Source organism: Kribbella endophytica (genome assembly GCF_054781295.1).
In genome coordinates, this window is the sequence record NZ_BAAGUR010000003.1 from 1 (window position 1) to 112,856 (window position 112,856).

A 112,856-nucleotide genomic window follows, 5' to 3' on the forward strand; every position below is an offset into this window, starting at 1 on the left:
GGTGGGGGTGGGTGGGTAGGTGCTGCTGGTGGGCCGTTGGTGATGGGGGGTAGGTGCTGCTGGTGGGCCGTTGGTGATGGGGTGCGGCTGGGGGCTTTAGGGGGTGCCGGGGATTCTCGCCCACGTCGGTCGCCAGGCGGGCTCCTGCAGCGGGGCGAGGCTCTGGCAGTGGGTGATGATCGCGTCCAGGGCTGGGTGGGGGTTGGTTTTGGGGAGGACCAGCGACAGGGGGTAGGCGATCGTGGGGTTGTGGATCGGGATTCGGCGGAGGTCGTAGGTGGTTGGCCAGAGGTAGCGGTCTCGGGTGCCTATGAGGGTGGCCAGGTCGGCGGAATCGGCCAGGGCGTCTAGGAGGACTTCGGTGCCGAAGTTGGGGCCGGTGGCGTCGATTTTGAGGTCGAAGTCGGTGGCTAGCTGGTCGTAGAAGGTGGACCACTCGGTGTGCGGGGCGATGCCTGGGATCCAGAGGCGGTGGCCGCGGAGGTCGGGTGGGGTGAGGGAGCGGGCTGCGGCTAGGGGGTGTTTGGGGCCTACCAGGAGTTCTAGGGGTAGGTCGAAGGCTCGGACCATGTGGAGCTCCCGGGGTAGGCCAGAGATGATCGTGCGGAAAGATGCGTCGATCTCGCCTGCGGCTACGGCTGCGGCAGCGACTCGGGGGTCGTCTACTCGTAGCGTGACCACGTCCAGGTCCAGCTCGGGGTGGGCTCGCCAGTAGTCGTGCAATACGACGGCTTGCGCGCTGCGCAGGCCCAGTACGTCGATGCGCAGCGCGCGCGAACCCGGCCTGACCGCACCGACAGCGCGTTCGACGCCGGCGACGATGCCTCGGGCGTGCGGCAGGAACGCCTGCCCGTCGAGGGTCAGTTCGACGCCGCGCGCGGTTCGCGCGAAGAGCTGGACGCCGAGTTCGCGTTCCAGCGTGGCGACACGCTTCGAGACCGCCTGCTGCGTCACGCCGAGCTCGTCCGCGGCGTGCTGGAACTGTCCGAGCTCCGCCGCGCGGACGAACGACCGCACCCCTTCGGTATCCACCGCCTCATCGTAGGCAGGCCCAACCGATCGTTGTGGCTCGCCGACGTGACAGTTGTTTGATCCGGCGACAGCACAACCGCTGTGATGCACACGCCCCGCACCTCGGTTGTCGCAAAGGAATCCCGTGCTCACCAAAGACTTCACCAGACTCTGGACGGCGTACGCCGTCAGCACGTACGGCACGTGGATCGCGTTCGGCGCGTTCCCGCTGCTCGCCGTACGGGAACTGCACTCGTCGGCCATCGCCGTCTCGCTCCTGGAGGCCGCCGGCCTCGCGGTCGCCGCGCTCGTCGCGTTCCCGCTCGGGCCGTGGATCGACCACCGCGCCAAACGCCCGGTGATGGTCGCGATGGACCTGGTCCGCTTCCTCGGGATGGCCAGCGTCCCAATCGCCTACCTCGCGGGCGAACTGTCGTACGGCCAGCTGCTCGTCGTCTCGATCGTCTCCGGTACGGCGAACATCGCCTTCGCCGCAGCCTCCGGTGCGTACCTGAAACACCTTGTCCACAAGGACGAACTGCTCGCCGCGAACGGACGGTTCGAGGGTACGAGCTGGACCGCGACCGCACTCGGTCCGCCGCTCGGCGGAGCACTCGTCGGCGCGCTCGGCCCAGTCGTCACCGTTGCCGCGGACGCCTGCAGCTACTTGCTGTCCGCCCTCGCAGTCCTCCGCATCCGCGGCCGCGACCTCGCGCCGCCGACCGGCGTCGAACGCGGCCGCGACGGCGCAACCGGGGCCGCGCCGGCACGAACCCGTGCGGCGGATTCGCGCCGCGCGGACGGGACCCGAAGCGGCTTCGACGACCCGCAGGCGGTCCGGCTCTCGACCGGCCGCCGTCTGACGACCCAGGACTTCCTCAGCGGCTGGCGCCTCATCCTCCGTGACCCGGACCTGCGGCGCCTCTACCTCAACGGCATCACTGTCAGCGGCCTGATCATGGCCGCCACACCACTCCTGGCGGTTCTCCTTCTCGGCGAGTACCACCTCGCAGCCTGGCAGTACGGGCTCGCCTTCGGACTCCCCAGCATCGGCGGCTTCGTCGGCGCCCGCCTCTCCGCGCGCCTCGTGAACCGCTTCGGGCGCCATCGAGTCCTGACCGTCTCCGGCTGGCTGCGCTCGATCTTCCCGCTCGGCCTCGCCTTCACCCATCCGGGAGTCTCTGGACTCGTCACGGTGATCGTCGTCGAGGCCTTGCTGATCACGAGCATGGGCATCTTCAACCCCATCTCCGCCACCGAACGCCTACAGCGCACACCGTCAGATCAGGCCGCGCGCGTCCTCACCGCGTGGAGCGTCAGCAGCAAACTCGCCCAGGCCGTCCTGATGGTGGTCTGGGGATTCCTGGCAACACTCACCAGCCCACTCACCGCGATCACCATCTCCGGCGTCCTGCTGCTCGGGACTCCGCTCCTGCTGCCGAAAGCGCGTCAGGTCCAGCTGGCAACGAAGTAGCCAACCCCGTACGGCGCAGCGTGGTACAGCAGCTCCCCCGTCAGACCGGTCGTTGCCGCCAGCACCTGCCAGGGTGCGCGGCCGGCAGCGTGAAGCTCGGCGGCGAGAGCCGGATCGAGTGCAGCCAGCGTCGTGGTGTCCGCCAGGTGGAGCGCCGCGGCGACGGTGCTGTCGAACAGCTCGGCGCGCGGATGCAGATGGACCGGCGAGTGCTCGCTCCGGCGGGCCGAGCCGTCGCCCATCACGAGGAGCGCCAGCCGATCGTTGCTCTCGGCAAGCTCACGACCCAGCGCGAGACAGTCGGCAGCCAGCGCGTCCGGGGCCAGAGCCAGATACGTGCGAGGCAACGCGGCAGCCTTGGACTGGTTGACCAGCCAGGCGCCAACGGTCAGTGACAAAGGCAAGATCGGCGTACCGGAGCCCACCTGCAGCGAGGCGCCGTACGGCGAGAAGCTGCCGGCGGCGTCAGCGTCGTACCGACCAGCAGTAGAGCCGGTGCCGACGACGACCAGGCTGTCAGCGGTCGCCAGCGCATTGACAGCAGTGAGACAAAAGGCGCGCAGGTCGTCGAGATCCGAAGCAGCACCGCTCGCGACCTCAGGCACGAGCAATGGCGGGTGCGGGCAGACGGCCGCGCTCACGACTGGCACGTCAGGCCTCGCGCAGGTAGCGGAAGAAGAGGTAGCCGTCGTCGCCGGCCAGCGCTGTGTGCAGGACGTACCCGCGCGTCCCGGTCGCAGTCGGGCCGGCGGTGATGCGGCCGGAGCCCGGACCGGCCAGGATCGGCGCCAGCGACAAGCACATCTCGTTGATCAGATCGGCCTCGGTCAACGCGCCCTGCAGATGCGGCCCGCCCTCGGTGAGGATCTGCGGCAGGCCCCGCTCGACAAGCGTGTTGACGACGTCGTGCAGGTCGACCCCGGCGTGCCCGCAGACCACGACATCGGCGACCTTGCCCAGCGCCTCGCGCGCGTCGGCCGGCGAGGCCGGGTGCGTGAAGACGATCGGCCGCACCGGCGCCTCCACGAAGAACGGCGCGGAAGGATCCAGGTCTAGCCGCGACGACACGATCGCGAGCGTCGGGTTCTCCGCCAGACCGTGCTCGACCCGCCACTCACGCCGCGCAGCGCCGAGCCGCAGCGGGCTGTACCCCTCGATCCGCACAGTCCCAGCACCGACCAGTACGACGTCGCTGAGCATCCGCAGCTTGCCGAAGATCTCCTGGTCGGCCGGGCCGGACAGCGCCTTCGACTTGCCGTCGATCTCGACCGCGCCGTCCAGGGTGGTGACGAAGTTGCTGCGCAGGTGCGGCACCGACCGGTCCTCGACCTGGTACGCCGCGATCACCTCCGCCTCGCTGAGGTCGGACAACCGCTGCATCAGGCCAGGCTCCTTCGGGTTCCGGCGGGCTGCTTCGCACCACGCAGTACGGCGATCAGGTCGAGCGCCTGCCGAGCGGCCGGTACGTCGTGCACCCGGAACACCCGGGCTCCGAGCCACGCCGAGACGCTCAGCGCGGCCACCGTACCGGTCCCCCGCTGACCGGGCGGCAGCTCGAGGGTCTCGCCGATGAAGTCCTTGTTCGACACCGCGACCAGGACCGGCCAGCCGGTCGCGACCAGTTCGTCCAGGCGGCGGGTCAGCTCGAGCGACTGCAGCGTGTTCTTGCCGAAGTCGTGGGTCGGGTCGATCACGAGCGCGTCCCGCCGTACGCCGGCCGCGACCGCCTTGTCGGCCAGCGCGGTCGTCGTCCGGATCACGTCGGCGACCACGTCGTCGTACGCCATCCGGTGCGGGTCGGTGCGTGGGGTCAGTCCGCCGACGTGGCTGCAGACCAGCCCGGCACCGGTCGCGGCCGCGGCGGTCGCCATCTCGGGGTCGGCGCCGGCCCAGGTGTCGTTGATCAGGTCCGCGCCGGCCTCGCCGACGCGGCGTGCGACGCCGCTGCGGTAGGTGTCGACGCTGATCACCAGGTCAGGATGGCGAGCACGGATCCCCGCGACGAAGTCGACGGTCCGGCGCAGCTCCTCGGTCTCGCTGACCGGTTCGCCGTACCCGGCCTTGACGCCACCGATGTCGACCAGGTCAGCGCCGTCGGCGACCGCCTGCGCGATCGCGTCGTACGCCTTGTCGGTCGCGTACGTCGCGCCCCGGTCGTAGAAAGAGTCCGGCGTCCGGTTGACGATCGCCATCACCGCGAACTGTCCCGGTCCGAACTCGCGCCGGCCCAGCCGCAGCACGCCCGCCCCCGTCGCCTCGTCCGCCACGACGCCGACTCTAACCGGTGCGTTCCAGGCCGTCGGGGAAACCCGTGACGAGTGAGCCACATATCCTATAGGATCTCTGACAAGCAGTCTTTTGCGTTCCGCCTCCGCACCAAGAACGGGTCCTCTATGCCGCGCTTCACCGAGTTCGAGACGTACGACGTCCGCTTCCCCACCTCGCGGGACCTGGACGGCTCCGACGCGATGAACACCGATCCGGACTACTCCGCGGCGTACCTGATCGTGCGCACCGACGCCGGCGACGGGCTCGAGGGCCACGGCTTCGCGTTCACGATCGGCCGCGGCAACGACGTGCAGACCGCGGCGATCGAGGCGCTGCGCGACCACCTCGTCGGGCTCGACGTCGACGCGACGCTGAACGACCTCGGCGGGTTCTGGAAGTCGCTCGTGCACGACTCGCAGCTGCGCTGGCTGGGCCCGGAGAAGGGCGTCATGCACATGGCGATCGGCGCGGTCGTCAACGCGGTCTGGGACCTGGCCGCCAAGCGCGCCGGCGTCCCGCTCTGGAAGCTGCTGGCTGACCTGACGCCCGAGCAGATCGTCGACCTGGTCGACTTCCGCTACCTGACCGACGCGCTCACCCGCGACGAGGCGCTGGAGATCCTTCGCAAGGCCGAGCCTGGCCGCGCCGAGCGCGAGCAGCAGCTGCGCGAGCGCGGCTACCCGGCGTACACGACGACGCCCGGCTGGCTCGGGTACGACGACGAGAAGCTGGTCCGGCTCTGCCGCGAAGCGGTGGCCGACGGGTTCACCCAGATCAAGCTGAAGGTCGGCGCGAACCTCGACGACGACATCCGCCGGATGCGGCTGGCCCGCGAGGCCGTCGGCCCGGACATCCGGATCGCGATCGACGCCAACCAGCGCTGGGACGTCGCCGACGCGATCGCGTGGGTGCAGGCGCTGGCGCCGTACGACGTGTGGTGGGTCGAGGAGCCGACCAGCCCCGACGACATCCTCGGGCACGCCGCGATCGCGCGCGGGATCGCGCCGATCCGGGTCGCCACCGGTGAGCACGTGCAGAACCGGGTCGTGTTCAAGCAGCTGCTGCAGGCCGGATCGCTGGACTTCGTGCAGATCGACTCCGCCCGGGTCGCGGGCGTGAACGAGAACGTCGCGATCCTGCTGCTGGCCGCGAAGTTCGGCGTACCGGTGTGTCCGCACGCGGGTGGGGTCGGGCTGTGCGAGCTGGTCCAGCACCTGTCGATGTTCGACCTGGTCGCGGTCAGTGGTAGTACGGACCAGCGGGTGATCGAGTACGTCGACCACCTGCACGAACACTTTCTCGACCCGGTGGTGATCGAGGCGGGGCACTACGTCGCGCCGACGCGGGCCGGGTACAGCGCGGAGATGGAGGCCGGCACGTTGCGCGACTTCCGGTTCCCCGCGGGCAAGGTCTGGACCGAATCGAAGGAGCAGTCGAAGTGACGGATTTCGCCGGCCTCAAGGCCGTGGTGACCGGTGGCGCGTCGGGCATCGGCCTGGCCGCCGCCACCCAGCTGGCCGCGCGTGGCGCCGAGGTCGTGGTCTTCGACCTCAAGCCGGACGTGCCCGCGCCGCTGACCGGGATCGCGGCCGACGTCACCGACGACCAGTCCGTACGGGACGCGGTCGCCTCGGCGGCGCTGCGGCTCGGCGGGATCGACATCCTGGTGAACAACGCCGGGATCGGTGCTCAGGGCAACGTCACGGTGAACGACGACGACGAGTGGCACCGGGTCCTCGACGTGAACGTGGTCGGGATCGCGCGGGTGACGCGGGCGGTGCTGCCGTACCTGCGGCGTTCGGCGGCGGCCGCGATCGTCAACACGTGCTCGATCGCCGCGACTGCTGGGCTGCCGAACCGGGCGGTGTACAGCGCCAGCAAGGGCGCCGTACTGGCGTTGACGATGGCGATGGCTGCTGACCACGTGCGTGAGGGTGTGCGGGTGAACTGCGTGAACCCGGGTACGGCGGACACGCCGTGGGTCGGGCGGCTGCTGGACTCGGCTTCGGATCCTGAGGCCGAGCGGGCGGCGTTGGAGGCTCGGCAGCCGATGGGGCGGCTGGTTTCGGCCGACGAGGTTGCGCACGCGATCGTTTATCTGGCGAGCCCGCTGTCCGGTTCGACGACCGGTACGGCGCTGGCTGTGGACGGTGGCATGCAGAATCTGCGGCTGCCTGCGGCGCGCAGCTGAGCGGCGTACTGTCTTGCTCGCTGTGTCCTTCGGCGGAAAGGTGACGTGCTCGTGAAGATCTTCCCCACCGACCTGCGGATCGGTCTGGGTGGCGCTCCCCTGGCCGGGCTGTTCACGCCGATCTCCGACGCCGACGCGGTCGCGACGGTCGAGGCGGCGTGGGAGGAGGGCTGGCGGTTCTACGACACGGCGCCGCACTACGGGCTCGGGCTGGCCGAGGAACGCCTCGGCGCCGGGCTCGCGGGCAAGCCGCGGGACGAGTACACGCTGTCGAGCAAGGTCGGCCGGATCATCTACGAAGAGGACTCTCCGGCCGCCGACGGCGAGGGCTTCGCGGTGACGTCGACGCGGCGCCGCCGGTGGGACTTCAGCCGGGACGGCGTACTGCGCAGCATCGAGGACTCGCTGCGGCGGATCGGGACCGATCGGCTCGACATCGTGTTCGTGCACGACCCGGACGACCACTACGAGGAGGCCGTCGCGACGGCCTTCCCGACGCTGATCGAGCTGCGCGAGCAGGGCGTGATCGGCGCGATCGGGTCGGGGATGAACCAGTCCGCGATGCTGACCCGGTTCGTACGCGAGATCGACGTCGACGTGATCATGCTGGCCGGGCGGTACACGCTGATCGACCCCGACGGGCTGGACGACATCCTGCCGGCGTGCGTCGACAACGACACGCAGGTCCTTGCCGTCGGCGTCTTCAACTCCGGGCTGATGGCGCAGCCGCGGCCGGCGTCGGACGCGACCTTCAACTACGAGCCGGCTTCTCAGCCGCTGGTCGAGAAAGCCAACCGGCTGGCGGATGTGTGCGAGGCGCACGGGATCACGCTGCCGTCGGCCGCGCTGGCGTTCCCGCTGTTCCACCCGGCGGTCGCGGGGATCGCTGTCGGGTGCCGGTCGGCTGCCGAGGTGCACGCGAACGCGGCGCTCTCGCGGGTCGAGGTGCCGGCTGCTTTTTGGTCGGATCTGAAGTCGGCTGGGCTGCTGCGCGAGGACGCGCCGACGTCGGCGTGACGTCGTACGGGCTGAGCTTCGGTACGGCGTACTGAAGCTCAGCTGACCTGGGACGTCGGGGCCGTGAAGGTGTTGCACAGGGCAAGGTTCGGGCGGTCGAACGCGCGGCGCGACCAGAAGCCGTGGTTGCGGGTGCTGCCGTGGTCGCGGGCGCCGGTGTCGGACCGGTCGCCGGTGTTGTTGACGACGTACAGCCACTGGGTGCGCAGCGCGCCGCGGATGCCGTAGCTGGCCTTGTTGGCGCCGAGGAACAGGTTGCCGAAGCAGGACGCCTGCAGCTCCTTGCGCCGCTGCATCTCCAGCTCGAGCGCCGGGCTCGCGGCGTTGTAGCCCAGCCGTCGCGACGCCCTCAGGATCCCGGTCATCTCCTGCACGGCGTGCCCGTACTCGTGGGCCGCCGCGTGCGAGGCGACCGCACGGCTGAACGTCTGCGACTGCTTCCAGTACTGGATGTCCAGGTCGGCCTTCATGTACATCGTGTGGTTCGTCGGGCAGTAGAACGCCAGCGCGTCGATCGCCGTACCGCAGGGCGAGCTGCCGTTGGTGGCGATCGTCAGCAGCCCCGGCGGACGGAACTGATGCCCCGCCGCCGCCACCTGCCGCCGCCACGCGCGATCCAGGCAGGCCTTGAGCGAGCGGTAGTACGCCGTGGAGTTGGCCTGGTTGCCGAGCCCGGCCCTCGACTCCCGGCACCCCACGGACGGCTGCGCGCCGGTCCGGTACAGCTTGTTCGCCGACGCGACCTGCCAGTTCGTCAGCACCGGCGCCGGCTTGGGCGAGGGCTTCGTCGTCGTCGGCTGGGTCGTCGGTCGAGTCGTCGGCGCCTCAGTAGTTGCCTCGGGCACCGTCGGGCTGTCCTCGATGGTCGGCTCGTACGTCGGCTGAGCCGCGGGCGGCGTTGCCGAGGAGTCGTCAGCCTTCCCCGCGAGCGTGAACCCGACACCGAGGACCACAGCCCCCAGCACTGCCAGCCCACCCACCACAGCCAGCACCACGATCCCGGCGCCCCGCCGCTTCTTCGGCGGCGTAGGCATCGGCCCCCAGCCGAACCCGGGCCCCTGCTGCGGCCCCGCGTACTGCCCAGGCGGAGGCCCATAGCTCCCCTGCTGCGGCGGCCCGTAGTTCTGCCCACCCTGCTGATACTGCCCAGCCGGCGGCCCCTGAGGCGGGTATTGCTGCGGCGGATACTGCCCCTGAGGCGGTGGCCCCTGGTTGTACGGCCCCTGCTGCCCTTGGTTCGGCGGGTACTGCCCAGGAGGCCCCCACTGCTGACCAGACAACGCGGCTCCTCCACCCGTAACCCGGCCCCAGTAACCGGTCCCCAAAGCGTAGAAGGACAGAGGGCCAGGGTGCCTGGCTGGCCTACAGACAGGTGGCGCCAGTCGGCATAGGTTCCACGGATGACAACAGATCTCCCGCCGGGGCTCGAACCGTTGGTCAAGCAATACGAGAAGCGCGAGCAACGCCCCGTCACGTACTCGCCCACTTCGTGGGCGAAGGACTGGTCAGACGGCACGAACAGCTACTTGAGCGTTCTCCACGGCGAGCACACCGAGCCAACAGACCGCGGCAGACGAACGGTGGACCGACACCACCTGCTGCTGGCGTGCGAGGGGATGGATCTGGAGGACGAGCTCAGCGTCCTCCAGACCTTCGTGCTGGTGATGGCTTGGGGCGGTGGCACGGGCAGTCGGACGATCTACAACACCCGGCTGGCACTCGCCGATCCTGCCAAAGCTCACAAGATGCTCAGCAGGACGGCGAGAGCCCTCCGAGACGCCGCGGACTCGACCGACCTGGTGGAGATCTACGACGCGTGGCGGCTGCACCGAGTTGGGCGTGCGTTCTTCACCAAGTGGTTCACCTTCGCCGGCTACGTCGAGGAGCGCGACTGGCAGCCGCTGATCCTTGACCGAAGGGTGTTCAGGACACTCAACGACACGCTCGATGTCAGCACCGAGACCCTCGCGGGGGTGAAGTCGCGGGCCTGGAGATATCGCGCGTACGTCGAGGCGATGCACGCGTGGTCAGCCGAGTTCGATCTGACGGCGAGTGAGCTGGAGTGGGTCCTGTTCAGGCACAACGGGGACCCACTCCCCTAGCTCTCATGGTCAGCGGTTGCCTCGGTGGGAGTAGCGGGGGTCGGGCGGGTGGGCGACCACCGGCCACGAGGTGCCGCGGTGGTGGTCGGGTGAGGTTCTCGTCCTCTCACGGGGTGGTTGGAGGGCGGGGTCTTTGCGGATGCAGCGGAGGCTGCCGGCTCTGCGCATGGTTAGAGGGGGTCGATCTCTTGGAGGTGGTTGCCTTCCATGGAGAGCCAGCGGGTGATGCCTAGGTCTCTCAGGAAGGGGAGGTCGTGGCTGGCTATCAGGAGGGCGCCTTGGTAGGACGCCAGGGCTGTTCGGAGTTGGGTGATGCTGGCGAGGTCCAGGTTGTTGGTGGGCTCGTCGAGCATGAGCAGTTGGGGTGGGGGCTCGGCCAGGAGGAGGGCCGCGAGGGTGGCTCGGAAGCGTTCTCCGCCGGAGAGGGTGCTGACGGGCTGGTCGGCGGAGCGGCCTCGGAAGAGGAAGCGGGCGAGGCGGGCCCGGCGGTCGTTGTTGTCGGTGCCGGGGGCAAGGATCGCGAGGTTCTCGGCGATGGAGAGGTGATCGGTCAGCAGGTCGAGGCGTTGGGGTAGGAGGCGCGCGGGGACCAGGGGCAGGCCCTGGCCGGTGATCGCGTGGAGCAGGGTGGACTTGCCGGCACCGTTCGGGCCGGTGAGGGCGATGCGTTCGGGGCCTCGGATCTCCAGGTTCGCGATCACGCCGGTGCGGAGCTCCAGGTCCTGCAGGCGCAACGCGACGCGGCCGTTGGGGATCGCGGTGGCCGGCAGATCCACCCGGATGTGGTCGTCGTCGTGGATCTTCTCCTCGGCCTCGGCCAGCGCGTCCTGCGCCGCCTCGAGGCGTTCGCTGTGCATGCCGAGATGCTTGCCGGCGGAGACCTGCGACGAGCGTTTCATCGCGCCCGCGGCCATCTTCGAGACGCTGCCGCCTTCGAAGGCGCGTCGGCCACCCGCCTGGCGGCGTTCGATCTTCGTCCGCGCCTCGATCAGTTCGCGCTTCTGTCGCTTCACGTCGGACTCGGCCACGCGCATCATCCGTTCGGCCGCGTCCTGCTCGACGGCGACGGCTTCCTCGTACGCCGTGAGGTTGCCGCCGTACCAGGTCAGGTCGCCCTTGCGCAGCTCGCCGATCTGGTCGACGCGGTCGAGCAGCTCGCGGTCGTGGCTGACCACGAGCAGCGCGCCGCGGAACGCCTCCACCGCGTCGTACAGGTGTCTGCGGGCGCGCAGGTCGAGGTTGTTGGTGGGTTCGTCGAGCAGCAGGACGTCGGGGCGGCGGATGAGTTCGGCGGCCAGGCCGAGCAGGATCGTCTCGCCGCCGGACAGTTCGCCGACCGACCGGTCGAGGGTGATCGCGCCGAGGCCGAGCTTGCCGAGCAGCGCCTCGGCGCGTTCCTCGACGTCCCAGTCGTCGCCGACGCGGGCGAAGTTCGCCTCGGTCGCGTCGCCGGACTCGATCGCGCTGATCGCCGTACGGACGTCGGCGATGCCGAGGGCCGCGTCGACGCGTAGGGAGGTGTCGAGGGTGAGGTCCTGGGGCAGGTAGGCGAGCTCGCCGCTGACGCGGATCGCGCCGCGCTGCGGTGTCAGCCGTCCGGCGATCAGCCGCAGCAGCGTCGACTTGCCGGCGCCGTTGCGGCCGACGAGTCCCGAGCGCGCCGGTCCGGCGGCGAAGGACAGGCCGTCGAACAGCACGTCACCGTCGGGCCAGGCGAAAAAGAGGTCGTTGCACGTCAAAGAGACAGTCATCAGGGTGTACTCCGAGATCTCGAACGAGACCGCCCACCGACCGGTGGCGATCAACCGCTGCTGAAGAGAGACCTCAGTAGTTCAACCCGCACCCCTGACATGGACAACAAGGACGTCACCAGGCTAGCGACGCACACGCCACCCCGGCAACGACTTAAAGGCGGAGGAGCCGGGGGCGGGCTGCTGGGGCCGAGGGGCCGGGCCGAGGGGCCGAGGCAGGGCGGGGGGGGTAGGGGGCAGGCCGGAGCCGGGTGGCGCAAGGCGGGGGCGGCAGGGGGCCAGGCCGGGACGGTCAGGGCGGGAGCCCGCAGGCCCGGGGAGCTACGGCGCTTTGCGGAGCCAGGACTCGACGCCGGCTATGTGGGCGGTCATCCAGGCTCGGGCCGCCTCGGCGTCGCGTTGGTCGAGGGCGTCGAGGATGGCGGTGTGTTCGGCGAGGGTGCGTTCGACGGCGCCGGCCTGGGTGACGCCGCGCCAGATGCGGGCGCGTTGGGTGGCGCCGGAGACGCCGTCGAGCAGCGAGCAGACGACGGCGTTGCCGGTGGCTTCGGCGATGCCGCGGTGGAAGCGCAGGTCGTTCTCCACCAGCGCATCGACGTCGGCGGACGGTGACAGGTCGCTGGTGAGGAGGCGCAGGTTGGCGAGTTGCTCGGCCGAGATCCGGGACGCCGCCAACGCGGCGACGCCGGGCTCGAGCAGACGGCGTACCTCGAAGAACTGCAGGACCGAGTCGTCGCGGTGCAGGTCGACCATGAAGCTGAGCGCGTCGAGCAGGTGCGCCGACGTCAGGCTGGTCACGTACGTGCCGTCGCCGTGCCGGACGTCGAGCACGTTGACCAGCGTCAGCGCCTTGACCGCCTCGCGCAGCGAGTTCCGCGACAGGCCCAGCCGGGCGGCCAGATCCGCCTCCTTGGGCAGCCGGTCCCCCGGGCCCAGCTCGCCGGAGGTGATCATCTCCTTGATCTTGACGATCGCCTCATCCGTCAGCGCCATCGGATCAGTATGCCGCCGCACCACCGCCTCCACCCGCACCTACCATCGAGTTGTGGTGACGAGTACCGGATACTCCGGCAAGCCGCTGGCCGGGAAGCTCGGGATCAAGCCCGGGTACGTCGTGCTGCTGGACCGCGCACCGGACGGCTTCGTGATCGAGGGCCTCCCGGACGGCCTCACCCCGCTGACCCGGCCGGGCCGCACCGAGCTGGACGTCACCCTGACCTTCTGCCCGGATCGCCGACGACTGGCCCAACGGCTCCCCCAGCTCCTGGCCAGGACCACCACGAACGGGATGATCTGGGTCGCCTGGCCGAAGCGGTCGTCCGGCGTACCGACGGACCTCGACGAGAACGGCGTTCGCGAGCTGGCGCTGCCGCTCGGCGTCGTGGACGTGAAGGTGTGCGCGGTCGACGTCACCTGGTCCGGGCTGAAGCTGGTCCGGCGGCTGGCCAATCGGTGAGAACTGGACTGATCCGCTGCGTGACGTTGGCCACACTTTTGCGCACGCTCGGTCATCACCCCGGGCAAACGCGCAGTTGCATACAGTGGGCACCCAGGCGTAGCGGGCACTCCGGAAAGGCCGCGTTTCAGCCTCGGAACCCCACCTCTGCAACGCGTCCCGCAGTCCGGCCGACCCGTGAAAGCAGGACGAACGGCGTGGCCACGGGCAACAACGCTGAAACATCCGAAACACAGGTGTTCCAGGGCTCGAACGATCAACCCACGGCGGCGGAACCACTCGACACACTGGTCCGGTGGTCCCGGGCTGTAGATCGGTTGCCGGTGCTATTAGCCTTGCCTCGGGAGCAGCCCCATAACTCCCGTAGTCATAACAGTGGTACCGGACCCGCAATCGGAAGAGGCGAACTGCCCAGTGGCCACCGAGCCATCAGACACAAATCCCCTTGCAGCCTTCGGAGCGAACGAATGGCTGGTCGACGAGATGTACGAGAAGTACCAGCAGGATCCCAAGTCCGTGGACCCCGCCTGGTCGAACTTCTTCAAGGATTACAGCCCGGGTGACGCGAAGCCGGTGAACACCGCCCCGTCCGACGCTCCCCGACCTGATGCGGTGTCCGACAACAAGACCCCCGAAGCCGCCGGCCGCGGTACGGCGGCGACCGCGCCCGCCGCGAGCAAGCCGGCCGCCCAGGCCGCCGCGACGACGCCGGCCCCGGCCGCTCCCGCGACGACGGCGAGCCAGACCCCGAGCGCGACCCAGCCAGCCCAGACGAAGCCCGCAGCAGCGGCCCAGCAGCAGACCGCGCCCGCGGCGAGCGGCGCCCCGACCGGAGGAACGGTGAACCAACCGCCCACAGCGCAGCCCAAGCCCGCTCCCGCGACCAGCACGGACGCGGAGCGCAGGATCCTGCGGGGTGCCCCGGCCCGGACCGCCCAGAACATGGAGATCAGCCTCCAGGTCCCGACGGCGACCAGCGTCCGCCAGGTGCCGGTCAAGCTGCTGATCGACAACCGGATCGTCATCAACAACCACCTCAAGCGCGCTCGCGGTGGCAAGATCTCGTTCACCCACCTGGTCGGCTGGGCGCTGGTCAAGGCGCTCAAGACGCTGCCGGAGATGAACGCGTCGTACGACGAGACCGAGGGCAAGCCGACGCTGGTCCAGCCCGAGCACATCAACCTCGGCCTGGCCATCGACATGCAGAAGCCGGACGGCACCCGCCAGCTGCTGGTGCCGTCGATCAAGGCGACCGAGTCGATGACGTTCGCCGAGTTCTGGATGGCCTACGAGGACATCGTCCGCCGGGCCCGCGACAACAAGCTCGCGCTGCCGGACTTCCAGGGCACCACGATCAGCCTCACGAACCCCGGCACGATCGGCACGCAGCACTCGGTGCCGCGGCTGATGAGCGGCCAGGGCTGCATCATCGGCGTCGGCGCGATGGACTACCCGACCGAGTACCAGGGTGCGGCCGAGGAGACGATGGCCAAGCTCGCGGTCAGCAAGGTCATGACGCTGACCTCGACGTACGACCACCGGATCATCCAGGGCGCGCAGTCGGGCGAGTTCCTGCGCCGCCTGCACCAGCTGCTGCTGGGCGCCGAGGGCTTCTACGACGAGATCTTCCAGAGCCTGCGGATCCCGTACGAGCCGATCCGCTGGGCCGCCGACCTCCCGCACAGCCACGAGGAGGACATCAGCAAGCAGGCCCGGATCCTCGAGCTGATCCACGCCTACCGCGTGCGCGGCCACATCATGGCCGACACCGACCCGCTGGAGTACAAGCAGCGCAGCCACCCCGACCTCGACGTCGCGACCCACGGCCTGACGCTGTGGGACCTGGACCGCGAGTTCGCCACCGGCTCGTTCGGTGCCGCGACCGACCGCCGGTTCATGAAGCTGCGCGAGATCCTCGGCATCCTGCGCGACTCGTACTGCCGCACCACCGGTATCGAGTACATGCACATCCAGGACCCCGAGCAGCGCAAGTGGCTGCAGGAGCGGATCGAGCGGCCGCACACCAAGCCGCCGCGCGAGGAGCAGCTCCGGATCCTGGCCAAGCTGAACGAGGCCGAGGCGTTCGAGACCTTCCTGCAGACCAAGTACGTCGGCCAGAAGCGGTTCTCGCTGGAGGGTGGCGAGACGACCATCCCGCTGCTCGACGAGATCTGCGAGGAGGCCGCCGGCGCCGGGCTCGACGAGGTCGTGATCGGCATGGCGCACCGCGGCCGGCTGAACGTGCTCGCGAACATCGTCGGCAAGTCGTACGGCCAGATCTTCCGCGAGTTCGACGGCAACATCGACCCGCGCACGGTCCAGGGCTCCGGTGACGTCAAGTACCACCTGGGCGCCGAGGGCGAGTTCGTCTCGGAGTTCGGCGACAAGATCAAGGTGTCGGTCGCGGCCAATCCGTCGCACCTGGAGACCGTCGACCCGGTGCTCGAGGGCATCGTCCGGGCCAAGCAGGACATCCTCGACCAGGGCGCCGCGTTCCCGGTGCTGCCGGTCCTCGTCCACGGTGACGCGGCCTTCGCGGGCCAGGGTGTCGTGGCCGAGACGCTGAACCTGTCGCAGCTGCGCGGGTACCGCACCGGCGGCACGATCCACGTGATCGTCAACAACCAGGTCGGGTTCACCACCTCGCCGGCCTCGTCGCGCTCGTCGATGTACTGCACCGACGTCGCGCGGATGGTCCAGGCGCCGATCTTCCACGTGAACGGCGACGACCCCGAGGCCTGTGTCCGCGTGGCCGACCTGGCCTTCGAGTACCGCCAGGCGTTCAACAAGGACGTCGTCATCGACCTCGTCTGCTACCGCCGCCGCGGTCACAACGAGGGCGACGACCCGTCGTTCACCCAGCCGCTGATGTACGACCTGATCGAGCAGAAGCGCTCGGTGCGCAAGCTCTACACCGAGGCCCTGATCGGCCGTGGCGACATCACCGTCGAAGAGGCCGAGCAGGCGATGCGCGACTTCCAGCAGCGGCTGGAGCGCGTGTTCACCGAGGTCCGCGAGGCGAAGAGCCAGCCGGACACCCCGGCGCCGTACGTCACCGTCCCGGTCTACCCGGACAAGCCGGAGGGCCCGGACGCGACCGCGACCACGCCGGAGGTGCTGAAGAAGATCGCCGACGCGTACACCACGCTGCCGGAGGGCTTCACGGCTCACCCGAAGGTGATGCCGCAGCTGCAGCGTCGCGCCGCCGCGATCACGCAGGGCCCGGTCGACTGGGCCAGCGCGGAGATGACGGCGTTCGGTTCGCTGCTGCTGGCCGGTCGCCCGGTCCGGCTCGCCGGTCAGGACAGCCGTCGCGGCACGTTCGTGCAGCGGTTCGCGGCGGTCATCGACCGGGTCAACGGTCAGGACCACGTCCCGCTGCAGAACCTCGACGAGGACCAGGCGAACTTCTACGTCTACGACTCGCTGCTCAGCGAGTACGCCGCACTCGGCTTCGAGTACGGCTACTCGGTGGCCCGGCCGGACGCGCTGACCCTGTGGGAAGCGCAGTTCGGTGACTTCGTGAACGGCGCCCAGTCGATCATCGACGAGTACATCTCGGCCGGTGAGGCGAAGTGGGGCCAGAAGTCCGGTGTCGTGCTGCTGCTGCCGCACGGCTACGAGGGCCAGGGCCCGGACCACTCGTCGGCCCGGATCGAGCGGTTCATGGCGCTGTGCGCCGAGAACGCGATGACGGTCGCGCAGCCGTCGACGCCCGCGTCGTACTTCCACCTGCTGCGTCGCCACACCCTCGGCGAGGAGCACAACCCGCTGATCGTCTTCACGCCGAAGCAGCTGCTGCGGCGTAAGGAAGCGGTGTCGCAGCCCGAGGAGCTGACCAGCGGCACGTTCCGGCCGATCCTCGGCGACGCGGAGGCCGAGGCCACCGCGGCGACCGTCGAGCGGGTCATCCTGTCGTCCGGCCGGATCGCGTACGACCTGTTCGCGGAGCGGAAGAAGACCGAGACCGACAAGATCAGCACCGCGGTGATCCGGGTCGAGCAGCTCTACCCGCTGCCGGCCGAGGAGATCAAGGCGGAGCTCGCGAAGTACCCGAACGCGACCGAGGTCCGCTGGGTGCAGGACGAGCCGGCCAACCAGGGTCCGTGGCCGTTCATGGCGCTGAACCTGACCGAGCACCTGGGCGGCAAGCCGTTCTACCGGGTGTCCCGGCCGGCCATGTCGGCGACGTCGGTGGGCTCGATGGGCGCGCACACCGCCGAGCAGCAGACGCTGCTGAAGCAGGCGTTCAGCTGACGTGTACTTCACCGACCGAGGGATCGAGGAGCTCGAGGGCCGGCGTGGCGAGGAGGATGTCTCGCTGGCCTGGGTGGCCGAACGGCTGCGTGAGTTCGTCGATCTGAACCCCGAGTTCGAGACGCCGATCGAGCGGTTCGCCACCTGGCTGGCCCGCCTCGACGACGAGGACGACTGAGCTGTCGCTTTTGTAGTGTGAGCGAATGCCCTTCGCCGATCACCCCGTACGACGGGTGGCCGCGGCGGAGGGCATTTCGCCGTCCGGGGCCTGGCCGCACACGATCCCCGCGGTCCGGCAGCTGCTGACGGACGGGCTGGACCTCGGGCCTGGGGTCACGTTCCTGGTCGGGGAGAACGGCGCGGGCAAGTCGACGCTGGTGGAGGCTGTGGCGGTCGCCTTCGGGATGTCACCGGAGGGTGGGTCGACCGGCGCGCGGCTGACCACGCGGGCCACCGAGTCATCGCTGTCCGACGACCTTGTGCTGACGCGGGGTGCCGGCGCGCCGAAAGCCGGTTTCTTCCTGCGCGCGGAGACGATGCACAACTTCTACACGTACCTGGAGCAGAACCCGGGCCAGCGCCCGGAACCGGTGTTCCACGAGTTGAGCCACGGCGAGAGTTTCCTGTCGCTGATCGAGGACCGCTTCACCCGCCGCGGCTTCTACTGCCTGGACGAGCCCGAGTCGGCGCTCTCCTTCTCCTCCAGTCTCGCGGTGGTCGGCGTCCTGAAGCAGCTCGCCGACAGCAGGTCCCAGGTACTCTGCGCGACCCACTCCCCCGTGATCGCCGCGCTGCCCGGCGCGACGATCCTCGAGGTCGGCGACTGGGGCATCCGCGAGTCGGCCTGGAACGACCTGGAGCTGGTCCAGAACTGGCGTGCCTACCTGAAGCACCCGGAGCAGTACCTGCGGCACATCCTTTAGGTCGTCCGCCTGCTCAGTGGACGACCACGACCGGCTGGCTCGCCACCTCCGGCTGGAACTCACGCTGCCAGGGCCTGACCACGGCGAGCAGGGTGACCAGGGAGAGGGCCAAGCCGGCGGACATCACCACGGCCATCGCGACCGCGTCGGTGCCGAGGGCGCCGACCAGCGGTGCGGCGACCGCGCCGATACCGAACTGGACAGCGCCCAGCAAGGCCGCCGCCGTACCCGCTGCCTCGCCGTGGCGCGACAGCGCCAGCGCCGGCGCGTTCGGAAGGGCCAGGCTGGCGGCGAAGAGCGCCGCCCAGACTGGGACGAGGATGCCGACCAGGCCGCCCAGGCTCAGGGTCGCGGTCAACAGCAGAGCGACCCCTGCGAGGGCGGCGAGGACCGCGCCCGCGGTGAGCACCTGCTCGGGCTCCCATCGCTTCAGCAGCAGCGGGTTGAGCTGGGTCGCCGCGATCAGCACCACGCCGCCCACACCGAACAGCAGTCCGAAGGTCTGGCTGCTCACGCCGAACTGCTCCTGGAACACGAACGACGCTCCCGCGACGTACCCGAACACGCCGGTCATCGCCAGCCCGGCGACGAGGGTGAGCCCGACGAAGACCCGGTCGCGGACCAGCTGTCCGGCCGTGCGAGCGATCTGCACCAGCCCGAACGGCCGGCGGCTCGCAGGCGGCAGGGTCTCCGGCAGCGTCAGCGCCACCAGAGCCATCAGCAGGACGCCGAGCACGGCCAGTACGACGAACAGCCCCTGCCACGGCAGCACCACCAGCAGGGCGCCGCCGACGGTGGGAGCGAACACCGGCGCGACGCCGATGACGAGCATCAGCCTCGACAGCAGGGTTGCCGCCGCGCGGCCGACGTACAGGTCTCTGACGATCGCCAAGGCGACGACGGACCCAGCGGCAGCACCCACGCCCTGCAGGGTCCGGAAGACCGACAGCGTCTCGACGTTCGGAGAGATCGCGCAGAGGACGGAGGCCAGCACGTGCAGCCCCGCTCCGGCGATCAACGGCAGTCGGCGGCCGGTGGTGTCGGAGAGCGGACCCACCAGCAACTGGCCGAGGGCGAGACCCGCGAAGGTGCCGGTCAGGGTGAACTGGATCGCCGTCTCGGAGGCGGCGAGGTCCGTGGTGATGGTTGGCAGCGCCGGCAGGTACAGGTCGATGGTCAGCGGGCCGAGCGCGACGATGAAGCCGAGCGTCAGCACCAGCCGGATCCGGCCGATCGGGTGAACCGGGCTGTCGGTGACCGGCGAATGCGTGGCAGCGGACGTCGTCGGAGGATCGGAGATCGCCATGAGTTCCTCGTGATCGGCGTGCGAACAGGGCGCGACGTCACTGTCGCCAGCGAGAGTCAACGACCCGCCCCAGCCTGCTATTCCCACAATCCACCCTGTGGACCACAAGCACATGCCCCAAGCCTCCGTGCCGGGCGCGGAGCGGTGCCGGGGGCGGGGATCTGAGCCGCGCGGAGCGCAGGCGGAGGGGCGCGGCTTCCTCCCCCTCCCCGTTCTCGCCCGCGCCGCCGGGGCTGCTGACGGTTGGGGTTAGTCCGCGGGTTCTGCGTGGGGTGGGCGTTTGCGGAGGGGTGGGTCGGGGGCCAGGGAGCCGTCGGGGGCGATGTGTTCGAAGATCTGGTCGACCAGGTTGAGGACGTGGGGGTCGTCGACGGTGTAGATGTGCCGTCGGCCCTCGCGGCGGGCGGTGATGATGCCGGCCAGGCGGAGTTTGCCGAGGTGCTGGCTGGCGGTGGCGATGCTGACTCCGACGCGGTCGGCCAGCGTGCCCACGTCGTACTCGCCCTGGGCCGCCAGCGAGACCAGATGCAGCCGCACGGGGGCGGACAGCATCGCGAAGGTGCCGGCGGCGGATTCCAGCTGCGCCTTCGTCGGTTCGGGGAAGGTCGTCATCTCGCGGTCATTGTGACCGGTCGAGCGGGTCCTGGGGAGACGGCAGGCCGAGGGTGAGCACGGTCTCACACTTTCGCAATTGCGAAAGTATCGAAATGGTGGCAGCCTGGAGGCATGGCAAGAGCTCTCCGCCCCGTGCTGCTCCTCCTCGCCGTGGCGATCCCTGCGGTGGTCCTGCGGCTCACCGGCACACACCCGTTCGCCCCGCTCGGCATCCTGGTCTTCGGCCTCGGTGTCGTCGCCGCGTCGTTCGTCCTGGCCTGGGCCGCCGAGGCCGCGGAGATGGACATCTCCGGCGGGCTGGCGATCGCCCTGCTCGCCGTGATCGCCGTCCTCCCGGAGTACGCGGTCGACCTCTACTTCGCCCACACCGCCGGCAGCAACCCGGAGTACGTCCAGTACGCCGCGGCCAACATGACCGGCTCCAACCGCCTGCTGCTCGGCCTCGGCTGGTCCAGCGTCGTACTGCTCAGCCTGTACGTCGCCAGCAAGCGCAGCGGCCGCACGGTCAAGGCGCTGGTCCTCGACTCGGGCTACAAGCGCGAGCTGGGCTTCCTGCTGATCGCCGGCATCGTCGCCTTCATCATCCCGCTGACCGGCCAGATCCACCTGCTGCTCGGCATCGCACTGCTGGCCTTCTTCGCCTACTACCTGTGGCGCGCCGCGGCCAGCGAGCACGGCGACGAGCCCGACCTGGTCGGCCCGGCCGCGCGGATCGGCGGCCTGCCGAAGGTGCAGCGCCGGATCACCGTGATCGCGATGTTCGCCGCAGCCGCCGCGATCATCCTGTTCTCGGCCGAGCCGTTCGCCGACTCGCTGGTCGAGGGCGGGCACGCGCTGGGCATCGACCAGTTCCTGCTGGTCCAGTGGCTGGCGCCGCTGGCGTCCGAGGCGCCGGAGTTCATCGTCGCGCTGCTGTTCGCCTGGCGCGGCAAGGGCGCGGCCGCGATCGGCCTGCTGATCTCCGCGAAGGTGAACCAGTGGACCCTGCTGATCGGCAGCCTCCCGATCGCGTACGGCATCGGCGGCGGCGGGCCCGCGCTGCAGCTGGACGGGCGCCAGGTCGAGGAGTTCCTGCTGACCGCGACGCAGACGATGCTCGGCATCGCGATCCTGCTGGCGCTGCGCTTCCCGCGCTGGGCCGCCTGGACGCTGCTGGGGCTGTTCGCGGTGCAGTTCGCCGTACCGGGTCAGACCGGGCGGTACGTGATCTCCGCCGTGTACGCCGTACTGGCGATCGCCGCGTTCGTGTACCACCGGCACGAGATCATCCCCACGCTCACCGGGCCGTTCCGGCGGACGAAGAAGAAGGACGACGACCGCGAACTGGTCGGCGTCTGACCCCATCCAACGGAAAGGGCCCGCGGCATGCTGTCCGCGGGCCCTTCGTCCGTTGCTGCTCAGCTGGCCTGCTGCTCCTCGACCGTGACCGCCGGACGACGGCGCTCGGTCGGGCCGGGGCGTCCCCGCCGGCGGCCGTCCAGGAACTTCTCCCCCGCGGCCGTGCCGGTGAACTTGGTCCGCCGGGCCCACGCGCGGCACTCCTCCAGCACCGGGCACGCGGTCAGGCAGATCGCCTGCGCCTTGCGCTGCTCCCACTGGGTCGCGGTCTCGTCGTACGCCGGTGACATGCCGACGCACGCGGCCTTCGACATCCAGCGGTCGGCGGGGTCGGCGATCACCGTCAAGGTCGGCCTCATGGGCACTCCTGCTCGTCGTTCGATCGGGCGGATCGAGGGTGCGGGGGTTTCCCGCGCCACCACCAGCTTGAGCCTGAGTCGTTGCCCCGGTGCGACGCCCATGTTTCCGGCATGAAACGTCACAAGCCAACCGGTGTCACATCAGTGCCGCTGACACCGGCGCTTCCGCGAGCAGCGTGCGGACGGTCTCCTGGGCGCACGCCTTGTTGACGCCGATCCCGCCCTGGGCGCCGCGTTTGATCCAGCCGGTGACGAAGTGGCCGGGCTTGCCGATGACGGCGCCGTTCTCGTTCGGCACGACGCCGCGGAGCTCGTCGAAGGGCAGGCCGGGGATCGGGCGGCCGGTGAAGCCGATCGCCGTGATCAGGGTGTCCGCCGCGATGGTGTCGCCGTCGGCGGTGGTCAGCACGCGACCGTCCCAGGCGACGGGCGTGGTGTTGTAGCGGAAGGTGATGCCCTTGGTGTGCTCGACTTCCCGGTACGCCGAAGCGGTATAAGCAGCAGCCTCTGGACCGCGACGACCCAGGACGACAACCTCAGTGATGTCGGTGGTCGGTACTTGAGAAGAACGGTCGTCCGCGAGCAGGCGACTGCTGCTCTTGTCGGTGGCCGGTACTTGGAAGGCCGGCGCGATGAGCAGGCGGGCGAGGTCGAGGGCGACGTTTCCGTTGCCGACGACAACTGCCCGCGGTCCTTTCAGCTCGGGCCGCCGGGCGCCGGGCCGCTCGTTGTACCAGGCAACGACCTCGTCGGCGGTCACCTCGCTGGGGATCCCCAGCCGGCGGCTTTCATACGCACCTGACGCGTGCACCACCGCGTCGTACTGGCCCTCGAGCTCGACAACACTCACCGACGTGCTCGGCCGCCAGCGGACGCGCGGGTGCTCGACGATCCGCTCGAAGGTCTCGACGATCTGCTTGGTCAGCGGATGATCGGGCGCGACGCCGTACCGAGCCAGACCGCCGACGACCGGGAGCCGGTCGAAGAGCGTGATCTCAGCCGTACTGCGCTGTAGCAGCTCCCGCGTCGCGTACATCCCGGCCGGACCGGCCCCCACGACAGCGACCCGCCGCGGCCCGTCCGACCAACGATCGAAGCGCGGCGCCTCCCAGGTGTCCAGGTCCAGCCCGTCGAGCAGCGGCCGCTCCTTGTAGTACGACGCGTTCAGCTGCACGTCGACCGCAGCCGACCGATCAGCCGGCTTCGCCGCATCCACCGGGCAGATGTCGGCGCACGCACCGCAGTCGATGCACGTCCGCGGATCGATGAACAGCCCGTCGGTCGTCCCGAAGCCCGGCTCCCCCGGCGACGGGTGGATGCAGTTCATCGGGCACACCGCGACGCAGCTCGCGTCCGAGCAGCAGTCCCCGCTGATCGCGTACGTCACGCCGAAGCACCCCCGTCCGTGGAGCGACAACAACCGGCGCGGGGCATGTCAGAGCAACCCGGTACGCCGGTACACCCGCCGCGCGGCCGGCGTCAGCAGGCCGACCTCGGCGAGGAAGTCCATCAGGTTCGCGCAGCTCGACCGCAGCAGCGAGCGGTGGTGCTCGTTGCGCCGGGCCAGGCGGACAGCTTTCTCGACATCAAGCCCCGCGTTCCGGTAGACGGCCGGGCTGACCATGCTGCTGACGATCATGTCCGCGGCGAGCGCGATCACGAGCGCGCTGACCCAGCGCCGTACCGGCCCGGCGGAGGCGATCCGGTCCCGGGTCTCCTCCCGGGCGAACACCATGTGCCGCGACTCCTCGACGACGTGGATGTGGTTCACCGTACGGACCAGCGGCGCGACGCGGCGGTCGCGCATCCAGTCGCGCTGCATGACGTCGAGCACCTCTTCGGCGACCAGGATCGCGGCGTACGCCGTGGCACCGGTCGCGATGGTCTTGAAGCCGCGGCCGAGCTCACGCGCGAGCAGCCCCGGCCGGTACCGGTCGTCGACCAGCCGGGCCGAAGCCTTGGCGAACATGATCGAGTGCCGGCACTCGTCGGCGATCTCGGTCAGCGCCCACTGGAACTCCGCGCTCGCCGGGCTCTCGTCGTACACGTCGCGCAGGATCATCTGCTGCAGGATCAGCTCGAACCAGATCCCGGTCGAGGCGACCGACGCGGCCTCGTGCTTGGTCAGCTCGCGGCGCTGCGGCTCGGTCAGCTCGTCCCAGTACGGCGTGCCGTAGAGCGTGCTCCACTCGGGACTCAGGCCGTAGCCGTCGCCGACGGGGGCGTCCCAGTCGATCTCGGTCTCCGGGTCGCGGGACAGCTGTGCTGCCGAGGCGAGCAGGCGTTGTGCGGTTTCGTCCGTGCCGTGCATGACGCACCTCCGGGAATCGATACATCCTCAATGTAACATGAGTGATGTCTCGTTCCGCAAGAGCTACTGCGCGGCGCGGACCATCCGGATCTCCGGTACGCCGAAGAACTCCTCGTCCACCCGGGCGCCGTCCTCGACGAACCCGTTACGCCGGTAGAAGGCGAGCGCGCGGTCGTTGCCCTCGAGCAGCCAGAGGCTGGCTGCTTCCTTCCCGATCGCGACGTCCAGCAGGCGTTGGCCGAGGCCACTCCCCCACCAGGCCTGCCGGGCGTAGACGGAGTACAGCTCCAGCGGCGTCGGCGCATCGTCGTCGCGTCCGGGGCCGGGTGACGAGAATCCGATCACGCGGTCCTGAATCGGTACGCCCTGCCCCGGGTTGAACGCGAGCCAGCGGACCACGCCGGCCTCGATCGCGCCGGCCCAGCGCTCGGTCCGGCGGCCGATACCGGCTGGGTCGGTCTTCTCCTTCAGCCGCTGCGGCTCCAGCAGGCCGTCGTACGCCTCCTGCCAGCACAGCAGGTGACACCAGGCGCCGGCCTCGGCGTCGTCAACCGTCGCCCGTCGGATCGTGATGTCCGAAGAAGCCGAGGCTGTGGCGCTCGGTTCTTCGGACGTTGCGGGTCCGGCGCTCGGTTCTTCGGACGTTCCGGGGTTCATCTAGACCGTGAAGACGATCTTGCCGAAGACGTCGCCGTCGTTCATCTTCGCGAAGCCCGTGCGGGCGTCGGACAGCGGCAGCGTGGTGTCGATGTGCGGCGAGATGCCGGCGTTCGCCATGAACTGGACCAATTCGGCCAGCTCCTGCCGGGTGCCCATCGTCGAGCCCTGGATCCGCAGCTGGAGGAAGAAGATCCGGTTCAGCTCGGCCGACTTCGGCGCCTGGCCGGAGGTCGCGCCGGAGATCACCACCGTGCCGCCCTGCTTCAGCGACTTCAGCGAGTGCGACCAGGTCGCCTCGCCGACGGTCTCCATCACCGCGTCCACGCGCTCGGGCAACCGCGCGCCCGACTCGAACACATCGTGCGCGCCGATCTCCAGTGCCTTGGCCCGCTTACCCTCGTCTCGGCTGGTCGCCCAGACCCGGATCCCGGCCGCGCGCGCCAGCGTGATCAGCGAGGTCGCGACGCCGCCGCCGGCGCCCTGCACGAGCACGGTGTCGCCCGGCTTCAGCCCGGACTGCGTGAACAGCATCCGGTACGCCGTGAGCCACGCCGTCGGCAGGCACGCAGCCTGCTCGAAGCTCAGCCCGGCCGGCTTCGGTACGACGTTGTGCGCCGGTACGACGACCTTCTCGGCAAGGGTCCCCTGGTGCCGCTCGCTCAGCAGCGAGCGCTTCGGGTCGAGCGTCTCGTCACCCTTCCACGCCGGGTCCGAGATCACCGCGTGCACGACGACCTCGTTGCCGTCCTGGTCGACGCCCGCGGCGTCGCAGCCGAGGATCATCGGCAGGCTCTTCTCGGCCAGCCCGACACCCTTCAGCGACCACAGGTCGTGGTGGTTCAGCGCCGACGCCTTCACGTCGATCGTCACCCACCCGTCCGGAGCCACCGGATCCGGCCGCTCCCCGACCTCGAGCGCGGACACCGGGTCGTCGGCGTTGAACTTGGCGGCGTAGGCAGCAAGCATGAGCCCACCCTAGGCGCTGGTCTGCTGCCCGTCAGTTAGCAACGTCACCGGTTCAGTGCAGGCCGGCATCAGCAGCGGTCACGGCGTACGACGTGAAGCGGACGGTGAGCCCGCTGCGGGTCGGTGCACAACACATCGGGCCTGCCGCTGCTTCGGCACTTGGGTCCAGGGGCGCCAGTCGCACCATCCGCCACGGCTCGTCCTCCACGCGGGCCCGCACGGTCACGGCATCACCCGAGCGACTCACGCGGATGGTCACCTCACGCCCGGCCCAGTCCGCCACCGGCGCCATCGACCAGTCGGACACCCCACGCGTCACCACGGCACCCAACTGCGGCGCCCCGTCGGTGAACTCCACGCCGGCCTTGATCCAGTTCTCCTCGTCGACCCGGATCAGCACGCCCGCCTGGTCGTACAACTCCTCGAACGCGGCAATGAAGCTGACCTCGATCGCTGTGTCCACTCCGAAGTCGGTGAGCAACGCATGCCCGTCATCGTGCACGAACCCGTAGCTGGTCGTCCGCCAGAAGTCGCTACCCTCCCGCGCCGACACCACCAAGTCGTTGCCATCAGCAAGAACACCCTCAGGCGCGTTCAACCAAGCCGCCTCGGACCACTCGATCGCACGCCGGTTCTCCACCCGCAGAACATTAGACCAGGCACAAGAAACCCGCCTGCCGTCCACCAATGGAGTGGGCGACAGGCGGGCACTGATCGAATCAGGCGCGGGCTACGCCGTCCTGGTGGGCGGCTGCGGCTACCGCGGCGGCTACTGCGGGGGCCACTCGCTCGTCGAAGGGGGACGGGATGATGTAGTCGGGACGCAGTTCGTCGTCGGCGATCAGGCCGGCCAGCGCCTCGGCGGCGGCTAGTTTCATGCCTTCGGTGATGCGGCTGGCGTTCGCGTCGAAGGCGCCTCGGAAGATGCCGGGGAAGGCCAGCACGTTGTTGATCTGGTTCGGGAAGTCCGAGCGGCCGGTCGCCACTACGGCGGCGTAGCGGTGGGCGAGGTCGGGGTGGACCTCCGGGTTCGGGTTGGCGAGGGCGAAGATCATCGCGCCGGGGGCCATCCGGGCGATCGCTTCCTCGGGGACCGTGCCACCGGAGACGCCCAGGAAGACGTCGGCGCCGTCGAGCGCATCCACCAACCGGCCGGAGAGCTGTGCGGTGTTGGTGTCCCGCGCCAGGGACAGCTTCACCGGCGAAAGGTCGGCGCGGTCCTCGTGCAGCACGCCCTTGCTGTCGACGACGGCCAGGTCACCCACACCGGCCTGCAGCAGGATTCGCGCGCACGCGACGCCTGCCGCACCAGCGCCGGAGATCACCACGCGGATGTCGGAGATCGACTTGCCGGTCACGCGCAGCGCGTTCCGCAGCGCGGCCAGTACGACGACCGCCGTACCGTGCTGGTCGTCGTGGAAGACCGGGATGTCCAGCCGTTCCTTCAGCCGGCGCTCGATCTCGAAGCAGCGCGGTGCGGAGATGTCCTCCAGGTTGATCCCGCCGAACGTCGGCGCCATCCGCACGACCGTCTCGACGAACTCGTCCACGTCGGTGCAGTCCAGCGCGATCGGCACCGAGTCGACGCCGCCGAACTCCTTGAACAGCAGGGCCTTGCCCTCCATCACCGGCAGCGACGCGGCCGGCCCGATGTCACCCAGCCCCAGTACGGCGGTCCCGTCGGTCACCACGGCGACGACGTTCGACTTCCACGTGTACGTCCGGACCAGCGACGGGTCCTGGTGGATCGCGGTGCAGACCCGGGCCACGCCCGGCGTGTAGGCCATCGACAGGTCGTCGGCGTCGCGGACCTGGATCGACGACGTCACCTCGATCTTGCCGCCGCGGTGCAGCTCGAAGACGGGATCACCGGCGTACGGATCGGACACGGGAGATTCGGACGGAACGGCTTCGGCAACCATGGGGGGACCCTTCATCAGCCCGGCGGACAGCGGGCAGGCGTGCGCGGAGAGTGTGCGTGTGATGGCGGTTCGGAGAGGGTGCTCGAACAACGCCGGTACCAGGGGGTCACCCGTCGCCACGAGTAAACCACAGTGAGCACTGGTCTCATACGTGAGGCCCCCCACACGGCAACAGCGGGGTGACGATCGAGTCTCGGCCCCGGTTACCGGCCGACACGGCGCTGCCTGCTGTGTCAGGATGCGGGAATCCTGACCGGTAACGTCCGGCAGGACGACTACAACCAGTGTCGAGGAGTTTTCGCGATGAACATCGTTCCCACCCTCCGTAAACGTCGTTTCGCGGCCGCCACCGCAACGGTCGCCGCGCTTGCGCTCGCTCTTTCCGCCTGCGGCAGCGACGACTCGGGCAGCGGTGGTAGCGAGGACAAGGCCGCGGCCGCCGGCATCACCTTGGTGAAGCCGGGCAAGCTGACGATCTGCACCCACCTGCCGTACAAGCCGTTCCAGTACAAGGACGGCACCAAGGTGGTCGGGTTCGACGTCGACCTGCTGGACCTGCTGGCCAAGGACCTCGGACTGGAGCAGGAGGTGGTCAACATCGAGTGGGCGCAGGTCACCTCGGGGGCCGCCTTCCAGGCCAAGAAGTGTGACGTCGGCATGGGCGCCATGACGATCACCGACTCGCGCAAGGCCGCGATCAGCATCACCGCGCCGTACATGGACGCCACCCAGGTGCTGCTGACCAAGAAGGACGCGCCGTACAAGTCGCTGGAGGACCTGAAGGGCAAGAAGGTCGGGGTCCAGGCCGACACCACCGGTAAGGACTTCGCCACCGAGCAGGCCAAGAAGATCGGCTTCGAGGTGGTCGTGTTCAACGACCTCGCGCTGCAGGAGAACAACGTCAAGTCCGGTCGCGTCGACGCCGGCATCAACGACAACGGCGTGCTGTACGACTTCGTCAAGGAGAACCCCGACACCGCCGTGGTGGCCGAGTTCGACACCGGCGAGCAGTACGGCTTCGGCGCGCTCAAGGACGGCAGCGGCCCGAAGCTGGTCGAGAAGTTCAACACCCTGCTGACCGCGGCCCAGGGCGACGGCAAGTACAACGAGATCTACAAGAAGTGGTTCGGGGTTGAGCCGAAGAAGTGAGCACACCCAACGACACAGTCGTCCGTAAGGGGCTGAGTCCGCGGCAACGGTCTCAGCGCTCCCGGTACATCCAGTACGGCGTACTGATCGTCCTGGTCCTGGTCGCGGCCTTCTCGGCCGACTGGGGCCAGATCGGCAGCGTCTTCTTCAAGCCGGAGTACATCAAGTCGGCCTTCCAGGACGGCCTGCTGACCGCGCTGGTCAAGACGCTGGAGTACACCGCCGGCGCGTTCGTGATCGGCCTGCTCGGCGGGACGCTGCTGGCGCTGATGCGGCTGTCCAGCGTCGGCCCGTACCGGTGGATCTCGACGGCCTACATCGAGTTCTTCCGTGGTCTGCCGGCGATCGTGGTGTTCATCGCGTTCAGCCTGCTGCCGCTGGCCTTCGAGGGCATGACCATCCCGCTCGACCCGTACGGCACGGTCTGGCTCGCGCTCGGCATCGTCGCGGCCGCGTACATGGCCGAGGTGATCCGGGCCGGCATCCAGGCGGTGCCGAAGGGGCAGGTCGAGGCGGCTCGTTCGCTCGGCATGCCGCCGGGACTCGCGACCCGCAAGATCGTGCTGCCGCAGGCGTTCCGGATCGTGCTGCCGCCGCTGACCAACGACCTGATCCTGCTGGTGAAGGACTCGTCGCTGGTGTTCATCATCGGTACGACGGCGTCGGCGTACGAGCTGACCGGGTTCGGCCGGGACCTGGCCAACACGTACTCGAACCTGACCCCACTGGTCACGGCGGGGTTCTGCTACCTGATCATCACGCTGCCGCTGGGCCTGCTGGTCCGCCGGCTCGAGGCGAAGGCTGCGAGGGCGCGCTGATGGCACTGGTCGAGATCAAGAACCTGCACAAGTCGTTCGGCAGCAACCACGTCCTGCGCGGTATCGACTTCACCGTCGAGCAGGGTGAGGTGGTCTGCGTGATCGGGCCGTCCGGCTCGGGCAAGTCGACGCTGCTGCGCTGCGTCAACCTGCTCGAGGTCCCGCAGGAGGGGCAGGTGATCGTGCGCGGTGAGGACATCACCGACCGCGACTGCCACCTGGACGCGGCCCGGCAAGGCATCGGCATGGTGTTCCAGCAGTTCAACCTGTTCCCGCACCTGTCGGCGCTGGCCAACTGCATGGTCGCCCAGACGACCGTGCTGAAGCGCAAGGCCTCCGAGGCCGAGCAGATCGCCCGGTCGAACCTGTCCCGGGTGGGCCTGGACGACAAGGTCACGGCGTACCCGATGCAGCTGTCCGGTGGGCAGCAGCAGCGGGTCGCGATCGCGCGGGCGCTGTCGATGGACCCGGCGCTGATGCTGTTCGACGAGCCGACGTCGGCGCTCGACCCGGAGCTGGTCGGCGACGTCCTGACGGTGATGCGCAAGCTCGCCCTGGACGGGATGACGATGCTCGTGGTCACCCACGAGATGGCCTTCGCCCGCGAGGTGGCCGACCGGGTCGTCTTCATGGACGGCGGCGTGATCGTCGAGCAGGGCCCGCCGGCCGAGGTGATCGGCAACCCGCAGCAGCAGCGGACGCAGGACTTCCTGCGCCGGGTGCTCAACCCGACCCACGTCGAGCCGACGTAGTCGTTCGCCGTACGACGAACGGCCGGTCCCCTGCCAGGGGACCGGCCGTTGCGCTGTTGTCAGTCCGCCGGTCCGAGCGGCCGGTCACCCGTCGCTGCGGGGGCCGGTTCCTTGAGCTCGACGAAGATCGTGTGCGTCTCGGTGTCGCCGATGTTCTCGCCGTAGTGCTCCTGCGCGCCCAGCCACCGGACCTCACCGGCCGGGAGCTCGACCTCGACCTCCCGGTCGCCGGAGCCGAGCCGACGACGGAACGAGCTCACCGTGTACATGACGCTGTCGGGATGCCGGTGCGGCTGGGTCCGATGACCGGGAGCGTCGCGGTACTCCAGCACGCGAACCCGGTCGTTCTCGAAGATGACCCGGTACGCGTCGGGGTTGGTGGCTACGGGATCGAGGTCCATCCCGCAAAGTAACACGGCTCTCGATCCCGCATCACCGGGTCAGCTCGCGGTCGCGAGCGCGAAGACGTGCAGGCTGCCGGCGGTCGGCAGGGTGACCAGTTCCACCGTCTTGGCCGGGTCCAGCGGGACCGAGTTGGCGAAGAGGCGGTACTGGTACTCGGCGTTGGCGTAGCCGCCGGGGGTGTTGCGGCCGGGCGTGCTGATCACCTGGGTCGCGCCGTGCGCCCCCGCGTCCTGGAAGGACCAGTTCGGGAACCCGAACGAACCGGTCGACGACGTGCCGTCGGCGTACCAGATCGTCACCGTGCCGACCGCGGCCTGGCTGGAGCCGGAGCCGAGCAGGACAAGTCGTTGCCCCTGGCCACTGAACTGGACGGTCTGACCGCCGCCGGCCGCGTTGTCCTTCGTCCCGGGCTGGACGTCCGGCCACGTCAGCGTCGCGCCGAGCGCGGTCAGCGTCGCGCCCGGCGTCACCCCGGCGGCTGCCAGGCGCTGCGCCGAGAAGCTGTTGCCCTCGCCGTCGAAATCGCCCGCGGCGGGCGCCGACTCGTTCGTTACGCCGACGTTGTTGAAGGCCGCGGCCAGGTTCGGCAACGGCGTACCGGAACGCTGGGACCTGGTCCCGAACGCTTCCCCACCGCCGTACGACGCGGTCGCGGTGAAGGTCCGGATCGTGAACCCGGTCCGCGGCGCGGGCACCCGGATCTGGAAGTCGACCACTGCCGACTCCCCCGGCTTCACCGCGTTCTTCACCGAGCGGACCTCCGGCGCGACCGTCCACCCGACCGGTCCCCGGAAGGAGACCGCCAGCTTCGTCAACCGGGCCGGGGAGTTGTTCGTCACCGTCACCTTGACCGTCGAGATCACCGGCCCGGCCAGATCGACCGTCGAGATCCCGACCTCGACCTCACCGGCGGCCGCCTGGGCCTGCTGCGGTGCGGTCAGTCCGGCCGCCAGTACGGCGACCGCGCAGAGCTTCGCGAACAGTTTCATCGTCGTCGTCCTTCCGCGCTCAGCCGACCGGGGGCATGTCGGTCTCGCGGGAGTCGAGGCCGAGACGGAGCTCGGACCAGCGGCCGCGGGTGAAGTCGGGGACGTCGACCGGGCGGCCGTCCCGCTTCAGGGACTCGACGCTCAGTGGCACCGGCGAGCACCAGGCGGCCGAGTCGTAGACGTCGATGTCAGGCACCAGCCCGGCCCGCATCTGCTGCACGATCCGCCACTGCAGGACGTAGTCCATGCCGCCGTGGCCGCCGTTGTTCTCGGCGTCGTCGCCGATCTTCTTCCACAGCCAGTGATCGAACTCCTGCCGGTACGGCGCGAAGTCCCGCCAGCTGTGACCGCTGTGGTCGGGCTCCAGGTAGACCCGCCCGCCGGTCTCGCCGACCGGGACGTAGTCCTCGAAGATGCCGCGGCTGCCCGCCAGGCTGTTGATCCGGCTGTACGGGCGCGGCGAGCTGACGTCGTGCTCGGCCCGGATCACCCGGCCCTTCGCCGTCTCGATCAGGCAGGTGACCAGGTCGCCGTTGACGTACTTCTCGTTCCAGGACGGGTGCGAGCGCGGGATGTTGCGCTCACGGTAGTCGGCCAGGCCCCGCGAAGCCGTCGCGGTGGCCCGCAGCGTGGTCAGCCGGTCACCGCGGTTGATGTCCATCGCCGCCGCGACCGGGGCCAGTCCGTGCATCGCGTAGAAGCTCGCCGTACTGCGGGTGTGCCACTTCCGCCGCCACGCGTCGGTGTAGTAGGTGTCGCTGAACAGCAGTTCCCGCAGGTCGTGCAGGTACCCACCGTGCCCGTTGGTGATCTCGCCGAACACGCCTTCGTGCGCCATCTTGAGCATCGCCAGCTCGTTGCGGCCGTAGCTGCAGTTCTCCATCAGCCACAGGTGCCGGCGGGCCCGCTCGGAGGTGTCGACCAGGTCCCAGAGCTGGGTGAGCTCGGTGGCGATCGGGAGCTCGACGCCGACGTGCTTGCCGCCGAGCAACGCCGCTTTGCCCTGCTCGTAGTGGAACTCCCACGGGGTGGCGATGTAGACGAGGTCGACGTCCCCGCTGCGCACGAGGTTCTTGTACGCCGTGGCCGAACCGCCGTACTCGGTCGGGCGGGGCTTGCCGAGCTGGACGAGCTTGTCGGCGGCCGCCTTGGCCCGGTCGGCGCGGATGTCGCACACCGCGGTGACGACCGCGCCGGGCACGGCGGCCCAGCCGGTCAGCATGCCGGCGCCACGGTTGCCGAGACCGATCAGACCGATCCGGACGGTTCCGTGCTGGGCGAACGGTACGTCGACCATCGAGCGCTGGCCGGGCCCGCGGGCCACGGCGGCACCGGTCGAGGGATCGGTCGAGGCGGCGGCGGTTCCGCCGGCGCCGGCGGCGGCCAGGACGCCGGCGACTCCGGCGCCGAGCACGGTCCGGCGCGAGCTGGTGGGATTCACGGTGAACTCCTGTCGTCGGGCGGGGCGAGGGGACCCGGGAGGCAGGTCCCGCAGAAGTGCGCGATAATGCTCGGTATCCCAGCATGCTCGTCAGCTACGCGCAATACGTCGGAGCGGTCCACAGGAATTCAGGCCCGCCGTGCATTGCCGGGGATCAGCGGGGAAGATGTACGCGGTGGGCCGACCGCCCAAGAGTTCAGCCCGCCAGGGAGGCAGCACAGTGAGCAGCACCGGAACAGCCGCCGAGGTACGCCTCAGCATCCCCGCGGACAGTGCCTACATCGCCGTACCGCGCTCGGTGGTCGGCAACCTCGCGGCCCGCAACGACTTCACCGTCGACGCGATCGACGACCTGCGGATCGCCGTCGACGAGGCCTGCTCGCTGCTGCTCCCCCAGGCCACCGACGGCGTGCTGGAGTGCGTCTTCGCGATCAGCCCGCCGCAGCTGACGGTCCGTACGTCGGCCGCCGTGCCGGCCGGGTGGATGCCGGACACCGACTCGTTCGGGTGGACCGTGCTGACCGCGCTGGTGGAGTCGGCCGGCGCGGAGACCGTGGACGGCCGCCTGACCATCACCGTGACGGCGACCGCCACCGCCGCGGAGAAGGCGTGACCGACGAGAGATCCCTGGGCGAACCCCAGGAACCCACCGACCTACGCACCCGGACCGCCGAACTCTTCGCCGCACTGCGGGGCGCCCCGGCAGGCGACCCGACACACACGCTGGCCCGCGACGGCCTGGTCTCGCTGCACATGCCGCTGGTCGAGCACCTGGCCCGCCGGTTCCGCAACCGCGGTGAGCCGTACGACGACCTGGTGCAGGTCGCGACGATCGGGCTGATCAAGGCGGTCGACCGGTTCGACCTCGAGCGCGGGGTCGAGTTCTCGACGTACGCGACGCCGACGATCCTCGGCGAGATCAAGCGGTACTTCCGCGACAAGGGCTGGGCGATCCGCGTCCCGCGCCGGCTGCAGGAGCTGCGGCTGTCGCTGACCGCGGCGACCGCCGAGCTGACCCAGGAGCTCGGCCGGGCGCCCACGGTGGCGGAGCTGTCGACCCGCCTGGAGCTCGCGCCGGACCTGGTGATCGAGGGACTGGAGTCGGCGAACGCGTACAACACGCTGTCGCTGGACGCCCCGGATCAGAACGAGGCCGACGCGACCACCGTGCTCGACGGGCTCGGTGGCGAGGACGAGGCGCTGGAGAGCGTGGAGTACCGGGAGTCCCTGAAGCCGCTGCTGGCCCAGCTGGATACCCGCGAGAAGCGGATCCTGACCCTGCGGTTCTTCCGGGGCATGACGCAGTCCCAGATCGCCGAGGAGATCGGCATCTCGCAGATGCACGTCTCCCGGCTGCTGGCCCGCACCCTGACCGAACTAAGGGCAGGCTTGCTTAAGGAATAGGGGTTTCAGAGCACCGGTGGGTGGTCGGCGTCGTCGCGGAGGGCCTCGGTCGAGGCCTTCTGGAAGATCGCGACCAGCACGCCGACGGCCGCGATCGCGAGCACGACCGAGATCGCCCTGGTCGAGCCGCCCCAGAAGCTGTAGGCCATCAGGACCTGGATCAGCTGGGTGAACACCGCCGGCCCCCGGCTCCACGTCGACGCGCGGGACAGGCCGCGCGCGACGAGCAGCAGGCCGCCGCCGTACGCGATCAGGAACAGGGTCGTGGTCAGCCCGAGCACCAACCGTCCGGAGTCGAGCGTTAACGCTTCGGCAAATCCGAGAACGACGACCACAAGCCCTTCCGCAGCGACCACAGCCGCGGCTAACTTGAGCGGACGCGGTGCGGCTGCAGAGGAATCGGTCGGCACACCGCAAGCCTACGCGGCGGAGGTTCGGGCGGATCGGCGCGGTTTGCCGGTACGGCGGAACGTCCGTCGCGTGGCAACTCGACGCCCCGGCGGACTGCTGTGAGGAGCAGTCCGGCGCAGGGCACGTCGTGCCTGGGCCCACCCCTGCCCCAGGTGCGGTGATGGGTCGGAGAGCCTTTCCCCACAGGGATTCCAGGTTTTGCGTAACCCCGAGGCTGTTCGATCGGTTACTTGCAGTGAACGGGTGATCGCAGCTCGAACCCCGCGTTCGGATAACGGACGTGACGGTCCGTTCTGCACCGGTTCGGAGTGTAAAGGAAGCGTTGTGATCGGATCGACAAGTCCATAACCCTTGTTTCGCCAGCGCGAGATTGGGAACATGGTGTCGTTCGTGAAAACGTTCACAACGCTTCGCACCACCCCCCGTGCGATTACTTCACCGCTGATCGGGCACCTACCAGCCTTCAGTGGAATCAACTACCGAGAGAGATGGGATCCGCCATGGATTGGCGCCACCGGGCCGTTTGCCTCGATGAGGACCCGGAACTGTTCTTCCCCATCGGCAACACCGGGCCCGCGATCATGCAGATCGAGGAGGCCAAGCAGGTGTGCCGTCGTTGCGACGTGCGTGAGCAGTGCCTCGCCTGGGCACTGGAAGCCGGCCAGGACCACGGTGTCTGGGGCGGCCTGAGCGAGGACGAGCGTCGTGCGCTGAAGCGCCGCAACGCCCGCGCCCGCATCCGTACCGCCTGACGCAGCTACACGATGGGGCCCCGCGGGATCCGCGGGGCCTTTTGATTTCCAGGCGATCAGCCTTCCAGCAGGTTGCCCCAGGCACCCGACGTTGCCTGCGAAGAACTATGGGTGAGCACCAACAGTTGATGCCCCCCACGGTTGTTCACAGCCAACGAACTCAGTCCTTGATCGGCAGATCCAGCGTCACCGTCGTACCGGGGCCCGAGGTCCGGGCCTGGAAGTCGAGGGTGCCGTCGAGCTCGCCGAGGACCAGCGTGCGCACGATCGACAGGCCGAGGTTGCCCGAGGTCTCCGAGTCGAAGTCGGCAGGCAAGCCTTTGCCGTCGTCGGTGATGATCACGTGCAGGCGGCCGACCGACCGGTTCGCCTCCAGTTCGATCGTGCCGGCGGCGTCTTCGCCGTCACGGGCGCCGAAGGCGTGCTCGACCGAGTTCTGCATCAGCTCGGTCAGCACCATCGCCAGCGGAGTAGCGACTTCGGAGTCCAGTACGCCGAAGCTCCCGCTGCGCCGGATCTCCACCTGCGTGGCGACCGTCGACACGTCGGCCACCATCGCCGCCACCCGGTCCGCGACGTCGTCGAAGTCCACGTGCTCGTCGAACGACTCCGACAGCGTCTCGTGCACGATCGCGATCGACCCGACCCGGCGCACCGCCTCGGCCAGCGCCGCCTGCCCTTCGGGCACCGTGATGCGCCGGCCCTGCATCCGGAGTAACGCGGCGACGGTCTGCAAGTTGTTCTTCACACGATGGTGAATCTCCCGGATGGTCGCCTCCTTGGTGACCAGCTCCCGCTCCCGGCTGCGCAGCTCGGTCACGTCCCGGAGCAGGATCAGCGCGCCCACGTGCTCACCGCCGGCCCGCAGCGGGATCGCGCGCAGGAACAGCGTCGCGTCGGCGTTCTCGATCTCGAGCTCCTTGGCGGCCCGGCCGGTCAGGACCGAAGCCAGCACGTCGTCGACCTTGTGCCCGGTGTGCAGCAGTTCGCCGGTAACGTCCTTGAGCCGGCTGCCGACCAGATCGGTGACCAGTCCCATTCTTCGGTACGCCGACAACGCGTTCGGGCTCGCGAACGTCACCATTCCGTGCCGATCGACCCGGATGCACCCGTCCCCGACCCGGGGCGTGGTGGACAGCAGCCGCTCCCCGCCGTACGGGAAGATGCCGTCGGTGATCATCCGGGCCAGGTCGGTCGCGCTCTGCAGGTAGGCGATCTCCAGCCGCGACGGCGTCCGGACGCCGAGCAGGTTGGTGTTGCGGGCGATCACCGCGATCACCCGGTCGCCACGGCGGACCGGGATCGTCTCGACCCGGACCGGGACGTCGTCGCGCCACTCCGGGTCGCCCTCGCGGCAGATCCGGCCGCCGTCGTAGGCCTGGTCCAGCAGCGGCCGCCGGTCGCGCGGGATGAAGCTGCCGACGATGTCGTCCAGGTACGCCGTCGGCCCGGTGGTCGGGCGCATCTGCGCACCGGCCCAGAAACCGAGGCCTTCGGTGTCGGGCAGCCAGAGCACCAGGTCGGCGAAGGACAGGTCGGCCAGCATCTGCCAGTCGGAGACCAGCAGCTGCAGCCGGTCCAGGTCGGCGGAGTCCAGGGTCGTGTGGTTGCGGGCCACGTCACTCAGCGAGGGCACGTCGTCGAGCCTAGTCGCTGGGCCCGGCTCGACAGATTTGCGCATTGGGTGTTGATTGATCTGTGCCGAACCAGATCACAAGTGAAAGGATGGCTCGGTGGAGTCGACGTCGTACTGGCAGGACGTGATGGCCGCGGACTATGCGGTACCGCACGACCGTGGGCTGAGCGACCTCACCGAGGAGCTCGTCCGTGGCCTGGCCAGCACGAACCCGCAGATCCGCGACGCCCTGGCCTACCCGACGCTCGCCACCTGGCTCGAGCGCGGCGTGTACGACGACCTCCTGCCCGGTTTCGGTGACGGCCTCTGCGCCGGGCTGAACTACGGGCTCGGCGAGGACGGCACCGACACGGTCTTCCGGCGCTCGTTCACCGCGCTGACGCTGGCCGAAGTGATCCACCGCGACAACGCCGAGTTCCTGGTGCACGACGAGGTCGTGATGCGCTGGGGCGACCGGCTGGCCACCTGGCTGCTGCGCGAGCGTGACCTGCGCGGGTACGTCGCCGACTGCGGCTGGGCGCACGCCGTCGCGCACGGCGCCGACGCGATCGGCGCGCTGGCCCGCTCCCGGCACTGCGACGCCGGGGTGCTGCGCGCGCTGCTCGACGTACTGGCCGACCGGATCGTCAAGGACACCCAGTACCGCTGGGTGCACGAGGAGCACGACCGGGTCGCGCACGCGGTGATGACGATCCTGCACCGCAACATGCTGACCAGCGACGAGCTGGAACGGTGGCTGAAGCCCGTGGCGGCGACAGCGGCACAGCAGCCGATGATGCACGAGACGCTGCCGGAGTGGCCGACGCCGAACGTGTTCAACGCCCGCGGCGTGCTGCACGTCCTGCTCAGCCAGCTCGCGATCGGCGTGAAGGGCTTCCCGATCCCCGGCGACGACGACCTGTTCGGCCGGCCGATCGAGTCCCGCGCCGACCTGCTGCTGATGGTCACCGAGGCCGTCCGCGCCTCCCAGCCGTACATCTACCGGCCGGCGCCGTCCTCGAGCTAACCCTCCTTCGCGACGGCGACCGCCGCGATGACCGCACGGTGGTCGGTCCCGTCGAGTTCGTACGTCTTGAACCGGCTCGGCTCCACCCCGGCGCCGGCGACGACGTGGTCGATCTGCGTCCGCGCGAACGCCGGCCGGTGGGCCGGCCACGTCCCCTGCAGCCCCTCCCCCACGGCCGGCCCGACGCTGCGGCAGTTCTTGCCCAGCGCGTCCCGGAAGTCCGCGTGATCGGCGGTCGCGTTGAAGTCACCGGCGACGATCGTCGGTACGTCGGACGAGCACCACTTCCGCAGTACGACGAGATCCTGCTTCCACGTCGTCACCTCCGACGGCAGCGGCGGGTACCCGTGGTAGGCGATCAGCCGCAGCTTGCCGAGCGTCCCGCCGGTCACCACGATGTGCCCGAAACGTGTCGTCGTCTGCTGTACGACGCCCGCTTTGTCCGGCTCAGGCTTGCCGGTCTGCGGCTCCGTGCTTCCCACCGAGGCGTTCACCCGGCCCGGATCGAGCGTGTCCGCGGTGAACTCGACCTTGCCGAGCGTGGCCGACACCAGCACGCTGGTCGCGCTCTCCGGCGCGGAGTTGGCCTGGACCGTGTACCCGTTGTAACCAAGGCCCTTGAGCTCCTCCTGGATCCGCTCCCGTACGTCGACCTGGGCCTCGGGCAACGACACGAGGTCCGGGTGCTGCGTCCGGATCAGTTTGCCGACCTGCTCCGGGTCGGCACCGCCGCCGAGCACGTTCGCGACCATCACGGTCAGTGCCCGCGACCCGGGCTCGGGCGGGTTCGGGTCGGAGATCGCCCGCGGCGCGGTCAGCGCGGCGCCGGTCAGCACGAGCAGCACGACGAGGGCTGACGCCAGCCGCCAGTTCCGTCGTACGAGCATCACGAGGGCCAGCAGCAGCACCAGCGCGAGCAGCTGCGGCCGGAACGCGACCAGCTGCGGGAAGGGCGTCACCTCGTCCAGCCCGAACAGCTCGGGATAGAGCGGTACGGCAACCACCAGCAGGAAGAGGGTGGACAGCACGACCGTGCGAACCCGCCAGGCGGTTTCGTTGTCCATCGGTGGCCCCCTACATCTAGTGCCTGTCTATCAACGAACGGTAGCGTTCACCGTTGCGCCAGCCTGTGTCCCCGAGGAGGTAGCAGTGTCCAAGCTGTCCGCGGTGAGACCCGCGTACTGGATCGCCGGCGTTCTGCTGGCGGCTTCAGTCGTGGTTCCTCTCCTGGTCTCCACCTATGCCAAGGACGAACCCCGGTTGTGGGGCTTCCCGTTCTTCTACTGGTACCAGCTGCTGTGGGTGTTCATCTCGGCGATCACCGTGAGCATCTCGTACTGGCTGGTGATGGGTGTGGAGAAGAAACGACGTGCCGCTGAGGGTCTGGGCGGCGTCAAGGAGGGCGACCGGTGAACGACGTCGACTGGGTCCAGCTGATCATCGTCGTGGTGATCTTCGCCGCGGTGACCGTGATGGGGTTCATGGCGGCCCGCTGGCGCCGGACCGGAGAGCTGGACAGCCTGGACGAGTGGGGCCTGGGCGGGCGGGGCTTCGGCACCTTCATCACCTGGTTCCTGCTCGGCGGGGACCTCTACACGGCGTACACGTTCGTTGCGGTCCCCGCTGCGATGTACGCGACGGGTGCGATCAGCGGCTTCTTCGCCGTTCCCTACACGATCGTGGTTTACCCGATCATCTTCGTGTTCATGTCTCGGCTGTGGTCCGTCTCGCACCGCAACGGCTACGTGACGCCCGCGGACTTCGTCGGCGGCCGGTACGGGAGCCGGGGACTGTCGCTCGCGGTGGCAGTGACCGGCATCCTCGCGACGATGCCGTACATCGCGCTGCAACTGGTCGGCATGCAGGCCGTCTTCGAGGTGATGGGCCTCGGCGGCGACAACCTGCTGGCCAAGGACCTGCCGCTGCTGATCGCGTTCGCCGTGCTCGCGGCGTACACCTACTCCTCGGGCCTGCGGGCGCCGGCGATGATCGCGTTCGTCAAGGACGGGCTGATCTACCTGGTGATCGGCGCCGCGATCCTCTACCTGCCGGGCCAGCTCGGCGGCTGGGACAGCATCTTCGACGCGGCCCAGACCAAGATGGAGACGGTGTCACCGACGACCGGTCAGGCGGTCGGCGCGTTCATCCCGGGTGAGGGCGGCTACTCGTCGTACTGGACGCTCGCGCTCGGTTCGGCGATGGCGCTGTTCATGTACCCGCACTCGGTCACCGCCGTCCTGTCGACCAAGAACCGCAACGTCGTACGACGGAACGCGGCGATCCTGCCGGCGTACTCGCTGCTGCTCGGCCTGCTCGCGCTGCTCGGCTTCATGGCGATCAAGGCGAACGTCAACATCAAGGGCCTCGACGGCCTGGCGAACCCGCAGCTGGCGATCCCGCGGCTGTTCGACCAGGAGTTCCCGTCCTGGTTCGCCGGCATCGCCTTCGCGGCGATCGCGGTCGGCGCGCTGGTGCCGGCGGCGATCATGTCGATCGCGGCGGCGAACCTGTTCACCCGCAACATCTACCGCGACTTCCTGAAGCCGGATGCGACGCCTGCTCAGGAGGCCAAGGTCTCCAAGCTCGCCTCGCTGCTGGTGAAGTTCGGCGCACTGGTGTTCGTGCTCGGGATGGACAAGACGATCTCGCTGAACCTGCAGCTGCTCGGCGGGATCTGGATCCTGCAGACCTTCCCGGCGATCGTGGTCGGCCTGTTCACCCGGTGGTTCCACCGCTGGGCGCTGCTGGCCGGCTGGGCGGTCGGCATGATCTGGGGCACGATCAACGCGTACAACGTGGTGAACCCGGCGACCGGCAAGCACTTCGGCGGTTCGCTGGCGATGATCCCGTTCACCGAGACCAAGGCCTACATCGGCCTGACCGCGTTCGGGCTCAACCTGATCGTGGTCGTCGTCCTGACGCTCGTGCTGCGGGCGCTGAAGGTGGCTGAGGGCAAGGACTCGACGCACAAGACCGACTACCTGGCCGACGCCGGGGACCCGGGCGTGAAGGACCTGGACGAGCTGCTGGAAGGGGACGGGACCGGCCCGGCGGCCGCGAAACCCTGACCTCGTTGACGTCTGCGACGGGCGGTCTCTCCTTGGGAGGGGCCGCCCGTCACGCTTTGCGGTTATGTCGACACGCTCGGGAGTTCGGTGGTGCCCGGAATCGGGCAACCCGCGGGGCAGAATCGCGAGGGTGCTGCTGGTCCTCCTCGTTCTGGTGCTGGCCGCCGGGGCGGCGTTGCTCACCGGTGGCCGCCTGGTCTCCCTCGCCGACAACGGCCTGTCCGGCCTGCACTGGCTCGTGGCCGCGGCGACCGGTCAGCTGCTCGGCTCGGTCACCGGTGGCATCGCGTACCCGGTCGGCCTGCTCGGCTCGGCGGTCTGCATCGCGGTGTTCCTGCGCCAGAACCTGCGCCGGCCGGGTGTCGCCCTGCTCGCGCTGGGGTTTGCGGCCAACGCGCTGGTCGTCGTACTGAACGGGGCGATGCCTGTCTCCCGCGAAGCCCTCGCGCAGGCTGGTCTGCGGTCGTTCGTCGAGGACCCCCGCCACGAGCTGTCGAGCCCTTCCACGCTGCTCCCCTGGCTCGGCGACGTCGTACCGGTCGCTCTTCCCTGGGTCGGTCAGGCTGTCAGCCCCGGCGACCTCCTGATCGCGGCCGGAGCCGGTCTCCTCCTGTACGCCGGCCTGGGCGGCACCGGTCGCGTCCCGACCGACTCGACCCCGACGTGGGCCGACCTAGAAGCGGAAGCCGCGCCCGACCACCCGGCGCAGTGACTCCACGACCACCGGGTCGTACTCCGCGCCGATCCCCAGCCCGATCGACTCCATCGCCTTCTCCGGCGACTGCCCCGACCCCTCGCCGACCAGCTGCTCGTACGCCAGCGCGACGTTGACGATCCCGCTCTCGACCGGGATCTGCGAGTTGTTCGCCCGCCCCTGCCGGTAGGGATCGTTGGAGTGCCGAACGATCTCGGCCACATGGTCCAGTACGCCGGACCGCTCGATGACCGAGGCCCCGATCTCCGCCGCCCGCTGCCGCTCCGCCCTGTTCCGCAACAACGAAGCGCCCCCCGGACTGGGATCCGCCAGCGCGAGCTGCCCCACGCCCGACAGCAAAGCGGCGTACTCCAGGGCCTCCATCCGATCCGGCTTCAACCCCAGATCGTTCCCCAGTGCGACCGCGAGCGCCGCCGTACGAGCGTTCTGGCCAGGACTGCTGAACCCGGCGATCTCAGTACTCCGAGCCATCGACCGGACGGTCGTCCGATACGTCCTTTGCGCCGAAGCGAACCGCCGGAAGGCGAACTGCGTCAGCAGCAGCGGTACGACAACCAACGGCGGCGCCCACAACCCCAGCAGCGACGTCCCGGCCGCCAGGATGACGCCGCCGAGGCCCATCGCCATCCCGATCTGGCCCATCACGATCAGCTCGTCCCGCAGCGACGCGGGGAACGGCTTGTTGAACTGCTCGGTCGCCTGCCCCGCACCGACCAGCGCGTCGACGAGCCCCGCGGTCAGTACGCCGAGCAGCATCGCCAGGACCAGCGGGACCGCGTGCCGCCAGGAGCCGTTCCAGGACAGGTCGGCCGGGACCACGGCGGAGAACACCGCGGCCGCGCAGGCCACCGAGAGGACCCGGCGGTTGGAGACGACGATGTCCCAGCGCAGGCCCGCGATCGCGCGCGGTGCGACGCCGATCATGGTCGCGACCGAGGTGACCGCGATGATCTGCGCGACGTCCGGCGGGACACCCACCGACGGTCCCCGCAGCATCGCGTACCCCAGTGCGGCACTGGTCGCGATCGGCGCGCGGTTGCGACTGCGGTCGACCTTGAACTGCACCATCTCGCCGATCGCGATCAGGAAGCCGAACGCGAGCACGAACGACCACTCGGTCACCCCGTTGCGTGCGGTGACCAGCAGCGCGGCGAAGCCGAGACCGAGGCCGGCCAGGGCGATCACCACTCCGCTGCCGAGCTTGCGGTCCAGGCCCTCGGCGTCCGTCGTCGCCATCAGGCGAGACCCGCGGCCGAGCCGGAGGCGCCGCCGCCGCTTCCGAGACTCAGGTCGTCGTGGTCGATGTTCGCCTTCACGCTGGCGTCCGGCGCCGGCTGCTCGACCTCGGGGGCCTTCCAGCCCTCGCTCTTGATCACCGCGACGAACGCGTCGACCAGGCGCGGGTCGAAGTGCGTGTACTTGTCCTGGACAAGGATCGCGAGCGTTTCCTCGATGCTGCGGGCCGGCCGGTACGAGCGGGTCGAGGTCAGGCAGTCGAACGCGTCGACGATGCCGATGATCCGGGCGAAGTACGGGATGTTCTCACCGCTCAGTCCGGCCGGGTACCCGGTGCCGTCGTACTTCTCGTGATGATGCAGCACCGCGGACTTCACTTCCTCGAGGAACGGGATGTTGCCGATCAGCTCGACACCCCGCGCGGGGTGGAGCCGGATCGCGTCCATCTCGGAGTCGTCCAGCCGGCCTGGCTTCTGGATGATGCTGGTCGGTACGCCGACCTTGCCGACGTCGTGCAGCAGCCCCGCGTGCTCGAGGGCGGTCTGGCGGTCGTCGCTCAGCCGCAGCCGACGGCCCAGCATGCCGACGCCCTCACTGACCCGTTCGGAATGACCGCGGGTATAGAGGTCCTTGGTCTCGATCACCTGGATGAAAGCACGCATCGTTGCCGCCTGCGCACTCTTCTCCACCTCGTACTGCGAAAGCGCCCACCGGGCGAACAGCAACGGTACGAGGACCACGAGGCCGGCCAGCGGGCCGAGGCCACCGAGCCAGAGCACGGCGAGCAGCAGGCCGAGGAAGCTGTAGCCGGCCATCGGCAGGAAGGTCTGCAGAACGACCTGACGCAGGAAGTCGAGCGGACTCGTCTTGCCCTCGATCCAGATCACCAGGCTGACCAGTGCGGCGTTCGTCACGTGCTGGGCGATCGTGGCCGCCAGCATCGCGAAGATCGCGCGCGACTCGTGCTCCAGTGCCTCGAGACCGATCGGACCGCCCGCCAGCGTGTAGGCCACGCCGCCGGCCGCCGTGGCGAGGATGCGTTGAGCGCCGTTGAAGACACGACGGATCATCGGGATCTTGCGCCGTACCTGCGGCAGATAGGCGACGGCGGAGGCGAACACCGCCGCCCAGGGGCCGGCAATCACGTAAACCGTCATCAGCACGACGGAATCGAGGGAGGCCAGATAGTTCGGCGCGACCGAGAATCGGAGAAATCCGCCGATGAGCATGAGCAGACACAGTGCGAACAGCGTCCAAAGGTCGGTTAGCCGCCCGACGGCCAGACCGAGAATCACGAGGGAGAGAAGCGTCGCCAGAGAAACGAAAACGCGAAGCGCGTGCCGTCTCACGACTCGACCACCTGCTTCTCGCCCGGAGCGTCGGCTCACCAGTCCCAGTAGTCGTTCATGATAGGTCACCTCCGTACAGCGGTCGCGGTCTTGCGCGTAGGTCAGGTACGCACAGGGGGCAGACAGCACATCGCTGACTAGTCATAAGTTTGCTCATCAGGCGCGCCGCGAAACACTGTAGGGCAGCGCCTGACTCGCCGCACCGTGCTCGGGAACCTGTGTGGTATGAGAGACTGTGACTCTTTGCAGTTGTTACAAGGAGGCTTCAGATGGGCAAGACCGGCCGCAAGCGCCGCGCACGCAAGAAGAAGGGCGCCAACCACGGTAAGCGCCCGAACGCCTGAGTTCAGGCGACTACGCACAGCAAGGACCCCGGCGAATAACCGGGGTCTTTGCAATTTGGTCACATGTTTCGACAAGACCAGCATTAGCAGAGGTCCTGTATTCGGAGCGTCTGGATCCGGCTACTGAACGCTATAATTCAAACAGCTGTTTAGAGTCGCGTCCAGATCCCGGGGCGCCGGTGCGGCCCTGTGGACGACGTCGGCGCGACGTCGGTCCCGGCTCCTACAGTGAGGTCTGTCGATCGCGGTTGTATACCGCGGACCGCGGGGCGCGACCGGGAGGTGGACAGACTTGGCATCCGAACCGACGCTCGGCGACCTGCTGCGCGAGTTCCGGATCGCCGCCAACCTCACCCAGGGAGCGCTCGCCGAGAAGGCCGGGCTGAGCGAGCAGGCCGTCAGCCTGCTGGAGCGTGGCACCCGCCGTCGTCCCCGCCCGAGTACGGTGCACGCCCTGGCCGAGGCGCTCGCGCTGGATCCCTCCGACGAGGACACGCTGAGCCGCGCGGCCCGCGGGCAGGTCGGTCGTGCCGCGCCCGCACCGGCGCCCGGTCATGCCGAGCCGACTTCCGCCGTACCACGGCAACTGCCGCCGACCCTGGCCGACTTCACGGGCCGTGCGGCCGAGGTCGAGGCTCTGTCGGACGTCCTGACCAAAGATGCCGCAGGCACCGTTCGGATGGCGGCCGTCACTGGCATGGGCGGCGTCGGCAAGACCTCGCTGGCGATCCACGTAGCCCACCTGACCGCCGACTCCTACCCGGACGGCCATCTGTACCTGGACCTGCGCGGCTACGGCCCGGGTGAGCCCGTCCAGCCGGCCGAGGCGATCAGCCATCTGCTGCGCTCGCTCGGGATCGACGCCATCACGATCCCCGAGGGGACTGAGGAGGCCGCCGCGCTCTACCGGTCGCGGATCGCCGGACGGCGCGTGCTGGTGCTGCTCGACAACGCGAACGGTGCCGCGCAGATCAGGCCGTTGCTGCCCGGCGTACCGGGCACTGGGGTGCTGGTGACGAGCCGCCGCGGTCTGACAGCCTTGCCCGGCTTCTTCCAGGTGAGTCTGGAGCCGTTGTCGGAGCAGGACTCGTTCACCTTGCTGAGCAGGATTGCCGGCGACGAACGCATCGGCGCCGAAGCACCCGCGGCCCGCGCGATCGCCCAGCTGACCGGGCGGCTGCCTCTCGCCGTACGGCTGATCGGTGCTCGGCTCGCGGCCAGGCCGAGCTGGCCTGTCGAGCACGTCGTGAACCAGCTCCAGGACGAACGGCGTCGGCTCGACGAGCTCGGCACCGGCCAGTCCGGCGTCCGGTCCAACATCGCCGCTTCGGTCGAGTTCCTGGCCGGCAGCGACGACGCCCTCGACCGTCGCGCGGCCGCGGCACTCGACCTGCTCGGCCTGCCCAACGGCAGCGAGCTGATCACGTCGAGCACGGCCCGGCTGCTCGACGAGAGCGAGGACGACACCGAGCAGATGCTGGAGCGGCTGGTCGACCTCAACCTGCTGATCTCGCTCGGCCCCGGGCACTACCGGCTGCACGACCTCATCCGTGCCTACGCCCGCGAACGCGCGTACCAGGTCCTGTCCGACGGCGCCCGAGCCGACGCGCTCGCCCGCGTCCTGACCTTCTACACCGGGATGGCCTGGCGCTGCCAGCAGTTGACGCACGGCGCCAGTCAGCGTCTGACGCTGGCCGGCGACAGCCTCCGTACGGCGCCCGCGCAGACCGACGTCAACGCGGCCCTGCAGTGGATCGACGACGAACGGGCGAGCATCACCGAGGCGTTCCAGCAGGCACGTCGTACGCCGGCTCTCCGCCCGTTGATCCCCGAGCTCGCGATGGCCCTGTTCGGGTACCACGAGCACCGGACGTTGTGGGGCGGCATGCGTACGCTCTGCCGGGCCGGCCTGGAGATCGCCGAGGAGCAGGGCTTCGGCCGCCTCGCGGCTTGGCTGGAGCACGACCTGGCGATCCCGGACGCCGAGCACGGTCAGCTGACGGAGTCGCTGATCCATCTGCGACGAAGCTTGCTGAAGTTCCAGGCCATCGGCGACGTGGCCGGCCAGGCCCGCTGCTCGACGTCCCTGAGCCACATCCTCGAGCAGCTCGGCCAGCTGGACGAGGCGGTCGTGCTGGCTGAAGAGGCCCTCACCCTGAGCCAGGAGCTCGGCGACGAGAACCTCGAAGGCGTCAGCTACGTTGCGCTCGGCACCCTTTACCACCGCCGCGGCGCCGAGGTGCAGGCCGACCGCGCCTTCGTCCGCGCGATCGCCCTGGCCACCATGAACGGCAGCACCCGATCGATCGCCAAGCGGTACCAGGTCGCCGGCCAGTCCTACGCCCGCGCCGGCCACACCGACCAGGCCCTCGAGTTCCTGACCAAGAGCATCGAGGTCTACCAACAGGTCGCCGACGAGCAAGGCCAGTCCGAAAGCCACCGCGACCTCGCCGCCCTCTACCTGGCCCGCGGCGACCTCGCCACAGCACGAACGCACGTCGACACCGGCCTCCGCTTCGCCCGTGCCTACAACAACCTCCAGCGCGAAGGCGAGCTGCTGATCGAACTAGGCAAACTCGCCCAAGCCGCCAACGATGTCGACCAGGCCCGCACCCACTGGCAACACGCCGCCTCGCTACTGCACTCCCCACCCCACCACGAAGAAGCCACCGCCCTAACCCTCCTCAAATCCGTCGAACCAGCACCGCCGAGCCCGTCGTGACCCCTACCTTCGGTCACCTCCTCCGCACCTACCGCCTCGCCGCCGACCTCACACAGTCCCACCTCGCCGAGCTCGCCGGCGTCAGCGAACAAGCCATCAGCCTCCTCGAACGAGGCCTCCGCAACCGCCCGCGTCGCGAAACGGTGCACGCCCTGGTCACCGCGCTGAAGCTGCAGCCCGAGGACGCCGAAGCGTTGCTCACCGCAGCCCAGGTGCGGCCCGCGCCGACGCAACCGCTGCCAACTGCTCCCGCTGCGACCAGCGTCCCCTGGCAGCTCCCACCGACCGTTGCCGACTTCACCGCCCGCACCGCGGAGCTCACCGCCGTACTGTCCGCCCTCCGCACCGGCGGCAGCGCGAGCCCACTGGTCACCGTCACCGGCATGGGCGGCGTCGGCAAGACCGCCCTCGCTGTCCACGCAGGCCATCTCACCGCCGACCACTTCCCCGACGGCCAGCTGTACGTGAAGCTCCGCGGCTACGACGAGGGCGCCGCGCTCACGCCCGCCGAGGCACTCGGCCAACTGCTTCGCTCGCTGGACGTACGGCACGACGCGATCCCCAGCAACGTCGACGAGATGGCGACGATGTACCGGTCCCGGTTGGCCGGCCGCAGGATGCTCGTCCTGCTGGACGACGCGAACTCGGTCAGCCAAGTGGCGCCCTTACTGCCGGGCGATCCGCACTGCGCGACCATCGTGACCAGCCGGCGGTTCCTGGCGACGTTGCCGGGCAACCTGATCGTCAGACTGTCGCCGTTCACCGACGACGATGCAGTGGCCCTGCTGTCGAGGCTGGCCGGCGAGCAACGCGTTGCCGCCGAGAGCAAGACCGCGCTGAGGATCGCCGAGCTGACCGGCCACCTCCCGCTCGCCCTGCGGCTGGTCGGCGCCCGGTTGGGCGCGCGACCGCACTGGCACCTCGAGGATGTCGCCGAGCAGCTCGCCGACGAGCATCGCCGGCTGGACGAGCTCGGGCTCGACCACACCGGGGTCCGCGCGAGTTTCACCGGTTCGCTGGACCAACTGCTCGCCGATGCGCAGCCGGCCGATCGCGACGCGGCCAGGATGTTCGACCTGCTCAGCCTGACCGAGACCACGGAGATCTCGTTGCCGTTGGCCTCTCGGCTGATCGAGCGCGACGCCGCCGAGACCGAGCGGCTGCTGGAGCGACTGGTCGACCTGCATCTGCTCGACTCGCTCGGCCCTCGCCGGTACCGCGTTCACGATCTCCTGCGGACGTACGCCGGTGAGCGCCTCGGTGTGCCCGTACGTCGTACAGAACGCGACCAGGCCATCGAGCGCGGCCTGATGTTCTACGCGGCCGCGGCCTGGCGGGTGCAGCACATCACGCATCCCTGGAGCACTCGCGAACCGGCCGAACACCTGGACGAGGCCGGGGTCCCGGAGTTCGAGGACCTGGCCGCCGCGCTCGGCTGGGTCGACGCGGAGATCGACTCGATGATCGACCTGTACCGCCGCAGCCGATCGGTCCCGAGCCTGCAGCAGCGGTTCGGGCCGCTGCTCGCGCTCGGCCTGTTCGGCTATCTGGAGGGCCGCGCGGACTGGAGCACGATGCGGGTGGTCTTCGACCTCGGCTTGGAGGCCGCCGACCCGGCACGGGATCCGGTGACCACCGGCTGGCTGGAGCACGACCGCGCGATTCCCGAGGTCGAGCAGGGCGACTTCGCGGACTGTCGGGCGCGGATGCTGCGCGCCTTCAGGCTGTTCGAGCACGCCGGTGATCCGATCGCGCTGGCGCGGTGTGCCGCCGACCTCAGTTACATCCACGAACGGCTCGACCTCGTGAGCGAGGCGATCGAGTGGGGTGAGCGCGGCCTGGCGCTGGCCACCCAGGTCGGGAACACCCAGATCCTCGGCACCAGCCACATGGCCCTGGGCCGGCTCTACAACCGGGTCGGGCGAACCGAGGAAGCCGCGGCCGCCTTCTCGACAGGCTTCGGGCTGACGGAGGGCAGCCGGTCGCTCGAAGCGCGCCGCCGGGTCCTCGCCGCCGCGAGCTACCTCGACCGCGGCGACCACCAGCAGGCGGTCGACCATCTCCTGGTGGCTCGGGACCACTTCCGGTCGCTCAACCAGCCGACCGGGCTCGCGGCCGCGCTGGAGTTCCTCGCCAAGGCGCAGACCGCGTTGGGACGTTCGAGCGAGGCACGCGAATCTGCTCGGGAAGCGCTTCAGCAGGCCGAGAGCACCAACGACACCTTTCGGCAGGCGAACGTGCTCGGCGTACTGGCGGCCGCGGAAGAGGCCGACGGCAACCATGCCGAGGCCGATGGGCTGCGGCGGCGGGCGATCAGGATCTTCGAGGCGGACAACCTTCCGCAGGCCGCGGAGGGTCTGCGGAAGTTGCTGGACGGCTGAACGCCGTACCGGGAAACACAACGACCGCCGCACCAGGAGGTGCAGCGGTCGGTGGTGGTGCGGGGCCTGGGTCAGTCCGGGGTGGTGGTTTCTACTCGGACTTCGGTCAGGCGGAGGAGGATCTTGGCGCGGAGGGCGTCGGGGGCCTGGTCGTCGCCGCAGGAGCGGTGGACCAGTTTCTTGATGCAGCGTTCGAGGTCGTACTGGTCGAGGCAGGGAGCGCACTCTTCCAGGTGGGTGCGGATCTCGTCGCTGCTGGCGTCTTCGAGCTCGTTGTCGATGAAGACGTACACGCGCTGCAGGATCTCGCTGCAGTCGACGTCGTGGTGCTCGCCGCAGCTCACGACTCCTCCTCGGTCTCTGCGCTGTCGGCCGCGGGGATCAGGCCGCGGTCCCGGGCGTAGTCGGCCAGCAGCTCGCGCAGCTGGCGCCGGCCGCGGTGCAGCCGTGACATCACGGTGCCGACCGGAGTCCCCATGATCTCCGCGATCTCCTTGTAAGCAAACCCCTCGACGTCGGCCAGGTAGACCGCCAGGCGGAAGTCCTCCGGGATCGACTGCAGGGCCGACTTCACGTCGGAGTCGGGCAGGTGCTCCAGTGCGACCGCTTCGGCCGACTTCAGGCCGCCGGGAGTGTGCGACTCGGCAGCGGTCAGCTGCCAGTCCTCGATCTCCTCGGTCGGCGACTGCGTGGGTTGACGCTGTCGCTTGCGGTAGCCGTTGATGAAGGTGTTGGTCAGGATCCGGTACAGCCACGCCTTCAGGTTGGTGCCGGGCGTGAACTGGTGGAACGAGCTGTACGCCTTCGCGAAGGTGTCCTGGACCAGGTCCTCGGCGTCGGCCGGATTACGGGTCATCCGCATCGCCGCGGCGTACATCTGGTCGAGGAAAGGCAGCGCCTCGCGCTCGAAGCGCTCGGTCCGCTGCTCGGGAGTCTCGGTGGTCGTCGGAGTCGGCATCGTGATCGAGAATACCGGGGCGACGCCAGAACTCCGCGCTCTGTCCAGGCTCGTTACCGTCATGTCTGGTAGAACACACCCCGCGAGCGGGTCATTCCCGTCAGCCGGAGACTTCCCGGGACACCCATTCGAAGACCGCTTCGACCAGGACTTCGTAGGACTCGGCCTGCGTCAGTTCGGCCCGTTTCGGCACCTTGAAGCTGTGGTCGGCGTCCGGTACGACGGCCATCTCGGTCAGCGGCGGGAACTCCTCCGGCGTACCGAACGGGTCCTTCTCCCCCTGTACGACGAGCGTCGGCAGCCCGGCCGCCTGGAGCTCGTCGACGCGTGTCTTGTCCGGCTTGCCCGGCGGGTGCAGCGGGAACGACAGCGCCAGTACGCCGGAAGCGCCCAGCCCGGTCGCCGTACGGCAGGCCACCCGCGCGCCGGCGGACCGGCCGCCCAGCACCAAAGGCGTGCGGATCCGGAGCTGGCCGATGATCGCGATCCACGACTCGTCCAGGATCTTCGGCGCCGGCGCGAGCTTGCGCCCGGCCCGGCGCCAGGGCTGCTCGATCAGGAACACGTTGATGTCCTGCTTCGGCAGCCGGGCCGCGAGCGCGGTCAGGTCCCCGGCCTCGATCCCGCCTCCGGCGCCGTGACCGAGAGCCAGGGTCGCCACCGGCCGCCGGGCCCGGTGCGCCACGATCCGCGCCTCACCGTGCGGCGTCGCCACAATCCGTTCGTCGGTCACGGGGCTCATCCTGTCACTCCTGCGCCCCGACCACCGTCGGCCACACCCGGCGCGGCCCGACACTTCGGTACGCCGGCCGAATACACCCACCAGGTCAGAACAAGCAGTCGCCGAGCGGAGCGCTCGCTGCCCAACGAGGGGGACGCACGGCGGCGGACGGGGAGCGGCGGTCAGAACAGCGGGTTGTCCTCGGCCTGGGTCGGCGGGCCGGGCTGGTCGGCCGGGTCCTCGCCGTCCGGGGGCAGCGGGTCGACCAGGTGCGGACCGTTGTTCTTCACCGAGCTGACCGCCTTCGACACGGCGTACGCCTCCAGCCGCCCAGGCGCCGCGGGAACAAGCAGTTCCAGCAGCTCGTCGGGGTCGGACGAATGCGGGTCGAGCCACGCGTCGTACCGGTCGCGCTCGACCAGCAGTGGCATCCGGTCGTGGATCTGGCCCAGGTCGTCGGTCGCCGAGGTGGTGAGCACCGTGCAGGTCCACAGCCAGGCCGCGTCGGAGTCGGCGTCGGCGACCGACCTGTCGCGCCAGATCTCGTACAGCCCGGCCATCGCGAGCACGCCGCCGTCGGCCGGGCGGATGAAGTACGGCTGCTTGACCGGCTTGCCGTTCTTCTTCTGCTCGGTCTCGTACCACTCGTAGTACCCGTCGGCGGGCAGCAGGCAGCGCCGGGTCGCGAACGCCTTCTTGAAGGCGGGCTTCTCGGCGACGGTCTCCATCCGGGCGTTGATCAGCCGGCTGCCGATCGAGGTGTCCTTGGCCCAGGACGGCACCAGCCCCCACTTGACCGTGGTCAGCTTGCGCACGACCTCGTCGGGCTGCTCACGGTTCTTCCGCTCGACCACGGCGATCACCGGGTCGGTCGGCGCCACGTTGAAGTTGTCCGGCAGCTCCTGCACGGACTCCTTCACGTTGCCCGCGGCGATCTCGAACTCGACCACCAGGTCGGAGGGGTCCCGGCTGCTCGCGTAACGACCACACATGGAGGTCAGCTTATCGACCGGCACCGACAGTTCGCCGTACGACGGAACGCGCGGCGGCGGTGGATCGCCTACCCCGTGATAGGCGATCCACCGCCTGCTCGATGCGCCCGGGCATCCCCCTGTTGACGTCCGGGCGCAAGCTCTAGCTCCGTGTCAGTTCGTCGAGCAGCCGCACAGCCATCGCATCAGTGGCCGGCAGGCCTTCGATCCAGATCCGGGCCAGCTGCGGCTCGTCGGTGTCCAGCCGCCACTGGGTGATCAGCGCTCGGACCGTCGCGACCTGGTCCGGCAGGTTCGGCTCGCGATCGACGAGCGCCGCCGCGCGGTGTGTGCCGAGGCGACCCAGTACGTCACCGCCGGCGAAGACGATCCGCAGGCACTCCGCGACGTCGACGAGCCGGAGCTCGCGGTCGAACGGCGTGGTGCCGGGCGCGGTGAGCGGCTCGACCACCACCAGTGCGTGGGTCGCTGGTACGGAAGTTCCACGGAGATCGGCCTCCCGGTAGATCTCGCCGAGGCGGGACCGCAGGTGCGCCAGGCTGGACAGCCCGGTCAGCGGGTCCTCGCAACTCAGTGAGTGCAGGTAGATGAGGGATGCTTCGGCCCAGCTGGAACTGAGTGCGCGTACCGCGGCGAAAGCCGGCTCGCCCCCGGCGATCGAGCGGTACAACGCACTCAGCCCATCGAGTGCCTCGAGCAGCGAGACTCCGTCGGCCGCCAAACGGCGTCCGACCTCGTCGCTCGCAGGCACGACGTCGGCCCCGTCCTGGAGCGCCTCCGCAATCGCGAGGTAGGCACTCCGGTCGAGACCAGCTGTGCCGTGCGGCTCCCTCCTTCCGCACGGTTGCTCTGCTGACGACGCTTCCGGCCGGTCCCGGGCGAGCGACCCCGCCAGGTTCGGACCACGCAGCGAGTCGAACCGCCGGCGGATGTCCGCGTACAGCGACATGACCCTCCTCAACGCAGTCCTTCAGCCTCCCGACCAGGTGGCCGGAAGCGTCGTTCTGAGGAAGAGACAGTGCGATGACGGGTTCATGACGCAGATTTCAGAACTTTTTTCTCGTAACCTCGGACCGGTCGCCGTCGTCAGGAAAGGTGCGCCGATCCTTCCCATCTGGGAGTCTTGACCTCGGCAACTAAGTGACAGACGGTGACCACGCAATGACAGCAGGGGGAGCAGCCTCGATGGAGGAAGTACCGAGCGACGCGGAGCTGATCGCGCGCGTGCGTTCGGGCGACCTCGAGGCGTACGGCGAGTTGTTCGCGCGGCACCACCACGCGGCCGAGCGGATGGCCCGGCAGCTGGTCCCCGCCAACGACGCCGACGACCTGGCCAGCGACGCCTTCGCCAAGGTGCTCGATGCCCTGCGCAACGGCGGCGGCCCGGACGTCTCCTTCCGCGCGTACCTGCTGACCACGGTCCGCCGGGTGCACGTCGACCGGATCCGCGCCGGCCGCAAGGTCACCTCCACCGACGACATCGCGGCGTACGAGCGGGAACCGCAGGGGTTCGACGACCCGACGGTGACCGGCTTCGAGAGCGGCGCGGCGGCGAAGGCGTTCGCCTCGCTGCCTGAGCGCTGGCAGGCCGTGCTGTGGCACACCGAGGTCGAGGGCGAGAAGCCCGCGGCCATCGCTCCCCTGCTCGGCCTGACCGCCAACGGCGTCTCCGCACTGGCCTACCGGGCCCGCGAGGGTCTGCGGCAGGCATACCTGCAGCAGCACCTGGCCGACGTCGCCGGGGACCGCTGCCGCTGGACCACCGAGCGCCTGGGCGCCTACGTCCGCGGCGGCCTCACCAAGCGCGAGAACCGGAACGTCCGCGAGCACCTGGACGACTGTGCCAAGTGCACCGCGGTCTACCTCGAGCTGGTCGAGGTCAACAGCGCACTCCCGGCACTGCTCGCTCCGGCCCTGCTGGGCACGGCCGGCCTGGGCTACCTGGCCGCCGCCTCGGGCGTCAAGGTCGGACTGGTCGGGTTCTTCGCCGCCGGCTGGCAGAAGGCCACCGAGAACAGCACCCGTACGGCGCTCAGCGCCGGCGGGGCGGTCGTGGTCGTGGTGGCCGCGGTGATGGCCGCGCTCGCACTGACCGGTGGTGAGACGCCGCCGGCCGCGATCGATCAGCCGTCTGCCCAGCCGACCCAGCAGCCGCCGCCGCCTCCCCCGCCGCCCGTGCCCCCGACGGTCAAGCCGCCGACGCAGAAGCCGCCGGAGACCCAGCCGACGCAACCGGAGCCGACTCAGCCCGAGCCGACGCAGCCGGACCCGACCACGGCGCCCACCACCGCGCCGACGAGCCAGCCGACCACTCCGCGGCCGACACCGCCGGAGCCGACCACACCGATCCTGGACGAGGGCCTGCTGACCATCAGCCTGCCCACCGGCGGCGGCAGCCCCTCTACCGGAGGCCCTGGCGGGGGCAGCCCAGCGGCGTACGGGCCGTGGACGCGGAGCGTGGCCGAGCGAGAGGCCGGGCTGCGCGCGACGGTCTCCATCAAGGTCCCGGCGAACAACACCAACCCGGTCGTCATCGGCATCAAGTTCGGCAACGCCCTGCAGTGGCCGCTGACCGGCAACCCGGCCGGCTGGACCTGCACCAAGGCCGCCGACGGCAAGAGCGGTAGCTGCACGGCCGTCGACCCGGCGGCCCCTCCGACGCTCCCGATGGTCTTCACCGAGCCCACCGGCGGCGCCGTGGCCGACCGGACGTTCACCGTCTCCGGCAAATCCGGCCGTCTGTACGACGACGACTCCGCGACGCTGACCGCTCCCCCGCGCCTCGACGAGAGCCTGCTGAAGCTGGCCGTCCGCAAGACCGACCCGGACCGCTACTTCCGCACGATCACCGTGGCCCCCGGCACCGACCGGACCGGCGTCACGCTGAAGCTCACGTACGGCGCGTCGCTGGAGTGGCCGCTGGCCGCCAACCCGACCGGCTGGAAGTGCATCCAGGCCGCCAGGACCTGTACGTCGACCACGCCGACCAAGCCGGCTCCACTGCCCGCCGACTTCGCCGTACCGGACGGTGGGTCTGCTGCGGCCCGCACGTACACGGTGACCGCGACGGCCGGGCTGCTGCACGACACCGACTCCGAGACGCTGGCACCGGTCCGGCTGGACGAGTCGCTGCTGCGGATCCTCACCCCGGACCCGCACGACGACCCGAACCCGTTCGTCTACAACAGGTTCCTGGACCTGAGCGGCACGACCGGTCCGGTCACGCTGGAGATCTCCTGGGGCAAGAACGTCAGTCTGGTCAGCTACATCTCCAAGGGCTGGACCTGCTCGCGCTCGACCGACGTACGGCGGGCGACCTGTTCGACGGACCACTACACGAAGTTCCTGAACACCGAGTGGGCCGCGTGGCCGGGCTCCGGGATCAAGAACCAGATCACCGTCAAGGCGGTCACACCGGGCCGGTACGACACCGACACCGCACAGATCCCGCCGACTCCGCACAGCAAGCGCTGAAACCGGTTTGGCGTCGTCCCTGCCGGGCTCTACGCTGGACCACGTTCGCGCTGACGGAACCGAGTAGCGCCGGACACCTGTGCTTCAGAGAGTCGCCGGTAGCTGCGAAGGCGACGCACAGGCCCGGTCGTGAAGACACTCCCGAGCGAATGCACGAGCAAGAGGCCGGACTGGGCAGACCAGGCCGGTGAAGGTGTGGTGGCACCGCGAGTTCCCCTTCGCCCACACCTCCGGGGTTCGAGTAATCCGACGGAGGTGAAACAGCGATGCGCATTCTCAACCACGAGATCCCCTCAGCAGTAGGCCAGACCGTCACGGTGGCCGGCTGGGTGCACCGAAGACGACGGCTGGCAGCGGTCAGCTTCCTGGTCCTGCGGGACCGGTCCGGCCTGAGCCAGGTCGTCGTCAAGGCACCGCAGACCCAGGCCCAGCTGGACGGACTCGGTGAGGAGACCGTCGTCCAGGTGACCGGTACGGTCGCCGCCAACCCGCAGGCGCCCGGTGGGGCCGAGCTGGTCGACCCAGTGATCGTCCCGCTGACCGAACCGGCCAAGACGCCGCCGATCGAGCTGTGGCGTCCCACGGTCGGTGCTGGTCTGCCGGTCCTGCTGGACAACGCACCGGTGGCCCTGCGCCACCCGGCGGTCCGGGCCGGCTGGGAGGTTGCTGCGGCCGCGCTGCACGGGTTCCGCAGCACGCTGGACGGTCTGGACTTCACCGAGATCCAGACGCCGAAGATCGTCGGTACGGCTACCGAGTCGGGCGCCAACGTGTTCGCGCTCGACTACTTCGGCGGTCCGGCGTACCTGGCGCAGTCGCCGCAGTTCTACAAGCAGACGATGGTCGGCGTGTTCGAGCGGGTCTACGAGGTCGGTCCGGTGTTCCGGGCCGAGCCGCACGACACCGTCCGGCACCTGGCCGAGTACGTGTCGCTGGACGCGGAGTTCGGCTTCATCGGCGACCACCGCGACGTACTGGCCGTGCTGCGCGACGTACTGGCGGGCATGCTCGCGTCAGTCGGGTCCAGAGCCGGTACGGCGCTGGAGCGGATCGGGGTGGAGCTGCCGGAGATCCCGGTCGACGTACCGGTGCTGCACTTCTCGGAGGCGCTCAAGCTGGCAGGAGCGGACCCGAGTGAGCCCGACCTGTCGCCTGCCGACGAGCGGGCTCTCGGCGAGTGGGCGCTGAAGGAGCACGGCAGCGACTTCGTGGCCGTCGAGGGCTACCCGATGGTGAAGCGGCCGTTCTACACGCATCCGCAGCCGTCGGACCCCACCTGGTCGAACTCGTTCGACCTGCTGTTCCGTGGGGTCGAGCTGGTCACCGGTGGGCAGCGTCTACACCGCTACAGCGACTACGTGGCCGCGCTGGAGGCCAAGGGCGAGTCCGCCGAGGCACCGGCGTACAGCTCCTACCTGCAGGCGTTCCAGCACGGCATGCCGCCGCACGGAGGCTTCGCCATCGGGCTGGAGCGCTTCGTGGCCCGTCTGACCGGTGCGGAGAACGTCCGGGAGGTCACGCTGTTCCCGCGGGACCTACACCGGCTCACTCCGTGAGCTAGCTCCACGCGTCGCCCATCACCTCTCGACAGGTAGCTGGTACTCGAGAGGTGGTGGGCGGCTTGGTCGGTGCATGATGTGCGCCATGAGTGCTGACGTGGAGCGGGCGGTGCTGGCGGCGCTGGACGACGACCTGATCGTCGAGGAGCTGCGGGAGCTGGTGCGGATCCCGAGTGTGGACGGGACCGCCGAGGAGAACGTGGCCCAGGAGTGGGTTGCCGGGCGGCTGGACGGGCTCGGGATGACGGTGGACCACTGGCAGCTGGATCTGCCGGCGGTGACCTCGGATCCTGCGTTCCCGGGGATGGAAGTTCCGCGCAGTGACGCGTGGGGCTGCGTGGGGACGCTCGGTGAGGGCGTGCCGGGGCTGATCTTCAACGGGCACGTGGACGTCGTACCGCCGGGTGATCTGACCCAGTGGCCGGACGGCGACCCGTACTCGGCGCGGGTCAGCGACGGCATCATGTGGGGCCGTGGGACCTGCGACATGAAGAGCGGGATCGCGGCGTTCCTCGGCGCGGTGCGCGCGGTTGTTGCTTCGGGCATCGAGTTGCGGCGGCCGCTGGCCGTGCACACGGTGGTCGGCGAGGAGGACGGCGGGCTCGGTGCGTTCGCGACCCTGCGCCGCGGGCACAGCGGCGCGGCCTGCGTGATCGCCGAGCCGACCGCGGGCACGGTGATCCCCGCGAACGCCGGCTCGCTCACCTTCCGGCTGGAGGTCGCAGGGCACGCCGCACACGGCTCGACCCGGACCAGCGGGGTCAGCGCGATCGAGAAGTTCGAGCTGGTGCACGCGGCGCTGCGCGAGCTGGAGGCGTCGCGGAACCGTGCCCCTCATCCGTTGCTCGAGCACCTCGACCTGGCCTACCCCCTGTCGGTCGGCACGATCCACTCCGGCGACTGGGCGAGCACTGTGCCCGACCTGCTGGTGGCCGAGGGCCGGTACGGCGTACGGCTGGGTGAGCCGGTCGAGGACGCGCTCACAGCTCTGGAAGAGGCAGTCGCTGCCGCCTGCGAGAAGGACGACTGGCTGCGGGACCACCCGGTGAAGGTGACCTGGCCCGGTGGCGTGTTCGCCTCCGGACTGCTGCCGGAGGGCGACCCACTGCTCGACGACACACTGCGGGCTGTGGTGGACGCGGGTGCTGGTGCTCCGGAGGTCAGGGGTGGGCCGTACGGGTCTGACCTGCGGCAGTACGCGGCAGCCGGCGTACCGACGTTGCAGTACGGACCCGGTGATGTCCGCGTGGCCCACGCCTCCAACGAGCACGTTGCCCTGGCCGAGGTGCTGCACTGCGCGCGGGTCTACGCGCTGCTCGCCGTACGCCGCTGCGCCTAGTGGTACAAAGACGCCATGGAACCGCTGCGTGGGCGCTCGGCCGAGTTGGGCCGGCTGCTGGAGGCCATGCGCGCAGCGGACCAAGGCACTGCTTCGCTGACCGTCGTCACTGGTGAGCCGGGCATCGGGAAGTCGGCTCTGGTGCACGCGGCGGTCGAGCAGGCTGAGCGGCACGGGTTCGTGGTGGCCACGGCGGCCGCACACCAGACGGACAACATCAGTCCGCTCTCCTCACTCGCTCCGGCACTCCGGGCGGGCAAGGATCCGCTGATCGGGACCGAGCACTTCCTGGAGCTGGCTGCGCTCAACACTCAGCCGCTGTGGCTCGCTGAGCGACTGGCTGACCTCATCGGTCAGCGGCTCGCGGGCACGTCCGCTCTGTTGGTACTGGACGATGCACAGTGGTCCGACCCGCTCACTGGGTTCGTACTGCGGGTGGTGATCTCGCGGCTGGCCGACACCCAGGTCATGTGGCTGCTGGCGACTCGTCCTGCGCCAGGCGGTGTCACCGACCAGGTCGTTGATGCTCTGGGTGACCAGCTCCCCGTACACCACATCCAGCTGGCTCCGCTGGACACCGAGGCGGTGCTGCAGATCGCGGCGGACCGGCTGAACAAGCCTGTCGACGCTGCAATGACAGTCCGGCTCGGCGGCGCCCAGGGCGTTCCGTTTCTGGTCGAGCAGGTTGTCGCGGGGCTCTACCTGGCCGACGGGTCGCCGCAGGGCCCGCTGCCCGACGGGCTGGTCGAGGGCGTACGCCGACGGACGGCTGGGACGACCGAGCTGTGCCGGTCGCTGCTGCGGACGGCCGCTGTCTTCGGCAGCGAGTTCCGGCTGCAGGACGTTGCTGCGCTGATGGCCGAGGGTGTTGCTCGGCTGGCTGAGCCGCTGGACGAGGCGATCCGGGCTGGACTGCTGGCGGACAGCGGGGCCCACCTGACGTTCCGGCACGAGTTGCTGCGGGCCGCCGTACTGGCTGATGTGCCGCCGTCTGCCCAGCGGGCGCTGCACTCGGCGATCGCTGACCAGCTGCTGCTGACCGAGCAGGGCGCTTCGGCTGCTGCTCCGCACATCCTTGCTACAGCGGCTGTCGGGGACTTGGCCGCCATCAGCACGCTCCGCTCGGCTGCGCGCGATCTGCTCGTCACCATGTCGATCACGGCGTTGTCGGTGATCCAGGAGACGTTCCAGCTGACTCCGGCCGACCAGCCCATCCGCGGCGAGGTCGGTGCGGATGTGGTCGAGATCCTCGTGGTCGCCCACCAGTACGACGCCGCGCGGGCGTTCGCTGACGACCTGGTGGGTGGGACACCGCTCTACCAGGGTCCGGTGACCCCTGAGCTGATTGCTCGGGTCCGGCTGCTGCTGGCACCGCACGAGTGGGCAACCGGTGCGCTGGACACCTCCCGCCTCACAGTCGGCGGCTCACCACAGCCCTTGGCAGACCGCCTCAGTGCCTACCAAGTACTAGCCGGCGCAGCCGAGCCTTTCGAGACAGATGACCCGGTGACAAGCGCACTGCTTCAGCTCGCCCAGGCCGAGGAGGCGGCAGCCGAAGGCCGCTTCGCCGACGCTGCAGCTGCGTACGCCGCCGCGCGCTCAGCCGCGACATCCAGCGAGGTCGGCACACCACCGGCGGCACGCGTCGAGCTGGCCGAGCTGTTCTGCCTCGCTCAAGCAGGCGAACCGGCCGCCGCTCTCCAGCGGGTCTCCGACGGCTTTCCCGGCGACTCCTGGCTGGCGCCGCAGCTCGCCGTACTGCGGGCTCAGCTGGAGCTTGCTGTCGGCAACCTCCCCGCGGCGCGGGAAGCCGCTAAGGCGAGCCTCCGCTGGTCCGCCGAGTTCCACGACCCGTCCACCGAACCGATGGCCCGCCAGGTCCTCGCTCTGATCGCGCTGCTCCAGGGAGACCTTTCCGCCGCCCGTAAAGTCCCCGACGAGCCGGTCCGCGCTCTGCTCGCGATGGCCGACGGTGACTCGGCCGCGGCTCAGCGCCTCCTGGCGACGCCGCTGGACCACCCGATCCGGCTGGAGCTCCTGCTCCACGCGGTTACCCACTCCCCCGACACCGCGCAGACTGCCGCCGAGCTCTTGGCCGACCAGGCAGCGACTGCACCGGCCGTAGCCTCCACCGGTGCCGCCCAGCTGGTTGCTGCCGCCAACGAGCGTGACCTGACTGCCCTGACCGAGGCTGTCGAGCAACTGCGCAGCGGACAGCGCCCACTGCTCGTGGCGGCAGCCGAGGAGCTGCACGGCCGGGTAGAGCTCGAGCACGGCGACCGCAGTACGGGCATCGCCGCGCTGGAGCGTGCGCTCGACTCCTACACCCAGCTCGGCGCCACGGCGTTCGCCGTACCGGTGCAGGCGGTGCTGCAGGCGGCAGGAGTACGTCGGCGCCGCTGGTCCGCCGTACCGACACGGCCAGAGTCCGGCTGGGAGGCGCTGACGCCGATGGAGCGCAAGGTCGCGCTGCTCGTCGCGGACGGCCACACCAACCGGTCGGCGGCCGAGGAGCTGGTGCTGTCGGCCAGCACGGTCGGCACCCATCTGCGGAACGTGTTCAGCAAGCTCGAGGTCAACTCGCGCGTCCAGCTCACCCGGCTCGTGCTCCAGCGCTTCACCTCTCCCCCGAACGCATGAGTTTTGGGTGCACGCCCGCCCGTCGTCGCTGCTGACGAGGGCTGAGAGTTCCCGTTTTCGGTCGATCCGGCGAACCACCCCGGAGCGGTTTTCTAGGGGCACAAGGAAAACCGCGAACACGAACCGAGGACGAGACAATGAGCGAGAAGAACCCCACCGCGCTGCTGGTGCACGGCGCCTTCGCCGACGGCGGCAGCTGGGCCGGCGTGATCGCCGAGCTGGAGAACCGCGGCATCAAGGCGATCGCCGTACCGAACGACCTGTCCGGAGCGGCCGCCGACGGCCGCAAGGTGGCGGCGCTGGCCCGGGAGATCGACGGCCCGGTCGTGCTCGTCGGTCACTCGTACGGCGGTGCGGTGATCACCGCGGCCGCCAACGACGCCGACAACGTCACCGCGCTGGTCTACGTGACCGCGTTCGCGCTGGACGAGGGCGAGGGCATCCTGGAGTACCTCGGCAACTTCCCGGCCAACGAGCTCGGCACCTCGCTCGCGCCGCACCAGTTCGGCGAGGAGACCTACCTGAGCATCGCCGAGGACAAGTTCGCGAAGATCTTCGCCGCGGACGTCCCGGCCGGACAGGCCCTGGTGATGGGTCGCTCGCAGCGGCCGGTCGCGGGCGCCGCCTTCCACGAGAAGTCGGGCCCCGCGAGCTGGAAGCGGCTGCCGAGCTACTTCCTGGTCGCCACCGCCGACAACGCGATCCCGGTCGAGGCGCAGCGCGCGATGGCCGAGCGGGCCGGCGCGAAGGTCACCGAGGTCGACGGTTCGCACGCGGTCGCGGTCTCGCAGCCGCTGGCCGTCGCCGAGTTCGTCGCGAGCGCGGTCGAGGCAGGTGCGGACAAGTGAGCACCCGTCGCCGCTTCCTCGGCACCGTCGCCGGTGTCGCCTCCGCCGCCCTGCTGACCGTCGGCGTCACCACCGCCGCCGCCCGTCCCGCTGAGGTCGCCGGTCACTCCGGCCCGAAGCCGACCGTCGTCCTGCTGCACGGAGCGTTCGCGGACGGCTCCAGCTGGAACGAGGTCTCCGAACGCCTCCAGCGCGACGGCTACAAGGTCGTCGTACCGGCTGTGCCGCTGCGCAGCATCGCGGGTGACACGGAGTACCTGTCCGGCGTACTGGCCGGGATCCCGGGTCCGAAGGTGCTCGTCGGTCACTCGTACGGCGGTGCGCTGGTCAGCCAGCTGGCCGACACCCCTGGGGTCAAGTCGCTGGTGTACGTCGCGGCGTTCATCCCGCAGGCCGGCGAGACCATCGGCGACCTGAACGCGAAGTACCCCGGCAGCCAGATCGGCCCGGACACCACCAACCTCATCACGTACCCCGGTGGTGCCGACCTGATCATGAAGCCCGAGTCCTTCCGCCAGGTCTTCGCCGCCGACCTCCCCCGCAAGCAGGCCGCTCTGCTCGGCGCCTCCCAGCGCCCGGTCGCGGCAGCGGTCTTCGCCGAGAAGGTCCTCAAGACGGCACCCGCGGGTCTCCCCAAGTACGCCGTCGTCGCCACCGGCGACAAGGCCATCCCGCCCGCCGGCGAGCGCTTCATGGCGCAGCGAGCCCACGCCACCACCATCGAGGTCAACGGCTCCCACCTGGTAGCCCTCTCCCAGCCCGAGAAAGTCACCAACCTGATCGAACGCGCAGCGCGCTGAACACCTCCCGTGGGGTGGACCTGTCCCAGGTCCACCCCACGGGAATACCCACCTCAAGTGAAGTAGTTGTTGTTGTTCATGCGTATTGATGTCTGGTCCGATGTCGTCTGCCCCTGGTGCTACATCGGCAAGCGCCGCCTCGAGGAAGCGCTCGCGACCTCCGGCGAGCAGGCCGAGGTCGTCTACCACAGCTTCCAGCTCGACCCCGAAGCCACCAGCGACGACCCCCGCGACCTCGCCACCCGCCTCGGCGAGAAGTACGGCCGCGGCCGCGAGTGGGGTCTGCGGGCCAACGACCACGTGACCGGCGTGGCCCGCGAGGTCGGCCTCGACTTCAACTTCGACGTCGCCAAGTCCGCGAACACCGTCGACGCCCACCGCCTCCTCCACCTCGCCCGCGAGCTCGGCTCCTCGGGTGAGGTCCCCGCCGACACCCAGGCCCGGCTCAAGGAGCGCCTGCTGAAGGCGTACTTCACCGACGGCCTCCCGGTCGGCGACCACGCCACGCTCACCCAGCTCGCCACCGAGATCGGTCTCCCGGCCGACCGCGTCGCCGAGGTTCTCGCGAGTACGGCGTACGAGCAGGAAGTGGCAGCCGACCAGGCCCAGGCCCTCGCGTACGGCGCGAACGGCGTCCCGTTCTTCGTCATCGACGAGAAGTACGGCGTCAGCGGCGCCCAGCCGACCGAGGTCTTCACCGAAGCGCTGCGCCGAGCCGCCGCCGACCGCAAGCCGGTGACGCTCATCACCACCCCCGGCAGCACCGACGACGCCGCCTGCGGCCCGGACGGCTGCCCGATCTGAGGGTTGGGCGCGAGACACACGGGTACCTGGAGCCCAGATCGCTTGCCGGACGATGTAAGAAGGAGCCATGACTGTCGTGCGCGCACTGGCCAGGCCGTTGCTGTCCGTTCTCTTCGTCGTGCAAGGCGCGAACCAGCTGCGCAACCCGGAGCCGCTGGTTCCGAAGGCGCAGCCGGTCACCGACCGCCTGGTGCCGCTGGTCAAGCGGGTCGCCCCGCCGCAGGTCGGCGACCGAATCCCTGACACGACAGCCAACCTCGTCCGCCTGAACGGCGCCGCCCAGGTGATCGGCGGCCTCGCACTGGCGAGCGGCAAGGGCCGTCGCCTCGGCGCCGGCCTGCTGGCCGCCTCACTCGTACCGACGACGATGGCCGGGCACCCGTTCTGGCTGGAGAAGGACAAGCAGGCCAAGCAGGCCCAGCGCGTCCAGTTCATGAAGAACCTCGGACTGATGGGCGGCCTCCTGCTGGCGGCGGTCGACACCGAGGGCCAGCCGGGTCTGGTCTGGCGCGCGTCGCACGGCGCGAAGGCGGCCAAGCGGGAGACCAAGCGCGGCGCGAAGCTCGCCAAGCGCGAGACCAAGCAGCTCGCGAAGACCGCGCGTCGCGAGGCGAAGCTCGCTGCACAGACCGCACGGGCCGAGCTGCCGTTCATCTGAGTTCTATGGACAACCGGCACCTGGTTCAGGTGCCGGTTTTCTGCTGTCCAGAGCCCTGTGGACAGAGCGCGACGTCGTACGGCGGGCATGCCCTAGGCTCTTGAGCGACATCAGGTTTCGCTTGAGGAGTGTTATGGGGACGTCAGAGGGCTGGCCGGCACCGCGCCCGGCCGGTGCTGTCAGCGGCCGGGTCACCGTGCCGGGGTCGAAGTCGATCAGCAACCGTGCGCTGATCCTCGCCGCACTCGCGGACGGGCCCTCCACTCTCTCCGGCCTGCTCGCCGCCCGCGACACCGCGCTGATGAAGGCCGCGCTGGTCTCGCTCGGCGTCGGCATCAGCGAGCGCGACGGCCTCGTCACCGTCACGCCCGGCTCGCTCAAGGGCCCGGCTGACGTCGACTGCGGCCTGGCCGGCACCGTGATGCGTTTCGTCCCGCCGGTGGCCGCGCTGGCCGACGGCATCATCTCCTTCGACGGCGACCCGTACGCCCGTGAGCGCCCGATGAACGTCATCCTCGGCGCCCTGCGCACGCTCGGCGTCGAGATCGACGATCACGGCACCGGCCGGATGCCGTACGCCGTGAACGGCTCCGGCGCGGTCCGCGGCGGCGAGGTCACGCTCGACGCGTCCGGCTCGTCGCAGTTCGTCTCCGCGTTGCTGCTGGCCGGTGCGCGGTACGACGCAGGCGTCGACCTGCGTCACGACGGCAAGCCGGTGCCGTCGCAGCCGCACCTGGACATGTCGGTGGCGATGCTGCGCGAGCGTGGCGTCGCGGTCGACGACAGCGAGCCGAACCGCTGGATCGTTGCCCCCGGCCCGATTCGCGCGCTGGACACCGTGATCGAGCCCGACCTGTCGAACGCCGCGCCCTTCCTGGCCGCGGCCGTTGTCACCGGCGGGTCGGTGACCGTGACCGGGTGGCCGACGTCGACGACCCAGCCGGGTGGACAGCTGCCGGAGCTGCTGTCGCGCTTCGGCGCCGAGGTCTCGCTGGCCGACGGTGAGCTGACGGTCCGCGGGACCGGCCGGATCTCGGCGGTCGACCTGGACCTGAGCGAGGTCGGTGAGCTGTCGCCGGTGCTGGCGGCGATCGCCGTACTGGCCGACGGGCCGTCGTACTTCCGTGGCATCGCGCACCTGCGCAACCACGAGACGGACCGGCTGGCGGCGCTGGAGACCGAGTTCAACGCGCTCGGGAGCGACGTGACTCAGACACCTGACGGGCTGGAATTCCGCCCGAAGCCCTTGCACGGTGGACTTTTCGGCACGTACCACGACCACCGGATGGCGCACGCCGCCGCGGTGGTCGGACTGGCCGTCGACGGGATCGAGATCGAGAACATCGGCACCACCGCGAAGACGCTGCCGGAGTTCCCCGAGCTGTGGTCCGCGTTGGTCGGATGAGCACGCACGTGGGACTGCCTGCCGAGGTCGCGGACCTTGCGCACCCGGGCGACACTGTGTCGGGGGCCGAGGCCTGATGTCGCGGTACGACGAGGAAGCCAAGTACGACCGGCCCAAGCGCCGGACCCGGCCGCGGACCAAGGACCGGCCGACGTACGACGACGCTGTCACCGGGTTCGTGATCACCCGCGACCGCGGGCGGTACACGACCTGGGTCGGTGAGGGCGATCGCGTCGTGACCGCGATGAAGGCCCGCCAACTCGGCCGCAAGGGCGTCATCGTCGGCGACCGCGTCAAACTCGACGGCGACGCGACCGGGGACGAAGGCACGCTGGCCCGGATCGTCGAGGTCCTCCCGCGCACCACCCTGCTCCGCCGCTCGGCCGACGACGACGATCCCGTCGAGCGCCCGCTGGTCGCGAACGCGGATCAGTTGGTGATCGTGGTCTCCGTCGCCAACCCCGAGCCACGCACCCGGCTGATCGACCGCTTCCTCGTCGCGGCGTACGACGCCGGCATGCGCCCGCTCCTCTGCCTCACCAAGACCGATCTGGCCGACCCCGAACCACTCCTCTCGACGTACCGCCCGCTAGGCGTCGAGTCGGTCGCCACCCAGCAAGGCGGCAACCTCGACGACCTGAAGGAACAGCTCCGCGATCACACGTCGGTCATGGTCGGCCACTCCGGCGTCGGCAAGTCCACCCTCGTCAACGCCCTGGTCCCCGGCACCAACCGAGCCATCGGCGTCGTCAACGACAACACCGGCCGAGGCCGCCACACCTCCACCAGCGCCCTCCTCCTCCGACTTCCCGAAGGCGGCTGGATCGTGGACACCCCCGGCATCCGCTCCTTCGGCCTGGCCCACGTCCAAGCGGACCAACTCATCCACGCCTTCGCCGACCTGGCCGCCGAAACCACCAACTGCCCCCGAGCCTGCGGCCACTCCGAGTCAGACCCCGGCTGCGCCCTCGACGAAGCAGTAGCCGAAGGCCGCATCGAAGCCGAACGAGTAGCCTCCTTCCGCCGCCTGCTGGCCAGCCGAGAGGGCCGCCCCGACCCCGCCTGAGACAGATCTTGTGAGGCTAGCCTTACCTAAGGCTAGAATACGAGTATGCGCATCGGTCTCGTCCCGCTCGACCTCCACCTCCGGCACAGCAGTTGCCTTCGGCAAGGGGTAGCCCGATGACCGCCGTCGTGATGTGCACCGTGACCGCCGTACGGCGGACCAGCCCGTCGTTCCTCACCATCACGCTCGCCGGCTGCGAGACCTTGGAGACCGGTGGGTTCGACCAGCGGATCAAGATCCTGCTCGCCCAACCCGGTCAGCCCGAGCCCGTCCTCCCGCCGGCCGACAACTGGTACGGCGCCTACCGCGAGATGGCCGACGACGTCCGCCCGATCATGCGCACGTTCACCATCCGGGCCCAGCGCGGCGCGGAGATCGACATCGAGTTCGCCCTGCACGGCGACGCCGGCCCGGCGTCGGCCTGGGCGCAGTCCGCCGTACCGGGCAGCCGGCTCGGCATCATCGGGCCCGAGATCAGCAACGCCCCGAAGGCGTACCAGTACGCGCCGGACTCGCCCGACTGGCAGCTGCTCGTCGGCGACGACACCGCCGTACCGGCACTCGCGTCGATCATCGAGTCCCTCCCCGCCGGCACCGTCGCGCGCGCGTTCGTCCAAGTCCCGCACGCCGCCGACGTCCGCGAGTTCGACACCGCGGCGGACCTCGAGATCGCCTGGTGCGTCGGCACCGGCCTCGCCGACGCTGTCCGCGAGGCCAAGCTTCCGGACGGTACGCCGTACGCGTGGGTGGCGGGCGAGGCCGGCATCGTGCGCGACATCCGCCGCCACCTCACCGGCACGCTCGAGTGGGACAGCAAGCCGCACTACTTCGGCGGCTACTGGAAGTCCGGCCAGTCGGAGGGCTAGCTACTTCGGGGGCAGCTGTCCGTCCCACACAGCCTTCGCGCCGGCGTCGCCGGTCCGAATCGTCTGGTAGATCACCAGTACGCCGACCACAACCACAGCCGCGCTCAGCACCCATTCGAGCGGTTGGCTCTTGGTTGCCTTGGCACCCTTCCCGCTCGCCAACGCCGAAGGCCCGGCCAGCAGCAGGAACGCGACCACCACGAGCACCGCGAACCCGACCACGAACCAGAACAGCAGATCCCCGCGGTCCTGGTGCAACTTCACCGCCGGCTCCAGCTCCGGGATCGCCGCCAGGAACGCTTCGCCGCTCTCCTTGGCGACGAACGCCACCACCAGCCCGGCCAGCCCGAGCAGCAGCGCCGGCCACCGCAGCAGCCACCGCCACTTCGGCATCACCGCGAACACGATCGCCGTCAGCGCCGCCACCGGCAGCACCACCACGGCGGCGTGAATCACCAGCACATGCAGAGGAAGATCCCCGAAGCGCTCGAACATGACGACTCCCGTGGCTCGGCCGAAGTGAACTAACACTAACTGCACGTTCAACCACCCAAAACGGTTCAATCAGCCTAGTCCTTCACCTGCCGTACGACGCCCACCCGCGCCCTCCCGCTCGCCGGCGCGGCGGAGGCAGGGACGGCGCACAGCGGGCAACCCAAGACCCATCAGTTCGTCGTACGGCGGACCGTCCACCCACCGGTGAGCCCCGCGCAGGTAGCCTTCCGGCATGCCTTCGCACACGGACGACCTGCGGCTTGCGCACATCCTGGCTGATGACGCGGACTCGACCACGATGGATCGGTACAAGGCGCTCGACCTGCACGTCGCCACGAAGCCGGATCTGACGCCGGTGAGCGACGCGGACCGCCGCGTCGAGGACGTCATGCGCAAGACGCTCTCGCGGGCGCGGCCCCGGGACGCGTTCGTGGGGGAAGAGGAAGGCACCACCGGCTGGGGTCCCCGGCGCTGGGTCGTCGACCCGATCGACGGGACCAAGAACTACATCCGCGGCGTCCCGGTCTGGGCGACGCTGATCAGCTTGATGATCGAGGACCAGGTCGTCGTCGGGGTGGTGTCCGCGCCGGCGCTGCAGCGGCGGTGGTGGGCGTCGTACGGCGACGGCGCCTGGACCGGCCGCGCGCTGATGTCCGCGCAGCCGTGTCGTGTGAGTGACGTGAGCAAGATCGAGGACGCTTCGCTGTCGTACTCGTCGCTCAAGGGCTGGGACAAGCTCGGCAAGCGCGACCAGTGGGCCGACCTGATGGACGACGCCTGGCGCACGCGCGCGTACGGCGACTTCTGGTCGTACATGCTCGTGGCCGAAGGGGCCGTCGACATCGCGGCCGAGCCGGAGCTCAACCTGTACGACATGGCCGCGCTGTCGATCATCGTCGACGAGGCCGGCGGCAAGTTCACCTCCGTCGACGGAGAGCCAGGCCCGAACGGCGCCAACGCCGTCGCCACCAACGGCCGCCTCCACGAAGAAGTCCTCAACCGCCTGTCCGGCAAGGAGAACTAAGCACCAGGCGGCGGCGCCGTCGACTCCCGGAAGATCAGCCGGTTGATCGTCCGATCAGCCGGCTCCGGAGCCGGCTCACCGCTGATCTCCGCCAGCAGCCGCAGGATTGCGTCCCGCCCCTGCGCCTCCCGGTCCACCGCGACGGTCGACAACGACGGCGTAGCGAACTTTCCCATCACCTCGTCGTCCCACCCGAAGACACTCACGTCGCCGGGCACCGACCACCCGCGCGACAGCGCGCCCCGAACCACTCCCATCGCGACCACATCGTTGGCCGCGACGACAGCAGTCACCCCGCAATCACCATCAAGCGCGGTGATCGCGTCGAAGCCCGACTGCGCAGTCCAGTCACCGTCGTACACCCCGACAGACTCCAGTCCGAGCCGCGCGATCGCCTCCAGGTAGACAGCCTTCCGATTCCGCGCCGACGCGAAGTCCTGGTCACCCGCCACGTGGAAGAACGACCGATGCCCCAGCGACGCCAGGTACTCGACGATCTCCACGATCTCCGACGCTGCCGCGAGCTCGCCGAGCCCGCGCAGCTTGTCGTCGTACGTCTCACTCTCGACGATCGGTACCTGCTGCAGCCGCTTGCTCTTCAGCCCGGTCGGTGAGATCGCCAGGATCCCCTCGACCTGACCCGACCGCGCCAGATCCTCGATCCGTGCCGACCGCGCCCGCTGGCCACCTTCGACACTGACCACCTCGACCTGATACCCCGCGCGATGCGCCGTCTCGGACGCCGCCGCAAGCAGGCGACCCGGAAAGTGCGGCCCAGCAGCGAGCACGATCGCGAGCCGGTTGGTCCGCCGCGTCCGCATCGAGCGGGCCACCAGATTCGGCCGGTAGTCCAGCGACTTGACCGCGAACTCGACCTTGATCCGGGTCTTCGGCTTCAGGCTGTCCGCGTCCTGCAGATAGCGCGACACGGTCGTGTGCGAGACCCCCGCCAACCGTGCCACCTGATGGATCGTCGCCGGCCGTTTCGGCTCCACGTCAACCACCTTCCCCTCCGCAGCCCCGGCTGCGGCACACACGTTAGCCGATCCCCACGACCACCGCAGCAGAATCTACAACGATTGACCTGGAGCCTGTCCGATAGCGGAACAAGGGGTTGACACCCCCAGACGGCTGCGGTTAGCTACCGGATCAGAAGTGGATCGATCACATTTTATTGATTGACCCCGGGAGCGCCTATGAGCGATGCCGCCCGCAGCCGAAAACTTTCCTTTCGCGAGCGTTTACGACGAGATTATCCTGTCCTCTTGCTGGCTATTCCCGGCATGTTGGTCATCTTCGCCTTCCAGTACTACCCGCTGTGGGGCAACGTCATTGCCTTCCAGGACTACCAGCCGTACCTCGGTGTCGGCCAGAGTCTGTGGTCGGGCGTGGAGAACTTCACCACCGTCTTCAACGGCGACCCGGAGTTCCTCAACGCGGTCAAGAACACGCTGGTCCTGACGCTGATCCAGACCGTCATCGTCTTCCCGGCGCCGATCGTGGTCGCGCTGGTCCTGCACAGCCTGCTGTCGAACCGGCTGCGGCAGATCGTCCAGACGATCATCTACGTCCCGCACTTCATGTCCTGGGTGATCGTGGTCGCCGTCTTCCAGCAGGTCCTGGGCGGCACCGGCATGATCAACAACTGGTTGCGGGCCCACGGCTACGACCCGCTGAACATCATCGGCAACGCCGACGCGTTCCGTGGTCTGCTCACCTCACAGGTGATGTGGAAGGACACCGGCTGGGCGACGATCCTGTTCCTGGCCGTGCTGTCGCAGATCGACAAGTCCCTGTACGAGGCGTCCGCCGCGGACGGCGCCGGACGGTGGCGGCAGACCTGGCACGTGACGCTGCCCGGCCTGAAACCGATCATCATCCTGCTGCTGATCCTCAAGCTCGGCGACTCGCTCACGGTCGGTTTCGAGCAGATCATCCTGCAGCAGCAGGGCGTCGGAGTCGATGCGAGCGAAGTGCTCGACACCTACGTCTACAACAACGGGATCATCGGCGGCGACTGGGGCGTGGCCGCCGCGGTCGGCCTGGTGAAGAGCGTCGTCGCGCTGACGCTCGTCCTGCTGGCCAACAAGTTCGCGCACCGCCTGGGCGAGGAAGGGGTGTACCGCGGATGAGCAACAAGATCCTCGTCGGTGGAATGCCGATGCCCGGCTGGCCCGAGCGCATCATCAAGGCCGTCTTCCTCACCGTGATCTGCGCGGTGGTCGTACTGCCCTTCGTGGGTGTCATCTCGACCAGCCTCGCGACGCCGAAGCAGGTCATCGAGGCCGGCGGGTTCGTGATGCTGCCGACGCACGGGTTCGACCTGTCGGCGTACAAGTCGATCCTGTCCGGCGGGACGGTGACGCAGGCCCTTCTGGTGAGCGCCTTCATCACCGCCGTCGGTACGACGATCGCGCTGTTCCTCACCTGCACCCTCGGCTGGGCACTGAGCCGGCGCGGCACGTTCGGCAACAAGCAGTTGCTGCTGCTCGTCCTGGTCAGCCTGCTGTTCAACCCCGGCCTGATCCCGACGTACCTGGTGGTCCAGCAGTTCGGTCTGCTGGACAGCCTGTGGGCCGTGATCCTGCCGATCTCGGTCAGCGCGTTCAACGTGATCGTCGTCCGCGCGTACTTCGTCGGGCTCCCTGGTGAGGTGCTCGACTCGGCCCGGATCGACGGCGCGTCGGAGTGGAAACTCTTCTGGCACATCGGCCTGCCGCTGTCGAAGGCGGTGGTCGCCGTGGTCGGCCTGTTCTACGGCGTCGGCTACTGGAACAGCTTCTTCGGCGCCCTGCTCTACCTGAACGACGCCAGCAAATGGCCGTTGCAACTCGTCCTGCGCACGTACGTCGTGAACGGCGTCGAAATCGGCGCCCAGGACCTCGGTGGCGCGAGTGAGGCGCTACCACCCCAGACGTCGATCCAAATGGCGATTCTGATGATTTCCATCATTCCCATTCTGTGCGTCTATCCCTTCGTCCAGCGGCATTTCGCCAAGGGCGTCCTGACCGGCGCCGTCAAGGGCTGACACGAGAAAGGCAGAACCATGAACACTGGTGATTCACGGCTCAGCCGCCGGGCCTTGCTGGGCGGCGTCGGGGCCCTCGGTCTGACCGGCGTCGTCGGCGCCTGCTCCAACGAGGGCCGCGGTGGCGCCGCCGGAAAGAACGGCAACGCACCGCAGTCCCAGGTCCGGCCGGCGTACGTGCCGTACACGGGCGTCAAGCCGGACCTGGCCGGTGCCGACTACAAGATCCCGGACGCGTTCACGCGCTACCCGGCCAACCCGGTCCGGGCCATCACGACGCCGCCGGGCGACGGCAAGCCGATCGAGGTGCTGACCTTCACCAACACCCCGATCCCGCCGAAGCTCGAGCAGAACCGCTTCTGGCAGGAGTTCAACAAGCGGGTCGGCTCGCCGGTCTCGGTGAGTCTGACGCCGTCGGTGGACTACACCCAGAAGTTCGCCACCTCGGTCGCGGGCGACCGGCTCGGCGACATCTTCATGGTCGGCGGCGTACCGCAGGTCCCGAGCCTGCTGGAGGCCAAGGCCGCGGACCTGACCCCGCACCTGTCCGGCGACAAGATCAAGAAGTACCCGTTCCTGGCGAACCTGCCCGAGGTGCACTGGAACTCCTGCATCTTCGGCAACAAGATCTACGCCGTACCGGTCCCCCGCGGAGCGATCAGCTCCCAGGCCCTCTACACCCGCGCGGACATCCTCGAGAAGCAAGGCGTCGACGCCGAGCTCAAGAGCCCCGACGACTTCCTCGAGCTGTGCAAGGCGCTGACGGACCGCCGGCAGAACCGGTTCGCGCTGGCGACCTCACCGACGCCGTTCGTCCGGAACATGTTCGACATGCCGAACACCTGGAGCGAGGACGGCAAGAAGGTCGTCAGCTACTACGAGCACGACGCCCACGGCGACGTCTTCGAGATCCTGCGCAAGCTCTGGACGTCGGGCTACATCCACCCCGACGCGTTCTCGGGCCAGAATCAGGACATGAAGGTCAGGTTCGGCAACGGCTCCAGCCCGCTGGTCGTCGACACGTTCAGCGGCTGGCCGAGCTACCTGCAGACCGCGGTCAACCCCGAGGCGCGGATCGGCATCATCGCGCCGCCCAAGCACGACGGCTCGGGACAGGGCAAGATCTGGCTGGGTGCTCCCAACCTCAGTACGACGGCGATCAGCAAGAAGGCCGAGGGCCGGATCGAGACGATGCTGGCCTACCTGAACTTCCTGGCGGCGCCGTTCGGGACCCAGGAGTACCTGTTCCGCAAGTTCGGTCTGCCGGCCCTGCACCACCGGGTCGTCGACGGCAACCCCGTGCTCACCGACCGCGGTTTCAGCGAGACCCAGCTCGGTCTGATGTACACGGCCGACGGACCGTGGACGATCTTCCTGCCGGAGAAGGAGGGCAACAGCCAGGCGGAGTTCGAGGCGATGAAGAAGACCTGCCCGGACGCCTTGGCCAACCCGGTCGCCGGTCTGTACTCCGAGACCAACGTCCGCAAGGGCCCGCAGCTGACCGCCGACATGGACCAGGTCACCAGCGACATCATTCAAGGACGCAAACCGGTCTCGGCCTGGGCCGATGCGGTCAAGAAGTGGAAGAGCGGCGGTGGGGACAAGATCGCCGAGGAGTACGCCGAAGCACTCGAAGCATCGCGTTGACGCGAAAGGAAGACCTTTGACATCCACGCAACCTGTCAGGTTCGCCGCGGTCGGACTCGACCACGCGCATATTCACGGCCAGATCGCCGGGCTGATCAAGGCCGGCGGAGAGTTCGTCGCGATGGCCACCGACGACCCGTCGTCGGGCGTCGCCAACCAGGTCCGCGAGCGGTACCCCGACGTACCGTACGTCGACAACGCTGACGAGCTGATCGCCCGCGACGACCTCGATCTGATCGTCACCGCCGCGATCCCGGACCGCCGCGGACCGATCGCCGTCGCCGCACTGCGGTCCGGCAAGGACGTCGTCGCCGACAAGCCCGGCTGTGTCAGCCACGACCAGCTCGAGGAGATCGAGAAGGCGGTCGCCGAGACCGGCCGGTTCTGGTCGGTGACGTTCTCCGAGCGCTTCGAGGTCGCGTCGGCGATCAAGGCCGGCCAACTGGTCCGCGAGGGCCGGATCGGGACCGTCGTCCAGACCATCGGCCTCGGCCCGCACCGGATCGGTGACCGCGGCCACCTCGGCGGCAACGCCGGGCGCCCGGACTGGTTCTACGAGAAGGAGCGCTACGGCGGCATCCTGGCCGACATCGCCTCGCACCAGATCGACCAGTTCCTCTGGTACACCGACTCGCGCACGGCCGAGGTGGTGACGAGCTCGGTCGGGAACTTCGCCAACCCGGACAAGCCCGGTCTGCAGGACTTCGGCGACCTGCTGCTGCGCAGCGACCACGCCCAGGGCTACATCCGGGTCGACTGGTACACCCCGGCCGGCCTCGGGACCTGGGGCGACGGCCGGCTGATGATCCTCGGCACCGAGGGCTACATCGAGCTGCGCAAGTACGTCGACATCGCCGGCCGCGACGGCGGCAACCACCTGTTCGTCGTCGACGGGGAGAAGACCGAGTACATCGACTGCTCCGACGTCGAGCTGACCTACTTCCCCGATCTCATCCGCGACGTCCGGGAGCGGACCACGACGGCGGCGCCGCAGGAGCACACCTTCGAGACCATGCGGCTCGCGCTGACCGCGCAGCAGAACGCCGCCGTACGAGGAGCCGCCCAGTGACAGCCAACCTGAAGGTCGCGGTGGTCGGTGCCGGAGGCATAAGTCGCCGGCATGCCGAAGCCTTCGCCAGTACAGGCCGTACGACGCTGGTCGGCGTCGCCGACATCGTCGCCGAGAACGCGCAGGCGCTGGCCGACAAGCACGGGTCGAAGCCGTTCAAGAGTGTGACGGAACTGCTGGCCGCGGCCGATCCCGACCTGGTCACGGTGACGACGCCGCCGGGCAGCCACGCCGAGATCGCGATCGAGGTGCTGGCGGCCGGGAAGTCCGTCCTGCTGGAGAAGCCGCCGGTGCTCAGCCTGGCCGAGATGGACGCGGTCGCCGAGGCCGAGGTGTCCAGCGAAGGCTCGGTGTACGTCGTCTTCCAGCACCGGCACGGTTCCGGGGCTGTTCGCGCGGCCGAGCTCCTGGCCGACGGCGCCCTGGGCGCTCCGCAGGTCGCGGTCTGCGAGACGTTGTGGTTCCGGCCGCGGCCGTACTTCGACCCGGAGTGGCGCGGGACGTGGGTCGGTGAGGGTGGTGGTCCGACGCTGGGCCACGGCATTCACCAGATCGACCTGCTGCTGCACCTGCTCGGACCGTGGCGCACGATCAACGCCACCGCCGTACGGCTGGATCGTCCGGTCGAGTTCGAGGACGTGTCGATGGCGTCGGTGATCTTCGAGAGCAACGCGGTGGCGAGCGTGATCAACAGCCTGCTCTCGCCGCAGGAGCTCAGCCGGATCCGGATCGACACCACCGGAGGGTCGCTGGAGGTCAACCACCTGTACGGCTACAAGGACGCCGACTGGAAGTTCACTCCGGCGCCCGACGCGGCTGACACGTGGGCGTCGTCCGCAGGTGAGGACGTTGCCAGCAGCCACGAAGCCCAGCTCGGGCGGCTGGTCGACGACCTGCTGGCCGGCCGGACCCACGAGACCACCCTGGCCAGCACCCGGCCGACGATGGAGTTCGTCACCGCCCTGTACGCGTCCGCCCTGACCGGGCAGTCCGTACGCCGTGCCGACCTGGTCCCCGGCCACCCGTTCTACCAAGCACTCAACGGCGGGATCGACCAAGCGAAGCTCAGCGAGTCCTTCGCGCCGTGACAAGCTGAGTGGCCCCTCGCTCGGGCGGGGCGAGGGGTCACCAGGCGCAGCGGAAGCCCAGGTTGCCGGCACTGCTGGTCGGGTCGTTGGAGGAGCGCGCCGCTACCCGGTAGCGGTTGCAGTAGGAGTGGTGGCACAGGTACGAGCCGCCACGCATGGCACGGTTCTCGTTCCAGGCGTCGCCGGTCCACTCCCAGACGTTGCCGACCACCTCGTACAGGCCGTAGCCGTTCGGCGGGTAGGTCCGGACCGGCGCCGTACCGCGGTGTCCGTCGTCCAGGGTGTTCTTGACCGGGAACGTACCCTGCCAGATGTTGCACAGGTGCTGGCCCTCCGGCGTGAGGTCGTCGCCCCAGGGGAACCGCTTCTGCTCCAGCCCGCCGCGCGCAGCACGCTCCCACTCGGGCTCACTCGGCAGGCGACCTCCGGCCCACGTGCAGAAGGCCACGGCATCCGACCAGGAGACGTGGACGACCGGGTGATCGGACCGGTCGGTCAGATCTGAGTCCGGCCCTTCGGGGTGGTCCCAGGTCGCGCCGGAGACCCCGCACCACCATGGGGTCGCCTCCGGACGCTCACTGACCTTCCGTACGGCGGCCGGAAGGAACCCGGCGAACACGAAGCTCCAGCCGAAGTGCTCAGCCTCGGTCACGTGCCCGGTCGCCTCGACGAACTCGGCGAACTGCACGTTGGTCACCGCGGTGACCCCGATGGCGTAGCTGTCCACCGCCACCTTCCGGATCGGCCCTTCACCGTCCGCGGGAAAGCCGTCGGCGTCCTCGGTCCCCATCAGGAAGGCGCCGGCCTCGATCCGCACCCGCTCCAGCGCCGACTCCCCCGAAGCGACCACAGGCACAGGCCGCCGTACAGGGCCGCTGGATGAGCGCCGCGGGCTGCAGCAGCTGTCCTCAGCCACAGTCGTCTCCTCAGGTCAGGTCGAAGGTGAGCAGCGTGATGCTGTGCGCCGGGAAGTCGTACGCGCCGTCCACCAACTCGATCTCACCATGGTTGCGAAGGGCCACTCGATCCGGGGTCGAGAGGGTGTTGCAGGCCAGCAGGTCCTCGACGTCGGCGCCGAGCGTCCGCACCGACACCCGCGGCGGCAGCGCTCCACCGTCGAGCGACAGCGCCGCGGAGACGGCGTCCGACGCGTGGCGGTTGATGACGGCCAGGCGGAGAGACCGGCCGTCATCGGTCTGGGTGGCGGACACGTCCAGGTCGGGAACGGTCGCCGTACGGGTCCGGAAGTCCCCCGCATGGTCCCGCTCATCACCCTGCCGTACGGCGGCCAACCGCGACGGTCCGGAGACGTCAGCCGCGAGCGCGACCGGGCCGAGGTGGTTCTGGTACAGGTCCCACACGTGGTACGTCGCGGCCGCGACAGCTCCACCCGGACGGGCCACCACGACTCCGTTGGCGTTCAGCAGGTTGACCGTGTTGGCCATTGTCACCGGCACCGCCGCACCCGACAACCGGTGCAGGGCATGGAAGACCCCGGCGTAGAAGAGCGCGTCCGCCAGTGTCCGGGGATCCCATCGATTGACCCGGTGCTGCCGCGACGTGTCGAGCCCGTCCACCTCACGCTCGACGGTCCCACCGTCGTCCGACGGCTGAGGCGCAGGCCAGCTGTCCGGCTCGACGTGCCGGATGTTCCACTCGTCCAGCGCCAGCCCGAGCGACAGCCCCCGCGGGGCGGCCAGAGACGCGACCAGCTCGGAGTAGGCCGTCATCTGCTGCTCGAAGTACAGCGACTGGGCGACGATCGCGTCGTACTCCCGGACGCCGTCCACCAGCTGGGTGGTTGCCCCGTACAAGTGAAACGAGAGGTAGTCGAGCTGGGAGCCGACACCGTCGAGCACCGCCGCCGTCCACCCCTGCCGGTCGTCGGTCAGCCCGACGCCGACGAACTTCAGCGACGGGTCAACCGACCGCATGAAGCGCGCGTGCTCGGACGCATCGGCCGCGTAGGCCGCCGCCGTGCGATGCCCCAGCTGCCACCGGCCGTAGACCTCGTTGCCCAGGCCCCAGTACTTCACGCCGTACGGCGCCGGGTGCCCGTTCGCCGCGCGTTGCCGCGTGAACGCGGTGTCACCGCCGTAGTTCGTGTACTCGACCCAGCGCACCGCCTCGTCCACGTCCCGGCAACTGTGCGCCAGATACGGCTCGGTCCCCACCTCGTCGCACCAGGCCAGGAACTCGTCCGTCCCGAAGTGGTTGCTCTCCTCCAGACCCCACGCCAGTTCCAGCCGCCGCGGCCGGTCCGCGCGCGGACCGAGACCGTCCTCGAAGTGGTACGGCGACGTGAAGTTCCCGCCCGGCCACCGCACGATCGGCAGCCCGAGCGTTCGGCACAGCTCGGCCACGTCCCGGCGCAGCCCGTTCCGGGCCCCGGGACCGTCGTCGGCCAGCGGCGATCCCTCGTCGAACACCCCGCCCTCGATGTTGCCGAAGAACGCGGACTCGAGGAAGTGCCCGTAGATCATCGGGTCGATACTGCTGCGCTGGTTGCGGTGGATGTCGATGCGGGCGGTCACAGGGTCTCCTCGTCCAGAGCGCTGAGCGCGGTGTCGTAGGTCTTCGCGCCGACTTCGAACATCGACGTCATCCAGTGGTAGAAGTTGTCGCCGCGGTCGCGCAGGATCGCGTACAGCCGGCCCATCAGCTCGCGGCGGACCTCGGCCAGCTCCGGGTGCGAGTACCGGTTCTGCAGTTCGTGCGGATCGGCGCGCAGGTCGTAGAGCTCGTTCTGGTCGGCGGGATTCACCACGAGCTTGTAGTCGGGTGTCCGGATCATCCGCTGTGGATACGGGAAGTGGTGCCCGTGGAACTCGGCGACCACCTCGGCCGGCCAGTCGGCAGGCCGGTGCCCGGCCACCAGCGGCAGCAACGAGCGGCCCTGGTAGTGCTCCGGCACCTCGACCTCCGCCAGCTCCAGGAACGTCGGCGTCAGGTCGGTCAGCGTCGCGAAGCCGTCTTCGACCACTCCGGGCGGAGCGCCGGGAATCCTGGCCAGCAAGGGAATCCGGTAGATGTCGTCGTACATGGCCGGGCCCTTGTCGTGCAGCCGGTGCGCCCCGGTGAACTCCCCGTGGTCAGCCGTGAAGAACACCGCGGTCTCATCGGTCAGCCCCAGCGCCTCGAGCTCGGCGAGAATCCGTCCGACCTGCTCGTCGATCAGCGACACGTACCCCCAGTACGCCGCGATCAGCTCGCGCCACTTGTCCGGGCCGACGCTGTCGTACGTCCAGTGCGACGAGTAGTGCTGCTGGACCCGAGGCTTGTCGGCGAAGGTCTCGGACACCGAGACCGGCAGCTCGACGTCGTCCGCGGAGTACCTGAAGTAGTACGCCGAGGGCAACAGGTACGGAAGGTGTGGCCCGAACCAGTTGCACCCCAGATAGAAGGGCCGGCCATCCTCGGCGTACCGGCGGAGCTGCTCGATGGTCCGCTCCGCCAGGAAGTACTCGAAGGTCGCCTCGACGGGTTGGTCGAGAATGCCGGCCAGCAGATTGCCTGGTTCCCCGTTGGCGAAGGTCCCTCGCACCGGCGAGTGGACGGCGAACGGTGGATAGCCTCCGTCCTCCAGGTAACGCAGGTAGTCCGGGTGCTGCACCGCGTTGCCCCAGCCGGCGTAGTGCTCCCCGTCGTACCCGAAGTCGGCCGGCCCTTTCTCCTTCCCCACATGCCACTTGCCGACATGGCCGAGCTGGTACCCCGCCTCACCCAGGTACGACGCGAAGGGTGGAAACGTGTCGTCCAGCTCTTCGCGGTACCCGACGTTGCGCTCGTAGTTGGCCAGCAGCGTGTGCCGGTACGGCAGGACGCCGGTCTGCAGCGTCGCCCGGGACGGCGTACAGATCGCGGTCGGTGTGAAGCCGCTCGTGAACAACGTGCCGCCGGCCGCCAGGGAGTCCAGAGCAGGCGTCTCGCACACCTCGTTGCCGTAGCAGCCGAGGGTGTCCAGGCGGTGCTGGTCGGTCATCAGGAGCAGGATGTTCGACGGCACTCGGCCTCCAGGAGGTAGGGGATGTCTCATCAGAGAAGGTACGGAGAATCGGCCACGATCGACGGACCGAAGAGCGACCTGTGGACAGTCACTGCTTCACGGCACCGGCCAGGCTCTCGACGAACTGCCGTTGCAGGACGACGAACACCGCGACCACCGGTGCGAGCGACAGCACCGCGGCCGCCGCCATCCCTGCCCAGTCGGTGTCGTTCTCCCCGACGAAGGCGGACATCCCGACCGCGAGCGTGCGCAACTCCGGATGGCTGAGCGTGAAGACCAGGGGCAGCAAGTAGGCGTTCCAGGCGGCCAGGAACTGCAGGATGAACACGCTGACCGTGATCGGTTTGGCCAGCGGCAGCATGATCCGGAAGAACACCGTCAGCGGCCCGGCGCCGTCCATCCGCGCCGACTCCTCCAGATCCTTCGGGATGGTCCGGAAGAACCCGGCGTACAGCAGGGTCGCGGCCGCGTGACCACCCGCGCCGAGGCCGAGGACCACGCCCAGGTGCGAGTTGAGCAGCCCCAGCTGGTCGGTCAGCTGGGTGACCGGGATGATCGTGTACCCCTCGGGCAGGAAGAAGGTGACCAGGAAGATCCCGATCAGCACCTTCTTGCCCACGAAGTCGTACCGGCCGAGCACGTACCCGGCCAGCGCGCTGCGGATGATCACCAGCGCGACGGTGCCGAGCGTGATCAGCACCGTGTTCAGCATGTACGACGAGAAGCCGACCTCGGACCAGGCCCGGCTGTAGTTCTCCCAGACCGGCGCCTCGGGCAACAGGTCCAGCCCTTTGCCGAAGATCTCCGGGTTGGTCTTCAGCGACCCCGAGACCAGCCACAGGAACGGGTAGATCCAGACCGCGCAGAGCAGTGCGAGCCCGGTCCCGATCAGCCACCGCGAGCTCCTCGTCCCGGTCATGCCATCGCCCTTCGCGCGGCCCGGACGCCGAGCGCCTGGACGACCGCCAGCACCATCGTCAGCAACCCGAACAGCACCGCGGCCGCCGACGCGTAGCCGAGCTGCGGCACGGTCGCGCCGAACGCCGTCCGGTAGATGTAGACCTCGACGACCTCCGACGAGAACGCCGGACCGCCGCCGGTCAGCGTGACCACCAGGTCGAAGACGTTCAGCGCCCCGACCATGTCGATCAGCGTGATCACCACCAGGAAGGGGATCAGCAGCGGCAGCGTGATGTGCCGGAACTCCTTCCAGTTCCCCGCGCCGTCCATCCGCGCCGCCTCGTACAGCTCGCTCGGGATCGTCTGCAACGCGGCCAGCCAGTAGATCAGCGTGATGCCGAGCCACTTCCACACCCAGACACCGATCACGCTGTACAGCGACAGCCCGGACGAGCCGAGGAAGTCGACCGGGCTGTCCACCAGTGCCGCCTTCACGAGCGCCAGGTTGACCGGGCCGCCGGCGTCCAGGATCAGCGTGAACACGACGCCGACGATCGCGCCGGTGGTCACGACCGGCAGGAACAGCAGCGTCCGGAAGAGTCCGCGGAACGGCGTGCTGCGACGGTTCAGCACGATCGCGAGCAGCAGGGCCAGTCCGACCCGCAGCGGGACGGCCAGCGCGAGGAAGACCAGCGAGTTGGCGAACGAGTTCCAGAACAGGTCGTCGGCCCACAGCAGCTCGAAGTTCGTGAGCCCGACGAAGGTCCCGACGTCAGCGAAGCCCGGCCAGTCCAGGAACGCGTACCACCAGCTCGCGACCAGCGGGTAGACCGTGTAGAGCCCGTAGCCGACCACCGTCGGCAGCAGGAACAGGTAGATCCACCAGTCGTCCCGCATCCGCCGCCAGGCCGAAGGCCGCGGCGGCCGGGCCTTCCCTCCCGGCGCCCGCGCCTGCCGGGGCGGGGCCGTGCTGGTCGTCGTCACTTGTACTGGTCCTGGGTGTAGTCCTTGCCCGGCTGCCAGTTGTCGAAGACCCAGTCGGACTCGGCGACCTCGGCGCCCTTCTTCTTCGCCGCCTCGATCGCGCGCCCGCGCTCGGCGGTCGCCTTCTCGGCGTACTGCTTCAGCGCCGTCCGGTAGTCCTTGGTCGACCCGGTCAGCACCGCCTGCACGATCTCGCCCGGATCCGGGTGCACGTCCCGCGTCTCGGCGAGCACCTTCGCGACGGCCTGGTTGCCGACCTCCGGCACCGGTCCGATCCGCACGTCCTGCTGGAAGAACTCGACGTTCTTCTTGTACGCCGGGTGCACCTTCGCGTTCCCCACCGAGTCGATCAGGATGGGCGGCTGGTCCATCCGGGTCGCCAGCTGGGCGGCGAACTCCGGCGTGGTCAGCTGGGCCATCAGGTCGGCCGCGACCTTCGGGTTCTTGGCCTGGTCCGACACGAAGAAGGAGCCGGGCGCCGGTGCGACGTACACGGTCCCGCGCTGCGTCGACGGCGCCGGGATCTGCCAGGCGCCGATCCCCCGCTCGACGGCCGGCGACTCCTCGACCATCAGCCCGCCGATGAACCAGGGTCCCCACGGGAACAGGGCGGCTTCCCCGGCGGCCCAGCGAGCGCGGGCGTCCCGTGGGCCGAGCGACGACGACGCCGGGTGCAGAACGCCGTCGCGTTGCAACGAGAGCAGGAACTCCATCGCCTGGAAGAACGGCTCGGTCGCGACGACGATCTCGCCGGTCTTCCAGTCGGTCTGCCCGGGCGCACCGGCCATCTGGGCCAACGCGTTCAGCTTGCCGGCCAGGTAGTCGGTGTCCTTCATCGGCAGCACCAGGCCGTGTACGTTGTCCGGCGTCTTCTGATCGATCGTCCGCACGGCGGCCCGGTACGCGTCCCAGGTCGGCGGCGACAGCTCGGGGTCGAGCCCGGCCTGCTCGACCAACCGCGTGTTCACCCAACTCGTCGAGTCGTGCCACTGGCCGCTGAACACCGGGAACGTGTAGACCTTGCCGTCGAAGCGATGGATCCCGTCGTACAGGTAGTCCTTCACCGGGCTGTTCGCCAGGTCGACGAAATCTCCGATCGGCTGGAACCAGCCGTTGGTGACGAGTGCCGCGGTACTGCCGGTCAGGCCGGCCGTGGAGTGGACGTCGGGCAACTGGTTGCTGCGTCGCGCCAGTTGCAGGGCCTGGGCGAGGTCGGCCGGGTCGAGCTGGCGACGCTGCACCGTGACGTTGCCGTGCTTGGCCTTGTAGTCGACGAACAGCTTCTGCTCGAACAGCTCGGTCAGCGGGCGGAACTGGTCCCACCAGGTGAGTGTGACCGGGCCGGCCGCCGTGTCACCGGGATCGGCGCCGGCGTTCTGAGTGCTCTTGCCGCCGCCCGTACAGGCGTTCAGCAGCGGTACTCCGAGTGCGAGCCCGCCGAGGGTGCTCAGCACCTGGCGGCGGGACGGGCGGGGATTGGTCGAGGTGCTCATGGCGAGTGCCTCCTCAGGGCAGGGCTCAGCCGATGTCGTGGACGCGGTCCCGGGATCCGGGGCCGACGGCGGCCGGGTAACCGGCCAGCAAGGCGGAACGACGCAGTACGAGGGCAATGCCGCCGCGGGCCGCGTCGTCGTGGCCCAGGGTGGCGGGGACGATCTCCAGTCCCTGCCGTACCTGGCTGTGGGTGTGCTTGCGCACGGTGGCGCGGATCGGGTCGAGCAGCGACGCACCGGCCTCGGCCAGCTCACCGCCGATCACGACCGTCTCGGGATTGACCGTGTTGCAGGCCGCTGCGAGCACCTGCCCGACCCGAGCGCCCGCAGTGGCGATCACCTCGCGGACCCGCTCGTCGCCGGCCGCCAGCAGCTCCAGCACTTCGTCGAAGGACCGGACGCCGCACTGCTCGAGTACGGCGCCGAGTGACACGTACCGCTCCAGGCAGCCCGTGCCACCGCAGGGGCAGCGCGGCCACTCCGGATCGACGCTGACATGCCCCAGCTCCCCCGCCGCACCCCCGGCGCCGGAGAACAGGTGGCCGTCGAGCACGAGCCCGCTGCCCACGCCGTACGACAGCCGCAGGTACAGCACGTTCCGCAGGCCGGCACCGGCACCCCAGATGGTTTCGCCCAACCCGGCCAGCCGGGTGTTGTTGTCGACGTACACCGGTACGCCGAACCGCTCGGCCAGCCCGTCCCGGACCAACTGCGCCCGGCTGCTCCGACTCGCGTGGCCAACGGGCCCGACCACGCCGACTCCGACTCCGGAGAGCGCGGAGAGGGAGACTTGATGCCGGGCCGCGAGCGACTCGGCCAGGGAGATCGCCAGCTCCAGCCGGCGGGCCCAGGACGTGCGTTCGGAGCAGGCGATCCCTGTCGTCCCGACGATTTCGTGCGCGACGTTGGCGACGGTGACCTGGACGGCCCGGTGCCCCAGATCCATCCCGAGCGCCAGACCGCCCGCCGGGTTGAGCGTCAGCACGGTGACCGGGCGCCCCCGTCCTCGGCTCGTGCCGTCATCGGCCGCGGTCTCGGTCAGTGCTTCGGTGGCCAGCAGGTCCTGGACGATCGACGACAAGGTGGCGCGGGACAGACCGGTCTGCTCGGCGAGCTGGGCGCGGGTCATCGCGCCCTGCGTCCGCAGCACGGCGAGCACCCGCTCCTCGTGGGTCTCGCGGAGCAGGCGCAGCGGTCCGGCGGTGTCCTTGGCCATGCGCCGACTCTCCGGGGTGCCGCCGGTTTCTGTCAAGAGCCCGGATTTAATCGTCGCCGATTAATTCCGAAGCCTTGACGTAAAACAGGAGCGTTGCTCAGACTGGCCTGCATGACGCGTCCCAACGTCCTGCTGCTCTGCACCGATCAGCAACGCTTCAGCGCTTTGGGGGCTTACGGCAACGACGAGGTCGACACCCCGAACCTGGACCGTCTCGCGGCGCAGGGCGTGCTGTTCGACCAGTGCTACGTGCAGAACCCGGTCTGCGCGCCCTCGCGGGCCAGTCTGATGACCGGACGCTACGTGCACGCGCACGGTCTCTGGGCGAACGGCGTCGGCCTGCCTGCCGAGGAGCGCTTGTTCAGCCGCGACCTCGCCGACGCCGGCTACGACTGCGGCCTGGTGGGCAAGTTCCACCTGAGCTCCTGCTTCGGCGGCCGCGAGGAGCAGCGGCAGGACGACGGCTTCCGCGTCTACCGCTGGGCGCACGACCCGTACCCGGGCTCGTCCGAGAACGAGTACCACCGCTGGCTGCGGACGGTCCGGCCCGACCTGTTCGACGGCAAGGCTTCGATCGACTTCGACAGCCTCCCGACCGAGCTGCACTACAGCCGCTGGATCGGCAACCAGACCGTCGACTTCCTCACCCGGGACCGACACGACGGTGAGCCGTTCTTCTTCGTCGCGAACTTCTTCGACCCGCACCACGGCTTCGGCGCCCCCGAGGAGTACCTCCAGCGGTACCGCGACCGCGATCTCACCCGGCCCGTCACGCGGGACGGCGAGCTGACCACCAAGCCGCCGATCCAGACCGAGGCGTCCCACCACTCGTACGCCGGTCACGCGCGCGGCTACACGTCGTACTCGGACGACGAACTGCAGGAGGTCAAGGCGGCGTACTACGCGATGGTGACGCTGGTCGACGACGAGGTCGGCCGGATCCTCGAGGCACTGGACGCGACCGGGCTGGCCGACGACACCTTGGTGATCTTCACCAGCGACCACGGCGAAATGTTGGGTGATCACCAACTAATGCTCAAAGGCCCGATGATGTACGAGCAGGCGGTCCGCGTCCCCCTGCTGATGCGTTGGCCGCACGGCGACCTGCCCGCCGGGACGCGCTGCACCGAGCTGGTGCAGTGGATCGACCTGTCGAGCACGATCCTCGCCGCGACCGGTACGCCGACGCAGCCGCGGCAGCAGGGCATGGACCTGTTGCCGCTGGCCCGCGGGACCGGCCGGGCTCGCGGCTGGGCGCTGAGCGAGTACCGCGACAGCGGCCACCCGTACGACGACGCCGTACACCTGACGATGCTCCGGCGTGATCACTGGAAGCTCGTGGTCCAGCACGCAGATCCAGTCACCGGCACCGCCCGCACCGGTGAGCTGTACGACCTGGAGAGCGACCCAGCCGAGCTGGACAACCTGTGGACCTCCGCAGACCACCAGCAGGTCCGGACCGAGCTGCAGGAGTTCCTGCTCGACGTACTGGTGGCCGCTGAGGACAGGAGCCAGGTCCGCGAGGCGCCCTGGTGAGTCAGAGTGGCGGCTCCGCGGCGATGTAGGCGTCGACGGCGGTGGTGAAGTCCCGGCCGGCAGGTGGCAGCGAGTGGTACCAGGCCGCACCGAGCCGGCAGATCTCCCACAGGCGGTTGAGGTCCTGAGTGGTCGACTGGTACGGGAACGCCGTCCCGCCGAAGGGCGGCATCCGCAGCCCGAACTGGCCAGTGGCGAGCAGCTGCGCCGACTCGTCGTACAGGCGGACCTCACCGATGCCGTTGGTGCGGTCGAGGCCGACGGCGAAGTCCTGCACGTCGACGGTGGCGAGGTCGCGGTAGCCCTCGAAGCGGAGCGGGTCGCTGGGCGAGTCGTAGACGAACAGCGCCAGCACCAGCACCGGGTACGTCGGGTAGGACCGGTACGCCGAAACCAGCAGACTGTCCCCAGCCGTGACGGCTCTGGCCAACTCAGCTCCCTCACGCGCCGTCAGCCCGGCCAGCTTGACCAGCACGGTCGGCGTGCCCTGCACGTCCAGCACGAACGGCGACATCGGCACCATCGTTCGCGCGAGGTCGTCGCAACTGCTGAGCCGCATCACCACCCCGTGCTCACCCGCCGGCCGCTCCGGCATCCCCGGCCTCACCCGCGGGAGCCCGAGCTCCGCCAGATCGAACGCTTCCCGTCGCTTCCTCGAGAACAGTCCCATCGCACCATCGAACACCAGCCGCGCTGTCAGCGCCGTCCGTTGCACGAACCGGCCAATCTCAGCGCGCTCGCCGCCGCAGCAACTTCTTCAACCCGTACGTCGACTGGAACAGCAACGCGATCCCGCACACCGCGATGACCACGAACAGCACGGTCTGACTCGTCCTCAGTCCCCCACCGACCAGCTCGATCCCGCTCCACACCAGCAGCAGCCCGGCCGCCGCCAGCGTCAGGTACCCGGTCCCCAGGTTCCGCGGCGTGAACTGCCACCACGGCTCGTCCTCCGGCCACACCCGCTTCGAAGTCATCCCAGTTCCTTCCCAAGAGCAGCTCCCCATCGGAGCCGACCCTTCGAAACTAGGTCCGCGGACCCGACCGGCGCCTCGACCACCCGGACGAACTCCACCGGGCACCTCGTACTTTCGGCCAAGGCCGTCGCGCCGGCTCACGCGGTCACCCAAGGTGACGAAACGGACCATGGTTCCAGCGGGCGGGACAAGCGACGGTCACCGCGCGCAGTCTGCCAGACCTGCCGCAGACGGCTCCGAACCGCTACCGTGGGGTCTTGGGCTGTCGATTCAGCAGGAGGCTCCGTGAAGATCAACGACGTATTGCGCGGTAAAGGCAACCAGGTCGTCACCATCTCCCCCGAAGCCACCGTCACCGAGCTGCTCGCGCTGCTCGCCGAGCACAACGTCGGCGCGCTCGTGGTCAGTCAGGACGGCACCAGCGTGGCCGGCATCGTGTCCGAACGGGACGTGGTCCGGCTCCTCAACGGCACTCCGGACGCGGGCGAGGTCCGGGTCAGCGCGATCATGACGTCACCGGTGCACACCTGCACCCCCGACGACCTGATCGACAACCTGATGCGGATGATGACCGACCGCAGGATCCGGCACGTCCCGGTCGTCGTCGACGACCAGCTCACCGGCATCGTCAGCATCGGCGACGTCGTCAAGTCCCGCATCGGCGAGCTCGAGTTCGAGAAGGAACAACTCTCCAACTACATCGCCGGCTGACCCCAGCCCGCCCGCCGTACCAGCGCTGCACCCGTACGCCGGTACGCCGCGCCAGCACGCCCCCGGAGGCCGGTCCCGCCCCACGCGAGACCGGCCCGTCCGTGCTGCGAACCCCCACGGCTACAGTCCCGCCATGCACCCAACCGACCCGCCGCCCGGGCCGCCGCAGAGTCCCGGCACCGAGCCGGTCCCGCGCCAACCGCTGCCCAAGTACGGCGAAGCGACCGCGCCGCAGTCCGGGCGGATCGCCCTGGGCCCGTCCGAGCAGCCCTACTACGGTCCCCCGCCGTACGGCTACCCCGGCCAGGAGCCTCCGCCGAACCAGAAGACCAGCACCGTCGCGACCCTCGCGCTGGTGTTCGGGGCGATCGGCGCGATCCCGGTGGCGATCGTCCTGGGCATCGTCGCGCTGGCCCGGATCCCGAGCACCCGGCAGAAGGGCAAAGGACTGGCGATCGCCGGCATCGCGCTGGCCTGTGTGTGGGTGGTCGTCTTCGTACTGATCGGCCTCGACGCCGGCTCCGATCCCGTACGGGACGCGTCCGGCCAGGTGACCACGAAGGCCGCCGTACCGCACCAGGACCTTCGCGTCGGCGACTGCGTGGCCCGTGTCGACGAAGGCGCTGTCCGCGACCTCGAGGTCCGGCCGTGCTCCGGGCCGAACGGGGGCAGGGTGTTCGCCGTGTTCGAGCTCCCGGCCGGCACGTTCCCTGGCGAGGAGCCGGTCCAGACCACCGCCCAGAACGGCTGTGGTGACCGCTGGTTGGAGCAGGGCGGGAAGGGGACCGATCCGGTGAGCATCGTCACAATGTTCCCCGTCGAAGCCAGCTGGAAGCTGGGCGACCACCGCGTCACCTGCCTGCTGACACCCCAGTGACAGTTGCCGAGGGCCCCGGTCGCAGCACACGCGACCGGGGCCCTCGTCACGAACTCAGTACCGCGTCACCGCCGCCCACGCGTCGACGATGCCGTTGCCGTAGAAGCCGTTGAACGAGCGGGTTCCCTCGCACAGTGCGTCGAACTCGGGCGTGCGGCCCTCGTTCGCGTACGAGACCAGCGGCGGGTTCGGGCAAGCCCGCTCCTGCGCCGAGCCGAGCAGGATGCTGCGCACCCGGTCCGGGTTCAGGCCGAAGGAGTTGCCCTTGCCGTTCTTGCCGTACTCGCTGACGATCAGCGCGGCCACGCCGGTCGCGTGCGGCGACGCCATCGACGTCCCCTGCAACCAGTTGTAGTACCCGCACTTGGTGTAGTCCGTCACGCCGGCCTTGCACTGCTTCTGCACGCCACCCGCGATCCCCGCCGCGGTGATGTTGCCGTCGGCATCGACCAGCCCGCCGGCCTGCAGCGTGTTGACCGGGTACGTCGACAGGATCAGGTTCTCGTTCACCCGGTGGTTCGGCGTACCGAAGTAGTCACGGAACCAGCCACCCGGCGCCGACACCTCGGCCTGCTCCACGCCGTAGTTGGAGTAGTCCGCCTTGTTGCCCGACGGACCGAGCGCGGACACGCCGATCACGTGCGGGCCCTCGACCGGCAGGTCGACACAGGTCGCGTTGTCGATCACCCGCTCGTACGGCGGGACGTCGCCGAAGTCCGGGCTGCTGATGTCGTTGCGCGGCTTGCCCAGGTCCTCGTGGTTGTTGCCGAGCGAACCGACCAGCGTGACGTCCCGGTTGTGCGCGTAGTTCAGCGCGCGCTGCATCGCCCGGATCGTCGACCGCTGCTCGAGCTGGGCCTCCGGGCTGTCGGCCGGGTTGGCCGTGCAGTTGTAGAGCCACGGGTCGACGTAGAACGACATGTTGACCACGTCGAGCCCGACGTCACCGGCGTAGGTGAGCGCGTCGAGCACCGGGTTGAGGAAGACGAAGCCGCTGTCCTGGCCGCCGCGGATCTCGACCAGCGTCACGTTCGGCGCGACGCCGGAGACGCCGAGACCGTTGACCGCGGCACCGATCGTGCCGGCCACGTGGGTGCCGTGCCCGCTGTCGTCCCAGCCGACCGGGTCGACACAGCCGCGGAACTCGCACGGCCCGTCGATCTCCGGCAGGTCCACGGCGAAGTTGCGGGACAGCTTCCAGTCGAAGTTCGGCGCGATGTCGGGGTTCCGGGCGTCGATTCCGGAGTCCAGGACGCCGACCTTGACCTGCTTCTTGCCCGGCTGCACCTTGCGGGCCAGGTCCGACCGGACCATCTTCAGGCCCCACAGCTGGGCGTCCAGCGGATCCATGCCCTTGGCACTCTTCGCCGCCGCCTTCGCCTTCTTCACGGCGGCGCCGAGGTTCTCCTGCTCGATCTGGACCGGCTTGACCCGCGGCAGCTGCCCGATCGGACGGCTCCTCGCGGCACCTTCGACCGCGGCCGACGCCGACACCTGGGTGGCGAACCCGGACGCCGCCGCCTTCACGGTGATCGTGCCCAGGTTGGTGTTCTCCTTGACCACCTCGCCACCGGCGGCCTTCACCGCGGCCAGCGCGGCGGCCCGGTCGGCCCCCTGCTCGACCAGTACGACGTACTCCGTGCTGCCCCCGGTCGCCTGGGCCCCGGCGATCACCGGAACGGCCAGGCCGGCGGCGATCAGTGCGAACGCACCAGATGCCGCGTACAACGATCTGCGGACGTCTCTCACGAGCGGATCCCCTCCCTGAAGTGAGTGTGACGGCCACAACGTAAATCAGCCGTGCGGACTCCGGGAGGGGGCCGACGTTGTCAGGTTTTCGAAGCAAACGATTGAACACGTCCCGCCGACCTCGAACCAAGTACCGAGCACCGATCGGGGGCCGGTACTTGTGAGGTGTCGACGGGCGGCGTTCAGCCGGAAGTCGACGTCGACGACGCGAACACCACGAACAGCAGCACCATCGCGAGCGCGAACAGGATGCACAGGATCAGCAGCACCGTGCCGATGATTCCGGCGATCCGGCCGCCGACAGCCATGCCGCGGTTGTTGTAGACGCCGGGCGCCGCGTCGATCTCGTCGATGGCCTGGTTGCCCTTCCACCACGCGAACGGCGACAGGATCAGCAGGCCGGTGATGAACGGCAGCAGCCCGAGCACCAGCGCGACCGTCGCGTTGGAGTTGTCCCGCAGGACGCCGTACGCCGGTTGGTCGGGAAAGCCGGGCTGCAGCGGGTAGTTGCCGTACCCCTGCTGCTGTTGATGCCCTTGCCCGTACTGCGGACCCTGCTGCTGTTGGTAGGGCGGCTGGTCCTGGGGTCGCTCGTCGAACGACATGGCGTGCTCCTCTGCTCAGGGCCGATTGGTCCTGAGCAGAGGATGCCAGTACTTCAGCTCAGTCCGTCAGCTCAGTTCCGTCACGTCGCCCAGCCCGGAGAGCTGGTCGCGAACGTCCTTGGCTTCCCCTACGACGACGACCAGCAGCCCGTTGGTTCCCACGTACCGGCGGTACGCCTCGGTCGCGCTCTCGGCGGTGGTCGCGGCGATCTGGGCCAGGTAGGTGTCGGCGAAGTCCAGCGGTACGCCGGCGGCGATGTTGCTGCCGACCTGCTGGGCGATCGAGTCGGCCTGCTCGTAGCGCAGCGGCGCGGTCCGGATCAGGTTGTCCTTGGACTCCCCGACCTCCTTCTCGGTCAGCCCGTCGCGGGCCTCCCGCAGGATCCGCAGCGCGTCGGTGATCGCGGCGCCGGTCACCTCGGTGCGGACCGAGCCGCCGAGGCTGAACGTGCCGCCCTTGCGCGGCGCGGTGAAGCTCGACCGGGTGCCGTAGGTGTAGCCCTTCTCCTCGCGCAGCACGGTGTCGACGCGCGAGGTGATGGTGCCGCCGACAACATGGTTCGCGACCGCGGCCGCACCCCAGATGTCCTCGCGGCGGTCCGGGCCCGGGCAGCCGATCAGCAGCTGGCTCTGGACCGAGCCCGGCCGGTCGACGAGCACGATCCGGTCGCCGACGACGTACAGCGGCTCCGGAGTCTCCAGGGCGGGACCGGCTTCGGACGTCCAGTCGCCGAACGCGTCGTCCACGATGCCGGCCACGTCGACGCCGGTCGCGTCCCCGGCGAACAGGATCTGGGCGCGGGCCGGACCGACGTTGTCGCGGTAGAACTTGGCGACCTCGACGTTGGTGAGCGGGCGGATCGTGTCCGGCCGACCGGCGGTCGGACGGGAGCGGCGCATGCTCGGGTCGAAGAGGTTCGCGGAGAACGCCTCGCGGGCGCGGTAGCCGGCGTTGGCGCGCTCCTGGTTGATCTCGCCGAGCCGGATCGTCACGTGCCGGCCGACGTCGGCGGTGTTGAACGCGGGCCGGGTGACCGCCTCCGCGAGCAGCTTCACCGCGGGCGCGAGCTGCGACGTCGGCACGGAGATCTCGACGTGCAGCGCGTCGGAGCTGACGTCCACGCCGTACGCCGCGCCGTGACGCTCGAGCGCCGCGGCGAAGTCGTTGGCCGAGTGGAACTCGGTGCCCTCGTCGAGCGTGCGGGACATGATCGTCGCGACACCTTCGAGCTCACGCGGCTCGGCGAACAGCGGGAGCGCGATCGTGACGCGCACAGTCGCGACGTACTGGCCGGGCCGGTCGAACACGTGCACCGGCGTACCGGCGCGGGTGTTGGTGGTGGTCGAGACCGGGAACGTCCACGGCCCCGGCGGGGCGACGACGGGCGGCGTGGTCAGGGCCTGGCTGCTCATTCCTGCTCCCCTGCTTCGGTTCCGGCCTGTTCGTCGGAGCTCTTGCGGTACGTGACCTGGACCCGGCCGTCGGCGCGGATCCACTCGGCCGCGGCCTGCTGGACCTGCTCGACGGTGACCGCGCGCAGCTGGTCGATCCGGGTGTTGATCCGGTCCGGGTCGCCGAACAGCAACGTGTGGTGGGAGATCTCATCGGCCCGGCCTGAACAGGTCGCCAGCTGCTCCAGCCAGTCCCGCTCGGCCTGCGCCTGCACGGTGGCCAGCTCGTCCTCGGTGATCCCGTCGGCCACGAGCTTCTCCACCTCCTCGAGCAGCGCGTCCTCGACCTTCTGCAGGTCGACGCCGTCCGACGCGATCCCGGTCAGCGTCCCAAACGACACTCCACCGATCAGCGGCAGCGCCCCACCGGACACCGACTGCGCGATCTGCTCGTCACGGACCAGCCGCCGGTTCAACCGGCCGCTCTGCCCGGCCGCCAGTACGTCGAGCGCGAGCGCGGCCGCGTCCAGCTCGGGCGTCCCGTCGACGGGCAGCCGGAACATCATCGTGATCAGGTCCGACGGCACGTCCTCGACGACGTCGTCCCGGGCAACACCCTGCATCGGGCCGATCGTCCCGTCCGGCGCGGCCGGCGGCTGCGGGATCGCCGGCAGGTGGCCGAAGTACCGCTTGACCGCCGCGAACGTGTCCTCTTCGTTGACATCGCCAACGATCGTCAGGACCGCGTTGTTCGGCCCGTAGTACTTGCGGAAGAAGGCGTGCACGTCCTCCACCGACGCGGCGTCGAGGTCCTCCATCGAGCCGATCGTCATGTGCGCGTACGGGTGCCCCTGCGGGAAGGCCAGCCGGACCAGCCGCTCGTACGAGTCGCCGTACGGGCGGTTGTCGTAGCTCTGCCGCTTCTCTTCCTTCACGACGTCGCGCTGGTTGTCCAGGTTCTCCTGGTTCACCGCGTCGAGCAGGTACCCCATCCGGTCCGCCTCGAGCCACAGCGCGAGATCGAGCCCGCCACTCGGCAGCGACTCGAAGTAGTTGGTCCGGTCGAAGAAGGTGGACGCGTTCAGGCTCGCCCCCGCCGACTCCAGCAGCCCGAAGTGGTCACCGGACTTCACGTTCCGCGACCCCTGGAACATCAGGTGCTCGAACAGGTGCGCGAAGCCGGTCAGGCCCGGCGGCTCGTGCCGCGACCCCACGTCGTACCAAAGATTCACAGCAACGATCGGCACCGCGCGGTCGATACTCACAACCACACGCAACCCGTTGTCCAGAGTCTGCTCAGCGAGCGGATACGTCAGCGGCATACAGCCAACCTACCTGCCCGCCGAGCTGCTCCGGCGTCCCGTTCGCCCGAGGCGGAAACCCCGGGCGAACGGCCACGGGGATCAGCCCTTGATCGCTCCACCCAGGGCGAAGGCGCCGCCGAGTTTGCGGCTCAGGAGCAGGTAGAGCATCAGCACCGGGAAGGTGTAGATCAGCGAGTACGCCGCCAGCTGGCCGTAGTTCGGTTCGCCGTACTGGCCGAAGAACGTGAAGATGCTGACCGAGGCGGGCAGGCGTTCGGGCGACAGCAGCAGCATGAAGGGGACGAAGAAGTTTCCCCACATGCCGATGAAGGTGAAGATCAGGACGACGGCGATGCCGGGCCACATCAGCGGGAGCACGATCCGGCGCAGCGCCTGCATGTTGCTGGCGCCGTCCACCCAGGCGGCCTCCTCGAGCGAGATCGGGACGCCGTCCATGAAGGTCTTGGTCAGCCAGATCGCGAACGGCAGCGAGCTGGTGGCCAGGAACATGATCGTGCCGCCGAGGGTGTCGACCAGGTTGAGCTGGACGAACAGCCCGTAGACCGGCACCATCACCGCGGTGATCGGCAGCCCGGTGCAGAACAGCACCGTCAGCAGGAACGGCCGGTTGAAGCGCGTCTTGAAGCGGGACAGCGGATACGCCGCGAGAACGGCGCAGACCATCGTCAGCAACGCCGCGCCGCCGCACAGCACGATGCCGTTGAGCACCGGCCGGTACGTCGTGTCGGTGTTCAGCACCGCCTTGAAGTTGCCCAGCGTCGGGTCCGTCGGGAACTCGACCCGCAACCCGGCGGTCCGGTTGATCGAGGCGAACAGCACCCACAGCAGCGGCAGCACGAACAGCACACCGATCCCCAGCAGCACCAGGTTCGAGGTGAGCTTGCTGACGCGGTCCCGGGCAATCATGCGGCCTCCGTATTCAAACCACGCAGGTAGATCAGCGAGAAGACCGCGCCGATCGCCAGCATCACCAGGGCGATCGCGGTGCCGTAGCCGATCTGGGAGAAGCTGAATGCCTGCTCGTACATGTACAGCGGCAGCGTCTGGCTCTTCGTACCAGGCCCGCCGCGGGTCATCGCGTAGATCAGGCCGAAGACGCTCAGCGTCTGCAGCGTGATCAGCATCAGGTTGGTCATGATGGCTCGGCTGATCATCGGCAGCGTCACCCAGATCAGCCGCCGCAGCCCGGCCGCGCCGTCCATCTCGGCCGACTCCTCGATCTCCTTCGGCACCTCACTGAGCGCCGCGGAGTAGACCAGCATCGAGAACGCCGTACCGCGCCAGATGTTCGCGATCGAGACGGCGATGATCGGTGCCGCGTACAACCAGTCCTGGCCGGGCAGCCCGACCTTGTGCAGGATCACGTTCAGCGTGCCCTCGTCGTTGAAGAACGCGCTGAGCAGGTACGCCGCGACGACCTCGGGCAGAACCCACGCGCCGATCACCGCGGTGCCGACGAAGTTGCGGACCAGCTTGGTGGAGCGCCGCATCAGCAGCGCCAGGCCGAGCCCGAGGGTGTTCTGGCCGATGATCGCGGAGATCAGCGTGAAGACGAGCGTGAGCCAGATCGAGTTGGTGAACGCGCTGCTGCCGAAGGCCTTGCGGAAGTTGTCCAGGCCGACGAACTGCACGTTGTTGGCACCGGTCCCGGTGAGCGCCATGTTCGTGAACGCGGCGTACACGCAGTAGATGATCGGGCCGGCCAGGAAGACCACCATCAGCCCGATGGCCGGGGCCAACGGCAACATCTTCACGACTTGAGCGGCCCGCGGCCGCCCGTTCCGACCGGTCGGGAGACCGGTCGGAGCGGGGGCTGCTGCCGTGGTAGCAACAGTCACAGGAACAGTCCTTCGTCAGGGGAGGGTGGGGCCGGTGCTACTGGCCTTGACTCTGACTGGTGGTCTTGTCCTTGCTGACGATGCTTTCGACCGCCTCGTCGTAGTTCTTGGCCGCCTCGTCCGGCGACGACTGACCCGTCATCACCGCTTCCATCGCGGTGATGATCTCGTTGGAGACCTTCGGGTACTCCGGCAGCGCCGGCCGGTAGACGGTCACGCCGACCAGGTCGGTGAAGAACTGGGTGGACTTGGCCGAGGTCTTGTAGCCCTCGTCCGCGGCGACGTCCTTGCGGACCGCGATCTGCGCACCGTCGGTGGCGTACTTGGTCGCGTTCTTCTGCGTCTGCAGGGTCTTGATGAAGTTCCACGCGGCGTCCGGGGACTTCGACTTGGCCGGGATCGCCCAGGTCCAGCCGCCGGAGAGGCTGACCTTGCCCTTGCCGCCGCCGTCCTGGGTCGGCATCGCGGTCTGGCCGAGCACCTCGGACCACTGCGGCCACGGCTTGGCGCCGGTCTTCTGCCAGTTGTTGTAGAGCCAGGAGCCGTCGAGCGCGATCGCCAGCTTGCCGTTCGGGAGCAGGTCGCTGCCGACCTTGTTGCCCCAGTTCGGGTCCAGGGACTGCTTGGGCTGCGGCGCGATGCCCTCGTCGAAGATCGTCTTGACGAAGTTCAGCGAGTCCTTGAAGCCCTGGCTGCCGACGACCCACTTCTGCTGGTCGAAGTTGTACAGGGTGTCCTTGGTGCCGTAGAGCAGCATCTCCATGCCCTGCATGGCGGACGCCTCACCCATCGGCTTGCCCGAGTAGACGTTCAGCGGGATGACGCCGGGGACCTTCTGCTTGATCGCGCGGGCCGCGGTGAGGACCTCGTCCCAGTTCTTCGGCTGCCAGTCGGCGGGAAGCCCGGCCTTGGCGAAGATCTGCTTGTTGTACCAGAGGGCCCGAGTGTCGGTGCCGTCCGGTACGCCGTACACCTTGCCGTCGGCACCCTTGGCCGCGCCCTTGGCGGTGTCCTGGAACTGACCCCAGTCCGCCCAGTCCTTGATGTAGTCGTCCAGCGGCTTCAGGTACCCCGCGGTGATGTCGGAGTTGATCAGGAAGGTGTCCTCGTAGACGATGTCCGGCGCGGTGTTGGCCGAGCGCATCATCAACTGGAGCTTGGTGTAGTAGTCGTTCTCGCTCGCCACGATCGGCACGATCTCGACCTTCGAGCCGGGGTTGGCCGCCTCGTACTCGGACTTGGCGCCGGTGAGGAAGTTCTTCATCACCGTGCCGGGGCCCCACTGCTGGTAGGCGATCTTGATGTTCGCCGGGCCGGAGCTGGAACCGCCTGCTTCCGGCGTCTTGGTCGTCGATCCCTGACTGCAGGCCGAGACCCCCAGCAGGAGTGCGCCGACGGCGAGAACACCCGCCGTCTTGAAACCGTTCTTCATGACCATTACGTCCACCTTCGGGCAATCGTTGTCATCCCGGTACCACCGCTCAAACCCCGTGGGCTTTCCCGCGACGGTAGGAGGCGTAGACCAGTGAAGTCAATGGTTGACAGACAACGTTGTCGCGGCGTGGCGGGACGTAAGCGGTGACCGACGAGTAACGATCCGGTCACCGCTTTGGCCGTCCTTCAGACGGTAACGGGCGACCCCTGGTGACGAGCCTGTACGACGCGCCGGGAGCGCGCGGCACCGAGTCCGCACAGCGCCAGACCGAGCACCAGCCAGCCCGCGAGCACCGCGAGCGACTGACCCGCGCCGGCTCCGTCGAAGAAGCTGACCGAGCGCAACGCCGTACCGGCCGCTCCTGGCGGGAGGAACTGGCCGAGCGCTCCCCACCCGGTCGGCAGCATCTCCGGCGCGCTCGTCATGCCGGACAACGGGTTGCCGAGCAGCATCATCGTCGCCGAGCCGAGCCCGAGTCCCGCCGTACCGAGCAGCCACTCGAGACCCAGCAGGGTCAGGCTGATCGCTCCGATCGACATCGCGATCACGCCGGCGTTCGCCCAGTAACTGCCCTCGAACGACCCGAGCCAGAACTGCAGGACCGCGGTCAGGGCCAGCGCACCCGCCACAGCGAACCCCAGAGCACCGAGGACTCGACTCGCACCCGCCTTGGCAAAGTTGGTCAGCGCCGCGGCGGCGAGGATCCCGCCCAGGACGAGCGGCAGCGCACCCGCCGCCAGGCCCGCACCACGCGGATCGTCAGCAGGCAAAGGAACTACGTCGGTCACCTTGGGCGCGGCGGCCGGGTTCTGCGCCGCCAGTTTGCCTGCCACCTGCGTCAGCAGTTGCGACACGACCGGACCGGCGGCCGACGCCGTCAGCACCTCGGGCGCGGCCTGGTCCAGCACGATCGCGCCGTACACGTCACGGTCCTTGATCGCCTGTACGGCGGACTCGCGGTCGGCGACCGGTTCGATGGCGAAACCGCCGGGCATCGCCTGCTCCAGCGCGGCGGTGACCTGCCCGACCGCCGACTGCGGCCCGGCCACGGCCAGTGGGACGTCGCGCGGTTCGGACCGCGCCGCCGGCCAGGCGAACGCGATCAGCAGGACCGTCAGCAGCACAGTGAGCAAGGTGACGACGGCGATCACCGGAGGACGCCGACGCTCGGCGGTGTCGGGTGTGGACATGAGCAAACACTCCCTAAAACGAATGACCGTTCTTTATAGTGTCGAGGGTGCGCTCCGACGCGCCGAGTTGTCAAGAACGGACATTCGTTTTAAGTTCGCCGTATGCCCAAGGTCACTGTCGAGCACCGACTGGCGCGGCGCGCCCAGATCGTCGCCGCCGCCCGGCACTGCGTGATCGAGCAGGGCTTCCACAAGACGACGATGGCCGACGTGATCCGCGAGTCTGGTCTGTCGGCGGGCGCCGTCTACGGGTACTTCCGGAGCAAGGACGAGATCGTCGCGGCGATCGCCGACGAAGCGCTGAGCGCGGTCGGCGAGCTCTTCCAGGACATCCTGGCCATGCCCGACCCACTCTCCCTGGGCCAGGCGATGCGCAAGGTGCTGAACCACGTCGTCGAGATCGCCGAGCGGCCCGGCGGCGACGTCACCCGGGTGGCCCTGCAGGCCTGGGCCGAAGCGGTGCACAACCCGGCGATCGCGGTCATCGCCGCGGCGAAGTGGACGCCGCTCCGTTCGAACTTCGCCGCGATCGTCCGGCGCGCGCAAGCCGGCGGCACGATCGCAGCCGACGCCGACCCCGAGCACGTCGCGCAGGCGTTGTTCGGTCTGCTTCCAGGGTTCCTGATGCAGCGCCTCCTGCTCGGCGACGTCACCGCCGACTCCTACGCCGACGGCATCGACGCCCTGCTCGGATCGACTCCCCGAAGGAAGAACCGGTGAAGCGACAGGTGGACCTCGCGGGGATCAACACCCTGCTGGACCGGGCCGGCATCGCGCCGCACGAGCTGACAGCCCACGACGAGCTGACCGAGGGCACCTACAACACCGTCTACCGGCTGACCGTCGGCGAACGGCAACTCGTCCTCAAGGTCGCACCGGATCCGTCCTCCCCCGGGCTCTCGCACGAGCAGGCGCTGATCCGGACCGAGACCGAGTTCTACCAGGCCGCGCGCGGCAAGGCGCCGGTGCCGGAGGTCGTGTACGCCGACGCCGAGGTGCTGCTGATGACCGCGTTGCCAGGGACAACGATGCGGGGGCTCACGGCCACCGATCGCGCGTCGTACCGGCGGGAACTGGGCGCGATCGTGCGCAACCTGCACGAGGTGGTCGGTGCTGACGGGTTCGGCTATCCGCAGCGTGGGCTGGTGTCGACGTGGGCTGTCGCGTTCCAGCGGATGCTGGACGACGTACTGGCCGACGCCGAGCGCTACGAGGTCGAGCTGCCGTCCGGGGTGTCGCGGGAGCTGGCACTGGATCGCGTCGAGCTGCTGAACACAGTGCGGACACCGCGGCTGGTCCACTTCGACCTGTGGGACGGCAACATCCTCGTCGACGGCGGCCGGATCAGCGGGCTGATCGACGGGGAGCGCGCGTTCTGGGGCGATCCGGTCGCGGAGTTCGTGTCGCTGACCCTGTTCAGTGCGGTCGACGACGAGCTGCTGGCCGGGTACGGCGGCGACATCGACCGCGAGCGGCTGTCGCTGTACCGGGTGTACCTGTACCTGATCATGCTGGTCGAGCGCACACCCCGCGGTGACGACGACGAGGGCATGCTGAAGCTGATCCTGAGCCATCTCACGAAGGAGTTGGCGGCCCTCGGCGCCACCTCACCTCGCTGACTCCCCTACCTGCTGGGGTAGGCCTAGCACCACTCAGATCGGCGGCTCAGCTCCCTGGGGCGAACGGCCGGAACTTCATAGCGTTCTCGGTATGAAGCGCAAGCAGGAATCAGTCCAGAGAACGTCGAACTCCGTCGTGCTGAACGACGTCCGCCGGGTCTACGGCAAAGGCGCCGGCGCGGTCGTCGCGCTCGACGGGATCAGCATCAGCTTCGCCCGGGGCACCTTCACCGCGGTGATGGGCCCGTCCGGGTCCGGCAAGAGCACCTTCCTGCACTGCGCCGCCGGGCTCGACCGGCCGACGTCCGGGACCGTGTCCATTGACGACCAGCCGCTGGCCGGACTGAGCGAGCGCCGGCTGACCGAGCTGCGCCGGGAGCGGATCGGGTTCGTCTTCCAGTCGTTCAACCTGCTGCCCGCGCTCACCGTCTGGCAGAACGTCACGCTGCCGCAGGAGCTCGACGGACGCCGTACGAACCGCGCCGCGGTCGCCGAGGTCCTCGAGCGGGTCGGCCTCGCGGACCGGCACAAGCACCGCCCGGGCGAACTGTCCGGTGGTCAGCAGCAGCGCGTCGCCATCGCCCGCGCGCTGGTCGCGCGGCCCGCCGTCATCTTCGCGGACGAGCCGACCGGCGCGCTGGACACGCAGACCGCCGCCGACGTACTCGACCTGCTCCGCGAGCCGGTCCGCAGCCAGGGCCAGACCGTCGTCATGGTCACCCACGACCCCGTCGCCGCGTCGTACGCCGATCAGGTCGTGTTCCTCGCCGACGGCCAGCTCGCCGGCAGCATCCTCGCTCCCACCGCCGAGCAGGTCGCCGAACGCCTCACCCACCTCGGCGCCCGTGCCCGCAGTCTGGCGGTCTCGCGATGATGAAGCTCGCTGTCCGCACCCTGCGCTTCCGCAAGGGCGGGTTCATCGCCACCTTCGTCGCCGTCGTTTTCGGCACCGCCATCGTCCTGGCCTGCGGCGGCCTGATGGAGACCGGCATCCGCTCCAACGTCCCCGCCGAGCGGCTCGCCTCCGCCGAGATCCTGGTCACCGGCAACCAGAGCCACCCGCGCCCCGGCGCCGAGGACCCGACGCCCCTGCGCGAGCAGGTCGGCGTCCCGGCCGACGCCGCCGCCAAGATCCGCGCCGTCGACGGCGTCACCGAGGTCATCGGCGACCTCACCTTCGCCACTCCCGTTCAAACCGCCGGCAGCTTCGTGCCGGCCGAAGGTCACTCCTGGACCTCCGCGCGCCTCGCGCCGTACAAGCTGGTGTCCGGTACGCCGCCTGCTGCTCCTGGCGACGTCGTCCTCGACAGCTCCACCGCTCGTACTGCCAGCGTCCGCGTCGGCTCCCGCATCACCCTGCTCACCAACGGCGAACCGACCACCTACACCGTCCGCGGCATCGCCGACGGCCCCGCCGGCCACACCTTCTTCTCCTCCCCCGAGGCCACCCGCCTGGCCGCGACGCCCGGCCGCTTCTCGAGCCTCGGCGTACTGGTTGCCCCCGGCAAGGACCTCGACACGGTCAAGGATGCGATCGAGGACGTCGCCGGCGACCTCACCCTGCACACCGGCGCCGACCGCGGCCTCGCCGAACACCCGGAGGCGTCGCAGTCCCGCGAAGCCCTGATCGCCGTCGCCGGCTCCTTCGGCGGCATCGCCACGATCACGATGATGTTCGTCGTCGCGTCCACCCTGGCCCTGTCCGCGCAGCACCGCGAACGCGAGTTCGCCCTGCTCCGCAGCATCGGCACCACGCCCGGCCAGGTCCGCCGGATGATCCTCGGCGAGTCCTTGCTGGTCTCGATCCCGGCCGTCCTGATCGGGCTCTTCCCCGGCATCTGGCTCGGCCGCTTCCTGTTCGACCAGCTCGCCGAGAACGGCGTCTCCTCGCCGGTTCTGGAGTTCCACCAGGGCTGGATCCCGTTCGCCGCCGGCGCGGGCGCCGCCGTACTGGCCGCCATCGGCGCCGCCCTGATCGCGGCCCGCAAGTCGGCCCGGATCAAGCCGGTCGAGGCCCTCGTCGAGGCCGGCCTGCAGCGCAAGTGGTTCACCTGGACCCGCCTGATCCTCGGCGTGCTCTCGCTGGGCGGAGCGATCGCGCTGGCTATCGTCACCGTCGCGGTGATGACCGGTCCGCTCGCCGCCGCGACCGCCGGCCCCGCCGTCCTGTGCTGGGCGATCGGCATCACGCTGCTCGGCCCGTTCTGGACCAAGCTCGTCCTGGCTCTGATCCGCTGGCCCTTGTACGCCGTGAGCCGCGTCAACGGCCGCCTCGCGATCATCAACGTGACGGCGCGTTCGGTGGCGATGTCCGCCGCGGTGATGCCGGTGATGCTCGCGGTCGGGATCTCGACGGCCAACATCTACATGCAGACCACGCAGGTGCACGCCTCCGAGCAGGCCTTCACGAAGGACCTCAAGGCGGACGGCGTACTGGGATCCGTCACCGGAACCGGGCTGCCCGCGTCGCTGCTGCCGGCGGTCCGCGAGGTACCGGGCGTCGCCAGCGCTTCGGCGTACGTGACCAGCTACGGCGCGGTCGACGAGCCGCGGAACGCACCCTTCGACGAGGACGGCGCGCCCCTGCTGGGCGTCAGTGCTCAGGGCAAGGACGGCGCCGCGCCGGTCCGGGTCACCTCGGGATCACTCGAAGGCCTGACCGGTACGACGGTCGCGGTGCCGGACCGCCTGGTCGAGAAGACCGGCCGTGGGATCGGTTCGACGATCAAGCTGACGCTCGGCGACGGAACTCCCGTCGAGCTGCGGGTGATCGCGACCGTCGCCGCCGAGCGCGGGTACGAGACTCTCGTCCTGCCGGCCGATCTGCTCGCCGCGCACACCACCGACCGGCTAGCTCCGCAGATCCTCGTTCGCTACGCCTCCGGCGCGAATCCTGCTCCGGCGCTGGCCAAGCTGGCCGACACGCACCCCGGCGTACAGGTATCAGGGCGGGAAGCCCTGATCGCCGGGAACAGCGAAGATCTGCAGACACAGGCGTGGGTCAACTACATGCTCGTCGGTCTGCTGATCGGCTACACGGCGGTCTCGGTGGTCAACACCCTGGCCTCGTCGACGATCCGTCGGCGCCGTGAGTTCGCGCTGCAGCGCCTGACCGGCTCGACCCGCGGCCAGGTCCTGCGAATGCTGACCACGGAAAGCACGCTGGTCATCGCCGCCGGAGTCCTCCTCGGCACGGCCGTCGCACTGGCAACGCTGATCCCCTTCGCCGCCACGGTCTCCGGCTCCGGGGTCCCGCACGGACCTTGGTGGATCTACCTGGCAATCGTCGCCGCGGCCGCCGGCCTGACGTACCTGTCCACCCTCATCCCTGCCACCGGCGTACTCCGTACCAGCCCTGCCGAAACAACTTCCCGGCCTGACTGAGAAGAGGCCAGAACCTGGCCGCTACTGGGAGGAGAGTCTTGCTCCACGAGACTCTCCTCTTCGTCGTTAGGACCCCACGATGACCCCCAGCAGCACCCCGGCCGACAACTCGACCTCCGGCGCCACGGCGGGCACCGGCGCCACGGCGGGCATCGCCTCCACTCCCGCCGGTTACACCACCCTCGCCCCCTGGGTTGTCACCGAGGAGACCGCAGCCCTGCTGGCCTTCGTCACCACCGTCTTCGACGGCGAGGAGCTCGCCCGCATCGAGACCGAGGACGGCCTCATCGGCCACGCCGAGATCCGCGTCGGCGACACCGTCCTGCTCGCCTTCGACCGCCGCCCCGACTGGCCCGCGATGCCGTCCCTGCTCCGCATCTTCGTCGCCGACGCAGACAAGGCCTTCGCCCGCGCCGTCGAGTCCGGCGCCCGAATCGTCACCGAACTCTCCACCGCCGCCTGGGGCGACCGAGGCGGCCGCATCCGCGACCCGTGGGGCAACATCTGGTGGGTCGTCTCCCACGTCGAGGACGTCCCCGCCGAAGAGGTCGGCGCCCGCATGTCCGACCCTCAGTACGCCGAAGCCATGCAGGTCGCCCAAGCAACTTTCGACGCCGAAATGACCGGCGCCGCCACCGGCCGCTCCTCCCGCCCTGTCCTCTAGCGGTCTGTCCTGTAGCGGTCAGCCGCCGGCCCCGGGCAGACCCTGCCACGATCGCGTCGGTCGGTGGACGGACCGGTGGCGCTGCAAGGTGACTCGCCGATTCGGTTGCTGACGGCGGCAGGTCAGTTCTGCCCTTCGCGGACGTCTTTCCCCTGTTCTGCGAACGCCTTGAAGTCCTCCAAGTGCTGTTGCGACTGCTTGTGGAAGGCGCTGGGCATGAGAAGCCCCATCAGCCGCATCAACAGACCGCTGAACCGGTACTCGCTCTCCTGCTCCCAGTGCGTCGTCTCCGGATCGACCTCGGTCAGCCGATCGCGGGTGACGCTCCACAGGCCCGCGCCGACGATCTCGCGGTCGAAGTGAACGACGATCTCTCGGGGGATCCCGTCCAGGTCTGCCGGTTCCCGGCGGGTGATCGTTTCGGTGACTTCCATCTCCCGCTGCCCCGACTGCATCACGACCCGCGACCTGGTACCGAGTTGTCCATGGACCCCACTCACCGGTTCGTGCACCACCAGGCCCCGCAGCCACTTCGGCAGGTGTGCCGGGTCGGCGAGCAGCTGAGCCACCCTCTCCCGCGGCAGGGCGATCTCGATCGAGTTCGTGGTCTTCACGGCGCGGATTCCTTCGACGGGTGGGAGAACGTGTCAGAGATCGTAGCGGGCTCCGCTTATATAAGCCATGTCTAATCTCCGGTCGGCGCTCACCCCAGGCCCAGGCGCCTACTGCTCCGGCTCCGGCTCGGCTCGGCTGGCGCCTACTGCTCCGGCTCCGGCTCGGCTCGGCTGGCGCCTACTGCTCCGGCTCCGGCGTCGGCTCGGCTCGGCTCGGCTCGGCTCGGCGAGCGCCTACTGCGCCGGTGTCGGCTCGGCGATCGGTTGCAGCGCGATCGTTGTCGCCTGGACGATGCCCGCGTTCTGTCGGATCCACGTCGACAGCACGACCTGCAGATCCTCCAGATCGCGCTCCTCGAGAATCACCCCCGGCACCGGCACGCTCGCCCCCAACTCCGCCAGCACGGGCCGCAGGTGCTGATCGGCGAGCAGCTTGTGCGAAGGCGCCGCCGACACCGTCACCGGCACCACCACCGCCCCGGCCAGCGCCTCCGGCCGCAGTACATCGAGGAAGCTCTTCAGCAACCCCGTGTAGCTCCCCTTGTAGACCGGCGTAGCAACGACAACGAGCGACGCCGACGACACCAGATCGATCGCGTTCTCCAGGGCGGCGCGCTGCTCGTCCGAGGCCGCGTCCCCCTGGAAGATCGCCGGCGCGAACGTCACCAGATCGACCAGATCGTTCAGCCGGTACGGCGTACCGAGCTCGGAGCTGAGCAGTTCCGCGACGGACGCGGCGGCGGCCGCCGTACGGGAGCCCGCACGCGGGTTGCCGACGACAGTGACCACGGACTGCGGCCAGACCGGCGGATCGGGAACGACGCGCGGTTCGAAAGCGGCTGAGGGCATCGGGGATCTCTCCAGCGGTTCGGCAGTGAGGTCCCGAGCGTAACCAAAGTCGAGCGGCCTACTTGACTTTCTCAGGATCCGAACGATTCGCCTTCACCTTGACAACCACGAACCACGCCACCGCGCCCACCGCGGCCGCGATCACGACGTACTGGAAGACGCCGACCGACGACTCCACCACGTGCCACTTCTCTCCGAGCGCGTAGCCCGCGATGATCAGCGCCGAGTTCCACACCAGGCTGCCGAACGCGGTCAGCCCGAGGAACAACGGCACCGACATCCGTTCCACCCCGGCCGGCACCGAGATCAGGCTGCGCACCACCGGCACCACCCGCCCGATCAGCACCGCCTTCGGACCGTGCCTGGCGAACCACTGCTCGGCCTTGTCGACGTCCTCGATCTTCATCAACGGCAGGCGGGCGGCCAGCGCCCTGGTCCGGTCGCGGCCGAGCACCGCACCCACGCCGTACAACGCGAGCGCGCCGACGACCGAGCCGAGCGTGGTGAACAGGATCGCGCTGATCAGTCCGAGATCACCGCGGTTGGCGGCAAAGCCGGCCAGCGGCAGGATCACCTCGCTGGGCAGCGGTGGAAACAGGTTCTCCAGCGCCACCGCGAGGCCCGCGCCCGGCGCCCCCAGCTTCTCCATCATGTCGATGGCCCACCCGGCCACCCCACCGGTCGGTTCCTGCGTCGCTTGCAGCGCGGTCATCATCACCTGGTTCGTCGAGTTCATGGCGTCGACGTTAGGTCCGCGAAACCTGCTCGCGCCCTGTGGTCGACCGTCGTAATTGCTCGGCTTTTCCACAGTACAGAACTGTGGAAAACCACAGTCTCTGCTCGTCCTGTGCCCACTAGCCTTGTGCGCATGCAGGCCATCGATCCGCGTCCCAGCAAGCCGTTCGGGCACTCCATGCCGTCCGGTAGCAGCACCACGCTGCCCGGGCGGAGCGTGCGGACCCTCGCGGGCGTCGCCCTCGGCGCCCTGCTGGCCGTTGCCGAGCTGGCCTTCCTGCTGGTCTTCGCCCTCGGCCTGATCCCGATCGTCGCCGTCCCTCGCTCGCGGCTGGCGGTGATCCGGTTCACCCATCGTTGCGCCCGGCAACTCGTCACCCTCGAGCAGCGCCGCCTCGCCCGGTTCCACGACGTCGGCGACCTCGGCCCGTACGCCGACCGCCAAGCCTTCGGGTACGTCGCCCGCCGCTGGCCGCTCGGCCTGCTCGGCGGACTGGTCCTCCTGCTGCTCGTCTTCGGACTGGTGGTCGCCGGGTCGATGCTGTCGGCGTGGATCTTCGGCGGCACCTGGGGCTTCATCGAGGAGGACGGCGGCGCGGTCAGTTCGGCGACGGTCGCCGTCGCCGCGATCCCCGGCCTGGTGCTGCTCTACCTGAACGTGATGGGCATCGCCGGCGTCAGCCAGCTCGACGTCGCCCTGGCCCGCCACCACCTGACGCCGTCGGCCGAGGACGTGCTGGCTCAGCGGGTCTCCGAGCTGACCCTGAGCCGGGCAGAGGTCGTCCAGGTGGTGAACGACGAACGCCGCCGGATCGAGCGCGACCTGCACGACGGCGTCCAGCAACGCCTGGTCGCGCTGGGCCTGCTGCTCAGCCGCGCTCGCCGGTCCCGCGACCCGGAGCGCGCGGCCGACCTGGTCAGCCAGGCCCACGCCGAGTCCGAGCAGGCGCTGGCCGACCTGCGCGACGTCGCCTGGCGCGTCTACCCGACCGTGCTCGACCAGCTGGGCCTGCAGGACGTCGTCAGCCTTCTTGCCGAACGCTCCAGCATTCCGGTCACGTTGACGTACGACCTGCCCGTCCGCCCACCGGCGCCGGTCGAAACAGCCGTGTACTTCGTCATCTCCGAAGCGCTCACCAACGCCACCAAGCACTCCGGCGCCCAACGCATCAGGATCACTGTCCAGGCAGCGGTTCCTGCAACGCCGTTCGGCTTCACTCCCACGGCAGAGGCGACCGCGGTCGTCGTCACCGTCACGGACGACGGCCGCGGCGGCGCCGATCCTCGCGGGCGCGGACTCACCGGCCTGGCCGGCCGCGTCGCCGCGTACGACGGGACCTTCGTCATCGACAGCCCGCCCGGCGGGCCCACCACGATCCGAGCGGAGCTGCCATGCGAGTGATGCTGGCCGACGACAACGTCCTGCTGCTCAAGGGAATGGTCCTGCTCCTCGAGGAGGAAGGCCACGAGGTCCCCGCCGCGGTCGGCGACGGCGACTCCCTGGTCGCCGCCATCCGCGCCGCCGTCGAGGCCGGGAACGCCCCGGACATCGTTGTCGTCGACGTCCGCATGCCCCCGACCCACACCGACGAGGGCCTCCGCGCCGCCCTCACCATCCGCACCGAGTGGCCCGAGGTCGGCGTCCTCGTCCTGTCCCAGTACGTCGAGAAGGCCTACGCCACCCAACTCATCACCTCCGGCCAGGAAGGCTTCGGCTACCTGCTCAAGGACCGCGTCATGCGCGTCGACGAGTTCCTGGAAGCCCTCGACCGCGTAGGCGCCGGCGGCGTCGCCTTCGACCCCGACGTCGTCCGCCAACTCCTGGCCCGCACCACCCACACCGACCCGCTCAGCAAACTCACCCCGCGCGAACGCGAAGTCCTCGCCACCATGGCCGAAGGCCACAACAACCGAGGCATCGCCAACAAACTCTTCATCTCCCAGAGCGCCGTAGAAAAACACGTCTACGCCATCTTCGACAAACTAGCCATCCACGACGACCCCACCTACAACCGCCGAAGCCTAGCCATCGCCAAGTACCTCACCAACTAGCCCACAGCCCGGCCGAGCTCCACCCGGTTCCCACAGCAACCGACCCTCCAGCCAACACGAGCACCCGCCGCATTCGCCCACCAGCTGGCCCGGGTCGACGACCGCACGGTGCTGGCCGAGCAGGAGCGCGTCCCGTCAGGTGATGATCGTGCCGCGGGCCCCGCAGTACGTAACGCCACCTGGCCGGCCCAGTCCGTCCCCGACCCACTGCTACCAAAGCTCCACGCCCTGACCAAGTCCCCAAAGGACCACTCACCGTCCACGACTGCCCTGCGTGCGCACCCTCGGGCCGACCTACAGCCGGCACCTGCGCCAGCAACTCGCACCTGAAGCCCGGCGGTCCGTGAGCAGGCAGCGGCCGCGTGCGCTGAGCAAGCAATGGCCGCGCGTGGTGAGCAGGCAATGGCCGGAGCGATCGGCGACCGGGTGGTGGCCGGGCGATCAGCGACCGGTTGCAGGGCACAGTGCGCCGCAGTGGCTGCCTGCGTGAGCGGACCAGTGCCCGGACGCCGTGACCGCCGGGTGGCCGGGCGCGGTGAACGGGCACTGGCTGGGCGATCGGTGAGTGGGTGAGGGCGGGCAGGGCCCGGCGATCAGTGGCTGGTGGCTGGGCGATCAACGGCCGGTCCGCCACGACCTACGCGAGCTTTGGGCCGAGGTGGAGGCCGCCGCTGGTGTCGAGGGTTTGGCCGGTGATCCAGCGGGACTGGTCGGAGGCTAGCCAGGCGATGACGTCGGCGATGTCTTCGGCCTGGCCTAGGCGGGCCAGGGCGGTGAGGTTGGTGATGAAGTCCGTGAGGCCGGTGAAGGCCTCGGCGTTGTCGGCGGTGCGGGTTGCGCCGGGGGCGACGGCGTTGACGGTGATGCCGCGAGGGCCCAGCTCCTGGGCGAGCGTGCGGGTCATCACCTCCAAAGCACCCTTGGTCATCGCGAACGACGTCTGCGTCGGGTTCGCCATTCGGGTCGCGACCGAGGACACGTTGATGATTCGGCCGCCGTCGACCAGCAGCGGAAGCGCCTGCTGGACAAGGAAGTACGGCGCTTTCACGTTCACCGCGAACAACCGGTCGAACTGCTCCGGCGTATCCGTCGCCATCGGCCCCGCCGGCAACGCCGCCGCATTGTTGACCAACACATCGAGCCGACCGTCAGCCTCCCGTCGTACAGCGTCGACCAGCTTTCCCGCTCCCCCATCACGACCGAGCTCAGCCTGCACCGCCACCGCCGTACCGCCGGCTCGCTCAACCCGAGCGACCGTCTCCTTCGCCTCCGCCTCATGCCCGTTGTAGTGCACGACGACGTGCAGACCGTCCGCCGCCAACCGCTCGGCCACCGCCCGCCCGATCCCCCGCGACGCTCCAGTCACCAGCGCGACTCTCCGGTTCATCGAATCCCCTTAAGTGGTAGTTACTAACACTTTGATACTGTCTACCACATGTCAAGTCTTCGTGAACGCCGCAAGGTCGAGACCCGGCAGGTGCTGCAGCGCCAGGCGATCCGGCTGTTCCAGCGCGACGGGTACGACGCGACCACGATGAACGCGGTCGCCGAAGCGGCCGGCGTCTCCGCGATGACCGTGTACCGGCACTTCCCCACCAAGGAGGACCTCGTCATCTGGGACGAGTACACGCCGGTCAGCCTCGACGCCCTCGTCAACAGTCCCGCCGACGATCCACTCGTACGCCGAATCGGCCACGCCCTCATCGAGACCGCGGCCGCGGCCAGCACTCCCAACCACCGCGACCTGCTGCTCGCCCGCCTCCAACTGATGGTCGACGTCCCAGCCCTCCGCGCCCGGCACCTCGACAACCAGTACGCCACCCAGAACGCCATCGTCACCGCGATCTGCGGCGACGACCCTGATCCGGATCACGAGTTCCAGACCCGCGCGATCTCCGGCGCCTGCCTGGGCGCAACCCACATCGCCCTCGTTCACTGGGCCCGCACCGACGGCAAGCAACACCTCCCCACGCTGATCCGCGAAGCCCTGGCCGCCACGTTCCCGGCGGACTTCACCTGAGACCGGCCGACCCGCCATCGCCCGAAATCCATTCGGCATCGACCGGGCACCCACCTAGGCTCGGCGCGTGCAGTACACCGACGACGTCATCCCCGAGCATGTCCGCGCCCTCGGCCACCAGCACCCCGAGCTCCTCGCGATCGGCATGCAGGGCGCCGTCTTCCGCCTCAGCGATCGCCGCGTCGCGAAAGTCTGGTTCCACGCACCCCGCGCCGAACTCGAACGCCTGCAGAACCTGTACGCCGAGATCCGGCTCCCGTTCCACACCCCGGAGATCCTCGAGATCCACCAAGGCCCACGCTGGCTCGTCACCATCGAAGCCGAACTCCCCGGCCGCCCGCTGCACGAGCTCGCACCCGAGTTCGGCACCACCGACTGGTCCGCAGCCCGCGACTGCGTCGTCACCGTCCTCACGGCGCTCGCCAACACCCCCGCCCCACCAGCCCTCTTCGCCATGACCGTCCTCGACGAACCCGACCCGTTTCGCTACGGCACTCCGGCCGATCCGGCCGAAGCCGAGTCGCAGCGTCCGCACCACAGCAGCACCGCCTGGCTCGACGCGCTCTCCAGCCTTCTCACCCGCCGCATCGCGACGTACGGCGATCAGCTCGACCGCCTCATCGACAAGTTCGACACCAAACTCGATTGCCTGCAGCAACGTCTTCACGCGATCACACCGGCGAGGGACACCCAGCTCATCCACGGCGACGTCACCGCCGGCAACATCCTCGTCGACGACCAACTCCAACCGGTCAGCGTCCTCGACTTCGGCCTGCTCAGCATGGCCGGCGACCCGGTGTTCGACGGCGCCAGCGCCGCGGCGCTCTACGCGCTCTGGTCACCGGACACCCGCGCCATCGAAGCCGACTTCGACGCCGCGCTCATCGCCCGCCTCAGCTACGCCGCCGACGACCTGCTGACCTACCGCGCGATCCACGCGCTGCTGATCGGCAACGCCCACGACGCCGACCCGTTCGACCGCGACTCCGGCGTACCGCTGACTGCGAAGCTCCTCAACGACCCGCAGTACACCGCGTTCCTCACCTGAGCCGAGCAGTCACGTCCGTGCACCCGGAGCGGCCGCACGGGCGTATATTCCTCGTATGGCAACTACGTTCGAGGTGCTCGCTGAGCCGCGGCGGCGGGAGATCCTCGATCTGTTGCGGGCCGGGGAGCGCCCGGTGGGCGAACTGGTGGACGCGCTCGAGCTGAGCCAGCCGGCGGTGTCCAAGCACTTGAAGGTACTGCGGGATGCCGGGCTGGTGGAGGTTCGGCAGGATGCGCAGCGACGGTGGTACCGGCTGCGGCCGGCGCCGTTGGCCGAGATCGACGCCTGGCTGGAGCCTTATCGCGACCTGTGGCGCGGGCGGTTGGACGCGCTCGAGGCTCACCTCGACAAGATGGACTGACACCGCCCGCCGCATCCGACGAAGGATGCAGCGGGCGGAGCCGGGCAGTGCGGACTAGTGCGCTTCGGCGAGGTCGAAGACGTTGCCTTCGGGGTCGGCGAGGGTGATCCAGTGGGTGCCGTACTCGTTGAACTCGGCCTGCCGCTTGGCGCCGAGGGCGACGATGCGGTCGACGTCGGCGGCCCAGTCGGAGCTGCCGAGGTCGACGTGCAGGCGATTCTTGACGCCGGTCGGCTTCTCGGGGACCTGGAGGAACATCATCGACGGCCCACCGGCCGAGGCGCGGTTCA

Annotated in this window: 106 protein-coding genes (1 of these 106 running past the window's edge); 53 read left to right on the top strand and 53 right to left on the bottom strand. The window is 69.3% G+C overall.

Going from position 1 to position 112,856, the window contains the following annotated elements; genetic code table 11:
- Window positions 1-96 precede the first annotated feature (96 nt).
- A complete protein-coding gene (locus ACYVIO_RS26310) occupies window positions 97-1,032 on the bottom strand; it encodes a LysR family transcriptional regulator (RefSeq protein WP_460653573.1) in 936 nt (311 codons plus the stop codon).
- Between the two features lie 124 nt (window positions 1,033-1,156).
- On the opposite strand from ACYVIO_RS26310, the gene ACYVIO_RS26315 reads away from it, so the two are divergent.
- Window positions 1,157-2,485: an MFS transporter gene (locus ACYVIO_RS26315; protein WP_460653574.1), complete on the top strand. Its 1,329-nt coding sequence runs from the start codon at window positions 1,157-1,159 to the stop codon at window positions 2,483-2,485.
- Here the strand turns inward: ACYVIO_RS26315 and ACYVIO_RS26320 are convergent.
- From ACYVIO_RS26320 to folP, 3 genes are read right to left on the bottom strand one after another with little or no spacing between them, the layout of a single operon-like run.
- Window positions 2,461-3,126: a class III extradiol dioxygenase subunit B-like domain-containing protein gene (locus ACYVIO_RS26320; protein WP_460653575.1), complete on the bottom strand. Its 666-nt coding sequence runs from the start codon at window positions 3,124-3,126 to the stop codon at window positions 2,461-2,463. The genes ACYVIO_RS26315 and ACYVIO_RS26320 overlap by 25 nt on opposite strands.
- A gap of 10 nt (window positions 3,127-3,136) precedes the next feature.
- Entirely contained in the window at window positions 3,137-3,865 is a 729-nt protein-coding gene (locus tag ACYVIO_RS26325; protein ID WP_460653576.1) for a pyrimidine reductase family protein, read from the bottom strand.
- A complete protein-coding gene (gene folP, locus ACYVIO_RS26330) occupies window positions 3,865-4,677 on the bottom strand; it encodes a dihydropteroate synthase (protein ID WP_460654624.1) in 813 nt (270 codons plus the stop codon). Before folP ends, ACYVIO_RS26325 begins: the two co-directional genes overlap by 1 nt.
- 201 nt (window positions 4,678-4,878) lie before the next feature.
- Between folP and ACYVIO_RS26335 the strand changes: the two genes are divergently transcribed.
- From ACYVIO_RS26335 to ACYVIO_RS26345, 3 genes are read left to right on the top strand one after another with little or no spacing between them, the layout of a single operon-like run.
- Window positions 4,879-6,195 carry an L-fuconate dehydratase gene (locus ACYVIO_RS26335; RefSeq protein ID WP_460653577.1) on the top strand — a complete coding sequence of 439 codons (1,317 nt, stop codon included), beginning with the start codon at window positions 4,879-4,881 and terminating at the stop codon, window positions 6,193-6,195.
- Window positions 6,192-6,944: an SDR family NAD(P)-dependent oxidoreductase gene (locus ACYVIO_RS26340; protein WP_460653578.1), complete on the top strand. Its 753-nt coding sequence runs from the start codon at window positions 6,192-6,194 to the stop codon at window positions 6,942-6,944. The genes ACYVIO_RS26335 and ACYVIO_RS26340 overlap by 4 nt, the downstream gene beginning before the upstream one ends.
- Window positions 6,945-6,995: 51 nt before the next feature.
- Entirely contained in the window at window positions 6,996-7,961 is a 966-nt protein-coding gene (locus ACYVIO_RS26345; protein ID WP_460653579.1) for an aldo/keto reductase, read from the top strand.
- Between the two features lie 38 nt (window positions 7,962-7,999).
- On the opposite strand, the gene ACYVIO_RS26350 is transcribed toward ACYVIO_RS26345, so the two are convergent.
- Complete coding sequence (locus ACYVIO_RS26350) at window positions 8,000-8,995, bottom strand: neutral zinc metallopeptidase (RefSeq protein ID WP_460653580.1); 996 nt, start codon at window positions 8,993-8,995, stop codon at window positions 8,000-8,002.
- 366 nt (window positions 8,996-9,361) lie between these two features.
- Between ACYVIO_RS26350 and ACYVIO_RS26355 the strand changes: the two genes are divergently transcribed.
- Window positions 9,362-10,063, top strand: coding sequence for an 8-oxoguanine DNA glycosylase OGG fold protein (locus ACYVIO_RS26355; RefSeq protein ID WP_460653581.1), 702 nt, complete (start codon window positions 9,362-9,364; stop codon window positions 10,061-10,063).
- A gap of 170 nt (window positions 10,064-10,233) precedes the next feature.
- Here ACYVIO_RS26355 and ACYVIO_RS26360 read toward each other — a convergent pair whose 3' ends face one another.
- Both ACYVIO_RS26360 and ACYVIO_RS26365 read right to left on the bottom strand, forming a co-directional pair.
- On the bottom strand, window positions 10,234-11,814 hold the full coding sequence (locus tag ACYVIO_RS26360; protein ID WP_460653582.1) for an ABC-F family ATP-binding cassette domain-containing protein: 1,581 nt from the start codon (window positions 11,812-11,814) through the stop codon (window positions 10,234-10,236).
- A 321-nt stretch (window positions 11,815-12,135) separates the two neighbouring features.
- Window positions 12,136-12,807, bottom strand: a complete 672-nt coding sequence (locus tag ACYVIO_RS26365) for a FadR/GntR family transcriptional regulator (RefSeq protein ID WP_460653583.1) — start codon at window positions 12,805-12,807, stop codon at window positions 12,136-12,138.
- A 55-nt stretch (window positions 12,808-12,862) separates the two neighbouring features.
- On the opposite strand from ACYVIO_RS26365, the gene ACYVIO_RS26370 reads away from it, so the two are divergent.
- The 4 genes from ACYVIO_RS26370 to ACYVIO_RS26385 all read left to right on the top strand — a co-directional run bounded on the left by ACYVIO_RS26370 (window position 12,863) and on the right by ACYVIO_RS26385 (window position 18,450).
- Window positions 12,863-13,270 carry a DUF3052 domain-containing protein gene (locus ACYVIO_RS26370; protein WP_460653584.1) on the top strand — a complete coding sequence of 136 codons (408 nt, stop codon included), beginning with the start codon at window positions 12,863-12,865 and terminating at the stop codon, window positions 13,268-13,270.
- A 414-nt stretch (window positions 13,271-13,684) separates the two neighbouring features.
- Window positions 13,685-17,527 carry a multifunctional oxoglutarate decarboxylase/oxoglutarate dehydrogenase thiamine pyrophosphate-binding subunit/dihydrolipoyllysine-residue succinyltransferase subunit gene (locus ACYVIO_RS26375; protein ID WP_460653585.1) on the top strand — a complete coding sequence of 1,281 codons (3,843 nt, stop codon included), beginning with the start codon at window positions 13,685-13,687 and terminating at the stop codon, window positions 17,525-17,527.
- Between the two features lies 1 nt (window position 17,528).
- Window positions 17,529-17,705 (top strand): DUF6104 family protein, encoded by a 177-nt coding sequence (locus ACYVIO_RS26380; protein ID WP_012922754.1) that lies wholly within the window; start codon window positions 17,529-17,531, stop codon window positions 17,703-17,705.
- 25 nt (window positions 17,706-17,730) lie between these two features.
- Window positions 17,731-18,450, top strand: coding sequence for an AAA family ATPase (locus ACYVIO_RS26385; RefSeq protein ID WP_460653586.1), 720 nt, complete (start codon window positions 17,731-17,733; stop codon window positions 18,448-18,450).
- Between the two features lie 13 nt (window positions 18,451-18,463).
- Here the strand turns inward: ACYVIO_RS26385 and ACYVIO_RS26390 are convergent, their stop codons facing one another.
- Both ACYVIO_RS26390 and ACYVIO_RS26395 read right to left on the bottom strand, forming a co-directional pair.
- Window positions 18,464-19,756, bottom strand: coding sequence for a multidrug effflux MFS transporter (locus ACYVIO_RS26390; protein WP_460653587.1), 1,293 nt, complete (start codon window positions 19,754-19,756; stop codon window positions 18,464-18,466).
- A 249-nt stretch (window positions 19,757-20,005) separates the two neighbouring features.
- On the bottom strand, window positions 20,006-20,368 hold the full coding sequence (locus ACYVIO_RS26395) for an ArsR/SmtB family transcription factor (protein WP_460653588.1): 363 nt from the start codon (window positions 20,366-20,368) through the stop codon (window positions 20,006-20,008).
- A 114-nt stretch (window positions 20,369-20,482) separates the two neighbouring features.
- On the opposite strand from ACYVIO_RS26395, the gene ACYVIO_RS26400 reads away from it, so the two are divergent.
- Entirely contained in the window at window positions 20,483-21,709 is a 1,227-nt protein-coding gene (locus ACYVIO_RS26400; RefSeq protein WP_460653589.1) for a sodium:proton exchanger, read from the top strand.
- Between the two features lie 59 nt (window positions 21,710-21,768).
- Here the strand turns inward: ACYVIO_RS26400 and ACYVIO_RS26405 are convergent, their stop codons facing one another.
- The 7 genes from ACYVIO_RS26405 to ACYVIO_RS26435 form a co-directional block, all read right to left on the bottom strand.
- Entirely contained in the window at window positions 21,769-22,068 is a 300-nt protein-coding gene (locus ACYVIO_RS26405; protein ID WP_460653590.1) for a WhiB family transcriptional regulator, read from the bottom strand.
- Between the two features lie 136 nt (window positions 22,069-22,204).
- Window positions 22,205-23,455, bottom strand: a complete 1,251-nt coding sequence (locus ACYVIO_RS26410) for an FAD-dependent oxidoreductase (protein ID WP_460653591.1) — start codon at window positions 23,453-23,455, stop codon at window positions 22,205-22,207.
- A gap of 48 nt (window positions 23,456-23,503) precedes the next feature.
- A complete protein-coding gene (locus ACYVIO_RS26415; RefSeq protein WP_460653592.1) occupies window positions 23,504-24,379 on the bottom strand; it encodes an AurF N-oxygenase family protein in 876 nt (291 codons plus the stop codon).
- Between the two features lie 63 nt (window positions 24,380-24,442).
- On the bottom strand, window positions 24,443-25,036 hold the full coding sequence (locus tag ACYVIO_RS26420) for a GNAT family N-acetyltransferase (protein WP_460653593.1): 594 nt from the start codon (window positions 25,034-25,036) through the stop codon (window positions 24,443-24,445).
- Entirely contained in the window at window positions 25,037-26,005 is a 969-nt protein-coding gene (locus ACYVIO_RS26425) for a zinc-binding dehydrogenase (RefSeq protein WP_460653594.1), read from the bottom strand.
- A gap of 52 nt (window positions 26,006-26,057) precedes the next feature.
- Complete coding sequence (locus ACYVIO_RS26430; protein ID WP_460653595.1) at window positions 26,058-26,645, bottom strand: DUF1349 domain-containing protein; 588 nt, start codon at window positions 26,643-26,645, stop codon at window positions 26,058-26,060.
- A gap of 79 nt (window positions 26,646-26,724) precedes the next feature.
- On the bottom strand, window positions 26,725-27,927 hold the full coding sequence (locus tag ACYVIO_RS26435; protein WP_460653596.1) for an NAD(P)-dependent malic enzyme: 1,203 nt from the start codon (window positions 27,925-27,927) through the stop codon (window positions 26,725-26,727).
- Window positions 27,928-28,230: 303 nt separating this feature from the next.
- On the opposite strand from ACYVIO_RS26435, the gene ACYVIO_RS26440 reads away from it, so the two are divergent.
- The 3 genes from ACYVIO_RS26440 to ACYVIO_RS26450 are packed head-to-tail and all read left to right on the top strand — an operon-like array spanning window position 28,231 to window position 30,646.
- Window positions 28,231-29,076 carry an ABC transporter substrate-binding protein gene (locus tag ACYVIO_RS26440; RefSeq protein ID WP_460653597.1) on the top strand — a complete coding sequence of 282 codons (846 nt, stop codon included), beginning with the start codon at window positions 28,231-28,233 and terminating at the stop codon, window positions 29,074-29,076.
- The gene (locus ACYVIO_RS26445) at window positions 29,073-29,894 is read left to right on the top strand and encodes an amino acid ABC transporter permease (RefSeq protein ID WP_460653598.1); all 822 of its coding nucleotides are present in this window, start codon (window positions 29,073-29,075) and stop codon (window positions 29,892-29,894) included. Before ACYVIO_RS26440 ends, ACYVIO_RS26445 begins: the two co-directional genes overlap by 4 nt.
- Window positions 29,894-30,646: an amino acid ABC transporter ATP-binding protein gene (locus tag ACYVIO_RS26450; protein ID WP_460653599.1), complete on the top strand. Its 753-nt coding sequence runs from the start codon at window positions 29,894-29,896 to the stop codon at window positions 30,644-30,646. Before ACYVIO_RS26445 ends, ACYVIO_RS26450 begins: the two co-directional genes overlap by 1 nt.
- Before the next feature lie 59 nt (window positions 30,647-30,705).
- On the opposite strand, the gene ACYVIO_RS26455 is transcribed toward ACYVIO_RS26450, so the two are convergent.
- From ACYVIO_RS26455 to ACYVIO_RS26465, 3 genes are read right to left on the bottom strand one after another with little or no spacing between them, the layout of a single operon-like run.
- Window positions 30,706-31,047, bottom strand: coding sequence for a cupin domain-containing protein (locus ACYVIO_RS26455; protein WP_460653600.1), 342 nt, complete (start codon window positions 31,045-31,047; stop codon window positions 30,706-30,708).
- 39 nt (window positions 31,048-31,086) lie between these two features.
- Window positions 31,087-32,040: an NEW3 domain-containing protein gene (locus ACYVIO_RS26460; RefSeq protein WP_460653601.1), complete on the bottom strand. Its 954-nt coding sequence runs from the start codon at window positions 32,038-32,040 to the stop codon at window positions 31,087-31,089.
- Window positions 32,041-32,059: 19 nt separating this feature from the next.
- A complete protein-coding gene (locus ACYVIO_RS26465; protein WP_460653602.1) occupies window positions 32,060-33,481 on the bottom strand; it encodes a Gfo/Idh/MocA family protein in 1,422 nt (473 codons plus the stop codon).
- A 220-nt stretch (window positions 33,482-33,701) separates the two neighbouring features.
- Between ACYVIO_RS26465 and ACYVIO_RS26470 the strand changes: the two genes are divergently transcribed.
- Window positions 33,702-34,094 (top strand): ATP-binding protein, encoded by a 393-nt coding sequence (locus tag ACYVIO_RS26470; RefSeq protein WP_460653603.1) that lies wholly within the window; start codon window positions 33,702-33,704, stop codon window positions 34,092-34,094.
- A complete protein-coding gene (locus ACYVIO_RS26475; protein ID WP_460653604.1) occupies window positions 34,091-34,885 on the top strand; it encodes an RNA polymerase sigma factor SigF in 795 nt (264 codons plus the stop codon). Before ACYVIO_RS26470 ends, ACYVIO_RS26475 begins: the two co-directional genes overlap by 4 nt.
- 5 nt (window positions 34,886-34,890) lie before the next feature.
- Here ACYVIO_RS26475 and ACYVIO_RS26480 read toward each other — a convergent pair whose 3' ends face one another.
- A complete protein-coding gene (locus tag ACYVIO_RS26480) occupies window positions 34,891-35,295 on the bottom strand; it encodes a hypothetical protein (RefSeq protein ID WP_460653605.1) in 405 nt (134 codons plus the stop codon).
- Window positions 35,296-35,796: 501 nt separating this feature from the next.
- Between ACYVIO_RS26480 and ACYVIO_RS26485 the strand changes: the two genes are divergently transcribed.
- A complete protein-coding gene (locus ACYVIO_RS26485; RefSeq protein WP_012922773.1) occupies window positions 35,797-36,048 on the top strand; it encodes a WhiB family transcriptional regulator in 252 nt (83 codons plus the stop codon).
- A gap of 160 nt (window positions 36,049-36,208) precedes the next feature.
- On the opposite strand, the gene ACYVIO_RS26490 is transcribed toward ACYVIO_RS26485, so the two are convergent.
- The gene (locus ACYVIO_RS26490) at window positions 36,209-37,684 is read right to left on the bottom strand and encodes a sensor histidine kinase (protein WP_460653606.1); all 1,476 of its coding nucleotides are present in this window, start codon (window positions 37,682-37,684) and stop codon (window positions 36,209-36,211) included.
- 97 nt (window positions 37,685-37,781) lie between these two features.
- Here ACYVIO_RS26490 and ACYVIO_RS26495 point away from each other — a divergent pair, with 97 nt between their 5' ends.
- A complete protein-coding gene (locus tag ACYVIO_RS26495) occupies window positions 37,782-38,690 on the top strand; it encodes a DUF2785 domain-containing protein (RefSeq protein WP_425832108.1) in 909 nt (302 codons plus the stop codon).
- Here ACYVIO_RS26495 and ACYVIO_RS26500 read toward each other — a convergent pair.
- Window positions 38,687-39,754, bottom strand: a complete 1,068-nt coding sequence (locus ACYVIO_RS26500) for an endonuclease/exonuclease/phosphatase family protein (RefSeq protein ID WP_460653607.1) — start codon at window positions 39,752-39,754, stop codon at window positions 38,687-38,689. The genes ACYVIO_RS26495 and ACYVIO_RS26500 overlap by 4 nt on opposite strands.
- Window positions 39,755-39,839: 85 nt before the next feature.
- On the opposite strand from ACYVIO_RS26500, the gene ACYVIO_RS26505 reads away from it, so the two are divergent.
- The 3 genes from ACYVIO_RS26505 to ACYVIO_RS26515 all read left to right on the top strand — a co-directional run bounded on the left by ACYVIO_RS26505 (window position 39,840) and on the right by ACYVIO_RS26515 (window position 42,470).
- Window positions 39,840-40,103, top strand: a complete 264-nt coding sequence (locus ACYVIO_RS26505) for a DUF3311 domain-containing protein (RefSeq protein ID WP_460653608.1) — start codon at window positions 39,840-39,842, stop codon at window positions 40,101-40,103.
- Window positions 40,100-41,758 (top strand): monocarboxylate uptake permease MctP, encoded by a 1,659-nt coding sequence (gene mctP, locus ACYVIO_RS26510; RefSeq protein WP_460653609.1) that lies wholly within the window; start codon window positions 40,100-40,102, stop codon window positions 41,756-41,758. The genes ACYVIO_RS26505 and mctP overlap by 4 nt, the downstream gene beginning before the upstream one ends.
- A gap of 130 nt (window positions 41,759-41,888) precedes the next feature.
- The gene (locus ACYVIO_RS26515; RefSeq protein ID WP_460653610.1) at window positions 41,889-42,470 is read left to right on the top strand and encodes a DUF5317 family protein; all 582 of its coding nucleotides are present in this window, start codon (window positions 41,889-41,891) and stop codon (window positions 42,468-42,470) included.
- On the opposite strand, the gene ACYVIO_RS26520 is transcribed toward ACYVIO_RS26515, so the two are convergent.
- Both ACYVIO_RS26520 and ACYVIO_RS26525 read right to left on the bottom strand, forming a co-directional pair.
- On the bottom strand, window positions 42,432-43,709 hold the full coding sequence (locus ACYVIO_RS26520) for an HD-GYP domain-containing protein (protein WP_460653611.1): 1,278 nt from the start codon (window positions 43,707-43,709) through the stop codon (window positions 42,432-42,434). The genes ACYVIO_RS26515 and ACYVIO_RS26520 overlap by 39 nt on opposite strands.
- Complete coding sequence (locus ACYVIO_RS26525) at window positions 43,709-44,866, bottom strand: HD-GYP domain-containing protein (RefSeq protein WP_460653612.1); 1,158 nt, start codon at window positions 44,864-44,866, stop codon at window positions 43,709-43,711. The genes ACYVIO_RS26520 and ACYVIO_RS26525 overlap by 1 nt, the downstream gene beginning before the upstream one ends.
- A gap of 461 nt (window positions 44,867-45,327) precedes the next feature.
- On the opposite strand from ACYVIO_RS26525, the gene ACYVIO_RS26530 reads away from it, so the two are divergent.
- The 3 genes from ACYVIO_RS26530 to ACYVIO_RS26540 all read left to right on the top strand — a co-directional run bounded on the left by ACYVIO_RS26530 (window position 45,328) and on the right by ACYVIO_RS26540 (window position 50,505).
- The gene (locus tag ACYVIO_RS26530; protein ID WP_369759046.1) at window positions 45,328-45,402 is read left to right on the top strand and encodes a 50S ribosomal protein bL37; all 75 of its coding nucleotides are present in this window, start codon (window positions 45,328-45,330) and stop codon (window positions 45,400-45,402) included.
- Window positions 45,403-45,694: 292 nt separating this feature from the next.
- Complete coding sequence (locus tag ACYVIO_RS26535) at window positions 45,695-48,124, top strand: tetratricopeptide repeat protein (RefSeq protein ID WP_460653613.1); 2,430 nt, start codon at window positions 45,695-45,697, stop codon at window positions 48,122-48,124.
- Window positions 48,121-50,505, top strand: a complete 2,385-nt coding sequence (locus tag ACYVIO_RS26540) for an ATP-binding protein (RefSeq protein WP_460653614.1) — start codon at window positions 48,121-48,123, stop codon at window positions 50,503-50,505. Before ACYVIO_RS26535 ends, ACYVIO_RS26540 begins: the two co-directional genes overlap by 4 nt.
- A gap of 71 nt (window positions 50,506-50,576) precedes the next feature.
- Here the strand turns inward: ACYVIO_RS26540 and rsrA are convergent, their stop codons facing one another.
- From rsrA to ACYVIO_RS26565, 5 genes are all read right to left on the bottom strand, one after another.
- Complete coding sequence (rsrA, locus tag ACYVIO_RS26545; protein ID WP_460653615.1) at window positions 50,577-50,849, bottom strand: mycothiol system anti-sigma-R factor; 273 nt, start codon at window positions 50,847-50,849, stop codon at window positions 50,577-50,579.
- Window positions 50,846-51,463: a sigma-70 family RNA polymerase sigma factor gene (locus ACYVIO_RS26550; protein ID WP_184796693.1), complete on the bottom strand. Its 618-nt coding sequence runs from the start codon at window positions 51,461-51,463 to the stop codon at window positions 50,846-50,848. The genes rsrA and ACYVIO_RS26550 overlap by 4 nt, the downstream gene beginning before the upstream one ends.
- Window positions 51,464-51,563: 100 nt before the next feature.
- Complete coding sequence (locus tag ACYVIO_RS26555; protein WP_460653616.1) at window positions 51,564-52,205, bottom strand: alpha/beta hydrolase family protein; 642 nt, start codon at window positions 52,203-52,205, stop codon at window positions 51,564-51,566.
- Between the two features lie 161 nt (window positions 52,206-52,366).
- Window positions 52,367-53,176: an SOS response-associated peptidase gene (locus ACYVIO_RS26560; protein ID WP_460653617.1), complete on the bottom strand. Its 810-nt coding sequence runs from the start codon at window positions 53,174-53,176 to the stop codon at window positions 52,367-52,369.
- A 142-nt stretch (window positions 53,177-53,318) separates the two neighbouring features.
- Window positions 53,319-54,125, bottom strand: coding sequence for a hypothetical protein (locus tag ACYVIO_RS26565; protein ID WP_460653618.1), 807 nt, complete (start codon window positions 54,123-54,125; stop codon window positions 53,319-53,321).
- 236 nt (window positions 54,126-54,361) lie between these two features.
- On the opposite strand from ACYVIO_RS26565, the gene ACYVIO_RS26570 reads away from it, so the two are divergent.
- The 11 genes from ACYVIO_RS26570 to ACYVIO_RS26620 all read left to right on the top strand — a co-directional run bounded on the left by ACYVIO_RS26570 (window position 54,362) and on the right by ACYVIO_RS26620 (window position 68,635).
- The gene (locus ACYVIO_RS26570; RefSeq protein WP_460653619.1) at window positions 54,362-56,650 is read left to right on the top strand and encodes a sigma-70 family RNA polymerase sigma factor; all 2,289 of its coding nucleotides are present in this window, start codon (window positions 54,362-54,364) and stop codon (window positions 56,648-56,650) included.
- Between the two features lie 266 nt (window positions 56,651-56,916).
- A complete protein-coding gene (gene aspS, locus ACYVIO_RS26575; RefSeq protein ID WP_460653620.1) occupies window positions 56,917-58,206 on the top strand; it encodes an aspartate--tRNA(Asn) ligase in 1,290 nt (429 codons plus the stop codon).
- 88 nt (window positions 58,207-58,294) lie between these two features.
- On the top strand, window positions 58,295-59,548 hold the full coding sequence (locus tag ACYVIO_RS26580; protein WP_460653621.1) for an ArgE/DapE family deacylase: 1,254 nt from the start codon (window positions 58,295-58,297) through the stop codon (window positions 59,546-59,548).
- 15 nt (window positions 59,549-59,563) lie between these two features.
- Complete coding sequence (locus ACYVIO_RS26585; protein WP_460653622.1) at window positions 59,564-62,188, top strand: ATP-binding protein; 2,625 nt, start codon at window positions 59,564-59,566, stop codon at window positions 62,186-62,188.
- Between the two features lie 137 nt (window positions 62,189-62,325).
- The gene (locus ACYVIO_RS26590; protein WP_460653623.1) at window positions 62,326-63,036 is read left to right on the top strand and encodes an alpha/beta fold hydrolase; all 711 of its coding nucleotides are present in this window, start codon (window positions 62,326-62,328) and stop codon (window positions 63,034-63,036) included.
- Window positions 63,033-63,836 carry an alpha/beta fold hydrolase gene (locus tag ACYVIO_RS26595; protein ID WP_460653624.1) on the top strand — a complete coding sequence of 268 codons (804 nt, stop codon included), beginning with the start codon at window positions 63,033-63,035 and terminating at the stop codon, window positions 63,834-63,836. The genes ACYVIO_RS26590 and ACYVIO_RS26595 overlap by 4 nt, the downstream gene beginning before the upstream one ends.
- Window positions 63,837-63,914: 78 nt before the next feature.
- Complete coding sequence (locus tag ACYVIO_RS26600) at window positions 63,915-64,640, top strand: DsbA family oxidoreductase (RefSeq protein ID WP_460653625.1); 726 nt, start codon at window positions 63,915-63,917, stop codon at window positions 64,638-64,640.
- Window positions 64,641-64,707: 67 nt separating this feature from the next.
- The gene (locus tag ACYVIO_RS26605; protein ID WP_460653626.1) at window positions 64,708-65,298 is read left to right on the top strand and encodes a DoxX family protein; all 591 of its coding nucleotides are present in this window, start codon (window positions 64,708-64,710) and stop codon (window positions 65,296-65,298) included.
- A gap of 133 nt (window positions 65,299-65,431) precedes the next feature.
- A complete protein-coding gene (gene aroA, locus ACYVIO_RS26610; RefSeq protein WP_460653627.1) occupies window positions 65,432-66,703 on the top strand; it encodes a 3-phosphoshikimate 1-carboxyvinyltransferase in 1,272 nt (423 codons plus the stop codon).
- A 76-nt stretch (window positions 66,704-66,779) separates the two neighbouring features.
- A complete protein-coding gene (gene rsgA, locus ACYVIO_RS26615; RefSeq protein ID WP_460653628.1) occupies window positions 66,780-67,769 on the top strand; it encodes a ribosome small subunit-dependent GTPase A in 990 nt (329 codons plus the stop codon).
- Between the two features lie 116 nt (window positions 67,770-67,885).
- Window positions 67,886-68,635 carry a siderophore-interacting protein gene (locus tag ACYVIO_RS26620; RefSeq protein ID WP_460653629.1) on the top strand — a complete coding sequence of 250 codons (750 nt, stop codon included), beginning with the start codon at window positions 67,886-67,888 and terminating at the stop codon, window positions 68,633-68,635.
- Here the strand turns inward: ACYVIO_RS26620 and ACYVIO_RS26625 are convergent, their stop codons facing one another.
- The gene (locus tag ACYVIO_RS26625) at window positions 68,636-69,130 is read right to left on the bottom strand and encodes a DUF2231 domain-containing protein (protein ID WP_460653630.1); all 495 of its coding nucleotides are present in this window, start codon (window positions 69,128-69,130) and stop codon (window positions 68,636-68,638) included.
- A gap of 232 nt (window positions 69,131-69,362) precedes the next feature.
- On the opposite strand from ACYVIO_RS26625, the gene hisN reads away from it, so the two are divergent.
- Entirely contained in the window at window positions 69,363-70,154 is a 792-nt protein-coding gene (gene hisN / locus ACYVIO_RS26630) for a histidinol-phosphatase (RefSeq protein WP_460653631.1), read from the top strand.
- Here the strand turns inward: hisN and ACYVIO_RS26635 are convergent.
- Entirely contained in the window at window positions 70,151-71,149 is a 999-nt protein-coding gene (locus ACYVIO_RS26635; RefSeq protein ID WP_460653632.1) for a LacI family DNA-binding transcriptional regulator, read from the bottom strand. The genes hisN and ACYVIO_RS26635 overlap by 4 nt on opposite strands.
- A 288-nt stretch (window positions 71,150-71,437) precedes the next feature.
- On the opposite strand from ACYVIO_RS26635, the gene ACYVIO_RS26640 reads away from it, so the two are divergent.
- From ACYVIO_RS26640 to ACYVIO_RS26660, 5 genes are read left to right on the top strand one after another with little or no spacing between them, the layout of a single operon-like run.
- Complete coding sequence (locus ACYVIO_RS26640) at window positions 71,438-72,286, top strand: ABC transporter permease (RefSeq protein WP_460653633.1); 849 nt, start codon at window positions 71,438-71,440, stop codon at window positions 72,284-72,286.
- Window positions 72,283-73,182: a carbohydrate ABC transporter permease gene (locus tag ACYVIO_RS26645; RefSeq protein WP_460653634.1), complete on the top strand. Its 900-nt coding sequence runs from the start codon at window positions 72,283-72,285 to the stop codon at window positions 73,180-73,182. Before ACYVIO_RS26640 ends, ACYVIO_RS26645 begins: the two co-directional genes overlap by 4 nt.
- An 18-nt stretch (window positions 73,183-73,200) precedes the next feature.
- Entirely contained in the window at window positions 73,201-74,829 is a 1,629-nt protein-coding gene (locus ACYVIO_RS26650; protein WP_460653635.1) for an extracellular solute-binding protein, read from the top strand.
- Window positions 74,830-74,845: 16 nt separating this feature from the next.
- Window positions 74,846-75,898 (top strand): Gfo/Idh/MocA family protein, encoded by a 1,053-nt coding sequence (locus ACYVIO_RS26655; RefSeq protein ID WP_460653636.1) that lies wholly within the window; start codon window positions 74,846-74,848, stop codon window positions 75,896-75,898.
- Window positions 75,895-76,986, top strand: a complete 1,092-nt coding sequence (locus ACYVIO_RS26660) for a Gfo/Idh/MocA family protein (protein ID WP_460653637.1) — start codon at window positions 75,895-75,897, stop codon at window positions 76,984-76,986. The genes ACYVIO_RS26655 and ACYVIO_RS26660 overlap by 4 nt, the downstream gene beginning before the upstream one ends.
- A 37-nt stretch (window positions 76,987-77,023) precedes the next feature.
- Here the strand turns inward: ACYVIO_RS26660 and ACYVIO_RS26665 are convergent, their stop codons facing one another.
- The 7 genes from ACYVIO_RS26665 to ACYVIO_RS26695 are packed head-to-tail and all read right to left on the bottom strand — an operon-like array spanning window position 77,024 to window position 85,585.
- Window positions 77,024-77,902: a formylglycine-generating enzyme family protein gene (locus ACYVIO_RS26665; RefSeq protein WP_460653638.1), complete on the bottom strand. Its 879-nt coding sequence runs from the start codon at window positions 77,900-77,902 to the stop codon at window positions 77,024-77,026.
- A gap of 10 nt (window positions 77,903-77,912) precedes the next feature.
- Window positions 77,913-79,520 (bottom strand): alpha-L-arabinofuranosidase C-terminal domain-containing protein, encoded by a 1,608-nt coding sequence (locus tag ACYVIO_RS26670; RefSeq protein ID WP_460653639.1) that lies wholly within the window; start codon window positions 79,518-79,520, stop codon window positions 77,913-77,915.
- Window positions 79,517-81,022: a sulfatase-like hydrolase/transferase gene (locus ACYVIO_RS26675; protein ID WP_460653640.1), complete on the bottom strand. Its 1,506-nt coding sequence runs from the start codon at window positions 81,020-81,022 to the stop codon at window positions 79,517-79,519. Before ACYVIO_RS26675 ends, ACYVIO_RS26670 begins: the two co-directional genes overlap by 4 nt.
- Window positions 81,023-81,080: 58 nt before the next feature.
- Window positions 81,081-81,911, bottom strand: a complete 831-nt coding sequence (locus ACYVIO_RS26680) for a carbohydrate ABC transporter permease (protein ID WP_460653641.1) — start codon at window positions 81,909-81,911, stop codon at window positions 81,081-81,083.
- Window positions 81,908-82,876, bottom strand: coding sequence for a carbohydrate ABC transporter permease (locus tag ACYVIO_RS26685; RefSeq protein WP_460653642.1), 969 nt, complete (start codon window positions 82,874-82,876; stop codon window positions 81,908-81,910). The genes ACYVIO_RS26680 and ACYVIO_RS26685 overlap by 4 nt, the downstream gene beginning before the upstream one ends.
- The gene (locus ACYVIO_RS26690) at window positions 82,873-84,369 is read right to left on the bottom strand and encodes an ABC transporter substrate-binding protein (RefSeq protein WP_460653643.1); all 1,497 of its coding nucleotides are present in this window, start codon (window positions 84,367-84,369) and stop codon (window positions 82,873-82,875) included. Before ACYVIO_RS26690 ends, ACYVIO_RS26685 begins: the two co-directional genes overlap by 4 nt.
- Before the next feature lie 25 nt (window positions 84,370-84,394).
- Window positions 84,395-85,585 carry an ROK family transcriptional regulator gene (locus ACYVIO_RS26695; protein WP_460653644.1) on the bottom strand — a complete coding sequence of 397 codons (1,191 nt, stop codon included), beginning with the start codon at window positions 85,583-85,585 and terminating at the stop codon, window positions 84,395-84,397.
- A gap of 111 nt (window positions 85,586-85,696) precedes the next feature.
- Here ACYVIO_RS26695 and ACYVIO_RS26700 point away from each other — a divergent pair, with 111 nt between their 5' ends.
- Window positions 85,697-87,121, top strand: coding sequence for a sulfatase family protein (locus ACYVIO_RS26700; RefSeq protein ID WP_460653645.1), 1,425 nt, complete (start codon window positions 85,697-85,699; stop codon window positions 87,119-87,121).
- Window position 87,122: 1 nt separating this feature from the next.
- Here the strand turns inward: ACYVIO_RS26700 and ACYVIO_RS26705 are convergent, their stop codons facing one another.
- Both ACYVIO_RS26705 and ACYVIO_RS26710 read right to left on the bottom strand, forming a co-directional pair.
- Window positions 87,123-87,791 carry a hypothetical protein gene (locus ACYVIO_RS26705; RefSeq protein WP_460653646.1) on the bottom strand — a complete coding sequence of 223 codons (669 nt, stop codon included), beginning with the start codon at window positions 87,789-87,791 and terminating at the stop codon, window positions 87,123-87,125.
- Between the two features lie 58 nt (window positions 87,792-87,849).
- Entirely contained in the window at window positions 87,850-88,098 is a 249-nt protein-coding gene (locus ACYVIO_RS26710) for a hypothetical protein (protein ID WP_460653647.1), read from the bottom strand.
- Window positions 88,099-88,383: 285 nt separating this feature from the next.
- On the opposite strand from ACYVIO_RS26710, the gene ACYVIO_RS26715 reads away from it, so the two are divergent.
- A complete protein-coding gene (locus ACYVIO_RS26715; RefSeq protein ID WP_460653648.1) occupies window positions 88,384-88,809 on the top strand; it encodes a CBS domain-containing protein in 426 nt (141 codons plus the stop codon).
- A gap of 133 nt (window positions 88,810-88,942) precedes the next feature.
- Complete coding sequence (locus tag ACYVIO_RS26720; protein WP_460653649.1) at window positions 88,943-89,686, top strand: DUF4190 domain-containing protein; 744 nt, start codon at window positions 88,943-88,945, stop codon at window positions 89,684-89,686.
- A 54-nt stretch (window positions 89,687-89,740) separates the two neighbouring features.
- Here ACYVIO_RS26720 and ACYVIO_RS26725 read toward each other — a convergent pair whose 3' ends face one another.
- The 8 genes from ACYVIO_RS26725 to ACYVIO_RS26760 all read right to left on the bottom strand — a co-directional run bounded on the left by ACYVIO_RS26725 (window position 89,741) and on the right by ACYVIO_RS26760 (window position 99,220).
- Window positions 89,741-91,435 (bottom strand): S8 family peptidase, encoded by a 1,695-nt coding sequence (locus ACYVIO_RS26725; protein WP_460653650.1) that lies wholly within the window; start codon window positions 91,433-91,435, stop codon window positions 89,741-89,743.
- Between the two features lie 182 nt (window positions 91,436-91,617).
- Window positions 91,618-92,040, bottom strand: coding sequence for a hypothetical protein (locus tag ACYVIO_RS26730; RefSeq protein ID WP_460653651.1), 423 nt, complete (start codon window positions 92,038-92,040; stop codon window positions 91,618-91,620).
- A 66-nt stretch (window positions 92,041-92,106) separates the two neighbouring features.
- Window positions 92,107-93,453 (bottom strand): M16 family metallopeptidase, encoded by a 1,347-nt coding sequence (locus ACYVIO_RS26735; RefSeq protein WP_460653652.1) that lies wholly within the window; start codon window positions 93,451-93,453, stop codon window positions 92,107-92,109.
- Window positions 93,450-94,754 (bottom strand): M16 family metallopeptidase, encoded by a 1,305-nt coding sequence (locus tag ACYVIO_RS26740; protein ID WP_460653653.1) that lies wholly within the window; start codon window positions 94,752-94,754, stop codon window positions 93,450-93,452. The genes ACYVIO_RS26735 and ACYVIO_RS26740 overlap by 4 nt, the downstream gene beginning before the upstream one ends.
- An 81-nt stretch (window positions 94,755-94,835) precedes the next feature.
- Window positions 94,836-95,663: a carbohydrate ABC transporter permease gene (locus ACYVIO_RS26745; RefSeq protein ID WP_460653654.1), complete on the bottom strand. Its 828-nt coding sequence runs from the start codon at window positions 95,661-95,663 to the stop codon at window positions 94,836-94,838.
- Window positions 95,660-96,595 (bottom strand): carbohydrate ABC transporter permease, encoded by a 936-nt coding sequence (locus ACYVIO_RS26750; RefSeq protein WP_460653655.1) that lies wholly within the window; start codon window positions 96,593-96,595, stop codon window positions 95,660-95,662. Before ACYVIO_RS26750 ends, ACYVIO_RS26745 begins: the two co-directional genes overlap by 4 nt.
- Before the next feature lie 37 nt (window positions 96,596-96,632).
- The gene (locus ACYVIO_RS26755; protein WP_460653656.1) at window positions 96,633-98,027 is read right to left on the bottom strand and encodes an extracellular solute-binding protein; all 1,395 of its coding nucleotides are present in this window, start codon (window positions 98,025-98,027) and stop codon (window positions 96,633-96,635) included.
- 188 nt (window positions 98,028-98,215) lie between these two features.
- Window positions 98,216-99,220, bottom strand: coding sequence for a hypothetical protein (locus ACYVIO_RS26760; protein WP_460653657.1), 1,005 nt, complete (start codon window positions 99,218-99,220; stop codon window positions 98,216-98,218).
- A 102-nt stretch (window positions 99,221-99,322) separates the two neighbouring features.
- Here ACYVIO_RS26760 and ACYVIO_RS26765 point away from each other — a divergent pair, with 102 nt between their 5' ends.
- From ACYVIO_RS26765 to ACYVIO_RS26785, 5 genes are all read left to right on the top strand, one after another.
- Window positions 99,323-99,940 (top strand): TetR/AcrR family transcriptional regulator, encoded by a 618-nt coding sequence (locus ACYVIO_RS26765; protein WP_460653658.1) that lies wholly within the window; start codon window positions 99,323-99,325, stop codon window positions 99,938-99,940.
- Window positions 99,937-100,839 (top strand): phosphotransferase family protein, encoded by a 903-nt coding sequence (locus tag ACYVIO_RS26770; protein WP_460653659.1) that lies wholly within the window; start codon window positions 99,937-99,939, stop codon window positions 100,837-100,839. The genes ACYVIO_RS26765 and ACYVIO_RS26770 overlap by 4 nt, the downstream gene beginning before the upstream one ends.
- Before the next feature lie 91 nt (window positions 100,840-100,930).
- Window positions 100,931-101,713, top strand: a complete 783-nt coding sequence (locus tag ACYVIO_RS26775) for an ABC transporter ATP-binding protein (protein ID WP_460653660.1) — start codon at window positions 100,931-100,933, stop codon at window positions 101,711-101,713.
- On the top strand, window positions 101,710-104,223 hold the full coding sequence (locus ACYVIO_RS26780) for an FtsX-like permease family protein (protein ID WP_460653661.1): 2,514 nt from the start codon (window positions 101,710-101,712) through the stop codon (window positions 104,221-104,223). Before ACYVIO_RS26775 ends, ACYVIO_RS26780 begins: the two co-directional genes overlap by 4 nt.
- Before the next feature lie 79 nt (window positions 104,224-104,302).
- Window positions 104,303-104,887 carry a VOC family protein gene (locus tag ACYVIO_RS26785; protein ID WP_460653662.1) on the top strand — a complete coding sequence of 195 codons (585 nt, stop codon included), beginning with the start codon at window positions 104,303-104,305 and terminating at the stop codon, window positions 104,885-104,887.
- Between the two features lie 122 nt (window positions 104,888-105,009).
- Here ACYVIO_RS26785 and ACYVIO_RS26790 read toward each other — a convergent pair whose 3' ends face one another.
- The 3 genes from ACYVIO_RS26790 to ACYVIO_RS26800 form a co-directional block, all read right to left on the bottom strand.
- Complete coding sequence (locus ACYVIO_RS26790) at window positions 105,010-105,501, bottom strand: SRPBCC family protein (protein ID WP_460653663.1); 492 nt, start codon at window positions 105,499-105,501, stop codon at window positions 105,010-105,012.
- A 234-nt stretch (window positions 105,502-105,735) separates the two neighbouring features.
- A complete protein-coding gene (locus tag ACYVIO_RS26795) occupies window positions 105,736-106,350 on the bottom strand; it encodes an NADPH-dependent FMN reductase (protein WP_460653664.1) in 615 nt (204 codons plus the stop codon).
- 58 nt (window positions 106,351-106,408) lie between these two features.
- Window positions 106,409-107,086, bottom strand: coding sequence for a DedA family protein (locus ACYVIO_RS26800; protein ID WP_460653665.1), 678 nt, complete (start codon window positions 107,084-107,086; stop codon window positions 106,409-106,411).
- Between the two features lie 132 nt (window positions 107,087-107,218).
- Here ACYVIO_RS26800 and ACYVIO_RS26805 point away from each other — a divergent pair, with 132 nt between their 5' ends.
- Both ACYVIO_RS26805 and ACYVIO_RS26810 read left to right on the top strand, forming a co-directional pair.
- Window positions 107,219-108,487, top strand: coding sequence for a sensor histidine kinase (locus ACYVIO_RS26805; RefSeq protein ID WP_460653666.1), 1,269 nt, complete (start codon window positions 107,219-107,221; stop codon window positions 108,485-108,487).
- Entirely contained in the window at window positions 108,478-109,137 is a 660-nt protein-coding gene (locus ACYVIO_RS26810) for a LuxR C-terminal-related transcriptional regulator (RefSeq protein WP_460653667.1), read from the top strand. Before ACYVIO_RS26805 ends, ACYVIO_RS26810 begins: the two co-directional genes overlap by 10 nt.
- 637 nt (window positions 109,138-109,774) lie before the next feature.
- Here the strand turns inward: ACYVIO_RS26810 and ACYVIO_RS26815 are convergent.
- Entirely contained in the window at window positions 109,775-110,524 is a 750-nt protein-coding gene (locus ACYVIO_RS26815) for an SDR family oxidoreductase (RefSeq protein WP_460653668.1), read from the bottom strand.
- Between the two features lie 48 nt (window positions 110,525-110,572).
- Between ACYVIO_RS26815 and ACYVIO_RS26820 the strand changes: the two genes are divergently transcribed.
- From ACYVIO_RS26820 to ACYVIO_RS26830, 3 genes are all read left to right on the top strand, one after another.
- A complete protein-coding gene (locus ACYVIO_RS26820; RefSeq protein WP_460653669.1) occupies window positions 110,573-111,157 on the top strand; it encodes a TetR/AcrR family transcriptional regulator in 585 nt (194 codons plus the stop codon).
- 67 nt (window positions 111,158-111,224) lie between these two features.
- Window positions 111,225-112,205, top strand: coding sequence for a phosphotransferase family protein (locus tag ACYVIO_RS26825; protein ID WP_460653670.1), 981 nt, complete (start codon window positions 111,225-111,227; stop codon window positions 112,203-112,205).
- A gap of 55 nt (window positions 112,206-112,260) precedes the next feature.
- The gene (locus ACYVIO_RS26830; protein ID WP_460653671.1) at window positions 112,261-112,566 is read left to right on the top strand and encodes an ArsR/SmtB family transcription factor; all 306 of its coding nucleotides are present in this window, start codon (window positions 112,261-112,263) and stop codon (window positions 112,564-112,566) included.
- Between the two features lie 54 nt (window positions 112,567-112,620).
- Here ACYVIO_RS26830 and ACYVIO_RS26835 read toward each other — a convergent pair whose 3' ends face one another.
- Window positions 112,621-112,856, bottom strand: partial view of a VOC family protein gene (locus ACYVIO_RS26835; RefSeq protein WP_460653672.1) — the 3' portion only. 121 nt of this gene lie beyond the right edge of the window; 236 of the gene's 357 nt are visible here — the last part of the coding sequence; its start codon lies off the right edge, out of view; it ends in the stop codon at window positions 112,621-112,623.

What these genes read in the sequence shown, in the direction of transcription:
- ACYVIO_RS26420 (WP_460653593.1), bottom strand. Translation starts at nt 25,036, where the DNA reads ATGAACCCCGGAACGTCCGAAGAACCGAGCGCCGGACCCGCAACGTCC.
- ACYVIO_RS26640 (WP_460653633.1), top strand. Translation starts at nt 71,438, where the DNA reads ATGTTGGTCATCTTCGCCTTCCAGTACTACCCGCTGTGGGGCAACGTC.
- ACYVIO_RS26650 (WP_460653635.1), top strand. Translation starts at nt 73,201, where the DNA reads ATGAACACTGGTGATTCACGGCTCAGCCGCCGGGCCTTGCTGGGCGGC.
- ACYVIO_RS26525 (WP_460653612.1), bottom strand. Translation starts at nt 44,866, where the DNA reads ATGACGGTTTACGTGATTGCCGGCCCCTGGGCGGCGGTGTTCGCCTCC.
- ACYVIO_RS26755 (WP_460653656.1), bottom strand. Translation starts at nt 98,027, where the DNA reads ATGAAGAACGGTTTCAAGACGGCGGGTGTTCTCGCCGTCGGCGCACTC.
- ACYVIO_RS26600 (WP_460653625.1), top strand. Translation starts at nt 63,915, where the DNA reads ATGCGTATTGATGTCTGGTCCGATGTCGTCTGCCCCTGGTGCTACATC.
- ACYVIO_RS26390 (WP_460653587.1), bottom strand. Translation starts at nt 19,756, where the DNA reads ATGGCGATCTCCGATCCTCCGACGACGTCCGCTGCCACGCATTCGCCG.
- aroA (WP_460653627.1), top strand. Translation starts at nt 65,432, where the DNA reads ATGGGGACGTCAGAGGGCTGGCCGGCACCGCGCCCGGCCGGTGCTGTC.
- ACYVIO_RS26705 (WP_460653646.1), bottom strand. Translation starts at nt 87,791, where the DNA reads ATGGGACTGTTCTCGAGGAAGCGACGGGAAGCGTTCGATCTGGCGGAG.
- ACYVIO_RS26675 (WP_460653640.1), bottom strand. Translation starts at nt 81,022, where the DNA reads ATGAGACATCCCCTACCTCCTGGAGGCCGAGTGCCGTCGAACATCCTG.
- ACYVIO_RS26585 (WP_460653622.1), top strand. Translation starts at nt 59,564, where the DNA reads ATGGAACCGCTGCGTGGGCGCTCGGCCGAGTTGGGCCGGCTGCTGGAG.
- ACYVIO_RS26335 (WP_460653577.1), top strand. Translation starts at nt 4,879, where the DNA reads ATGCCGCGCTTCACCGAGTTCGAGACGTACGACGTCCGCTTCCCCACC.
- hisN (WP_460653631.1), top strand. Translation starts at nt 69,363, where the DNA reads ATGCCTTCGCACACGGACGACCTGCGGCTTGCGCACATCCTGGCTGAT.
- ACYVIO_RS26425 (WP_460653594.1), bottom strand. Translation starts at nt 26,005, where the DNA reads ATGCTTGCTGCCTACGCCGCCAAGTTCAACGCCGACGACCCGGTGTCC.
- ACYVIO_RS26435 (WP_460653596.1), bottom strand. Translation starts at nt 27,927, where the DNA reads ATGGTTGCCGAAGCCGTTCCGTCCGAATCTCCCGTGTCCGATCCGTAC.
- ACYVIO_RS26355 (WP_460653581.1), top strand. Translation starts at nt 9,362, where the DNA reads ATGACAACAGATCTCCCGCCGGGGCTCGAACCGTTGGTCAAGCAATAC.
- ACYVIO_RS26440 (WP_460653597.1), top strand. Translation starts at nt 28,231, where the DNA reads ATGAACATCGTTCCCACCCTCCGTAAACGTCGTTTCGCGGCCGCCACC.
- ACYVIO_RS26565 (WP_460653618.1), bottom strand. Translation starts at nt 54,125, where the DNA reads ATGTCGCTGTACGCGGACATCCGCCGGCGGTTCGACTCGCTGCGTGGT.
- ACYVIO_RS26605 (WP_460653626.1), top strand. Translation starts at nt 64,708, where the DNA reads ATGACTGTCGTGCGCGCACTGGCCAGGCCGTTGCTGTCCGTTCTCTTC.
- ACYVIO_RS26720 (WP_460653649.1), top strand. Translation starts at nt 88,943, where the DNA reads ATGCACCCAACCGACCCGCCGCCCGGGCCGCCGCAGAGTCCCGGCACC.
- ACYVIO_RS26415 (WP_460653592.1), bottom strand. Translation starts at nt 24,379, where the DNA reads ATGCACGGCACGGACGAAACCGCACAACGCCTGCTCGCCTCGGCAGCA.
- rsgA (WP_460653628.1), top strand. Translation starts at nt 66,780, where the DNA reads ATGTCGCGGTACGACGAGGAAGCCAAGTACGACCGGCCCAAGCGCCGG.
- ACYVIO_RS26560 (WP_460653617.1), bottom strand. Translation starts at nt 53,176, where the DNA reads ATGTGTGGTCGTTACGCGAGCAGCCGGGACCCCTCCGACCTGGTGGTC.
- ACYVIO_RS26740 (WP_460653653.1), bottom strand. Translation starts at nt 94,754, where the DNA reads ATGCCGCTGACGTATCCGCTCGCTGAGCAGACTCTGGACAACGGGTTG.
- ACYVIO_RS26735 (WP_460653652.1), bottom strand. Translation starts at nt 93,453, where the DNA reads ATGAGCAGCCAGGCCCTGACCACGCCGCCCGTCGTCGCCCCGCCGGGG.
- ACYVIO_RS26805 (WP_460653666.1), top strand. Translation starts at nt 107,219, where the DNA reads ATGCAGGCCATCGATCCGCGTCCCAGCAAGCCGTTCGGGCACTCCATG.
- ACYVIO_RS26800 (WP_460653665.1), bottom strand. Translation starts at nt 107,086, where the DNA reads ATGAACTCGACGAACCAGGTGATGATGACCGCGCTGCAAGCGACGCAG.
- ACYVIO_RS26730 (WP_460653651.1), bottom strand. Translation starts at nt 92,040, where the DNA reads ATGTCGTTCGACGAGCGACCCCAGGACCAGCCGCCCTACCAACAGCAG.
- ACYVIO_RS26710 (WP_460653647.1), bottom strand. Translation starts at nt 88,098, where the DNA reads ATGACTTCGAAGCGGGTGTGGCCGGAGGACGAGCCGTGGTGGCAGTTC.
- ACYVIO_RS26360 (WP_460653582.1), bottom strand. Translation starts at nt 11,814, where the DNA reads ATGACTGTCTCTTTGACGTGCAACGACCTCTTTTTCGCCTGGCCCGAC.
- ACYVIO_RS26485 (WP_012922773.1), top strand. Translation starts at nt 35,797, where the DNA reads ATGGATTGGCGCCACCGGGCCGTTTGCCTCGATGAGGACCCGGAACTG.
- ACYVIO_RS26450 (WP_460653599.1), top strand. Translation starts at nt 29,894, where the DNA reads ATGGCACTGGTCGAGATCAAGAACCTGCACAAGTCGTTCGGCAGCAAC.
- ACYVIO_RS26520 (WP_460653611.1), bottom strand. Translation starts at nt 43,709, where the DNA reads ATGGCGACGACGGACGCCGAGGGCCTGGACCGCAAGCTCGGCAGCGGA.
- ACYVIO_RS26395 (WP_460653588.1), bottom strand. Translation starts at nt 20,368, where the DNA reads ATGACGACCTTCCCCGAACCGACGAAGGCGCAGCTGGAATCCGCCGCC.
- ACYVIO_RS26775 (WP_460653660.1), top strand. Translation starts at nt 100,931, where the DNA reads ATGAAGCGCAAGCAGGAATCAGTCCAGAGAACGTCGAACTCCGTCGTG.
- ACYVIO_RS26745 (WP_460653654.1), bottom strand. Translation starts at nt 95,663, where the DNA reads ATGATTGCCCGGGACCGCGTCAGCAAGCTCACCTCGAACCTGGTGCTG.
- ACYVIO_RS26625 (WP_460653630.1), bottom strand. Translation starts at nt 69,130, where the DNA reads ATGTTCGAGCGCTTCGGGGATCTTCCTCTGCATGTGCTGGTGATTCAC.
- ACYVIO_RS26365 (WP_460653583.1), bottom strand. Translation starts at nt 12,807, where the DNA reads ATGGCGCTGACGGATGAGGCGATCGTCAAGATCAAGGAGATGATCACC.
- ACYVIO_RS26830 (WP_460653671.1), top strand. Translation starts at nt 112,261, where the DNA reads ATGGCAACTACGTTCGAGGTGCTCGCTGAGCCGCGGCGGCGGGAGATC.
- ACYVIO_RS26590 (WP_460653623.1), top strand. Translation starts at nt 62,326, where the DNA reads ATGAGCGAGAAGAACCCCACCGCGCTGCTGGTGCACGGCGCCTTCGCC.
- ACYVIO_RS26680 (WP_460653641.1), bottom strand. Translation starts at nt 81,911, where the DNA reads ATGACCGGGACGAGGAGCTCGCGGTGGCTGATCGGGACCGGGCTCGCA.
- ACYVIO_RS26550 (WP_184796693.1), bottom strand. Translation starts at nt 51,463, where the DNA reads ATGCCGACTCCGACGACCACCGAGACTCCCGAGCAGCGGACCGAGCGC.
- ACYVIO_RS26780 (WP_460653661.1), top strand. Translation starts at nt 101,710, where the DNA reads ATGATGAAGCTCGCTGTCCGCACCCTGCGCTTCCGCAAGGGCGGGTTC.
- ACYVIO_RS26400 (WP_460653589.1), top strand. Translation starts at nt 20,483, where the DNA reads ATGGCAAGAGCTCTCCGCCCCGTGCTGCTCCTCCTCGCCGTGGCGATC.
- ACYVIO_RS26785 (WP_460653662.1), top strand. Translation starts at nt 104,303, where the DNA reads ATGACCCCCAGCAGCACCCCGGCCGACAACTCGACCTCCGGCGCCACG.
- ACYVIO_RS26760 (WP_460653657.1), bottom strand. Translation starts at nt 99,220, where the DNA reads ATGTCCACACCCGACACCGCCGAGCGTCGGCGTCCTCCGGTGATCGCC.
- ACYVIO_RS26500 (WP_460653607.1), bottom strand. Translation starts at nt 39,754, where the DNA reads ATGGACAACGAAACCGCCTGGCGGGTTCGCACGGTCGTGCTGTCCACC.
- ACYVIO_RS26620 (WP_460653629.1), top strand. Translation starts at nt 67,886, where the DNA reads ATGACCGCCGTCGTGATGTGCACCGTGACCGCCGTACGGCGGACCAGC.
- folP (WP_460654624.1), bottom strand. Translation starts at nt 4,677, where the DNA reads ATGGCGATCGTCAACCGGACGCCGGACTCTTTCTACGACCGGGGCGCG.
- ACYVIO_RS26405 (WP_460653590.1), bottom strand. Translation starts at nt 22,068, where the DNA reads ATGAGGCCGACCTTGACGGTGATCGCCGACCCCGCCGACCGCTGGATG.
- ACYVIO_RS26820 (WP_460653669.1), top strand. Translation starts at nt 110,573, where the DNA reads ATGTCAAGTCTTCGTGAACGCCGCAAGGTCGAGACCCGGCAGGTGCTG.
- aspS (WP_460653620.1), top strand. Translation starts at nt 56,917, where the DNA reads ATGCGCATTCTCAACCACGAGATCCCCTCAGCAGTAGGCCAGACCGTC.
- ACYVIO_RS26455 (WP_460653600.1), bottom strand. Translation starts at nt 31,047, where the DNA reads ATGGACCTCGATCCCGTAGCCACCAACCCCGACGCGTACCGGGTCATC.
- ACYVIO_RS26555 (WP_460653616.1), bottom strand. Translation starts at nt 52,205, where the DNA reads ATGAGCCCCGTGACCGACGAACGGATTGTGGCGACGCCGCACGGTGAG.
- ACYVIO_RS26385 (WP_460653586.1), top strand. Translation starts at nt 17,731, where the DNA reads ATGCCCTTCGCCGATCACCCCGTACGACGGGTGGCCGCGGCGGAGGGC.
- ACYVIO_RS26460 (WP_460653601.1), bottom strand. Translation starts at nt 32,040, where the DNA reads ATGAAACTGTTCGCGAAGCTCTGCGCGGTCGCCGTACTGGCGGCCGGA.
- ACYVIO_RS26645 (WP_460653634.1), top strand. Translation starts at nt 72,283, where the DNA reads ATGAGCAACAAGATCCTCGTCGGTGGAATGCCGATGCCCGGCTGGCCC.
- ACYVIO_RS26810 (WP_460653667.1), top strand. Translation starts at nt 108,478, where the DNA reads ATGCGAGTGATGCTGGCCGACGACAACGTCCTGCTGCTCAAGGGAATG.
- ACYVIO_RS26815 (WP_460653668.1), bottom strand. Translation starts at nt 110,524, where the DNA reads ATGAACCGGAGAGTCGCGCTGGTGACTGGAGCGTCGCGGGGGATCGGG.
- ACYVIO_RS26700 (WP_460653645.1), top strand. Translation starts at nt 85,697, where the DNA reads ATGACGCGTCCCAACGTCCTGCTGCTCTGCACCGATCAGCAACGCTTC.
- ACYVIO_RS26570 (WP_460653619.1), top strand. Translation starts at nt 54,362, where the DNA reads ATGGAGGAAGTACCGAGCGACGCGGAGCTGATCGCGCGCGTGCGTTCG.
- ACYVIO_RS26690 (WP_460653643.1), bottom strand. Translation starts at nt 84,369, where the DNA reads ATGAGCACCTCGACCAATCCCCGCCCGTCCCGCCGCCAGGTGCTGAGC.
- ACYVIO_RS26350 (WP_460653580.1), bottom strand. Translation starts at nt 8,995, where the DNA reads ATGCCTACGCCGCCGAAGAAGCGGCGGGGCGCCGGGATCGTGGTGCTG.
- ACYVIO_RS26695 (WP_460653644.1), bottom strand. Translation starts at nt 85,585, where the DNA reads ATGGCCAAGGACACCGCCGGACCGCTGCGCCTGCTCCGCGAGACCCAC.
- ACYVIO_RS26795 (WP_460653664.1), bottom strand. Translation starts at nt 106,350, where the DNA reads ATGCCCTCAGCCGCTTTCGAACCGCGCGTCGTTCCCGATCCGCCGGTC.
- ACYVIO_RS26580 (WP_460653621.1), top strand. Translation starts at nt 58,295, where the DNA reads ATGAGTGCTGACGTGGAGCGGGCGGTGCTGGCGGCGCTGGACGACGAC.
- ACYVIO_RS26325 (WP_460653576.1), bottom strand. Translation starts at nt 3,865, where the DNA reads ATGCAGCGGTTGTCCGACCTCAGCGAGGCGGAGGTGATCGCGGCGTAC.
- ACYVIO_RS26765 (WP_460653658.1), top strand. Translation starts at nt 99,323, where the DNA reads ATGCCCAAGGTCACTGTCGAGCACCGACTGGCGCGGCGCGCCCAGATC.